The organism is Breznakibacter xylanolyticus (genome assembly GCF_003254275.1).
In the GTDB taxonomy this organism is placed as follows: Bacteria; Bacteroidota; Bacteroidia; order Bacteroidales; family Marinilabiliaceae; genus Breznakibacter; species Breznakibacter xylanolyticus.
In genome coordinates this window covers 1-115,343 of sequence record NZ_QKZK01000002.1, presented here as the reverse complement: position 1 = coordinate 115,343, position 115,343 = coordinate 1, and the positions used below count along the sequence as shown (strand labels likewise).

The 115,343-nt window shown below is 49.7% G+C and carries 89 protein-coding genes (1 of these 89 running past the window's edge); 44 read left to right on the top strand and 45 right to left on the bottom strand.

The window, feature by feature from the left end:
- The 4 genes from uvrA to LX69_RS01650 all read left to right on the top strand — a co-directional run.
- Positions 1-977, top strand: the 3' end of a protein-coding gene (uvrA, locus tag LX69_RS01665) for an excinuclease ABC subunit UvrA (RefSeq protein WP_111444075.1). The gene continues 1,816 nt to the left of window position 1, outside the view; only the last 977 of its 2,793 coding nucleotides appear in the window; its start codon lies off the left edge, out of view; it ends in the stop codon at positions 975-977.
- A gap of 63 nt (positions 978-1,040) precedes the next feature.
- Positions 1,041-3,497, top strand: coding sequence for an ATP-dependent helicase HrpB (gene hrpB / locus LX69_RS01660; protein WP_111444074.1), 2,457 nt, complete (start codon positions 1,041-1,043; stop codon positions 3,495-3,497).
- Between the two features lie 108 nt (positions 3,498-3,605).
- A complete protein-coding gene (locus LX69_RS01655) occupies positions 3,606-3,860 on the top strand; it encodes a type II toxin-antitoxin system Phd/YefM family antitoxin (protein WP_111444073.1) in 255 nt (84 codons plus the stop codon).
- Positions 3,857-4,114, top strand: a complete 258-nt coding sequence (locus tag LX69_RS01650) for a Txe/YoeB family addiction module toxin (protein ID WP_111444072.1) — start codon at positions 3,857-3,859, stop codon at positions 4,112-4,114. Before LX69_RS01655 ends, LX69_RS01650 begins: the two co-directional genes overlap by 4 nt.
- Here LX69_RS01650 and LX69_RS01645 read toward each other — a convergent pair.
- Entirely contained in the window at positions 4,105-5,970 is a 1,866-nt protein-coding gene (locus tag LX69_RS01645; protein ID WP_111444071.1) for a B12-binding domain-containing radical SAM protein, read from the bottom strand. The genes LX69_RS01650 and LX69_RS01645 overlap by 10 nt on opposite strands.
- Before the next feature lie 346 nt (positions 5,971-6,316).
- Between LX69_RS01645 and LX69_RS01640 the strand changes: the two genes are divergently transcribed.
- Complete coding sequence (locus tag LX69_RS01640) at positions 6,317-7,825, top strand: CotH kinase family protein (RefSeq protein WP_111444070.1); 1,509 nt, start codon at positions 6,317-6,319, stop codon at positions 7,823-7,825.
- A gap of 98 nt (positions 7,826-7,923) precedes the next feature.
- Here LX69_RS01640 and LX69_RS01635 read toward each other — a convergent pair whose 3' ends face one another.
- The 13 genes from LX69_RS01635 to LX69_RS01575 form a co-directional block, all read right to left on the bottom strand.
- Entirely contained in the window at positions 7,924-8,250 is a 327-nt protein-coding gene (locus LX69_RS01635; protein WP_111444069.1) for a helix-turn-helix domain-containing protein, read from the bottom strand.
- 4 nt (positions 8,251-8,254) lie between these two features.
- Complete coding sequence (locus LX69_RS01630; protein ID WP_111444068.1) at positions 8,255-8,593, bottom strand: type II toxin-antitoxin system RelE/ParE family toxin; 339 nt, start codon at positions 8,591-8,593, stop codon at positions 8,255-8,257.
- A 186-nt stretch (positions 8,594-8,779) separates the two neighbouring features.
- Positions 8,780-9,682, bottom strand: a complete 903-nt coding sequence (locus LX69_RS01625; RefSeq protein ID WP_111444067.1) for an RluA family pseudouridine synthase — start codon at positions 9,680-9,682, stop codon at positions 8,780-8,782.
- Between the two features lie 156 nt (positions 9,683-9,838).
- Complete coding sequence (locus LX69_RS01620) at positions 9,839-10,378, bottom strand: RNA-binding S4 domain-containing protein (protein WP_146260602.1); 540 nt, start codon at positions 10,376-10,378, stop codon at positions 9,839-9,841.
- 190 nt (positions 10,379-10,568) lie between these two features.
- Positions 10,569-11,438 (bottom strand): bifunctional 5,10-methylenetetrahydrofolate dehydrogenase/5,10-methenyltetrahydrofolate cyclohydrolase, encoded by an 870-nt coding sequence (locus LX69_RS01615; protein WP_111444170.1) that lies wholly within the window; start codon positions 11,436-11,438, stop codon positions 10,569-10,571.
- 98 nt (positions 11,439-11,536) lie between these two features.
- Positions 11,537-12,877 carry a signal recognition particle protein gene (ffh, locus tag LX69_RS01610; protein WP_111444065.1) on the bottom strand — a complete coding sequence of 447 codons (1,341 nt, stop codon included), beginning with the start codon at positions 12,875-12,877 and terminating at the stop codon, positions 11,537-11,539.
- Positions 12,878-13,018: 141 nt separating this feature from the next.
- Positions 13,019-15,493 carry an FAD-dependent oxidoreductase gene (locus LX69_RS01605; RefSeq protein WP_111444064.1) on the bottom strand — a complete coding sequence of 825 codons (2,475 nt, stop codon included), beginning with the start codon at positions 15,491-15,493 and terminating at the stop codon, positions 13,019-13,021.
- Positions 15,494-15,757: 264 nt separating this feature from the next.
- Positions 15,758-16,198: a hypothetical protein gene (locus LX69_RS01600; protein ID WP_146260601.1), complete on the bottom strand. Its 441-nt coding sequence runs from the start codon at positions 16,196-16,198 to the stop codon at positions 15,758-15,760.
- A gap of 10 nt (positions 16,199-16,208) precedes the next feature.
- Positions 16,209-17,126: a hypothetical protein gene (locus LX69_RS01595; RefSeq protein WP_111444062.1), complete on the bottom strand. Its 918-nt coding sequence runs from the start codon at positions 17,124-17,126 to the stop codon at positions 16,209-16,211.
- Between the two features lie 145 nt (positions 17,127-17,271).
- Positions 17,272-18,258 carry a dihydroorotate dehydrogenase-like protein gene (locus LX69_RS01590; RefSeq protein ID WP_111444061.1) on the bottom strand — a complete coding sequence of 329 codons (987 nt, stop codon included), beginning with the start codon at positions 18,256-18,258 and terminating at the stop codon, positions 17,272-17,274.
- Positions 18,259-18,522: 264 nt separating this feature from the next.
- Complete coding sequence (locus LX69_RS01585) at positions 18,523-19,194, bottom strand: YggS family pyridoxal phosphate-dependent enzyme (protein ID WP_111444060.1); 672 nt, start codon at positions 19,192-19,194, stop codon at positions 18,523-18,525.
- A gap of 154 nt (positions 19,195-19,348) precedes the next feature.
- The gene (odhB, locus tag LX69_RS01580) at positions 19,349-20,581 is read right to left on the bottom strand and encodes a 2-oxoglutarate dehydrogenase complex dihydrolipoyllysine-residue succinyltransferase (RefSeq protein WP_111444059.1); all 1,233 of its coding nucleotides are present in this window, start codon (positions 20,579-20,581) and stop codon (positions 19,349-19,351) included.
- A 51-nt stretch (positions 20,582-20,632) separates the two neighbouring features.
- Positions 20,633-23,452 (bottom strand): 2-oxoglutarate dehydrogenase E1 component, encoded by a 2,820-nt coding sequence (locus LX69_RS01575; protein ID WP_111444058.1) that lies wholly within the window; start codon positions 23,450-23,452, stop codon positions 20,633-20,635.
- Positions 23,453-23,602: 150 nt separating this feature from the next.
- On the opposite strand from LX69_RS01575, the gene LX69_RS01570 reads away from it, so the two are divergent.
- On the top strand, positions 23,603-26,503 hold the full coding sequence (locus tag LX69_RS01570; RefSeq protein ID WP_111444057.1) for a PD-(D/E)XK nuclease family protein: 2,901 nt from the start codon (positions 23,603-23,605) through the stop codon (positions 26,501-26,503).
- A gap of 39 nt (positions 26,504-26,542) precedes the next feature.
- Here LX69_RS01570 and LX69_RS01565 read toward each other — a convergent pair whose 3' ends face one another.
- The 3 genes from LX69_RS01565 to LX69_RS01555 all read right to left on the bottom strand — a co-directional run bounded on the left by LX69_RS01565 (position 26,543) and on the right by LX69_RS01555 (position 29,583).
- Positions 26,543-27,169 (bottom strand): 2OG-Fe(II) oxygenase, encoded by a 627-nt coding sequence (locus LX69_RS01565; protein WP_111444056.1) that lies wholly within the window; start codon positions 27,167-27,169, stop codon positions 26,543-26,545.
- Positions 27,170-27,547: 378 nt separating this feature from the next.
- The gene (gene trmD / locus LX69_RS01560; protein ID WP_111444055.1) at positions 27,548-28,237 is read right to left on the bottom strand and encodes a tRNA (guanosine(37)-N1)-methyltransferase TrmD; all 690 of its coding nucleotides are present in this window, start codon (positions 28,235-28,237) and stop codon (positions 27,548-27,550) included.
- Positions 28,238-28,881: 644 nt separating this feature from the next.
- Positions 28,882-29,583 (bottom strand): DUF2293 domain-containing protein, encoded by a 702-nt coding sequence (locus LX69_RS01555; protein ID WP_111444054.1) that lies wholly within the window; start codon positions 29,581-29,583, stop codon positions 28,882-28,884.
- A gap of 516 nt (positions 29,584-30,099) precedes the next feature.
- Here LX69_RS01555 and LX69_RS01545 point away from each other — a divergent pair.
- The 6 genes from LX69_RS01545 (at position 30,100) to LX69_RS01520 (ending at position 40,534) form a co-directional block, all read left to right on the top strand.
- Positions 30,100-30,924 (top strand): DUF4349 domain-containing protein, encoded by an 825-nt coding sequence (locus LX69_RS01545; protein ID WP_170124186.1) that lies wholly within the window; start codon positions 30,100-30,102, stop codon positions 30,922-30,924.
- 314 nt (positions 30,925-31,238) lie between these two features.
- Positions 31,239-33,167, top strand: a complete 1,929-nt coding sequence (locus LX69_RS01540) for a DUF349 domain-containing protein (protein WP_111444051.1) — start codon at positions 31,239-31,241, stop codon at positions 33,165-33,167.
- A gap of 130 nt (positions 33,168-33,297) precedes the next feature.
- The gene (locus LX69_RS01535; protein ID WP_111444050.1) at positions 33,298-35,808 is read left to right on the top strand and encodes a toxin-antitoxin system YwqK family antitoxin; all 2,511 of its coding nucleotides are present in this window, start codon (positions 33,298-33,300) and stop codon (positions 35,806-35,808) included.
- Between the two features lie 169 nt (positions 35,809-35,977).
- Complete coding sequence (locus LX69_RS01530; protein WP_111444049.1) at positions 35,978-37,612, top strand: CTP synthase; 1,635 nt, start codon at positions 35,978-35,980, stop codon at positions 37,610-37,612.
- A gap of 61 nt (positions 37,613-37,673) precedes the next feature.
- Positions 37,674-39,524, top strand: coding sequence for a membrane protein insertase YidC (gene yidC, locus LX69_RS01525; RefSeq protein WP_111444048.1), 1,851 nt, complete (start codon positions 37,674-37,676; stop codon positions 39,522-39,524).
- A gap of 143 nt (positions 39,525-39,667) precedes the next feature.
- Positions 39,668-40,534 (top strand): DMT family transporter, encoded by an 867-nt coding sequence (locus LX69_RS01520; protein WP_111444047.1) that lies wholly within the window; start codon positions 39,668-39,670, stop codon positions 40,532-40,534.
- 105 nt (positions 40,535-40,639) lie between these two features.
- Here the strand turns inward: LX69_RS01520 and LX69_RS01515 are convergent, their stop codons facing one another.
- Positions 40,640-41,611, bottom strand: coding sequence for a diacylglycerol/lipid kinase family protein (locus LX69_RS01515; RefSeq protein ID WP_111444169.1), 972 nt, complete (start codon positions 41,609-41,611; stop codon positions 40,640-40,642).
- Between the two features lie 188 nt (positions 41,612-41,799).
- Here LX69_RS01515 and LX69_RS01510 point away from each other — a divergent pair, with 188 nt between their 5' ends.
- A complete protein-coding gene (locus LX69_RS01510; RefSeq protein ID WP_111444046.1) occupies positions 41,800-42,510 on the top strand; it encodes a phosphatase PAP2 family protein in 711 nt (236 codons plus the stop codon).
- Positions 42,511-42,678: 168 nt separating this feature from the next.
- Positions 42,679-42,942, top strand: a complete 264-nt coding sequence (locus tag LX69_RS01505) for a DNA-binding protein (protein ID WP_111444045.1) — start codon at positions 42,679-42,681, stop codon at positions 42,940-42,942.
- A 67-nt stretch (positions 42,943-43,009) separates the two neighbouring features.
- Here the strand turns inward: LX69_RS01505 and nhaA are convergent, their stop codons facing one another.
- From nhaA to LX69_RS01450, 11 genes are all read right to left on the bottom strand, one after another.
- Positions 43,010-44,347, bottom strand: a complete 1,338-nt coding sequence (nhaA, locus tag LX69_RS01500; RefSeq protein ID WP_111444044.1) for a Na+/H+ antiporter NhaA — start codon at positions 44,345-44,347, stop codon at positions 43,010-43,012.
- A 24-nt stretch (positions 44,348-44,371) separates the two neighbouring features.
- On the bottom strand, positions 44,372-45,103 hold the full coding sequence (locus tag LX69_RS01495; RefSeq protein ID WP_111444043.1) for a nucleotidyltransferase family protein: 732 nt from the start codon (positions 45,101-45,103) through the stop codon (positions 44,372-44,374).
- 256 nt (positions 45,104-45,359) lie between these two features.
- The gene (locus LX69_RS01490) at positions 45,360-46,793 is read right to left on the bottom strand and encodes a RapZ C-terminal domain-containing protein (protein WP_111444042.1); all 1,434 of its coding nucleotides are present in this window, start codon (positions 46,791-46,793) and stop codon (positions 45,360-45,362) included.
- 14 nt (positions 46,794-46,807) lie between these two features.
- Positions 46,808-47,521: a DUF554 domain-containing protein gene (locus LX69_RS01485; RefSeq protein WP_111444168.1), complete on the bottom strand. Its 714-nt coding sequence runs from the start codon at positions 47,519-47,521 to the stop codon at positions 46,808-46,810.
- Between the two features lie 695 nt (positions 47,522-48,216).
- Positions 48,217-49,632, bottom strand: coding sequence for an efflux transporter outer membrane subunit (locus LX69_RS01480; RefSeq protein ID WP_221621240.1), 1,416 nt, complete (start codon positions 49,630-49,632; stop codon positions 48,217-48,219).
- An 8-nt stretch (positions 49,633-49,640) separates the two neighbouring features.
- Positions 49,641-52,805 carry an efflux RND transporter permease subunit gene (locus LX69_RS01475; RefSeq protein ID WP_111444040.1) on the bottom strand — a complete coding sequence of 1,055 codons (3,165 nt, stop codon included), beginning with the start codon at positions 52,803-52,805 and terminating at the stop codon, positions 49,641-49,643.
- 253 nt (positions 52,806-53,058) lie between these two features.
- Positions 53,059-54,123, bottom strand: coding sequence for an efflux RND transporter periplasmic adaptor subunit (locus LX69_RS01470; RefSeq protein WP_111444039.1), 1,065 nt, complete (start codon positions 54,121-54,123; stop codon positions 53,059-53,061).
- Between the two features lie 76 nt (positions 54,124-54,199).
- On the bottom strand, positions 54,200-54,637 hold the full coding sequence (locus LX69_RS01465) for a MarR family winged helix-turn-helix transcriptional regulator (RefSeq protein WP_111444038.1): 438 nt from the start codon (positions 54,635-54,637) through the stop codon (positions 54,200-54,202).
- A 278-nt stretch (positions 54,638-54,915) separates the two neighbouring features.
- Positions 54,916-56,541, bottom strand: a complete 1,626-nt coding sequence (gene hcp, locus LX69_RS01460; RefSeq protein WP_111444037.1) for a hydroxylamine reductase — start codon at positions 56,539-56,541, stop codon at positions 54,916-54,918.
- 82 nt (positions 56,542-56,623) lie between these two features.
- Positions 56,624-57,502, bottom strand: coding sequence for an ATP-binding protein (locus tag LX69_RS01455; protein ID WP_111444036.1), 879 nt, complete (start codon positions 57,500-57,502; stop codon positions 56,624-56,626).
- A 307-nt stretch (positions 57,503-57,809) separates the two neighbouring features.
- A complete protein-coding gene (locus LX69_RS01450; protein ID WP_111444035.1) occupies positions 57,810-58,142 on the bottom strand; it encodes a cupin domain-containing protein in 333 nt (110 codons plus the stop codon).
- Positions 58,143-58,283: 141 nt separating this feature from the next.
- Between LX69_RS01450 and LX69_RS01445 the strand changes: the two genes are divergently transcribed.
- From LX69_RS01445 to LX69_RS01435, 3 genes are all read left to right on the top strand, one after another.
- Entirely contained in the window at positions 58,284-58,955 is a 672-nt protein-coding gene (locus LX69_RS01445) for a Crp/Fnr family transcriptional regulator (RefSeq protein WP_245934912.1), read from the top strand.
- 173 nt (positions 58,956-59,128) lie between these two features.
- The gene (locus LX69_RS01440; protein WP_245934911.1) at positions 59,129-60,766 is read left to right on the top strand and encodes a RimK family protein; all 1,638 of its coding nucleotides are present in this window, start codon (positions 59,129-59,131) and stop codon (positions 60,764-60,766) included.
- A 71-nt stretch (positions 60,767-60,837) separates the two neighbouring features.
- The gene (locus LX69_RS01435) at positions 60,838-61,542 is read left to right on the top strand and encodes an N-formylglutamate amidohydrolase (protein WP_170124185.1); all 705 of its coding nucleotides are present in this window, start codon (positions 60,838-60,840) and stop codon (positions 61,540-61,542) included.
- A gap of 93 nt (positions 61,543-61,635) precedes the next feature.
- Here the strand turns inward: LX69_RS01435 and LX69_RS01430 are convergent, their stop codons facing one another.
- Positions 61,636-63,255 carry an ABC-F family ATP-binding cassette domain-containing protein gene (locus LX69_RS01430; RefSeq protein ID WP_111444033.1) on the bottom strand — a complete coding sequence of 540 codons (1,620 nt, stop codon included), beginning with the start codon at positions 63,253-63,255 and terminating at the stop codon, positions 61,636-61,638.
- 552 nt (positions 63,256-63,807) lie between these two features.
- Here LX69_RS01430 and ilvB point away from each other — a divergent pair.
- Both ilvB and LX69_RS01420 read left to right on the top strand, forming a co-directional pair.
- Positions 63,808-65,472, top strand: a complete 1,665-nt coding sequence (gene ilvB, locus LX69_RS01425) for a biosynthetic-type acetolactate synthase large subunit (protein ID WP_111444032.1) — start codon at positions 63,808-63,810, stop codon at positions 65,470-65,472.
- Positions 65,473-65,796: 324 nt separating this feature from the next.
- Positions 65,797-66,993 (top strand): aminotransferase-like domain-containing protein, encoded by a 1,197-nt coding sequence (locus LX69_RS01420; RefSeq protein ID WP_111444031.1) that lies wholly within the window; start codon positions 65,797-65,799, stop codon positions 66,991-66,993.
- Positions 66,994-67,072: 79 nt separating this feature from the next.
- Here the strand turns inward: LX69_RS01420 and LX69_RS01415 are convergent, their stop codons facing one another.
- From LX69_RS01415 to LX69_RS01360, 12 genes are all read right to left on the bottom strand, one after another.
- Complete coding sequence (locus tag LX69_RS01415; RefSeq protein ID WP_111444030.1) at positions 67,073-67,804, bottom strand: outer membrane lipoprotein-sorting protein; 732 nt, start codon at positions 67,802-67,804, stop codon at positions 67,073-67,075.
- A 108-nt stretch (positions 67,805-67,912) separates the two neighbouring features.
- Positions 67,913-69,187, bottom strand: coding sequence for an ABC transporter permease (locus tag LX69_RS01410; protein ID WP_111444029.1), 1,275 nt, complete (start codon positions 69,185-69,187; stop codon positions 67,913-67,915).
- Positions 69,184-70,398: an ABC transporter permease gene (locus LX69_RS01405; RefSeq protein ID WP_221621239.1), complete on the bottom strand. Its 1,215-nt coding sequence runs from the start codon at positions 70,396-70,398 to the stop codon at positions 69,184-69,186. The genes LX69_RS01410 and LX69_RS01405 overlap by 4 nt, the downstream gene beginning before the upstream one ends.
- Entirely contained in the window at positions 70,362-71,072 is a 711-nt protein-coding gene (locus LX69_RS01400) for an ABC transporter ATP-binding protein (RefSeq protein WP_111444027.1), read from the bottom strand. Before LX69_RS01400 ends, LX69_RS01405 begins: the two co-directional genes overlap by 37 nt.
- A 99-nt stretch (positions 71,073-71,171) precedes the next feature.
- Positions 71,172-72,230, bottom strand: coding sequence for a hypothetical protein (locus tag LX69_RS01395; protein ID WP_111444026.1), 1,059 nt, complete (start codon positions 72,228-72,230; stop codon positions 71,172-71,174).
- A gap of 175 nt (positions 72,231-72,405) precedes the next feature.
- Positions 72,406-73,497: a GDP-L-fucose synthase family protein gene (locus tag LX69_RS01390; protein WP_111444025.1), complete on the bottom strand. Its 1,092-nt coding sequence runs from the start codon at positions 73,495-73,497 to the stop codon at positions 72,406-72,408.
- A complete protein-coding gene (gene gmd, locus LX69_RS01385) occupies positions 73,497-74,612 on the bottom strand; it encodes a GDP-mannose 4,6-dehydratase (RefSeq protein ID WP_111444024.1) in 1,116 nt (371 codons plus the stop codon). The genes LX69_RS01390 and gmd overlap by 1 nt, the downstream gene beginning before the upstream one ends.
- 123 nt (positions 74,613-74,735) lie before the next feature.
- A complete protein-coding gene (locus LX69_RS01380) occupies positions 74,736-75,722 on the bottom strand; it encodes an SDR family oxidoreductase (protein ID WP_111444023.1) in 987 nt (328 codons plus the stop codon).
- 60 nt (positions 75,723-75,782) lie between these two features.
- On the bottom strand, positions 75,783-76,271 hold the full coding sequence (locus LX69_RS01375) for a hypothetical protein (protein WP_111444022.1): 489 nt from the start codon (positions 76,269-76,271) through the stop codon (positions 75,783-75,785).
- Between the two features lie 179 nt (positions 76,272-76,450).
- On the bottom strand, positions 76,451-77,980 hold the full coding sequence (gene rny, locus LX69_RS01370; RefSeq protein WP_111444021.1) for a ribonuclease Y: 1,530 nt from the start codon (positions 77,978-77,980) through the stop codon (positions 76,451-76,453).
- A 114-nt stretch (positions 77,981-78,094) separates the two neighbouring features.
- Positions 78,095-78,385, bottom strand: a complete 291-nt coding sequence (locus tag LX69_RS01365) for a cell division protein ZapA (protein WP_111444020.1) — start codon at positions 78,383-78,385, stop codon at positions 78,095-78,097.
- Between the two features lie 9 nt (positions 78,386-78,394).
- Positions 78,395-78,688: a hypothetical protein gene (locus LX69_RS01360; RefSeq protein WP_146260600.1), complete on the bottom strand. Its 294-nt coding sequence runs from the start codon at positions 78,686-78,688 to the stop codon at positions 78,395-78,397.
- Between the two features lie 240 nt (positions 78,689-78,928).
- Here LX69_RS01360 and LX69_RS01355 point away from each other — a divergent pair, with 240 nt between their 5' ends.
- From LX69_RS01355 to tatC, 8 genes are all read left to right on the top strand, one after another.
- A complete protein-coding gene (locus LX69_RS01355; protein ID WP_111444018.1) occupies positions 78,929-80,854 on the top strand; it encodes a YgiQ family radical SAM protein in 1,926 nt (641 codons plus the stop codon).
- A complete protein-coding gene (locus LX69_RS01350; RefSeq protein WP_111444017.1) occupies positions 80,851-81,609 on the top strand; it encodes a DUF4197 domain-containing protein in 759 nt (252 codons plus the stop codon). The genes LX69_RS01355 and LX69_RS01350 overlap by 4 nt, the downstream gene beginning before the upstream one ends.
- Positions 81,610-81,902: 293 nt before the next feature.
- Positions 81,903-83,393, top strand: coding sequence for a 4Fe-4S binding protein (locus LX69_RS01345; protein ID WP_111444016.1), 1,491 nt, complete (start codon positions 81,903-81,905; stop codon positions 83,391-83,393).
- Positions 83,394-83,404: 11 nt separating this feature from the next.
- Positions 83,405-84,790 (top strand): aldo/keto reductase, encoded by a 1,386-nt coding sequence (locus LX69_RS01340; protein ID WP_111444015.1) that lies wholly within the window; start codon positions 83,405-83,407, stop codon positions 84,788-84,790.
- Positions 84,787-87,066, top strand: a complete 2,280-nt coding sequence (locus LX69_RS01335) for a TonB-dependent receptor domain-containing protein (RefSeq protein WP_245934910.1) — start codon at positions 84,787-84,789, stop codon at positions 87,064-87,066. The genes LX69_RS01340 and LX69_RS01335 overlap by 4 nt, the downstream gene beginning before the upstream one ends.
- 10 nt (positions 87,067-87,076) lie before the next feature.
- Positions 87,077-87,592, top strand: a complete 516-nt coding sequence (locus tag LX69_RS01330; protein ID WP_111444014.1) for an ECF transporter S component — start codon at positions 87,077-87,079, stop codon at positions 87,590-87,592.
- Positions 87,589-87,795, top strand: coding sequence for a Sec-independent protein translocase subunit TatA/TatB (locus tag LX69_RS01325; RefSeq protein ID WP_111444013.1), 207 nt, complete (start codon positions 87,589-87,591; stop codon positions 87,793-87,795). The genes LX69_RS01330 and LX69_RS01325 overlap by 4 nt, the downstream gene beginning before the upstream one ends.
- On the top strand, positions 87,792-88,589 hold the full coding sequence (gene tatC / locus LX69_RS01320) for a twin-arginine translocase subunit TatC (RefSeq protein ID WP_111444012.1): 798 nt from the start codon (positions 87,792-87,794) through the stop codon (positions 88,587-88,589). Before LX69_RS01325 ends, tatC begins: the two co-directional genes overlap by 4 nt.
- Before the next feature lie 5 nt (positions 88,590-88,594).
- Here tatC and LX69_RS01315 read toward each other — a convergent pair whose 3' ends face one another.
- Positions 88,595-89,842 carry a zinc-dependent peptidase gene (locus LX69_RS01315; RefSeq protein WP_170124184.1) on the bottom strand — a complete coding sequence of 416 codons (1,248 nt, stop codon included), beginning with the start codon at positions 89,840-89,842 and terminating at the stop codon, positions 88,595-88,597.
- 102 nt (positions 89,843-89,944) lie between these two features.
- The gene (locus tag LX69_RS01310) at positions 89,945-90,892 is read right to left on the bottom strand and encodes a TIGR01212 family radical SAM protein (RefSeq protein ID WP_221621238.1); all 948 of its coding nucleotides are present in this window, start codon (positions 90,890-90,892) and stop codon (positions 89,945-89,947) included.
- 198 nt (positions 90,893-91,090) lie between these two features.
- Here LX69_RS01310 and LX69_RS01305 point away from each other — a divergent pair, with 198 nt between their 5' ends.
- The 16 genes from LX69_RS01305 to LX69_RS01225 all read left to right on the top strand — a co-directional run bounded on the left by LX69_RS01305 (position 91,091) and on the right by LX69_RS01225 (position 113,721).
- Positions 91,091-92,194, top strand: coding sequence for a sensor histidine kinase (locus tag LX69_RS01305; RefSeq protein ID WP_111444010.1), 1,104 nt, complete (start codon positions 91,091-91,093; stop codon positions 92,192-92,194).
- A 442-nt stretch (positions 92,195-92,636) separates the two neighbouring features.
- The gene (locus LX69_RS01300; RefSeq protein WP_111444009.1) at positions 92,637-93,806 is read left to right on the top strand and encodes a MalY/PatB family protein; all 1,170 of its coding nucleotides are present in this window, start codon (positions 92,637-92,639) and stop codon (positions 93,804-93,806) included.
- A 318-nt stretch (positions 93,807-94,124) separates the two neighbouring features.
- Positions 94,125-94,604: a hypothetical protein gene (locus LX69_RS01295; RefSeq protein WP_111444008.1), complete on the top strand. Its 480-nt coding sequence runs from the start codon at positions 94,125-94,127 to the stop codon at positions 94,602-94,604.
- An 86-nt stretch (positions 94,605-94,690) separates the two neighbouring features.
- Positions 94,691-96,889 (top strand): TonB-dependent receptor, encoded by a 2,199-nt coding sequence (locus LX69_RS01290; protein ID WP_111444007.1) that lies wholly within the window; start codon positions 94,691-94,693, stop codon positions 96,887-96,889.
- A 210-nt stretch (positions 96,890-97,099) separates the two neighbouring features.
- Entirely contained in the window at positions 97,100-97,459 is a 360-nt protein-coding gene (locus LX69_RS01285; RefSeq protein WP_111444006.1) for a heavy-metal-associated domain-containing protein, read from the top strand.
- Between the two features lie 104 nt (positions 97,460-97,563).
- Entirely contained in the window at positions 97,564-98,196 is a 633-nt protein-coding gene (locus tag LX69_RS01280) for an NAD(P)H-dependent oxidoreductase (protein WP_111444005.1), read from the top strand.
- Between the two features lie 287 nt (positions 98,197-98,483).
- Entirely contained in the window at positions 98,484-98,834 is a 351-nt protein-coding gene (locus LX69_RS01270) for a hypothetical protein (protein WP_146260599.1), read from the top strand.
- Positions 98,835-99,002: 168 nt separating this feature from the next.
- The gene (locus LX69_RS01265) at positions 99,003-101,447 is read left to right on the top strand and encodes a TonB-dependent receptor (RefSeq protein WP_111444002.1); all 2,445 of its coding nucleotides are present in this window, start codon (positions 99,003-99,005) and stop codon (positions 101,445-101,447) included.
- A 154-nt stretch (positions 101,448-101,601) separates the two neighbouring features.
- Positions 101,602-102,012 carry a DUF4625 domain-containing protein gene (locus LX69_RS01260; RefSeq protein WP_111444001.1) on the top strand — a complete coding sequence of 137 codons (411 nt, stop codon included), beginning with the start codon at positions 101,602-101,604 and terminating at the stop codon, positions 102,010-102,012.
- 101 nt (positions 102,013-102,113) lie between these two features.
- Positions 102,114-102,635, top strand: a complete 522-nt coding sequence (locus LX69_RS01255) for a DUF4625 domain-containing protein (RefSeq protein WP_111444000.1) — start codon at positions 102,114-102,116, stop codon at positions 102,633-102,635.
- Positions 102,636-103,142: 507 nt separating this feature from the next.
- The gene (locus LX69_RS01250) at positions 103,143-103,535 is read left to right on the top strand and encodes a response regulator (RefSeq protein ID WP_111443999.1); all 393 of its coding nucleotides are present in this window, start codon (positions 103,143-103,145) and stop codon (positions 103,533-103,535) included.
- A 156-nt stretch (positions 103,536-103,691) separates the two neighbouring features.
- Positions 103,692-104,930 carry a YaiO family outer membrane beta-barrel protein gene (locus tag LX69_RS01245; RefSeq protein WP_111443998.1) on the top strand — a complete coding sequence of 413 codons (1,239 nt, stop codon included), beginning with the start codon at positions 103,692-103,694 and terminating at the stop codon, positions 104,928-104,930.
- Positions 104,927-106,192 carry a HEAT repeat domain-containing protein gene (locus LX69_RS01240; RefSeq protein WP_111443997.1) on the top strand — a complete coding sequence of 422 codons (1,266 nt, stop codon included), beginning with the start codon at positions 104,927-104,929 and terminating at the stop codon, positions 106,190-106,192. The genes LX69_RS01245 and LX69_RS01240 overlap by 4 nt, the downstream gene beginning before the upstream one ends.
- A gap of 18 nt (positions 106,193-106,210) precedes the next feature.
- Positions 106,211-107,608: a glycosyltransferase family 2 protein gene (locus LX69_RS01235; protein WP_221621237.1), complete on the top strand. Its 1,398-nt coding sequence runs from the start codon at positions 106,211-106,213 to the stop codon at positions 107,606-107,608.
- A 71-nt stretch (positions 107,609-107,679) separates the two neighbouring features.
- Positions 107,680-110,049, top strand: a complete 2,370-nt coding sequence (locus LX69_RS01230; RefSeq protein WP_111443996.1) for a type IA DNA topoisomerase — start codon at positions 107,680-107,682, stop codon at positions 110,047-110,049.
- A 225-nt stretch (positions 110,050-110,274) separates the two neighbouring features.
- Complete coding sequence (locus tag LX69_RS01225; RefSeq protein WP_111443995.1) at positions 110,275-113,721, top strand: M6 family metalloprotease domain-containing protein; 3,447 nt, start codon at positions 110,275-110,277, stop codon at positions 113,719-113,721.
- 3 nt (positions 113,722-113,724) lie between these two features.
- On the opposite strand, the gene corA is transcribed toward LX69_RS01225, so the two are convergent.
- Positions 113,725-114,822, bottom strand: a complete 1,098-nt coding sequence (gene corA, locus LX69_RS01220; RefSeq protein WP_111443994.1) for a magnesium/cobalt transporter CorA — start codon at positions 114,820-114,822, stop codon at positions 113,725-113,727.
- A gap of 277 nt (positions 114,823-115,099) precedes the next feature.
- Between corA and LX69_RS01215 the strand changes: the two genes are divergently transcribed.
- On the top strand, positions 115,100-115,343 hold a 244-nt coding region (locus tag LX69_RS01215; RefSeq protein WP_146260598.1), incomplete at its 3' end, for a DUF4372 domain-containing protein.

Here is a 115,343-nt window from a genome sequence, read left to right as displayed (position 1 = left end):
GCGAAAACAACCTCAAAAACGTGACGGTGAAATTTCCGCTTAACGTGATGACGGTGGTCAGCGGCGTGAGCGGATCGGGTAAGTCGTCGCTCATTGGCAAGGTGTTTTATCCTGCCCTTAAAAAACGATTGGGCGGGCAGGCCGATAAAACCGGTGCCTTCGACATGATTCGCGGCGACATCAAAGCTGTGAGCGATGTGGAGTATGTCGACCAAAACCCCATTGGTAAATCGTCGCGCAGCAACCCGGCCACTTACCTGAAGGCTTATGACGAGATTCGCAAACTCATGTCCGACCAGCAACTGGCCAAGCAAAATGGTTTCACGGCATCGCATTTTTCGTTCAATACCGACGGTGGGCGTTGCGAAGCCTGTCAGGGCGAGGGAACCATCAAGGTGGAGATGCAGTTCATGGCCGACATCATTCTGACCTGCGAAAGCTGTCATGGCAAACGCTTTCAAAGCGAGATTCTGGAGGTGACCTATCGCGGAAAAAACATTTTCGACATTCTGGAGATGACCGTCAATCAGGCCATCGAGTTCTTTGGCGAGAAGCCCGGCAGCACCGAAAAACGCATCGTGGCCAAGCTCAAGCCGCTGGCCGATGTGGGATTGGGCTACGTGACGCTGGGGCAGCCCTCGAGCACTTTGTCGGGTGGCGAAAGTCAGCGTGTCAAGCTGGCGTCGTTCCTGGCCATGGACAAGATGAGTCCCACGCTCTTTATTTTTGACGAACCCACCACCGGCTTGCATTTTCACGACATCAAGACTCTCCTGGTGGCCTTTGGCGCCTTGCTCGACAAGGGGCACAGTCTGCTCATCATCGAGCACAACATGGATGTGATTAAGTGCGCCGACCACGTCATCGACTTGGGGCCCGAAGGCGGTAAAGATGGTGGTAACATCGTGTTTGAAGGTACGCCCGAGGAACTGATCCGATGCAAAGCGTCGCACACCGGTAAGTTTCTGCGTTTATAGTTTTTCAATTTTTCATTTAAACCTTCAGTGTTTTATAAACCCTGAAGGTTTGTAGCTTGTCAAATGCTTCCCATTCAAGATATCATCCCCGACGTAAAGGCCAAACTGGCCGAGGGGAACACCCTCATCGTGTCGGCTCCTCCCGGTGCCGGTAAAAGTACCCTGTTGCCATTGGCTTTAATGAACGAACCCTGGCTCGAGGGGCAAAAAATCATCATGCTCGAGCCCCGTCGATTGGCGGCGCGAAGCATTGCTACCCGCCTGTCGCAGCTCAATGGTTCCGAGGTGGGGCACGCCATTGGGTATCGCATCCGTTTCGAAAATAAAACCTCCCAACACACCCGTTTGGAGGTGGTCACCGAAGGCATTCTCACCCGCATGCTGCAAAGCGACAATGCCCTCGAAGGGGTGGGATTGGTGATTTTTGATGAGTTTCACGAGCGCAGCATTCATGCCGATGTGGCGTTGGCATTGTGTCGTGAGGCGCAGCAGGTGTTGCGCCCCGATTTGCGCATGGTGGTCATGTCGGCCACCCTCAACATGCCGCAACTCTCGTCGTTGCTCAGCGCGCCGGTGGTCGAGAGTCAGGGGCGACAGTACCCCGTTGAGGTGCATTACGGCACCCGTGGCGATGAGTGGATGATCCCCGAAACCACTGCCCGTGCCGTGGTGGAAGCTTCGCAGAAGCACGGGGGCGACATCCTGGTGTTTTTGCCCGGCGAAGGGGAGATACGCAAGTGCGAGGAGATGCTCAAAAAGCAGTTGCATCATTTTGCCATTCATCCGTTGTATGGTCAGTTGCCGCCTTCGAAACAGCAAAGCGCCATCATGCCCAATCGCGATGGCAAACGCAAGGTGGTATTGGCCACTTCCATTGCCGAAACCAGTCTCACCATCGAGGGCATCTCGGTGGTGGTCGATTGCGGGTACGGGCGTACCCTCCGTTTTGATACCCGCAGCGGGCTGTCGCGGCTCACCACCATTGAAATATCCAAGGACTCGGCCGATCAGCGTGCCGGACGTGCCGGGCGATTGGGGCCGGGCGTCTGTTACCGCCTTTGGTCCATGGCCGATCATCATCGACTGGCCGATCATCGCACGCCCGAGATTCTCGAGAGTGACCTCTCATCGCTGGTGCTCGACATGGTGCAGTGGGGTGTCACCGACGTGAATCGCCTGGCCTGGCTCACCCCGCCGCCCAAGAGTGCCCTCAGTCAGGCCTCTGAATTGTTGCACGAGATTGATGCCCTGCAAAATCATAAAATCACCGAACATGGTAAGCAGCTTCACCGCCTGCCCTGCCATCCGCGCATTGCCCACATGTTATTGCTTGCTCAGAAGGACGGTTTGTTGCCTCTGGCCACCGATGTGGCGGCCATTCTCGAGGAGCGTGACCCCTTGCCCCGCGATGCCGGCATCGACATCAACCTGCGCGTGGAAGCGCTGCGTCGCTATCGTCTTCAAAATCGAAATGATGTGTTGTGGAGCCGCATTGAACGGGTGGCAGCCAGCTATCGCCAGATGTTTGATGTGGAACCTCAAAACGTGGCTGTCAATCCCTTTGAAACCGGGCTGGTGCTGGTGCATGCCTATCCCGAGCGCATTGCTTGTGCACGACCCGGGAATAATGTCCGTTTTCAACTCTCCAACGGCGCCATGGCCGTGGCCGGACACCACGACGACCTGGCGCACGAACCCTGGTTGGTGGTGGCCAACCTCGATGCCCGCGATGGCTTGGGAAAAATATTCCTGGCCGCTCCCGTCAACCCCACCGATCTGGCACCTCTGCTCAAAGAGCGGCAGACGGTGACATGGGACACCCGCAAGGGCGGCTTCATTGCCACGCGCGACTTGCGTATTGGTAACCTGGTGTTGCAATCCAAACCCCTCGAAAAGGTGGATGATGCCTTAAAGGTGCAGGCCATTTGTCAGGCATTGCAGAAGGAGGGGGGCAACCTGCTCGATTTTAACGAGGAAACGGAGCAGTGGCAAAACCGTGTGTTGTGCCTGCGCGTGTGGCGTCCCGACGAGCTTTGGCCTGATGTGTCGACCCCTGCCTTGTTGCAGCGGGTGGATGAATGGCTGGCGCCTTATCTCTCGCAGGTACGTCGTCCCGACGATTTGAAAAAAATTGACTTGGGCCAGGTGCTGCACAACCATCTGCCCTGGGAAAAGCAGAGCCGCCTCAATGAACTGGCACCTGCTCGCATCGATGTGCCCAGTGGATCGAAAATTAAACTTCAATATTCGGCCAATGGCAGTGCCCCCGTGTTGGTCGTGCGTCTGCAAGAGGTGTTTGGGTTGGCACAAACCCCCTCTGTTAACGAGGGGCGCACGCCGGTGTTGATGCATCTGCTCTCGCCCGGCTACAAACCGGTGCAGGTGACCTCCGACCTCAACAGTTTTTGGAATAACACCTACTTTGAAGTGAAAAAAGAACTTCGCACCCGCTACCCCAAGCACGTGTGGCCCGATGACCCCTGGACTGAAAAGGCCATTCGGGGGGTCAAACGCAAGTGAACGTGTTTGTTTGGGGCGTTGCAGATGATTCTATCTAGTAAAGCAGTGGTTGCTCAAAACTCCTTTTTGTCTTAAATTTGTACACGACGACGTACAAAACATCAAGCCATGCTGACCACCACCATTTCCGATTTCCGAAAAGATGTTAAGAAATATCTTGACCGGGTGACCGATGATTCTGAAACCCTCATTATCAACCGAGGCAAGGACACGGGGGTGGTGATCATTTCGCTCGATGAATATAACTCATTGCGAGCCACGCAGCACGAACTCTCATCCAAAGTCAACGAATCGCGACTTGATGCGGCCATCGCCAAATTGGAAAATGGCTCATCCTTTCCCAAAGAGCTGGTTGAGGAATGAAGTACGTATTTGTGGATGAATCGTGGGACGATTATCTCTACTGGCAAGCGACGGATAAGAAGAATTTGCGTCGTATCAATGATTTGCTCAAGGATATTTCCCGCACGCCTTTTTTCGGGATTGGCAAACCCGAACCTCTCAAATACAAATACAAAGGCTTTTGGTCACGACGCATCGATGGCGAGCATCGATTGATTTATCAGGTGCGTGACGATGAGATTTTAATTGCCAAGCGCAGGTTTCATTATGATTGAACGATGGAGTCAAACCAATTGGGTTTGATTTTCGTTGATGGCGTTTTTCCTGCAAACCATTCTCTCAAGGGCATCTCCAGCCCCAGTCCATGCATGTAATTATAAGTTGCTTTTCGCAATCCTTCGCCCAGCATATCCAGGTCGATGTGTTGATGGTCGGTGAAGGCAATCTCGTTGTTCGCAAATGAGGCCGTAGGCACGGGAATGCGGGTGGCGCCGAATTTCTCCGGCTCGATGCCCGAGGGACTGTGCAGGGTCATGGCGTATCGGTGCCAAAAGGCTGATTGCAGTATGCCGGCATCAAACATTTGTCGCACCATCTCCAGTCCATCGATGGTTTCCTGCACCGATTGGGTGGGGAATCCGTACATGAGGTAGGCATGCACCATGATGTCGTGCCCGGTGAGATGATGTGCCGTGGTGGCTGCCTGCTCGATGGTCACACCCTTGTTCATAACCTTGAGCAGGCGGTTGGAGGCCACCTCGATACCGCCCGATACGGCAATGCAGCCGGCTTTCGACATGAGGGCGCACAGTTCAGAGGTATACGACTTCTCGAATCGGATGTTGGTCCACCAACTAATGACCAGCCCGCGCCGGATGATTTCGTTGGAGAGCTCGCGCAACAGCTTTGGCGGTGCGGCCTCGTCGGTAAAGTGGAAGCCGCTGGTGCCAGTTTGTGCGATGATGCTTTCGATGTGGTCGCAGAGCGTGGTGGCCGACGCCGGTTCGTAACAGCCAATGTAGGGCAGCGACGTGTCGCAAAAGGCGCACTTGGCCCAATAGCAGCCGTGTGCCAGGGTGAGTTTATTCCATCGGCCGTCGCTCCACAACTTGTGCATGGGGTTGGTGAGTTCGATGGTGGAGATGTACAGGTGCAGTGGCAAATCGGTGTAATCGGGTGCCGGCACGTGGTCGAAGGCAATGTGGATTTTGGGATGCCCGGGAACGAAGGCCACTTTTCCATCCTCATTTTTGTAAAACGTATGATGAAGCGTGTTGGGTGAGGTGTTGTTTTCAAGATGGCTCACTAATGCTTTCAGGGAGGGTTCGCCATCATCGAGCAGCACATAATCGGTGTAATCAAACACCAAAGCGTCGCTAAGTTGTCGCAGTTCTGTGTTGACATATCCGCCACCCCAGGCGATTTTTATGTGGGAATGATTTTGTCGGATGCGTTTGCCGCATTGCAGTGCACCCATCAGGTTGCCTGGAAAGGGGATGCTGAAACCCACCAATTGTGGCGCGAAAGTGGCGAGTTTCGCTTCAAGCAGTTCAACGAGCATGGTGTCGATGAGGTTGCCGGGTTGTTGTAGGATGTGGTGTAAGGGTTCAAATTCGGGCATGCGCATGCACAGGCGCTCGGCGTAGCGGCTTAGCCCGAAATGTGGTGTGATGAAGTGCTGTATCAGGTCGGCGAGATCTTCAATAAAGAGCGTGGCCATGTGTCGGGCCCGCTCTGTGATGCCGATGGCACCAAAGGCCCAGTCGATGTCGGCCATCTGCGCAAAACGCCTTCCCTGCGGCAAAAATGACGTGTCGGCAATGCGGGTTGCCAGCGTGGCATCGCGTCCTTGCAAAAATCGCATCACCCCTTCGATGCAGAAAAGGTACTCGTCTTTTCGCGCAATCATTTGCTTGAAGTGCACGGGGGATTTCTTATGCAGGGTTGTGGCAGCGGCATCAAACACCTGTTGCAATCCCCGGCGCGAAAACAACCTGTCGATGAGTTCAATCCCCAGGTCGGCCTGCATCACCTCGTGTCCCTGTTGTTTTAGGTAGCCTTTCAGATAAGGCGTGGCCGGATATGGCGTGTTGAGTTGGGTCAGGGGAGGGGTGATAAGCAGAATTTTCATATGTTGAGAAAAAAGTAATAAGATTTGATTATCAAAATATAAGATGGCGTGTGTTGTTGTAGATACTCAGTTTGCCAGAACACACGGTTATGACAATTTCATCTATTTTTATCCACGAATTTCACGAATGCCGATTTTGGGATAATGGCTAAAAGATGGTACTGATTTACTCTTGTACTATTTCACTTTTTTACTTTATCTCTGATGATGCCTATAAGTAAAACCGGCGTGCAAATTTAGCAAGATATTCGGATGCTGGCGTTTGTCTTTTTTATTGGCTTAATATGGTCGAATCTGCTTAAATTTGATGTTTCACAGATGCAGTTTTCCCTAAACCTCGGTTTTTATGAAAAAATTATTACCTCTGTCGACTTTTTTGATGCTGTTGATGTTGGCCGGATGTCACGACGATGCGGATGATGTGGGTGGGTCTGTTGCCAGAATAACTTCTTTCGCCGTTGATGGGCACCTTTTTTCGCTCGAAGGTGCTGCCTTTACTTGTTTTATTCCCGATGACATCGACAAAACAACTTTGGTTGCCGATTTTGAAGCCACCGGTCAGGTGTTTGTCAACGGTGTACCCCAGCTGAGTGGTGTCACGGCCAACGATTTTACTCCGGCTCTTTTATACACTGTGGTCAATGACGATGGTTCGAGGCAGGAATACACCGTGCGTCTGGTTACTTTTACGCGTTTGCCGCGCATCCATATTGATACCGATAACGGGTTGCCCATCACCTCCAAGGATGTGTACGTGACGGCTCGCGTTGCCATCGACCCCAATCACGACGTCCCGAGTTCTCCGGCAACGCTAACGGGGCGGGTGAGGGGGCGTGGAAACTCAACCTGGGAGATGCCCAAAAAATCGTACAAAATCAAGTTCGATCAGTCTTATCCCATATTGGGCGAGCGTCCCCATAGAGAATGGGTGTTGTTGGCGAACTATGCTGATAAAACATTGTTGAGAAATGCTTTGGCCTTTCAGTTGTCACGTCACATGGGCATGTCGTTCACGCCTTGTGCCCATTATGTCGAGTTGTATGTCAACAATGTTCACATGGGCAATTATTTGTTGACCGATCAGGTAGAGGTCGCACCCTATCGGGTGGATGTTGACGAACTGGATGTGAGTGACGACGGCGCCATGGAGATTACCGGAGGATGGTTGCTTGAAGTCAATCAGGCTGTGCTCCGTAAACTCGATGAACCGTTTTTTGAAACCGAATATTATCCCATTGTGGTGAAATCACCCGAAGCGCCCACGGCAGCTCAAATGTCATATATTCGCCAATATTTTTGGGATTTTGAATACACACTCTATACCGATGGCTTTAAAGATCCGGTGAATGGTTTCCGTAAATTCATGGACGACACCACCATGGTGAAGTGGTTTATCATTAATGAGCTATTCAAGAATGTGGATGCCCAGCGGTATGGGAGCATCTATTTTTACAAGGCACGTTCTCAAAAACTCAAGATGGGACCCGTGTGGGATTTTGACCTCAGCTCGGGCAATGCCTTTCACAATCCTGATTGTATGTTACCAACCGGGTGGTATGTGAAGGAAAATAAATGGATTGTGCGAATGATGGAAGATGAGGCTTTTCGAGCTTTGGTTAAAGCAACTTGGCAACAGCATCGAAACCACATCGGGGCTTTACTGACTGATATCGATGGGTTGGTGGAGCGCTTGGAGTTATCATTGGCCATCAATGAGAAGCTTTGGCCCAAGTATCACGACCCTGCTGATTATGTGGTGCCCAATATCAACACCTATGATGGTCAAGTGCAGTGGCTCAGTGATTTTCTCTCACAGCGCATGGCGTGGATGGATGCCCAGTTGGCCGGGTGGTGAGATGGGAATCTATGATTGATACAGCCAGATTTTAGTCTGGTTTAGCCCGTTGTTAATGTTTTCTTGAGTAAGTGCTGTCGAAATCCTTAGGCAGAAATTTAAGCTATTTTAAATTCCCCATCAAGTAATTCGATGTTGAAATTGACTCTGGCTTTTAGAGCTTTAAAAACTTTTAAGATTGTTTCGATGGTTACGTTTTTCGCATTCCGCTCGATTCTGGATATTTGAGATTTTTGTACGCCAATTAATTCTCCTAACTCCGTTTGGGTCATATTTCTTTCTTTACGGGTTTGCTTTATCATCTCCCCAAGCAGGTCAAGTCTCAATTCATATTCATATTTATCTCGACTTTCGGAGCCAACTTTACCAATGAATGTATCCTTTGCTTGTTCGAGAGTGTAGCTGGTTAATTTGTTGTTTTCCATGGTTTTATTGTTTGTTGTCAAAGTATAATTTCATCATGGTTTTGGTTCTTTCAATGTCTCCTTTATGGATTTTGTCTGTTTTTTTTATGATTCCATGTGTGGCAATGACCAGTGTTTTTGTGTTTCCTGTTTTGTCCCAGAAAGCAAAAATTCGGTAGTAAGTCTTACTATATTTTGTTCTAAATTCCCATATTTCCTCATCCAATTTTTTAAATAATTCAGGATTGTTTACATATTTCGATTTGTCGATGTTGTAAAGTATCTTCTCTCTCGATTTTTCATCTAAAGTGCATAGGAAATCCCATACTTCTTCAAGAAGGATGACTTCAAATTTTTGTCTCAAATCTTTTCGTTTAATTCATACAAAGTTACTGAATGTTCTAATAAATGGAAACTACTTTCGGATTGGATATATTTGCTTAGCGTCTTTTGTTGTGAAAATTAATTGTTTATGTTGCATTCGTTGTCTTGTTTTGCGTTGACGCAAAAAATAACCCCTTATCGATTATTGACAAGGGGTGGTATGCGTTTAAGCCTGTTGCTTTCCGTGCGATTCTCTGTTTTTTGCCGCCAAGGCCATCTTTCGTGGCAGGGGGCTGTTAAAAACCATCTCCTTGCCCAATACGGGATGGATGAATGCCAGTCGGTGGGCATGCAATCCCAAGCGACCTATAGGGTTGGCCTTCGAACCATATTTTTTATCTCCCACAATCAACACACCAGCTTCTTTGAGTTGCACGCGAATTTGGTTTTTGCGGCCGGTGTCGAGCTTAAGCTCCAGTAGCGAGTATTGCTTGTTTTGCTTGAGGGTTTTGTAATGAGTGATGGCTTCCTGCCCCAATTCGGGGTTGTTGCTTACATGCACGATACCGGTAGGTCCTTCCACCAAATGGTGCATCAGCATGCCTTCGGATGGAAAGATGTGCCCTTCCACCAATGCCTGGTACTGACGGTCGGTGACCACTTCGTCCCAGTTGCTTTGCATTTTGGTTTGTACCTCCTGGCTTTTTGCAAACATCATCACACCCGATGTGTCCCGGTCTAAGCGATGGAGAATGAATATTTTGGCTTTTTCGTTCTGTTGTTTGGCGTATTCACTCACACGTCGGTAAGCCGTGTCTTGCTTCTCATCATCGGTGGCTATGGAGAGCAGTCCCGATGGTTTGTCGATGACAATGATGTGGCGGTCTTCGTACAACACTTTTAGGTTGTTATCGATGATGGCCTGGGGCTCATTTTCAAAACCCACGACCACTCGGTCGCCCGCATTGAGAGGGTGGTTGTATTGTGAAACGGGTTTGCCGTTGACGTGTACAATTTTGTTGGTGAGCAGCGATTTAATGTTGTTGCGGCTTTTGCCGGGCATCACCGAGAGCAAAAAAGTCATCAGTTCGGCTGGGGCTTTGACGGTGAAGCGGGGGATGGATTTCATATCATCTATTGTGTTTGTTCTTCGTATTTGCCTGCAAATATACAAAACCCCGCTCGTTTAAATCAGAACGCAGGGATACTAAGAGGCAAAGTGATGTTTTTGTTTTTCTTCCCCTTGTGTCTTGGTTCCCTGCGTTATTAACGTTTCATGTGAGCTCTATCGACCTGCAAACCGTTGTTTGTGGTCTCTGTCTCTCACTAGCAAGGTCATGCGGTGGTGCATGGGGCCGTGGTATGACATCTCTTTCCCGCTAACGGGGTGTATCATGCCCTGTTGATGGTCGTGCATGACCATTCTGTCCAATGGGTTTTTGGTGGAGCCAAATTTTTTGTCGCCGCCAATCACGGTTTTCGAATATTTCATGTCGTGATAGGTTTGAAGAATGTGCCGGGTGTGTGGCGCATACTCGGGCGCGCGATGCCCGATGGTTGAGTGGTCGGTGATTCGTTCGACGTGTTCCTGTCCTGAAGTGTGACTGAGAGCTTCGAGCATCACGTGGTAGTCGTCACCAAAGGTGACACGGTCGCCCGGTTGCAGCATGTCATCTATTCGGGTGGCCGCATGTCCGTTGACATACACCATTCCGCTGGCAAGCATGGCCATGGCGTAGCCGCTGCTTTTGCCCGGCATGCGCGACAATAGGAATGTCGTAAGCTCTGTCGGGGCTTGTACGGTAAAGCGGGGAATGAATTGCATGGTGGCATTGGTTTTATAAATACCCATCTTGTGATGTGGGCTAATACAAATATACAACATCCCATGCCCCTTGTAAATCTTGTTTTTTGAACTTTGATGGCATAAAAAATGGATGAACCACCTCCGGGATTCATCCATCTTTGATATGCTGTTTTTTGAATGTGTGCAGAATAACACATTTGAGAACTCTTTATTTTTGTCCCGCTTTAAGGGTGTTGATCATCAGTGATGCAATGGTCATGGGGCCTACGCCGCCGGGTACGGGTGTGATGTAGCTGCACAGGGGCGCCACTTCGTCAAATTTTACGTCGCCCTTCAGTTTCCATCCGGTTTTGGTTTCGGTCGACGGTACTCGGGTGGTTCCCACGTCGATAACTACAGCACCGGGTTTTACCATGTCGGCGGTTACAAATTCGGGAATGCCAACGGCGGCAATAATGATATCGGCCTGACGGCAAATTTCCTTCATGTTTTCGCTTTTGCTATGCAGCACGGTTACCGTGGCGTTACCGGGGGTGCGTTTTTGCGACATGAGGATGCTCATGGGGCGCCCCACAATGTTGCTGCGTCCTATCACCACGCAGTGTTTGCCGCTTGTTTCAATTTTGTAATGATCCAACAATTCCAAAATGCCTTGAGGTGTGGCACTCACAAAGGTATCCATGCCCAATGTCAAACGGCCGATGTTTTGTGGATGAAAACCGTCCACGTCTTTGGAGGGAGAGATGGTTTCGGTCACTTTATCTTCAGAGATGTGTTTGGGCAGTGGCAATTGCACGATGAACCCGTCCACATTCGGGTCGTTATTGAGTTCTTCTACTTTGGCCAGTAGCTCAGTTTCCGAAACGGTGTTGTCAAAGCGGATGAGGCTTGAGCGAAAGCCGACCTCTTCGCAAGCCTTTATTTTGTTGGCGACATAGGTTTCGCTGCCGCCATCGTTGCCTACCAAAATGGCGGCCAGGTGCGGTGCCCGTTTGCCTGATGCGGTGATGTGTTTAACCTGGTCGGCAATGCGGTTGCGCACAGCCTGCGACACTAATTTTCCGTCAATGAGTTGCATGGTATTCAAAATTAGGAATGATTCAAATACAAAGGCACAGAGTTTTTATGTTGTAAAGTTAAACTCTGTGCCTTTGTGTCTCTGTGTTATTATGTTTTTTATCGTTTCCCTAAAGGCATGTTGCCCATCATGCGAGCCATGTTTTTACCGCCTGCACCGGTCATCATTTTCATCATTTTGCGGGTGTCCTCAAACTGCTTGAGCAGTCGGTTTACCTCCTGAATCGAAGTTCCGCTACCATCGGCTATCCGCTTGCGTCGGCTGCCGTTGATGAGCTCGGGTGTTTCGCGTTCGGCCGGGGTCATGGCGTAAATGATGGCCTCAACACTTTTAAAGGCGTTGTCGTCAATGTCAATGTCTTTCATCATCTTGCCCATGCCGGGAATCATACCTGCCAAATCCTTGAGGTTACCCATTTTTTTGATTTGCTGTATCTGGCTCAGAAAGTCGTTGAAGCTGAACTGGTTCTTTGCAATTTTCTTTTGCAGTTTGCGAGCTTCTTCGGCATCGAACTGCTCTTGAGCGCGTTCAACCAGCGACACAATGTCACCCATGCCCAAAATACGGTCGGCCATCCGTGAAGGGTGAAAGACGTCCAGTGCATCGAGTTTTTCGCCTGTCCCCACAAATTTGATGGGCTTGTTCACCACACTGCGAATCGACAAGGCCGCACCACCACGGGTGTCACCATCCAACTTGGTCAGTACCACGCCGTCAAAGTCCAAACGGTCGTTGAATTCTTTGGCTGTGTTTACCGCATCCTGACCGGTCATGGAATCCACTACGAAGAGGATTTCGTTGGGATTCACGGCTTTTTTGACGGCAGCAATTTCGTCCATCATCTGTTCATCAATGGCCAAACGTCCGGCGGTATCGATGATGATGAGGTCGTGCCCTTTGTCCTTGGCCATCTTGATCCCGTTTTTGGCAATCGATACGGGGTCTTTACTGCCTTCTTCGGTATAAACGGTCACGCCAACTTGTTGTCCCAATACCTGCAACTGATTGATAGCGGCGGGGCGGTACACGTCGCCGGCAATCAACAACGGATTTTTGCCGCGTTTGGTTTTTAATAGGTTGGCCAATTTCCCGGTAAAGGTGGTTTTACCCGATCCTTGCAAACCGGCAATCAATATGATGGAAGGATTGTTTTTGATGTTGATGTCGGTGGTGGCACCGCCCATGAGTTCGGTCAGCTCGTCGTGAACGATTTTGATCATCATTTGCCCTGGTTTCACGGCATTAAGCACGTTTTGACCCATGGCTTTGTCTTTCACGTTGTCGACAAAGGTTTTGGCTGTTTTGTAGTTCACGTCGGCATCGAGCAGTGCGCGGCGTACATCCTTGAGTGTTTCGGCAATATTGAGTTCGGTGATTTTTCCTTCACCTTTGAGTAGTTTTAACGAGCGTTCAAGCTTTTCACTAAGATTCTCAAACATGGTTTGACCTTTTTTAATTCGTGTGCAAAATTATAAAAATTATCGGTTGTAAAAACCCGAGTTTCAATACATGTGGAGGATTCATAAAAAAACCTCAGCGTTTTGAAGTCTCTGAGGTTTTTTGTGAATAAAATCAGTGTTTTATAGGAAGAGATTCAGGTTGGCCTGTTCAGCTTTTTCCAAATAGGTGGCGACTCCGCCAATTTCAACGCCGTCCATCAATTCTTCAGCATGAATGCCCATCACGTCCATCGACATTTGGCAAGCAATGAAATCGGCACCGCTGGCTTTGGCATTGGCCATCATCTGCTCGAGCATTTCAACGTTTTTATTGCGCATGATCATTCGCATCATTGATGCACCCATGCCCATGAAGTTCATTTTCGACAGGCCAAGTTTCTTGCTAGACGAGGGCATCATCATCCCAAACATTTTTCCGAAAAAGTCTTTTTTGACGGTGGGTTTCTTATCTTTTTTGATGACGTTGAGTCCCCAAAACGTGAAAAAGATGGATACTTTTTTGCCCGCTGACAAAGCGCCGGATGCCAGTACAAAGGTCGCCAGTGCTTTGTCGAGGTCGTCGCTGAAACAGATAAAGGTGGCATTGTTGCCGCTACGATTGCCTCCTCCTGCCGATGAGGGTGCACCTCCTTTTTGGATCACAGCAGTGATTTCGGCGCCCGACTGGGTCACTTCCAATACTTGGTTGCCGGTGAGTTTGGCCCACGACTGCACATCTTTGTAAAAGCCAGGATCCGAAGCTTTTATTTTTACAGTTTGACCATTGGAAATGGAGTCCATCGAGGTTTTGAGTTTCAATACCGGGCCGGGGCACTGTAATCCACAGGCATCCACTTCCAGTTGGGCAATGGCACTGGCTGCCGGGTGTATTTTGTCCTGTGAGCCTTGATAAATGAGGTCATCGTTACCAATGTAATCGTTGGCAAAAATGTCCTCGTTGCTCTGTTTTTGGGTGGCAGTTTCGTATGTCTTCAATCCGCCGGCAAGGTTGTAGACCTCGCTGAAGCCGTTTTGCATTAAAATTCGGCATGCCACGTGCCCACGAAGGCCAACACCACAGAATACCACAATTTTTTTGTCTTTGGGGAGTTGGTGCAGGTGGTCGCGCAAGTTATCGAGCGGGTAGTTAACTGCCCCCTCAATAGAACCCAGACTAAATTCGTCGGCTGTGCGAATATCCAGCAGAAAGAGTTCTTTGGCTTGCGAAGTGGCCAGTTCTCGCCACCAAATGGTTTTTGTGGTGCCATTGAGAATGTTTTCGGCCACCATTCCGGCAATGTTCACCGGATCCTTGGCCGATGAGTAAGGGGGCGCGTAGGCATGTTCAATTTCGGCCAGGTCGTAGATGGTGGCTTTTTGGCGAATGGCTTCGGCAAAGAGGTCGATGCGTTTGTCCACTCCTTCGTAACCCACAACCTGAGCCCCCATGAGTTGGCCGTTGTCGGGCGAGAACGAGATTTTGATGCTCATGGGTTGGGCACCCGGGTAGTACCCGGCATGTGATGAGGAGTGAGTGATGGAGTCGATGTGTGGTACATTGAAGCGGCCCAGCATTTTCCCCGATAGTCCTGTGGAGGCCACCGTGATGTCGAAAACTTTGGCAATGGCAGTGTTGATGGCTCCTTTATATGTCTTTTTGTTCCCGAGAACCAGGTTGTCGGCCACTATTCGACCCTGCTTGTTGGCCGGGCCTGCCAGGTAGGTAATCATCTTTTTACCAATGATTGGATTGGTAAATTCAATGGCATCACCCAAGGCGTATATGTTGGCATCAGATGTTTGCAGATATTCGTTGACCACGATGCCGCCAGTTTCACCAATTTCCAAGCCGGCTTCCTTTGCCAGTTTGTTTTCGGGGCGCACTCCTATGGAGAGGATGACCAAATCGGTTTCAATTTGTCGGCCGTTGTTGAGGCTGACCGTGAGACGGTTATCTTTTTGTGCAAACGAAGAGACGGCAGTGTTCAGAAAAAACTCTACGTTTTTGGTTTTCAGGTGCTGATGCACCAGCGCAGCCATTGAATAATCGAGGGGGGTCATCACTTGTTCGGCCATCTCCACGATGGTGACGTTGACACCGGCCTGGTGCAGGTTCTCGGCCATTTCGAGTCCGATAAATCCGGCACCCACCACCACGGCATGTCGCGGTTTTCGGTCAGTGATGAATTGTTTGATGCGGTCGGTGTCGGGTACATTACGCAGGGTATAGATGCCTTCGGAATGGATGCCCGGCAGGGGTGGTCTCACCGGTTCGGCTCCGGGCGAGAGTACCAGTTTGTCATAGGTTTCCACATAGGTGCTACCATCGCGAAGGTTCTTGACCGTTACCGACTGGTCGGCTTTGTTAATCGAAACTACTTCGTTCATTATCCGCACTTCCATGTTGAATCGTTTTCCAAACGATTCTGGGGTTTGAACAAACAGCTTGTCGCGGTCGGTAATGGTTCCGCCTACATAGTAAGGCAAACCGCAGTTGGCGTACGAGATGTATTCACCTCGTTCGAACATGATAATTTGGCACTTTTCGTCCATGCGACGAAGACGGGCGGCGGTGGTGGCTCCTCCGGCAACGCCCCCAATGATGAGGTATTTCATGTGTTTATAATTTGTTTTTCAATGGCCACGTGGAACTTGCCTATAAACATGCTTCTGTGTGTCGAAGTGTTAGATATGGCTTGTTTCATGTTTTTTGAATCAAGAATTGAATTTTGATCTGCACAAAAATAAATAAATACATATCGATATAACTATATTCATTCAAAAAAATAATCACAAAACCAGAACAAATGGTCGAGCAATGATCATTTGTTCTGCATGTGCAGTAATTCAGTACTGAAATTGAGGTTGAAACGTGTGGCGTTATTTTTTCTTGCTGGTTTCCATGCCAAACAGAATGCCCACACAGCCATGCTCTTTGGTGGCTTTCTTTTGGTCGAGCACCTTAATTTGTACCACCAGCATCTGCGTGCTTTGCACCTTAAAATCCCATGAATGGGTGTAGTTCATTTTTTGGTTGTCGAACAGTACGGCGCCGTTTTTGTCGACCACCCGAATGTAAACAGGAGGGAGGTTTGGTGCTTTTGCAACGATGAGCCGGTAGGATTGTCCTTCAAAAAAAGTCTTGTACATTTCGGCCGTTTCGCCTTCGCGCATATCGCAGGCGTTGTAGTTCCCATCGGCCACGTAAGGCGACATCTGAGACGAGGCCGTTTTTTTTGCAAAATCGAGGCATTGGCTCATTGTGTTGATGCTCATCAACACCATTATTGCCAATAATATGAAATATTTAGTCTTAGCCATCAGTTCTCGGTTATGAGATAAATTCAGAACGAATCTCTTTTACTTTATTACACAATTTGTCGAATGTTTCTTTAGAGATAAAGGTTTCAGAATCGGCTTTGATGACGGTCATTCGTTTTTCGGTATCGGTCGAGGCTTCTACATTGGAGGTGTTAACGATTTTCACTTCGTCGTAAATAAGCTTGAGGTCGTTCATGCGATCGTACAGTTGTTGGATGTCGGCATTGTCGCCTTTGTATGATTCCAGCATGTTGAGAACGGTGAAGAGCGAGAGTTTTTGGTATATAATTTTATCGAGCAGGCGGCGGTTATTGTCCATGTTGCCATTGGTGAGGGTGGTGGCCAGGTAAAGCCCTTCAATCCATCCCCCGGTAAGCACCATCACGGCCAATGCCGGGCGATCGTTTTCATTGAGCAATGAGTTGGAGTTCATAAACGATTCGGAGATGATTTCCAGCACCACATCGCGATTGTTCATGTTTTCTTCAAGTCGTTGAATGGTTTGTTTGTCAATGGCTTCCATGATGCCCAGTCCTTCAGCCAGTTTTTGGGCATTGTTCATGTACTTCATGGCCGTTTGGGTTTGGTCAAACAGGCTGGTGTAGCTCAGGTCGGCTGAGTAAACCCCCAAGTTAAGAGCCATTTGCTTATTGGTCGTGTAGCGCGATACATTGGCCAGTGGATTCAGAATACCTTCGTTGTACGATACGCCCGATTTTTTAATGAGCATGGCTGTTTCGAGGGGCGAGGGTAGCGAGTAGAAAATAAGTTTCGACTTGGAGAAATCTTCCATCAGTTTGTTATCAACTTTGATGGAATCGGCGTTTCCCACCCGGTTCTTTTGACCTTCGCAGGAGCAGGAGGTAACTGTAACTGATAGATAAAGAGTGATGATGGCCAGTGAACTCAGATGTAAAAAACGTTTCATATCCGCTAGTTTATGTATGAGCGCAAATGTAGATTTATCAACTTGAAATATAGAACTAAAATAGAAAATAATCAACTTGATTTTTAGACAAAAAAAAGCAGGAATGCTGATTCATTCCTGCTTTGTAATGATGAATGCTCACTGCTTATTCGAGCCCTGAGAAATATTTCATGAATTGTGCCCTTTCAAATATCTGGGGTTCACTGATGTGTCCGTAATTGAGCATGCCTCTGAACTCCTCAATGTGGTTGAAATTTTTATTTTTCATCCATTGGTTGAGTTCCGATACCATTTTGGTGAGGGCTTCGGGACCATGTTTATAAATGACCGAACAAATTTGAACCGCTTTGGCTCCGACCAGCAGTTGTTTGATGGCAGCTTCGCCTGTGTGAATGCCGGTGGATGCAGCCACGTCGATATTTTTGATTTTTGACGATACGATGGAAACCCAACGGATCGATTGGCGAATGTCGGCCGGGGTGCTGAATACATGTGCGGCTTTAATGGCCAGGTGGTCAATGTCGATATCGGGCTCGTAAAAGCGATTGAACAGAACCACCCCTTGTGCTCCGTGTACCGATAATTTGTTGACCACTGCAACCAGGTTTGAAAAGTTAGACCCCAGTTTCATGGCAATGGGGATGGTGACGTGTTTTCGAACATTGCTCAACACATTCAGGTAAAGCTCTTCGTATTCGGATGCCTCACTGTTTTTGTCGGTGTTGACCACAAATAGGTTTAACTCAATGGCATCGGCGCCGGCTTGCTCTATTTGTTTGGCAAAATCGACCCACTCATCGGCCGAAAAGCAGTTGATGCTGGCAATGATGGGCACATCCACTTTTTGCTTGGCTTCTGCTATCAGTTTCAGGTAGTCGTTGACTTCGTTGTTTTTGACATAACCAGCCACGTAGTCGTAGGCCTCGGGATAATCGGTTCCCTGACTTTTATGAATGTGTTGGTTGACGCTGTGGTTGAGCTGTTCTTCGAATAGCGATTTGAGGACAATGGCTCCGGCGCCTGCAGCGGCCAGTTTCTCAATTTTCGCAGCAGTATTGGTCAAACCTGAGCTGCTGACAATAAATGGATTTTTGAGTTTTAGTCCCAGGTAGGTGGTTGAAAGGTCTTTCATATGTCAATAATTTGTTTTTCAGTGGCTATGTGGAACTCACAAATAGTTAGCCTTTTGTGTGAGCAAGGCTTTCTCATGGCTCGTTTCATCTGTTAATTAATTAGCTCCCTTATCCCCAAGGGGGACTTAAGGATGGTTGTTCCGGAAAAATATGATTTGCGGAAAGTTGTGCAAACGTTTGTATTTGAAGGCTTGAAAATAATCAACCTTTTGGCTTCAAACAAATTTTAAGCTGTTTTGTTTCGGGTAAAAATTTCAGGGAGATTAAACGGTATAGTCCCGATGCCCAAAAATAGAGCTTCCCACGCGCACCAAAGTGCTGCCTGCTTCAATGGCAATGTGAAAGTCGTCGCTCATGCCCATGCTTAGGGTGTTGAAGGAGGCCTGATTGGTAAAAAGGGTGCTTTTGAGCTGGTCGAAGAGCTGCTTGAGGGTGTCGAATTCCTTGCGAACTTGGGTGTTGTCGTCCGTAAAGGTGGCCATGCCCATTAGTCCTTGTATCTCGATCCATGGCAGTTCGCTGATTTGTGAAGGGGTGATCGCCTGGATTTCGAGGGGTGAGAAACCAAACTTGGTTTCTTCGCTCGCAATGTGAACCTGCAACAGGCAAGGGATGACGCGCTGAATCTTTTGGCCTTCTTTGTTAATGGTTTGGAGCAATCGAAGGCTGTCCACCCCATGAATAAGCGTAACAAACGGAGCAATGTATTTCACCTTGTTCGATTGCATGTGCCCAATCATGTGCCAGTGAATGTCTTTGGGCAACGCTTCGTATTTGGTGGTGAGTTCCTGTACTTTATTTTCGCCAAAAATTCGTTGTCCGGCCTGATAGGCCTCCATGATGGCTTCCTGGGAGTGGGTTTTTGATACGGCCACCAGCGTGACGCCGGTGGTAAGCTGTGATTGGATGTGCCGGAGGTTTTCTGCGATGGACATGATGGTTTCCTTTTCTGCAAAAATAGCGCATTGAGGATGTTTTCACAACCTGAAAGTGTGCCAATGCAAGCATGTGGTGATGTGGCGTTGCACCGCTTGTAATCGTTACGAGACTGTATTACATGCTAACGGATTGCTGAGTTGTTGTTTGTGTTCACATCAAATCGAGTAGCAGCTGTTCGGGGTTTTTGCCTTGCGTCATGAGTTGGATTGGGTTTTCGACCAGTTCTTTCACCCGTTTGAGGAAGCCGACCGAGTCTTTGCCGTCGATGAGGCGGTGGTCGTACGACAGGGCGATGTACATCATGGGACGAATTTCAACCTTTCCGTCGATGGCTACGGGGCGGTCGTTGATGGCGTGCATGCCCAGAATGGCCGATTGGGGCGGGTTGATGAGCGGTGTGGAGAGCATGGAGCCAAACACGCCGCCATTGGTGATGGTGAAGGTACCTCCGCTCATCTCATCGATGGATAGCTTGCCCGCCCGTGCTTTTTCGGCCAGCTCCTTTAGGGTGTGTTCAATTTGTGCCAGCGACAGTTGCCCGGCGTTGCGGATCACCGGAACCATAAGACCTTTGGGGGTTTGCACTGCTACCGATATGTCGGCATAGTGAGCGGTGATGATGTCGTCACCGTCAATCATGCTGTTGACGGCCGGGAACTCTGTCAGTGCAAGGGTGACGGCTTTGATGAAGAATGACATCAGACCCAATTTGACCCCATGTTTTTCCTGAAATGGTTGATTGTATTGATGTCGCAGGCTCATCACGGCACTCATATTCGCCTCGTTGAAGGTGGTGAGCATGGCCGTTTCGTTTTTGACGCTTACCAGCCGTTGCGACAGCTTTTTGCGCAAGGGCGACATTTTTTGCCGGGTACTCTCGCGCGATTCAGCTGGTACTGAAGCACCCGTAATATTTGAGTTTTGGTGGATCACCGCCTCCACGTCGCGGGCTCCGAGGCGGCGAAGCCCGTTGAGGACATCGTCGATGCTCAGGTGGTGGGCTTCCATCATTTGTTGAGCCACGGGCGATATCTTCACTTGCCCGCTGTTTTCGTCATGACTGATCGGGGCTGCCTGGCCATCGGTGTTGTCAGTCGCCTTTGATGGATGAGGGGAAGCGGGTACTGCTGTTATGGCTTGTGGGGCAAAGTCGGTGTCGATGGTGCAGGCCGTGGCGTTCACTTTGGCGCTGCTGCCCGCTGGTAGCATGATGTGTATTTTGCCGCTTTCGGTGGCTGTGAGGGCGAGGGTGGCCTTGTCGGATTCCACCTCGGCCAGTTCCTGATTTTTTATCACCAAATCACCATCATTTACCAGCCAGTTGGTGATTTCTACTTCGGTGATCGATTCGCCGGGGGTGGGTATTTTAATATCGATGAGCATGGGAAATTGTTTTGTGCTGATGGGGTTGTTTGACGTATCTAAAATGACATTTTAAATGGAGAACCGCGACGGTTCGGTAAAGTAGAGGTGTTGCTGAAGGATTTCTTCGCGTGTTTTGCCTTCCATGCATTGTAAGCCGCAATATTTAAGTCGCTTGTCGCAATGACACGGTTTGAACACTTTATTGATGATTTCATCCTGTCCCTTTTGGTGGAGGCGGTTGAGGCCGGTGGCCGGACTGGCGCTGACCAAACGCGCGATAGGAATCAACTCCACCGGTAAATTTTGGCTGCGCAGGTACTCCCATGCTCCCATGTTTTGGGGTTCTTCTTGTACCCATAGGTGCAGCAAGGCATTGGGATATTGAGCCACTGTGTTGATGAATGCGTTTAGTGGAAACGGATGAAGCTGTTCAATGCGGATGATGGCCACATCTGATGCGTTGAGCGCCTGCTTGCGGGCTAGCAGGTCGTAGTAGATTTTGCCCGTGCAGAATATCACGCGAGTGACCGATGGTGCAAGCACGTCTGCATCGTCAATGATTGGCTGAAACGCCCCGTTGGTAAACGCCTCTAATGGCGACAGGCAGAGAGGGTGGCGCAGCAGGCTTTTGGGCGTGAACACCACCAGTGGAATGCGGATGTCACGCATCACTTGCCGGCGCAACAGATGAAAGAAGTTGGCCGGGGTGGTGGGGTTGACAATTTGCAGGTTGCCGTTGGCGGCCAGGCTCAGGAATCGTTCCAATCGGGCGCTGGAGTGTTCGGGTCCTTGTCCTTCGTAGCCATGTGGGAGCAGGAGAACCAACCCGTTTTGCAGACCCCATTTTTCCTCGGCCGAACTCAGGTATTGGTCAATGACCACCTGAGCCACGTTGCTGAAGTCGCCAAACTGTGCTTCCCACAGGGTGAGACCTTTGGGAGCGGCCAGTGCATGGCCGTATTCAAAGCCCAGTACGCCGTATTCCGAAAGGAGTGAGTTGTAAACCGTAAACGGCGCCTGCGTGGCATCCAAATGTTGAAGGGGGATGAATTTTTCGTCAGTATCCTCGACGGTGAAGGCCGCGTGTCGATGGGCAAAGGTTCCCCGTTGGGCGTCCTGTCCGCTCAATCGCACCGGGTAGCCTTGAGTGAGCAGTGAGGCAAAGGCCAACTGTTCGGCCATGGCCCAGTCGCATTGGTTGTTTGCGATGAGTTGCAGGCGGTCGTTGATGATTTTGTGCACCTTCTTGAAGAATGGTTTTTCGACAGGCAATTGGTTGACCTTTTGAGCCAAATCCTGTAGCATATCTTCGGGAATGGCGGTCGGCAAATTTTCCTCAAAGTCGGCTTGAGTGGCATATCTGAAGCGCTGTGTGCTGCCGGCATTAAAGGGATGTATGACGACGTGTGGAAAGCTTCGGGCTATTTCATAGCGGCTTTCGAGGTGCTGGTCGTAGGCCTCCATGGCTTGATGATGTTCCGCAGGTGTGAGCAGCCCTTGTTGCATCAGGTGTTGGGCGTAGATGTCCCTCACGTTGGAATGGGAGGCAATGGCCTTGTAGAGGGTGGGCTGGGTGAAGCGGGGTTCGTCGCCTTCGTTGTGCCCGTGCTTGCGGTACGAGAGCACATCCACAAACACGTCGGTGTGAAAGCGGTGGCGGTACTCCATGGCCAGTTCCATCACGTAAACCAAGGCTTCGGCATCGTCGCCGTTGACATGAAACACCGGGCAGCGGGTCACTTTGGCCACGTCGGTGCAATAGGTGCTTGAGCGGGCTTCGAGATAGTTGGTGGTGAACCCTATTTGGTTGTTAATGACCACATGAATGGTGCCCCCGGTGTGATAGCCAGGTAGTTGAGCCATCTGCACCACCTCGTACACCACGCCTTGTGCTGCAATGGCGGCATCGCCGTGAATGGCCACGGGCACCACTTTGTCGGCATCGCCTCCGTAGTCGCTGTCGATGCGGGCACGGGCAACGCCTTGTAGCACGGGCAGCACTGCTTCGAGGTGCGAGGGGTTGGGCACAAGCATCAGGTTGATCTGGCCCCCCTCGGGCGTTTGTGTTTGGTTTTCGTAACCCAGGTGGTACTTTACATCGCCCAGTGAAAGGCCGTTGGCGTAGTCGTCGCCTTCAAATTCTTTAAAGATGTATTCGCAGGGCTTGCCCAGAATGTTGTTGAGCACGTTCAGTCGCCCCCGATGCGCCATGCCCATCACCACGTGGCCGGCTCCCAGGTTGGCCGCCTTTTCAATAAGGGCACGCAGGCCGGGGATGACCACTTCGCTGCCTTCGAGTGAGAAGCGTTTTTGGCCTACAAATTTTTTGTGGATGAAAGCTTCCAGGCCTGCCGCCTGCTTCAGTTGGTGGTAGATGTTGCGTTTTTTTTCGGCCGAAAAGGACGGTGTGTTTTGTATCGACTCCATTTTTTCGCGAAGCCAGTTCACCACTTCCGGCTTGCGGATGTAGAGGTATTCGGCGCCAATGCTTTTACAATAGGTTTGTTGCAGATGAGCGATGATGGCTGTAAGAGGTGCTACGCCCAGTCCCAGTTCTTTGCCGGCATGAAAAGGTCTGCTGAGATCGGCAGGGGTAAGGCCGAAATTCTCGATGTCGAGGGTGGGCTGGTAGCTGCGCCGCGCTCTCACGGGGTTGGTTTGCGTAAACAGGTGGCCTCGTTGCCGATAGGCGTTGATGAGTTCCATCACCCGAAATTCCTTGTTGACCTGTGTTCCCGATGTGTCAGCATAGGCCTGTCGGGCAAAGTCGAACCCCCTGAAAAATTCGCAATAGGCGGGGTTGACCGATTGCGGATCGGAGAGATATTGCTGGTAGAGCGATTCAATGGCTTGCGGGTCACTGTTGCCCAAAAATGAGAAGTGGTCCATGCTGATGTAATTGGGTGGATGCTGTGTGGTGTTGATCGCTTAGCCGGGGCTGCGGGCATCATCATTCTGCGTGTCATGCTCTGGTTTGGGCGAAAGATTGGTTATCTTTCACGGCTTAAAAAACCATTTTCGCTCCGATAATTTTTTTGCATGAACGATTACTTCTTGCGCCGTTTGGCCGACTATTATTATCAACAATCTGAAACAAATATTTCGGACATTTGTTTTGTGTTTCCCGGTCGTCGTGCCGGCATCTTCTTTACCAATTACTTGTCGCAGATGAGCCGGTCGCCCATGTGGTCGCCGGTGGTGCTCACCATCAACGAGTTTGTGGAACAATTGCATGGGGGCACTTCGGCAGATGCCGTGACATTGTTGTTTGAATTGTACGAGGTGTATTGTGCCACGGTGGAGCGGCCTTTGCCTTTTGATGAGTTCATGCCGTGGGGCGAAACGCTTTTGTCCGATTTTGAAGATGTGGACAAATACCTGGTGGATGCTGCCGCGTTGTTTGTCAACCTCACCGACATCAAGAAGATTGAGAGTGATTATACCTTTTTGAGCGAACAACAGGTGGAGGCCATTCGTTCCTTTTGGAGCAGCTTTAACCCCGAACGCTTGTCGGAGCATCAAAAGATGTTTCTGCGAAATTGGGAAAGCATTTACCCGCTTTACCGGGGGCTCAATGAATCGTTGACCCGGAAGCAACTATCGACCACCGGCATGCAGGTGCGCCATTTGGTGGAGACCATTCGGCAAAAGCAACCGTTGACCATGCCCTGGCCGAAGGTGGTGTTTGCCGGTTTTTTTGTGCTTACCCCGGCCGAAAAGGAGTTGTTTAGATACATGCAGCGACAGGGCGCCGATTTTTTTTGGGATTATTCGCCCTGGTTGCTACCCAAAGCCGGCAGCCGGATGGCAGAAAAGTTGGTGTCGTTGCCCTTTAACGGGCCCGATGTGTTTTTGCGCGAAAACACCGTGGTGTTTCCATCGCCCGATGACTGGGAGCAGCCTTTGGTGGAGACCTGGCCCGAAATCACCATCACGGGGGTGGCATCGCCCACCGAACAGTTGCGCGTGGTGAGCCACTTTTTGGAGCAGGTGCAGCAGAGCCGAGCCGGCGAGGCGACTGTGGGCGACACCACCGACACCGCAGTGTTGCTGACCGACGAGAACATGCTCATTCCCGTGCTCCATGCCATTCCGCCTGCGTATTCGCAAATTAACGTCACACTGGGGTATCCGCTTAAAAATACGCCCATCTATGGCTTGGTGGGGGCGTTGCTCAACTTGCAAAAGAATGCCCGCTCCACCAGGGAGGGCAAGACGTGGTTTTATTTTCGCGATGTGCTGCCCGTGTTGCAGCATCAATACATCACTGCCGTGGAGCCCGAAAAGGCTGTTGCGGTAAAAAACACCATGCTCAAGCGCAACACTGTGTTTGTAGAAGCCTCGGAGTTGCATCAGTCGGACTATCTGGTTTTTATCTTTCAAAAAATTCAACACGGGGGCGATTTTCCTAAGTACATCGAAACCATTTTGCTGCGTACCTACGACCTGATTCGGAATCGCGAACAAAGTTATTTTGAACAGGAATTCATTTTTGCGCTTTACAAAAGTGTGGTGCGGTTGGGCGATTTGCTCACGCGCATCGAGGCATCGGTGGAGCCCGAAACCTGGTTGCGCCTGTTTCGCCGCATCACCGAAACGCAAACGGTGGCCTTTAAGGGTGAGCCGTTATCGGGGTTGCAGGTGATGGGGGTGCTCGAAACCCGTGCCCTCGATTTTGAAAATATGGTGATTTTGAACCTCAACGAGGGGGTGTTCCCAAAAGACAGTGCGCCCAATTCGTTTGTGCCTTACAACTTGCGACGGGGCTTTGGCTTGCCTACCATCGAGCATCAGGATGCCATTTTCTCGTATTATTTCTTCAGGTTGTTGCACCGGGCCAAACGGGTGCAACTGGTGTACCATACCTCAACGCAGGGCTTGCAAACGGGCGAGATGAGCCGCTTGTTGTATCAGTTGATATACGAATCGCCCCAGCGGCCGGTGTTGCAAACGGCTGTGGAGCAGGTGAAGCTGTCGCGCGTGGCACCGGTAACGGCTCGCAAAAACGAGGCGGTGATGCAGCGCCTGGCGCAATTTACCCAAGGCGGCGAGCGGGCGTTGAGCCCCAGTGCGCTCAGCCTTTATTTGGAGTGCCCATTGCGTTTTTACTACAAACAAATAGCCGGCATTGCCGAACCCGATGAGATTTCGGAGGATTTGGATGCCCGCATCTTTGGCATCTTGTTTCATTATTGTTTGGAGAAGTTGTTGACGCCTTACGTGGGGCAGGTGGTGTCGGCCGATGTGTTTGCCCGCCTGTCGGGCAACAATGCCCTGATTCGTCAAACCATTCAGGAAGCGTTTGTTAATGAGTTTTCGGCCACATCGGGCAAGGGCGATGAACTGGGGCAGTTGCAGGGCAAAAACATCCTGGTGGCCGAGGTGTTGCACAAATACATTGTTCGTTTTTTGGTGAATGAGCAGCAGCATTGCCCGCTGGTGATTCGCGGCCTCGAGAAACGCGTGGCGGCTCCTTTTGCTGTCAATGACCAACTGACGGTCAATATTGGCGGCATCATTGACCGGATGGACGAAACGGGCGGCTATTGCCGGGTGATGGATTACAAAACCGGCAGTGGCAAAGCCGGGGTCGGTGAGTTGTCGTACTTGTTCGACCCCGGAAAATGCAGCGATTACAAAGCCATTTTTCAAACGTTACTTTATTCTTGGGTGGTGCGTCACAGCGAGCCTGTCGGTCTGCCCATTCATCCCTCGGTGGTATGGCTCAAGCAGTTGTTTGAGGGCAAGGGCTACGGATTGACGTTGGGCAAATACAAGAATACTGCCGAACTGACCCTCGAGTTGGTGGAAGAGGAGTTTGCTGATGGGTTGCGCGGTGTGCTCGAGGAGCTATATAACCCCGAGGTGCCTTTTGTGCAGACCAGGGAGGTTAAGAAATGTGAGCATTGCACCTACAAGGGGTTGTGCCGCCGTGGCTAGGGCGCATGATGACTGCCGATTGCCAATATCCCGGATCGCTCAGTAATTTGTTGAACAGCACGACTGCGGGATCCTCACCGTTTTGAGCCACCCGGTGAAACTCCATCGCGGACGCTTGGCGGGCAGCACCTCGTGCTCGAGCTTGTCGGAGGGGAAAAACACCAGGCGTCCGGCTTCGGGCTGGATGGAGTGGTGCCCCGCGTGGCCGTACACCACCAGTTGTCCGCCATCGGCCTCGCACCATTGGTCGTTGAGGTACACAATCACGGTAAACCGACGTTCGTTGTTGTTGGCAAAACGATCGAGGTGACGCTTGTAGTAAGCGCCGGGGGCGTAGTGTGCCAGGTGAAACTCGCTTTGGTTGATGCCTGCGTAGCAGCTTTGGTTGAGCCACCCGGTGAGATGGTCGATGTGATGGTGCAATGTTGGGCACCACACGGCCAGCGTGTCGGGCGTGAGCCACAGAACCTGGTCGTTTCGGATGGTGTGGTTGGTGTGATGGTGTTGTCCCTGACCGATGCCCGCCGGGTGAAACGCCCGATCGGCCATGGCGCGTTGGGCATGTTCGCGCAGCTTTGCCACCGATGCCCGGTCAATGAATTCGTCCATCACGGCAAAGCCTTGTTGTTCCATTTGTGTCAGCAGGGCGTCAAAGGTCGCTTCCATCGATGATGTTTTTGGGAATAATAACACATCAACCGTGCGAAAGGTTGCCAAAAAAAATGCGGCAAAGAGTCAAAATTAACTCTGCGCCTTTCTTGGTATAGTCAGGCGACTGTGTCGATTCGCGTCTCAGCGTTTATTTCTGACTCCGTGTAATGAAAAGCGTGTCGATGGGCAAAAAAAATGTCGCTCCGGAGCGAAACCCTGCGCCACACGTCAGGGAGGCTTTCGCTCCGGAGCGATACCTTGTCCTCACATTAGGGAGACTTTCGCTCCATTGCAACGGTCGATGAGCGATGTTGCTCCAATGATCTATGGTGATTGATGGGGGATATCCCCTAAACTCCTACACTTTTAAACTTCAAAAACTCCTTAACCATTTCAACTTCTTTCGCTCTTCCCCAGCAAGTCGGGGCGGAGCTTGAGGGTGCGTTCGTGCGCTTGTTCTTCGCGCCATTTGTCGATGTTGGCCTGATGCCCCGACAGCAGGATGTCGGGCACGCGCCAGCCGTTGTATTCGGCCGGACGGGTGTACACCGGGGGCGAGAGTAGGTTGTCCTGAAACGAGTCGGTGAGTGCCGAGGTTTCGTCGGAAAGCACCCCGGGAATGAGGCGCACCACCGAGTCGATGAGCACGGCCGCCGCCAGTTCGCCGCCCGTGAGCACGTAATCGCCAATGGATATTTCACAGGTGATGTAGTGTTCGCGAATGCGGTGATCGACGCCTTTGTAGTGTCCGCAAAGAATCATCAGGTTGCCCGCCAGCGACAGCGTGTTGACGCGACGTTGCGCCAGGCGTTCGCCATCGGGCGTCATGTAAATGATGTGGTCGTAAGGGCGTTCACTTTTCAGTTTGTCGATGAGCGTGGCGATGGGCTCAATTTGCATCACCATGCCGGCGCCCCCGCCAAAGGGGTAGTCGTCCACCCGGTTGTGTTTGTCGGTGCTGTAGTCCCGTATGTTGTGAAAATGGATGTCAACAATCTGCTTGTCGCGAGCCCGTTTGATGATGGATTCGCTCAAGGGACCTTGAAACATGTCGGGAAACAGCGTGAGGACGTCGATGCGCATGAGTGTGGAGTTTGTTTTAGAGGCGCAAATTTAAGAAAAATGGCCATGCCGCGTGCTCTTTTCCGTAAAGATGGCTGGAAGGGGCAGCGCAGGAGGGTATCGTGGACAACGAGTTTTAGTGAATACAGAGTCAAAATATACGCAGAGGCGCGAAGGCGCTGAGTTGGTTTGATTATGTAGATTGCGTTTAAATATGAAAGCAGATAACTCAGCATTTAATCATCTTCCTCAACTTAACGAACTAAGAACTGATGATGAATTGCAGTGAGATAAGATGAGAACCAGTGAGGAGAAAAAGCCACAGTGCCACTCGGTAAAAGAGTTATATAGTAGGCTCTCAAAGACTGAGATAATTTGTAACGCCTTGCTTTTATCTAAAAAATCTCTGTCTCCGTGTCTACTATATAACTCGTTTTGAGTTATCTGCTTTTTTATTTGAACACAGGTTTAATGTTTCTCAAACTTTCATCATAATCTAAAAAACTCTGTGGCTCCGTGTCTCTGTTTTCATTAGAACACTACTATATAACTCTTTTGAGTTATCTGCTTTGTTATTTAAACGCATGGCGCAACAAAAAAACTCAGCGCCTTCGCGCCTTTGCGTTTATTCTGACTTTGTGTTTTCTTAAGACTTATGTTTTGCTTCAGTTTTGTGATGCCTGTTCGGTGCTCATCAATTTCTTCACTGCCACCTGCAGCGGGCAGTTGATGGGGATGGGCATGTTTTGCCGGTATCGATCGAGCACGGCCACCGACAGTTGTGCCAGCTCCCGGCGCACGGCGCGTCGTTGCCCTTTCACGGGGGTAATTTTCAGGCGATCGTACGCCGTGGTTTGATGGCGCATCCAGGCAATGACGGCGCGCGATGCCCGTTCGTGCAGCGGTATCATGGCCGTGCGCGCCACCGTGCCGCTGCCCACCGGGATGGCATGCCGCGTCACGGCATCGGCTACAGCCTCCTCTAGTGCCTGGTGGGATTTGTCGAAGTGGAGGTAACGACGCACGGCGTTGAAGAATTCCACTTCGTAATGCTCTTGTTTTTGCTGACGACGTTGCCGGTCGCCGGCCAACCGTTTTTGATACGTCTCGGTGCCGCGTTGCGCTTCCACCTCTGCCTGAGCTTTGGCGATGAGGGCAGCTGAGGCCCAGATGCCCTTCGAGATGGTGCGACGGCCTTTTTTGACCTGTACCCGCCAGTAATCGCCGCCGGCCGTGACCTTGCGTGTCACCCCCGCATCGCCTGCCGGCAAGAAAGCCCAATGGGCTGGCGGGGTGAGCGGCTCACCATAATCGCCAATGAGTTTTCCTTTGGGGTCTAACCCCACAATGCGTCCCTGGTAGGCCATGTTATTTGGTTTGATGATGATGCGGATTCAACGGGCTCCCGTGCCACGGGAGTGAGCATTTGTGACCGGGTGCGTGCAAAAGTACAAAAGTTCAAAAGTCCCCCATGCGATTCCTCGTCAATCTCGATTCATTATCCTTTCATTGGTCAATTTTTTTCATCGATGGCTTCGACTTCGCTTCGATCTTTCTTCGACCCTGCTTCGGGACTTCTTCGACTCTTCTTCGACTCCGCTTCGATACCGCTTCGACCATGAGTCGAAGAAGACCCGAAGAAAGTACGAATTTGGTACGACGCAGGTGTGTGAAAGCAGGGGTGTGTGCCATTTTGATGATTGTGGGTTGGACGGGTGTTTTTTTGTTTATTTTTAGGCTCCCTTGTGTCGCGCTGTTGATCCTCGGGGGGGCGTTATTTTTTTTTTTTTTTGAATGCATCACATTTTCAAACATCCTTCTGTTTCCTTTATGGGGATGGGTGGCTAATCTTTAACCTGATGAGAGTCATAATTTGTTTTTTCATGGCATCTGCCATGTTAGTTTCATGCCAGCAACATCCAAACGAACTATCCGTTGACGCGTTTATCGACATGGCGATGGAGGAGGAGATCATTCCCGCTACCCAACAATCTGCCACTGCCCCACCGCCACCGGTCAACGAGATGACGACGTCTGTGGTGGTGCAGAAGAAAATCATCAAAGACGGCCGCATGGGGCTTCGGGTGACCGAGTTGGAGCAGTCGAAACAAAAGGTGGACACCCTCGTTAAAGCGAGCGGCGGTTATTATGCCAACGAGAGCCTCAGCAATTCCGACAGGGAAACATCCTATCAGTTGAAAATCCGAATCCCGGCGCCCCATTTCGAAGCGTTCGTGGCCGGTATTGAACGAGGGGCCGGTAAAATTCTATACAAGCAAATGGATGCGCGCGACGTCACCGATCAGTTTGTCGATTTGCAAATTCGGTTAGAGTCTAAGCGCAACTATCTGCAACGCTACCGTGACTTGTTGAAGAAAGCCGCCACCGTGAAAGAGATTCTCGAGATTGAAGCACAAATCCGTGCCCTCGAAGAAGAAATTGACAGCACCACCGGCCGCCTGAGATATTTGAGCGACCAGGTGGATTACAGCACGCTGGAATTGACCCTTTCGAAAGAAAAGGATTTCGAATACAGCCCCTCCCGGCGCGACCGCTTTTCCGAACGATTAAAGCTTTCGTTGTCCAAAGGGTGGTTTGGCTTTGTCGATTCGTTGCTCTTTTTGTTCCGCATCTGGCCTTTTGGGGTGCTGGTGGCTCTGGGGATTTATTTTTGGAGAAAAGTGAAGGGAAGACGACGGAACGTGTGAGTGGGATGTGATGATAGAATGTCACTCAATTTTTTGCAGTTTTGAAAGGGATTTAGCCTGTATGATGAGCTGTTGTGAAAAGTCTCCGTCAATCGAAAACCACTGTACCTTTGTGTCTTCATGTTTTTAAAGACTCAATTTATCATCCGCCCCCGGGTTCTTCAAAAAAGATCATGTCGCGTTTTCGCATTGATGGTTGAATCTGTTTGGATTGAAAGCCAAAAGATTAATCCAAAAAATTTGTAACATTGCCAAGAAGCCATATATTCGTATCTCGAAAATGAACTTATCCCCATCATCAAAACAGTTATTGGATGGAAACAAATGATCTAAACAAATTGACTGCATCTGCGTCAGATTTGCGTTCAGAGGATTGCTCTGAAACTACTTCCGGAACAGGAACCCTCCTCTCTGAGGAAACAATTAGCAATGTATCACACCCCGAAATGGAAGAAGGTCCTCATCCTGAGGATGATTTTTCGTCGTCTGGTCCCAATATTGCCGATCTCGAAAAGATCGACTGGGATACCTTGAGTAAGTCTGAGTTGGTGGCACGCCTCAAGATGGTGGTGCAAACCTATTCGCCCGATCAGCTCAAGGACGAGGTGGAAGGCATTAAATCGGCTTTCTACAAGCAGTACAAGCAAGAGGTCGAAGAGATTAAGAAGCGGTTTGTTGAGTCGGGCGAGCTTGAGGAGAACTTCTCGGCACCCAACGATCCCCTCGAGCACGAGCTGAAAGAGTTGATTAAGGTGTACCGCGACAAGCGTTCCGAACTCAATGAGAGCATCGAGGAGGAAAAAGAACGCAACCTTCGCGACAAGCAGGAGGTCATCGAGAACATCAAGGCATTGGTGAATCGCCAGGAATCGCTCAACGACACGTTTCGCGAGTTTCGTGACCTGCAGCAGCGCTGGCGCGACATTGGTCCGGTGCCACAAAGCCATGTGCGCGATTTGTGGGCCAATTATAACTATGCCATCGAGAGTTTCTACAACTATATCAACATCAACAAGGAACTGCGCGATCTCGACCTGAAGAAGAACCTTGAGTTGAAACTCGAGTTGTGTGAGAAGGCCGAGAACCTGTTGCGCGAGCCCAACATCGTTCACGCCTTTAATACTTTGCAGAAGTTTCACGACGAATGGCGTGAAACAGGTCCGGTACCCAAGGAGAAGAAGGACGAGGTGTGGGAGCGCTTCAAGGAAGCCACCTCGCTCATCAATAAAAAGCATCAGGAGCACTTCGAGAGCATTAAAGACCAACTGAAGAAAAACCTGGATGCCAAAACCGAACTGTGCGAAAAAGCAGAACTCATCATTGAAGCGCTCGGTAAAGTGACTTCGCCCAAAGAGTGGGAGGACAAGAGCAAGGAATTGATTGAGTTGCAGCAAATGTGGAAAACCATTGGGTTTGCACCCAAAAAGGATAACAACCGTATTTATGAACGTTTTCGCTCGGCTTGCGATAGATTTTTTGAGCTGAAACGCGATTATTTTAAAGATTATAAATCGGAACAGCACAACAATTTGCAATTGAAAACCGAATTGTGCCTGCAAGCTGAAGCGCTTAAGAACAGCACCGATTGGAAGAAAACCACCGATGAATTTGTGAAGATTCAAAAGCGGTGGAAAGAGATTGGCCCCGTGCCCCGTAAGTTGTCCGATCCCATTTGGAAGCGTTTTCGGTCGGCTTGTGATGAGTTTTTTGCTCACAAATCCACGCATTTTAGCAGCAAGGATGGCGAAGAGGGGCAAAACCTGCAACAGAAGTTGCAAATAATTGAGCAGTTGAAGGCTTTTGAGCCCTCCGAAAACCCCGAGGAAACGTTTAAGGCTTTGCAAGAGATTCAGCGACGATGGTCCGAAATCGGACATGTGCCTTTTAAGGAGAAAGATCGCGTCAACAATGAGTTCCGAGGCATGGTGAATCGCTTGTTCGACAATTTGAACCTGGATGAGTTCCATAAAAACATCTCCAAGTTCGGGAACAAAATTGAAGGCATGAAAGGTAATGGTGGGCTGGATAAGGTGAATCAGGAACGCAATAAAATTATCACCAAGTTACGTCAGCTCGAGGCCGACATTACTGTGTGGGAAAACAACATTGGTTTCTTTGCAAAGTCGAAAAACTCCGATGCCTTGGTTCGCGACTTCAACAATAAGATTGAAACCGGCAAACGTAACATCAAATTGCTCAACGAAAAACTTGACATGCTCGATGAGATGTTAAAGGCGAAGTAATTGTTGCATAATTGGTTAATAAATTTAAAAACCGACTTTCGAGTCGGTTTTTTTGTACTTTTATGTTTGAGTCGTCAGGACACCATGGGGTGTGCCTGAATTTTTTTTGTATGTATAAAACCTTGATTGTATGAAGTTTGTTTTAACACGTTTGGTTGTCTTGTGCATGGCATTATTGCCGTTTTCGCTTTTTGCGCAGCACGAAATCGAGTATTTTAATGATAATTGGGAGCCTTGTGCCAAAGCTGAAGCTTCGTTTTATCGTCCGCGTCCCGAATTTGTCGATTCGGGGTACATTGTTCGGGATTATTACATCAACACCACGCAGTTACAAGGGGTTGGTTTTTCTAAAACGGGGGGCGACAAGGATTTTAACGGTCAGGTGAGTTGGTATCATCCCAATGGAGAGCTGATGCAACAGGCCGTTCTGGTCGATGGGGTATTTCATGGCCTTATCTCCACCTATGATGAAGCGGGTAACCTGTTGGCTTCCGGGATTTTTCAAGATGGCGAAGCTTTTGATGGCTCCTTTTCTCATGATCATGGGGGATATTATTTACTGACCCATATGGTACAGGGAACTATTAAGCGGTTCGAAATGATTGATGCCCTGGGCGAGACTTCGGCTCGCATCGAAGGGGAGGTGGATGAGGCCGGTGATTTTGTGCGTGTTGATTATTATGATGCCAATGGGGAATTCATGGGATCGGGAAAGAACATCTCAAGTTATTTGATCGCGGCTGATGGCATCACTGTGGGCTATTATTTTTATCCCATGCGGGTGGCCTTTGTGGCTCGTCGAGTTGGTGGAGCTTATGATGGCCCGGTGACTTTTTATTATTCAACGGGACAACCCAAATGTCTTGAGTATTATTTGCCCGAGCAGGAAGGTGATGGATATCAGTTGAAATCTGCAGCGGTCTATTTTGATAAGTATGGCAAGCGCATCGATTCGTTGGCTTACATGGATCATTATCCTTATGAGGGCGTTGAATACCGTTTTTTTAGTTCCGATACCTGCACAGTCAATGATCAGATTGAATCCATCACTCCTTATTTTGAGGGACGCCTGCATGGGCTTGTGCAAACATTTGATCAACAAGGGCATTTGGTGTCGAAAACCGTGTATGTGAATGGCGATATCGTGGGTGATAAGGTCGTGTTTGACCCTGCCGGAAACGTGAAATATCGGTTGACTTATCGGGAGGGTTCTCCATGGGAGGGGACATCGATGGAGTATGGGATACTATATGAATATGCCCAAGGAAACGTGGTGAGCGAAAAGTCTTTTTATTCCGGAGGTGATCAGAAAATTTTCACGACGCATCGCAATGGGGTGAAAACCAGTATTTATTACGCTAAAAATGGAGCCGAAATGGGGCAGTTGGTCATCGATGCCGACTACAATTATTCGGGCACCGAATACCAGTTTGATGACGATGAGGTGTCGTCGGTGACGGTGTATGTCAATGGCCACGAATCGGAGATCAAGAGGTTTTATCAGGGTAAAATGATGTTACACAATGTGACGAATGGAACATCTACCTACATGGATCCCAAGAGTGGCGAAACGGTGACTTGTCTCTATCAGGATAGTTCGCCTGTCGAAGGAACTGTATTTGAGTTCAGCTATTCTTATGATTATTTGTTGTCGCGGTGTTCTTATAAAAACGGCAAGCTGAATGGGGCATACACCTATTATGAATATGATTATGATCTGGATTCCGTTTTGGTTAAAAAAGAAGAGTTTTATGTGGATGGTGAGCTCAATGGCATGACCAAACAATATGACCGCGGGGTGTTGATTCAGACACAGACTTATGTGCAGGGGATGCTAAACGGCGAAACAGTCAATTACAGCGACGGCGAGGTGGTCGCTCGTGTTGAGTATCGCGACGGGCAGCCTTGGAGCGGTACGGTAATGACGTTGGATTATTACAACGATTTAGAATCGATGGCCACCTATGTGGAGGGAAATCTGGAGGGCGAAAAAATCTATTATTCAGATGGAGAGGTGACCAATCGAGAGCATTATACGGCCGGTGTCATCAATCAGGCCACTACTTATGTCGATTTCCTGACCGATTCGGTTTTAGTGCTCAATTATGTAGATGGAGAGCCTTTTGATGGAAAAATCTATTTGTCAGGAGCCATTGATACCTATCACAAGGGTGAATTGATTTCATCGGAAACGTACGGAGGCATCGCCGGCACTTTCATTGTGAAGCGACGGGGATATGTGGGCGACCGATGCACCGAGACACTCTGTTACGATAACGGACTGGTGAAGGAGGTTCGGCATTTTGTAGGTGATGTGTTGCAAGGCGAGTCGAAAGCCTATGACACCAAAGGTAAATTGCTGGCCAATGGTGTTTATGCCGATGGTTTGCCTGCATACGGCTCTTTCGTTTTCTTTCATAACGATTTGGAAAACGATTATTGGAAGATGACCCTCTCCAAAAAGTTAATCATTGCCACTAAAATGGTTGACGGATCGGCTGTTGAAAAACTGAATTCCGAACGGGTGGATAAGAACCAGGCGCAGGCTGAGTGGATCCGTAATTTCTTGAGCATGTTGAGCGAGAAGGACTATAACTATGATTTCCCTTCCAATGATTCAGCTTATGATGAATATTATTGATATTGGAGCTTAGGTGCTTGTTATAATGCCGGTGGGAGGGGAGGCCTTTCACCGGCATTTTTCGTGTGGGGTTTTTTCGTGTCGAAATCCGATTTCATTCAAAGAAAATAGGTTGAAATTTCTACCTTTGTGGTTTTTAAAATAGCAGATAAATTTATTGTTGAATATAATGAACACAGCTGTGCCCGATACAAGGTATGTATTTGTAACAGGAGGGGTTGCATCCTCCCTCGGTAAAGGAATAATCTCGGCCTCGTTGGCCAAGTTGTTGCAGGCCAGAGGTTATCGTGTAACCATTCAGAAGCTCGATCCCTATCTCAATGTCGATCCCGGAACGCTTAATCCCTATGAACATGGGGAGTGCTACGTAACCGAAGACGGCGCCGAAACAGACCTCGACTTGGGGCATTATGAGCGTTTTCTGAACGTGCCCACTTCGCAGGCCAACAATGTGACCACCGGGCGCATCTATCAAAATGTCATTTCTAAAGAGCGTCGTGGTGATTATTTGGGCAAAACGGTTCAAATTATTCCCCATATCACCGACGAAATCAAACGCAATATTAAATTATTGGGTACTAAGCATCAGTACGATGTGGTGATTACTGAAATTGGCGGTACGGTGGGTGACATCGAGTCGTTGCCTTATATTGAGGCTGTGCGTCAAATGAAGTGGGAGCTGGGGCATCGTGCGCTGGTTTTGCACCTGACGTTGGTGCCTTACCTGAATGCTTCGGGCGAGCTCAAAACCAAGCCGACTCAGCATTCTGTGAAGCAGTTGCTAGAAACCGGGGTTCAGCCCGATGTATTGGTGTTGCGTACCGAGCACCAATTGAGCGATGATTTGCGCAAAAAAGTGGCTTTGTTTTGTAATGTCGATGCCCGTTCGGTGATTCAGTCCATCGACGTGTCGTCCATCTATGAAGTACCCGTGAAGATGCAGGAAGAGGGTCTCGATGAGACCGTGCTCCGAAAACTGCAACTGCCTATTAGCGAGCGACCGGCGCTTGAAGATTGGAAGGTTTTCCTTAATAAAATGAAAGGAGCCAACAAAAAAGTGGTCATTGGCCTGGTGGGTAAATATGTCGAGTTGGCCGATGCTTATAAGTCCATCATTGAGGCTTTGCACCATGCCGGAACCTATAACGACCACAAGGTGCAGATTGAATTGATTCAGTCGGAGCAGGTGACAGCCGAAAATGTGGCTTCCATCCTTTCAAAGGTCGATGGCATTTTGGTGGCTCCCGGTTTTGGACATCGTGGCATCGATGGAAAAATATTGGCGGTGCAATATGCCCGTGAAAAAAATGTGCCATTCTTTGGCATCTGCTTGGGAATGCAGTGTGCTGTGATTGAGTTTGCCCGCAACGTATTGAAGTTGACCGGAGCCAACTCGCGCGAAATGGATCATTCCACGCCTCATCCGGTGATTGACTTGATGGAAGATCAAAAGAACGTGACCGATAAGGGAGGAACCATGCGTTTGGGGGCTTACGAGTGTCACCTGGCAGCCGGTTCGCGTGCGGCCGATGCCTATGGTACCGAGCTGGTGCACGAGCGTCACCGCCACCGTTACGAGTTTAATAACGATTATCTCGAACTATACCTCAAAGGAGGCATTCAGGCAACGGGTATTAACCCCGAGACCGGCCTGGTGGAGATTGTGGAGATACCGGAGAATAAGTGGTTTGTGGGTGTGCAGTTTCACCCCGAGTACAGCAGTACCGTGTTGAAACCCCATCCTTTGTTTATGGCCTTTATTAAGGCGGCCATTGAGCAAAAGGGGAAAAAGTCATCTAAATAATCTGTGGTTCCTTGTAGATGGAACCGGTTGTTATGTTTAATCATATTGATGAAGATATCAAATGGATAGGAATTCGATTCTTGGAATAGTATTGATTGTTGGTATTTTGGTGTTTTTTGGGTGGTTTAATATGCCATCTAAAGAAGAGGTGGCTCGTTTGCAGGCACAACGTGATTCCATTGCCAAAGTTGAAATGGAGCAAGTGGCGCGTGCTGAGGCCGAACGTCTGGCTCGTGAAAGCCAAAAAAGCCTGGTGGATACCCTGGTCACTGATTCGGTGGCTCAACAGCAACATCAGGCTCAATATGGTGTGTTTGGTGTGGCTGCACAGGGTGAAAACCAGTTTATTACCCTGGAAAATCAACGTATTAAAGTGGTACTCTCGACACTTGGCGGCCGGATTTATTCGGTAGAGTTGAAAGATTATACCACCTTCGACGGTCGCCCCGTGGTGCTGTTTGATGGTCAGGACAACCATTTCGGCTTCACCTTTACTTATAACAATCGGGTGATCAACACCGCTGAGATGTTTTTTGAGCCTGTAAAAAGCGATTCGGCCAATCAGGTGCAATTGCGTCTGAATGCCGGTGAGGGGCGTTTCATTGCTTTTGCATATCGTTTGCCTGATGATGCCTATATGGTTGATTTCTCGATGGCTTCACAAGGGTTAACCGATGTTTTGGGCAAAAGCCAGTCGTCGGTGGAATTGCTTTGGGAGCAAAAAATGCCTCAACAGGAAAAAGGGCGTGATTTCGAAATCCGTAATTCTGGCGTTTATTATAAGTTTTTTCAGGACGAAGTGGATTGGTTGAGTGTTTCGGGCAATCAGGAAGAGGATTTGCGCACGCCGTTGACTTGGGTGGGCTTTAAGGATCAGTTTTTCTCATCGGTGTTTATCGCCAAGGATCCGTTCCTGAATGGCAACCTTAAAACCAATGTGCTGGAGGATGTCAACAACCCTCATATTCGTCATAATGTGGCTTCGTTGACCGTGCCGTTTGCCATGGGTGAGAATGTGACGAAAGATTTTAATTTTTATTTTGGACCCAATCACTTCTATACCCTTCAGAAACAAGGAAAAGAATTGGAATTGAAGGGATTGATACATTTAGGCTGGGGTATTTTAGGCTGGATAAATCGCGGTGCGGTGATTCCCGTCTTTAACTGGTTGGAAAGTTACATCAGTAATTATGGTATTATCATCCTGATATTGACCATTCTTATCAAATTGGTGTTATTCCCGCTTACTTATAAATCATACATGTCTACGGCCAAGATGAAGGTTCTTAAGCCGCAGATCGAAGAAATTAACGAACGCATTCCTAAGGAGAAGGCCATGGAGCGTCAGCAGGCCATGATGGGATTGTACAAAAAGGCGGGCGTGAATCCCATGGGAGGGTGCTTGCCCATGTTGCTGCAGTTCCCTATTTTGATAGCGATGTTCAACTTTTTTCCGGCATCTATTGAGTTGCGTCAGGAGGCCTTTTTGTGGGCCGAGGACTTGTCGACATTTGACTCCATTTTTACGTTGCCATTCACCATTCCTTTTTATGGTAACCACGTGAGTTTGTTCTGTTTGTTGATGGCTGCCACCAACCTTTTTTACACGCATATCAATCAGGAAATGACCGCTTCGAGTCAGTCGATGCCGGGTATGAAGACCATGATGTATTTGATGCCAGTCATGTTCCTGTTCTTCTTTAATAACTATGCGGCCGGATTGAGCTATTATTACTTTATTTCAACGCTTATCACTATTGGGCAAACCTATTTGATTCGTCGATTTGTTGACGAGAAAGCTTTATTGGCGCAAATACATGCTAACCAAAAGAAGCCGGTACAGAAATCGCGTTTTCAGCAGCGATTGGAAGATATGGCCAAACAGCAGCAGTTGAGAGGTAAACGCAAATAAGTGAACCATTAATGAGGTCATTTGTTTGAATCGATATAGAACGGCTGGGGCATTCCTCAGCCGTTTTTTTCAATGTTGCGGGTGATGTTTTTATATCGTGCTGTGTACTGTTATTTGATGGCAATTCTATTTATTTCATTACAATGAAGGGAATCTTGTATGTGTTATTGGCCGAGTTTTGTTTTGCGGCATCATCGGTTGTCGGGAAATTTGTGATTATCGATTCGGATATCCCGGGCATTCAGCTCACATTTTTTCGTTTTTTGTTTGGGAGTATAATTGGTTTTGTAGCCCTGAAGAGAGCCGGGGAGTCGTTCAGGCCTGTTAATGTGAAAATGGTGGCCTGGCGTGCCGTATTTAATACCATTTCGGCCATGGCCTTTTTTATGGCTTTAGAGTATACCACCGTCACCAACGTGAACATGTTGGGGTTGACCTATCCCTTGTGGGTGGTGATTTTTGCGCCTCTCATCATTCACGAAAAATTTGAATGGCGCAATATTTTCTTTGTCATCCTGGCTTTATTGGGCGTATATCTGGTGGTCCGTCCCGATTTTCAAGCCATCAACAAAGGGGATATGCTGGCGTTTATTTCGGGGGTGTCGGCCAGTGTGGCTGTGCTGGCATTGCGTCAGGCTCGCAAAACCGATTCCACCCATGTCATAGTGTTTTATCTGATGGTTACGGGCTTGGTGGTGCATTTGTTGGTGTTGTTTCCCATGTGGAAGACCCCAACATCGTGGCAGTGGGTGCTGGTGGTTTTATCGGCGCTGTTGGGCGTTGCAGCACAATTGTCCATCACTCAGGCTTATAAGTTCATTGAAGCCACCCGTGGGAGTCTCATTTCGAGCAGTCGCATTGTGATGGCCGGCATTATGGGGGTGATGTTTTTTTCCGACGACATTACCACGCAGCTTATCGCAGGTGGAGCATTGATTTTGCTTGCTCAGTTTGGAATGGTCAGCAATCGGTTTAGGTTGGTGCGGCGGCGTTCCAGTGACGAGTTGTAAAATACGATTGCTTTAGGGTGTGCTTAAATTCCTTTAAAAATCCTTCCGTTTGGCAGGAATAATCTGAATTCTAACGAGTTTTTCTTGAAAATTTCAAACAGTTCTTTAGTTACGTTTCCAGTTGTTGGTGAGAGTGGACAGTTGTGGCACCATGTCCGTTAATTGGTTAATGAACGCATTTTGGGGAAACGAAGCATCCGGAACCATCATGTTGAGGGATAGGGGAAGAATATCGATGTCGAGTCGATTGCCGGTGCTGAGGGGCTCCCCGTCCACATGAACGGTGAGTGGTTCGTCCGACTCCACCACAATGTGGCGTCCAAGGTAAATGTCATCGTATTTCGACTGGTCGATGGTTTGGTCAAACAGACTGAGGAGCAGTGCCGGTGCTGTGTATTTGGGAAAGTCGCTGATCACGCAAATATCTATAAGCCCATCGTCGATGACTGCCGACGGGGCAATGTGGGCATTGTTGCCATATTGGGTTGAGTTGGCGAAACTGATCAAAAAGGCTTTTTTGGTCCTCGTTTTGCCATCGATGGTGATGTGGTAGGTTTTGGCCTGGTATTTTGAAAATTCCATGCTGATGAGTTTGACATACCCCAGTGGTCCCCGGCGTTTGATGTCGGCAAACAGGTGACTGATGTGACCATCAAAGCCCACGCCCGACACGTTGAACGAATAGCGATTGTTGACTTTCATTACATCAATGGGCTGGAGCTGATAGTTATTAAACAGTTGCAATGCCCTGTTGACCTTGAGAGGGATGCGTAAGTGCCTGGCCAGTCCGTTGCCCGAACCGGCCGGTATAATGGCCATCAGGGTTGTGGTGCCCAACAGCCCGGAACCGACTTCGTTGACCGTGCCGTCACCTCCTACGGCTGCCACCACGTCGTAACGTGAGGCTGCCTCTCTGCTCAGTTCCCGGGCATGGCCGGCATAGGCTGTCATTACAATTTCGCAGTTCCATTTCGCATGGTCAATTTCTTTCTCAATCAGTTGGTGAATGGTTTGCTGCTTTCCCAATCCTGAGAAGGGATTGACGATGAAGAGGGCGTTTTTTTTGTTGGATGTCATAACCGCATGGTGTCTTTTCCGCCGCAAATTTAATGCATCCACCGTCATTTGCAAAACATAAAACAGCTCTGTGGCGCTAATGGGCTGATAGAGGTGATCTTTGTGTTTGTCGATCAATTGCAAATTAATAGCAACACGGTGATGGAGGGTCGTGATTTTTTAATATTTTGCACAAAAAAATAACAATCATGGATTTTTTGCAACGCCTCATCGAAACTGATCAATCATTGTTGCTGACAATGAACGGTTGTCATTCGCCCTTTTGGGATCGTTTTTTCTGGTTGGTAACCGGTATTCTCACTTGGGTACCCTTTTATTTGGTGCTGTTATATGCCATTGTGAAGAACCAAAAGAAGGGGAGTGTTGTGACAATCTTGACTTTGGTGATACTTGTGGTGTTGTGTGATCAGATTTCGAATCATCTGTTTAAGGAATTTTTTGAGCGTTGGCGACCTTCTCGCGATCCGTCCATTAGCCATTTGGTGCACACGGTGGCCGGCTACAAGGGAGGAAACTTCGGTTTTGTTTCCGGACATGCCACCAATTCGTTTGGGTTGGCTTTATTTTCTGCCTTATTAATTCGTCATTGGGGCTATGCGGTGGCCATTTTTCTGTGGGCCTTTTTAAATAGTTATTCGCGCATTTACCTGGGGGTGCATTTCCCCGGCGATATTTTGGGAGGTATGCTGTTGGGGATGATTTTGGCCACAGGCGTTTTTGTGGCGTATGTACGGTTGTATCCTCGTTTTGCAGGCGTGCCTTATCGATTGCCCTTAAGCATGCGACGCAGCCGTTCTAATTTTAAGCGGGGGGATGGTGCCCTGTTGGTGGGTACTTTGGTTTATACTGTGGTTTTGTTGGCCATTGCTGCAAAATTGTTTTTAAAGATGGGTTCGTAGTCATCGGCTGTGGCTGACGATGGGATTGTCGTTTTTTTTGTATTTGATGCTGAAAGAGGGGGTGGGGAGAGCTGGGTTGCGATAAAATTTCACATTTTTTTTGATTCCAAAGGTTTTAATGTGTATTTTTAGTATTGAACTATTAACTCTCATTTAAAACACAGTGTTATGACTGCAACAATCACATTTAATCAGTTGCGGAAGATTAAAGACAGTCTTCCCGATGGCAGTATTCATGCCATTGCAGACGAGTTGAACCTCGACGTTGAAACCGTGCGCAATTATTTTTGCGGTGCAGACTACGATCGGGGTAAAACAGTGGGTCTGCACATTGAGCCCGGTCCCGACGGCGGTGTTGTTGAATTGGATGATACCACCATTCTCGAAATGGCGCAGGATATCCTTAGCGGCAAGAAAAAAGTTCATGTTTGATGTCATAATGCATAAACAAAAAAGCAAGGTCCATGACCTTGCTTTTTTGTTTATGCTAAAGAAGAGGTTATCGTTTTTTGCTTTTTAGGGTGTATTTAAGCACGATAAATCCCAAAGCTCCAGCCATTATGGAACCACCAAAAATCCCAATTTTGGCTTGCGCGATTAATGCTTCTGATTGAAAAGCCAGAGTGGCAATGAATAGCGACATTGTAAATCCGATGCCTCCCAACAGTCCTAGTCCAATAAAGGACATCCAGTTGGTGCCATCGGGTTTGTGAGCCAGCTTGATTTTAACCGCCAGCCATGAGAAAAATGTGATGCCGATGCACTTGCCCAAAATCAGACTCACGGCAATGGCGATGGGGAGGGCTGTGAACATGCTGCTGTCTCCGCCCCCGGTGTGGTGAAATGACACGCCGGCATTGGCCAGTGCGAACAGCGGAAGGATGATGTAAGTGACCGTGCGGCTCAAATCGTGCTCCATGGCTTGTAGCGGGCTTTGCACCTTGCGCGAAAGGTGTTGCAGGTTGCCAATGGCATCGAGCTGGTGCTCGGTGAGGATGAATGTGTTGGGGTCGTTTGATTTCAAAAACATTTTGATTTGTCGACGGATACGGGGCACAAAATGTTCAAAGTGCACCTTGGGATGTACCGGAATGAAGAAGGCGACCAATACCCCGGCAATGGTGGCATGGATGCCCGAGAACAAAAACATGGCCCAAATGATAATGCCCGAGATGGTGTAGGGCCACACGTTTTGCACATTCAGTCGGTTCATGATGTAGAGGAATAACATCGGAAGGGTCGATACCAACAAAAATGTCCAGTTGATGGTGCTGGTATAAAAGATGGCAATGACCAGCACTGCCCCCAAATCGTCGATGATGGCCAGGGCGGTGAGGAAGATTTTTAGGCTCATGGGAACCTTTGAACCCAGTAAGGCCAGCACGGCAATGGTAAAGGCAATGTCGGTGGCCATGGCAATGCCCCAACCTCCGCCGGCTTCGCCCTGCAAACCAAATAACTTGAAGATGAGCACCGGCACCAACATGCCCCCCAGTGCCCCGAAAAAGGGGAGTACGGCACGTTTCACCGAGTTGAGCTCGCCTACCACCAGCTCGCGTTTGATTTCGAGCCCCACCACAAAAAAGAAAATGGCCATCAGGGCATCGTTGATCCAGTGAATGAGGCTTTTGTTGAGATTAAAATTGTCGAACCCGATGGTGAAGTGGGTTTCGTGCCATAAATGGTGATACGAATCGGCGTAACTCGAATTGGCCCATATCACGGCAATGGCCGTGGCAATCATGAGCATGATACCGCTGCCCGAAAACAGACTGGTAAATTTTTCGTAGGAACGTCCCAGGGCGACAGCGCGTCGTGGTTTGATTCTGAGTTTCATTGCTTTTTTTTAATAAGTGTGTGTTTATTGTGTGTTGTGTTTGAATTCATGGATCGCTTCATGGAGTTTCTCGATGGTTCCTATGTCGAACCACTGCCCCTGCCAGTCTTTCCAGGCACGAATGGCGTAGTCGGGTGACAGGTCGAGATAGCCCCGGGTGATGGAGAACTTCCGTACCCCGCCCAGCATCTCCAGAATGCGGTAGTCGACCATTTGGATGCCGTTGAAGGCCATCTGTTGCAGGTGGTCTTTGTCGCGGGTGATGATGCGTTCGCCCGTTTTGAGGTTTTCCCATCCGCAAAGCTCGTCGTTGCAGTCGAAGAGCAGATAGCGTTGCGTGGGGCGTTGCTGCACCATCAGGGTGGCCAGTGCCCCGTTGGTGCGGTGTTGGTTCACCAATGTTGTGAGGTTGCTGTTGGTGAGCACATCGGCGTTGTGAATCAGGATGGGGGCATCTTTCACAAACAAATTTTTTGCTTTCAATAATCCGCCGCCGGTTTCCAACAGTTGGTCGCGTTCGTCGGAGACCATGATTTCCACCCCCGGAAAACTCAGCTCATTGAGGTATGCGATAATTTGCGGGGCAAAATGGTGCACGTTCACCACAATACGGGTTGCTCCGGCTTGTATGACGTTGTGAATGGCGTACCACAGCAATGGTTGCCCGTTGACTTGGACCATCGCTTTGGGTGTGTTTTGCGTGAGCGGCATCAGGCGGGTGCCCAACCCGGCTGCAAATATCATGGCATTGAGCATTGGGTGTATTTTTTTTGCGTTTTGGTCTTTTTTATGGACGAATTTTAATTTTTATGGAGACAAAACCGGCTTTGCAGCTCAATTTTTTAAAAGGTTTCAAAAATATTGACTTTTTTCATGAAAATATCATATAAAGAAAAAAATCTCCAATTCAGTTGTGCAAACGATGGCATTCCACAAATACAAGGCGGGTTGTGAAATAATAAACGCCATTCCGGTCTGAAATGGCGTTGGTGATGATGGATGAAGGATGGGGTCATTTTACCGGAGCTTTCATTTCCTGTTCCAGGTGGCGGAGGGTGACTTTCACATCGGGATTGCCTTGCAAGTGTTTGGCCAATTGCTCGGCGCAATACACCGAGCGATGCTGACCGCCGGTGCAGCCAAAGTTTACCATCAGGTTTTTAAAGCCTCGTTGGGTGTATCGGTTCACCGATTGGCTTACCAATGCTTTGGCATGGCTCAGGAATTCGGCCACTTCATCTTCTTGTTCCAAAAAGGTGATCACCTCGGCATCCTTTCCCGTGAGGGGCTTGTACTGATCGTATTTTCCGGGGTTGTGCAGGGCGCGACAGTCGAACACAAAGCCGCCGCCGTTGCCCGAGATGTCCACCGGGATGCCGCGTTTGTAGGAGAAGCTGCAAATGGCCACGTTCAGCAGGCTACTTTCGCGGGCAATGCCGTTGAGGGTTTCCGATTCGGCCACCAGGCTCAGGGTGTTGAGCAGGGTGGGTAGGGGCACGGGCAGTTGCACCACCCGGAGCAAATGGGCGAGGTTTTTGAGCGCATGGGGGATGCTTTGCAGGAAGTGCGCCTTTTTTTCGTAAAAACCCCGGAAGCCGTAGGCGCCCATGGCCTGCATGATGCGGATGAGTACAAAGGCCTGATAGTGCGCCTTAAAGGTGGTGCGGTTCACGGGTATGTGACGGGAGAGTTCGTCCATGTAAAAGTCGAACAGCTCATCGCGCAGCGTCTCGGGCATGGCTGCCTTGGCATCGTAAAGCAGCGAAGCGATGTCGTATTGCAAGGCACCGCGGCGGCCACCCTGGTAGTCGATGAACCAGGGCTCGCCATCTTTCACCATGATGTTGCGCGACTGGAAATCGCGGTACATAAAGTAATGACCATCGGCCTCCAGCAGATAATTGATAAAGGTGTTGTAATCGTCCTCGAGCAACTGCTCATCGAAGGGGATGCGGGCGAGCTTTAAAAAGTAGTATTTAAAATAGTGCAAATCCCACAGCATCGATTGCCGGTCGAAGGCCTGGCGGGGATAGCACGTGTGGTAGTCGATGCAATCGGCACCCTGCAATTGAAATCCGATGAGGGCGCGGATCACCTTTTTGTAAAAGTCGATGACCTCGTCGTTGAAGCCATTGTTGCGTTGCAGATGGTCAAACAGGGTTACCGAGCCCAAATCTTCAATCAGGTAGATGCAGTTATCTTCGTCGGCCGCGTACACATCGGGCACGGGCAGCCCTTGTTCCCGAAAACGACGGGTGAAGTCGATGAACGCCCGGTTTTCTTTGGCGTCGGTGTTGTAAACACCCAAAGCGCTGCGATGGGCGCTTTTCATGCGGTAGTATTCGCGGTACGAGCCCGAGGGGGGCAGGGTGGTCATCGACTCAAGGGGCTCGCCGGCCCATGCTTCAAATTGGGCAACTAAGAGGGAATGGGTATCCTGATTCATGTGTGATTGCGGTATTATGGTGTGATGAGTTGGTCGAAAAAGCGTTGTAAATGTTTGCCCAGCCAAAGCAGCGGAAAAATCCAAAGCAGGGCGGGGAGCATATTGGTGACGTTAATTTTTTTGAGTTCAAGGATGTTAATGCCTAGCCCGATGATGAGAATGCCGCCCACCGACGTGAGGTTGTCGATGCCCTCGGTGGGTACAATGTGCCCCAGCCACCAGGCCAGCAGGGTGAGACCCCCCTGGTAGAGAAGTAGCGGCAGCGCCGAAAAGCCCACGCCATAGCCCAGAGCCGATGCCAGCGCAATGGCGGCGAAACCGTCCATCAAGGCTTTGGTGAGCAGTATTTGTGAACCGCGCCCCATGCCTTCTTCAAAGGCACCCAAAATGGTCATCGAACCAATGCAAAAGAGCAAAAAGGCGGTGATAAACCCTTCGGAAAAGCGGTCGTCCCGGATGCGCAAATGGTGTTTGAGGCGGTTGGCCACCCGTTCAATCTGGCGATCTATCTGCAACCATTGCCCGGTGATGGCGCCAAGGATGACGCTAAACACGATGGTGAGCATGGCCGTGCCCTTGATGGACATGGAAAAGCCCAGGTAGAGCGTGAACAGCCCAATGCCCTGAAACACCGTCTTGACGATGTTTTGCGACAATCGCCCGCGAAACCAAACCCCCAAAAGGCTGCCCACCACCACCGTGGCGGCATTGACCAATGTGCCTGTCATGCTTTGTTGTGATTGTTGAATTGTGAGAATTGCAAAATTAACCCTTTTGATGGAAGATGAAAACCATGATATTGATTGCGGTTGGATGCCCCCGTCTTTGTCAGCGATGACATGATGCATGGGTTCGCGACAATCGTCGGGAACCTTTTTGCTCGCGTGCAAAACGCTGTTGTCGGATGACGCGAGCTTAAAACATGCGTGCAAAACCCGGTTGTCGGATGACGCGAGCCCAAAACATGCGTGCAAAACCCTGTTGTCGGATGACGCGAGCCTAAAACATGCGTGCAAAATGCTGTTGTCGGTCGTCGCGAGCCCAAAACATGCGTGCAAAACGCTGTTGTCGGTCGTCGCGAGCTCAAAACATGCGTTCAAAATTCTGTTGACTGTTGTCGGCAACTTCGATTTTCCAGTGTGAGTCAGGTTTTTATTTCGTTGCTCGTGCCATTCTCATGGTGCGCATCACATCATTTGTATTCAATAAAAAAAGCGCGGAGGGTTGCATTGAACCTCTCCGCGCTTTGGCGATTAAAAGACAAGAAGATTCTCAAACGTCAGACAGATGAGACTGAAGAGTCAGAGAGGACCGATTTAAACGTCTTTCCTCATCTCATCATCTTGCGTCTTGATACTTGCGTCTTGATACTTGTGTCTTGATACTTGCGTCTTGATACTTTCATAACCCTATCAGATGCGCATCATCTCACACCGCCCCCCAGGGCTTTGTAGAGGCTGACGCTAAAGTTGAGTTGTTCCAAACGGTCGTTCACGCGGCTCAGCTGAGCTTGCAGCAGGCTTTGCTGGGCGTTGAGCACTTCGGTGTAGGTGGCCTCACCGGCGCGCAGCAGCTCCTGGGTGAAATCGACGGCTGTGGTGAGCGAGGCGATTTGCCGGTTGCGCAGCTCGTTTTTACTCAGTGAGGCCTGGTAACCGTACAGGATGTCCGAAATTTCTTGCCCGGCCGTCAGCACCGTGCTCTGAAAGGTAAGCAGGGCTTCTTGTTGCTGCGCTTTGGCAATCATCAGGTTGCCCTTCAGTTGTCGTTTGTACAGCAGGGGCTGGCTGATGCCTGCGGCAATGTTGGCGGCAATGTTGGCGGGTTTAAAAAAGTCGGCCAGTTCGCCCGACGCGAAGCCCAGCGAGGCGGTGCTCAGCGTGAAGGTGGGGTAGAGGCTGGCCTGAGCCACGTTGGTGAGTTCGCAGGCGGCGCGAAACGACAGCTCGGCCTGTTTCACGTCGGGGCGCAAGGCCATCATTTGCGCGGGCACGCCATGGTTCAGTTGCGGGGCATCGGTTTGTGCGATGATCGACGACCGTTCGATCGCCCCCGGCGCCCGTCCCAGGAGCACGCAAATGGCGTTTTCCTGTTGGCGTATCTGGCTTTGGAGCGTGGCAATGGAGAGCTGGGTGTTGTAAAGCAACGCTTTGCTTTGCTCCACGGCTGCCCCGGTGGTTTGCCCGGCATCTTTGAGTGCCTGCATGGTTTCGGCACTTTGGCGAAGCAGTTCCACCGTTTCGGTGGTGATGCGCAGTTGTTCATCGAGCGCCATCAGTGCGTAATAAGCCTTGGCAATGCCGGCAATCACGTTGGTTTGAATCAGGTTGCGGTACTCGTAGCTGCTTAAGAAGGAGGCATACCGCGCCTTGGTTTGACTGCTGAGTTTGCCCCACAGGTTCATCTCCCAACTGGCCACAAAGCCCAGTTGGAAGTTGGTGCTATAGTTGTATCCCAACACTTTGGTGCCGTCGGCGCCGTTGCTCAGGCGGGTGTGACTGCCTTGCGCGGCCAGAGCCAGCGTGGGCAGGTTGGCGCCTCGTGCCATGCTCAGGCTCGCTTCGGCCTGCTGAATGCGCGTTTGGGCAATCTGCAGGTTGAGGTTCTTCTCAATGCCTTCGGTGAGCAGCGCTTTCAGGTTGGCATCGGCGAAGTACGTTTGCCAGGGGGTGTCGGCGATGGTGGTGGTGTCGGTCACCAGCGTGTCGGCCTGGCGGTACAGCCGGCTCACATCGGTGCCGGCTTCGGCCATGGGTTGATGGCTTTTGCACGAGGTCAGCAGGGCTGCCCCGGTGAGGGTCAGCGCCAGCAGACTTTTGCGAATATGGTGATGTCTCATGGTCATGCTTAATGTGTGATTTCGATGTTGTTGAGATTGTCGTCGGTGGTGACGATTTTGTGTTTGCTCATTCGCTCGTGCAGGCTTTGGAACATCATAAACAGCACGGGAATGATCATCACCCCGATGATGGTTCCGATGAGCATCCCGCCAATGGCGCTGATGCCGATGGATTTGTTACCGGTTGCGCCGGCGCCGTGTGCCACTGCCAGAGGCAACAGGCCAAAGATGAAGGCAAACGAGGTCATCAAAATGGGGCGCAAACGCGCCACGGCACCGCTGATGGCCGCCTTGGTGATGCTCATACCGGCCTTGCGTCGCTGCAGGGCATATTCCACAATGAGGATGGCATTTTTGGCCAGCAGGCCAATGAGCATGATGAGTGATATCTGCACGTAGATGTTGTTGGTGATGCCGCTTCCGTTCATCAGCGAGCCAAAGATGAACATGAACACCCCGGCCAAGCCCACGGGCAACGAGAAAATCACCGCCAGAGGCAGAATGTAGCTCTCGTAAAGGGCGGCCAATAGCAGGTACACAAACACGATACACAAAATGAAGATGATGATGGTTTGGTTGCTGCTGTTGGCTTCTTCGCGCGTCATGCCCGCAAAGTCGTAGCCATAACCCTCGGGCAATTCAATCTCCTTGAGCACGTTTAACACGCTACCCGTGTTGTAACCTTTCATAAAGTTGGGAATGATGGTCACGTCCATTGAGGTGAACAGGTTGAATCGGCTGAGCGTTTGTGGTCCGGTCACGTCTTTGATGTCGATGAACTCGGTGATGGGTGCCATCTTGCCGTTAGCCGTTTTCACGGTGAGTCCGCTCAAATCCTCCAGCTTGGTGCGGTATTCGGGTGCCGCTTGCACCATCACCCGAAACTGCTTCCCGTAAATGTTGAAGTTCGACACGTACATGCTGCCCACGTAAGCCTGCATGGCAGTCATCACTTCGTTGAGGGTGAGGCCGGCATCTTTAATTTTGGCAATGTTGGCCTCTATCATCTTTTGCGGAAATCGGGGGTCGAAGGTGTTCATCACCATCATCACCTCTTCGCGAAGTTTGAGTTTTTCGATGTACTCACTGGTTACTTCAAAAAAACGGTTCACGTCGCCGCCGGTTTTGTCCTGCATCTTCAGCTCCACGCCACTGCTCAAGCCAAAGCCTTGCAGGGTGGGCGTGCCAAAGAACATGAACGAGGCGTTGGTGATGTGTTGGGTTTTGGCCTTGAGTTGCGCCACCACTTCGGCCGATGTGACATCGCGGTCGTTCCAGGGTTTGAGTTTGATGATGACCGACCCATAGGGACTGCCCGATCCGGCCATAAAGCTCATCCCGGTAATGTTGGTTACGCTGATGACTTCGGGGATCGACTCGGCAATTTTTACCGTTTCTTTCACAATGCTGTCGGTACGTTCGAGCGAGGCACCCGGAGGCAGGGATATCACGCCCATCACGCGGCCGCTGTCTTCCTGCGGTACAAATCCTGCCGGAATCATCTTCATTAAACCCATCAAAATGGCGGTGAACACCACAATGATGGCAGCGGTGATCCAACGGTTGTTTTTCTTACCCAAAAACTTCAGCGAGGTGCTGTATTTGTCGGTCATGGCGTTGAAGCCAACATTGAAGTATTTGTAAAAACGCTTGAAGATGCTCTTTTCTTTCATCTCGTCTTCGTGCGACTTGAGGAACAGGGCGCAAAGAGCGGGGCTTAGCGTGAGGGCGTTCACTGCCGAGATGATGATGGAGATGGCCAGGGTCAACCCAAATTGTTTGAAAAAGATGCCGCTGGTGCCGCTGATGAAGCTTACCGGGATGAACACGGCCGCCATCACCAGGGTGATGGATACAATGGCCGGGGCAATTTCGTGAATGGCCTTGAAGGTGGCTTTCTTGGGGTCTTTTTCGCCGGCGTCCATGTGGGCGTGCACGGCTTCCACCACCACAATGGCATCATCCACCACAATGCCGATGGCCAGCACCAGCGCAAACAGGGTGAGCAGGTTGATGGAGAATCCGAATAGCAGCAAAAAGAAGAAGGTACCAATGATGGCCACCGGCACGGCAATGGCCGGGATGATGGTGGCGCGAATGTTTTGCAGGAAGATGAACACCACGATGAACACTAGCACAAAGGCTTCGAGCAGTGTGTGGAGCACTTTTTCGATGGAGGCATCGAGAAATTCGCTGGCATCTACCTCGTAATCGTATTGAATGCCGGGAGGGAAGCTGCCGGAGGCCTCGTGCAGGGCTTGCTTGATTTGGTCAATAACTTCCTTGGCGTTTGATCCGGCTGTCTGGCTCACGCCAATCACGATGGCCGGGTTGCCGTTGTTCTCTGAGTAGACGCTGTAGCTGAGCGATCCCAACTGCACGTCGGCCACGTCGCGCAGTCGCAACACCTGTGACTTGTTGGATCGGATGACGATGTCGCCAAAGGCTTCCGACGACTTCAATCGTCCGGTGTATTTGAGGGCATATTGAAAGGTTTGGTCGCTGTTGGCACCCAGTTCACCCGGTGCGGCCTCGATGTTTTGGTCGCGCAGGGCGGCAATCACTTCTGCGGGGGTGATGCCGTAGGTGTTCATCACGTCGGGCTTGAGCCACACACGCATCGAGTAGTCTTTGGCGCCGTAAACGCTGGCGTCACCCACACCCGGCACCCGCTTGATTTGCGGAAGCACGTTGATGTTGGCGTAGTTTTGGATGAATTCGGCATCGTAGTCGGGGTTGGTCGATGCGATGGCGATGAGCAACAGCGTACTGTTTTGCTGCTTGCGGACCGTTACCCCGCTTTGGGTCACCTCCGAGGGGAGCAGGGCGGTGGCCTGTGATACGCGGTTTTGCACGTTGACCGTGGCAATGTCGGGGTCAATACCCTGTTTGAAAAAAACGGTGATGGACGCACCACCGCCGTTGGATGCCGATGAGGTCATGTAGGTCATGCCTTCCACCCCGTTGATGGACTCCTCCAGGGGGATGATGACACTGTTGAGCACAGCCTCGGCACTCGCCCCGTTGTAGTTGGCCGACACCTTCACCGTTGGCGGGGCAATGTTGGGATACTGCTCAATGGGCAGGGTGAATATCCCGATGGCTCCCAGCACCACGAATAATATCGAAATCACGGTGGACAACACCGGTCTTTCTATGAATGTTTTGAGCATGTTGTTGGTTTTATTTTTTTTGATGATTTTGTCCGGTTACAACTTCCAATCCTATGTCGTTTCGTTGAGAGAAAAAGACATGAGATGATGAGGACGGATGATAAGATGAGGAACGTTTTTTAGTTTTGTTCTTAGAAATCTCTTTCGTCAAATCTATCTGTCTGAAGTCTGATCATCTTCTTGTCTTATATTCAAAGATCTCAACTGAACGTCATTGACAGTCGGCTTATCAGTATGAATCCGGATACATTTGTTACAGCTTAATCTTCGCACCGTTTTTCAAGGTCGCCACGCCTTCGATAACAATTTTGTCGCCTTCGGAAAGTCCTGATAGGACGGCATAATTTTTACCGTCGGGGGTCGATTTCACGGTAATGACTTTTTGCATCACCGAGTCGCCTTCGACTTTGTAAGCCAATATTTTGTCTTGCTGGCTCATGGTGGCTTTTTGGGGGATGAGCAGGGTGTTTTTCAGGGTTTGGGGAATGATGACCTTGCCACTGGTGCCGCTGCGCAGCAATCCGGTGGGGTTGGGGTAGATGGCGCGGAAATTCACCGAGCCGGAGGTGGCGTCCACCACGCCCGAGATGGTTTCGATGCGGCCGGTTTCTTCGTAAATGCTTCCGTCGGCCAGTTGCAGTTTGAGGGGGGGCATGTTTTTAATTTTCTCGGTTTGGGTGTTGCCTTCCCAGGTGCGCATAAAGGTGAGCAACTCTTTTTCGTTGAGCGAGAAGTAGGCAACTATTTGCTTGGTGTTGGCCACCGTTGTGAGCACGCTTGAGCTGTTCACCAAGCTCCCTTGTCGGTACGGAATGGCTCCCACAACACCGTCCACTGGGCTGGTCACTGAGGTGAAGCCCATGGTGGCTTTGGCCTGGTCGAGAGCCGCTTTGGCCGATGCAAAGTTATTTTCGTAGGTTTTAATTCTCACTTCGCTGATGATGCCTTTCTCGGCCAGCGGGCGCATGCGCTCCAGGTCGGTTTGTGCCGTGTTGTAGGTGGCTTTGGCCGTTTCGAATTGTTGGATGGCCGTGGGCGAGCTGATGCGGAACAACGGCTGCCCTTTTTTAACGATGGAGCCTTCGTCTACCAGCACGGCGTCAATGAATCCTTCCACGCGGGGTTTGATGTCGATGTCTTGCTGTCCCTTGAGGACAGCGGGATAGACTGCTTGTAGTTCAACGTCCTGCAGTACCAGCGTGGCCATTGGGTAGGCCTGTGGTGCGTTGGAGGCGCTGCCCGGCATGGCGGTTTTGTTTTTGCAGGAGGCCATCATGGTCAACGCCAGGGCTCCCAACACGATTTTCTGATAAGTCATGATGCTTGGTTTAATCTATTTTTACAATTATTGATATTTTTAATAGTTGATTTGTGCAACTAATAGGAGAAAAAAATTACATGTTCTCGGCGTTGGTTTTAATCTTTTCAACGATGCGGAAGAAGTGTTCGACCTCTTCGTCGGTCAGGTTTTTGAGCAGTTCCTTGGATACTTGCATTTCAATTTCCTGAAAACGGTTGATGAACTGATTTCCAAGGTATGTGACTTCAAGGATGTTGCGTCGGCGGTCGTTGGGATTCACAATTCGTCGCAGTAAGCCGTCTTTTTCCAGGATGTCCACAATGCGCAAAATCACGGATTTGTCCTTACCCATTTTTTCGGCCAGGTCTTGCTGCACCACCGAGTCTTTGCAGTCGCGGGTGATTTTCAATAGCACCAAGTGTTCGATGGAGTAGGGAATCTCCTCTTGTTTTAAAATCGCTTTCATGGGACGCGTGATGGCCGATAGCATTGGCCCCAGTGATAATCCCAGCGGTTTGATAATGGTTGCCATAAGTAGATTGTTTTCGGCAGCAAAAATAGAATCAATAGTTGACTTGTGCAACTAATGGGTTCTGTTTTTTTGAATCTGGATCATTTATTGAACGTTAGTGGCTAAGTGCCTGAGTGAAGAAGTGCAATAGAGAGAAAGTGCAAAAGTACCAAGGAGAGGGGGGCTTATAAAAAAGCGCAGAGTTGTCAATGCAAACCATGTGCACCGGCAAACTCTACGCTTAAAGGAAATTACACCTAACTTTTTTATGCAGTTGAGCGTTTATCTCATTTGATGCCTCAGGCAATCTTCATGCTCACCAAATCTTCTTCTACGGAGGTGATGCCGCCGATTCCGAAGTTTTCAACCAATACGTTTACCACGTTGGGTGACAGGAAGGCGGGCAAAGTGGGTCCGAGGTGAATGTTTTTTACGCCCAGGTGGAGCAATGCCAACAGCACAATCACCGCTTTTTGCTCGTACCAGGCAATGTTGTACACAATGGGCAGATCGTTGATGTCGTCCAGACCAAACACTTCTTTCAGTTTCAGGGCAATCACGGCCAGTGAGTAGCTGTCGTTGCACTGTCCGGCATCGAGCACGCGGGGAATGCCGCCAATGTCACCCAGTTCTAATTTGTTGTATCGATATTTGGCGCAACCGGCTGTCAATATCACAGAGTCCTGGGGTAAGGCAGTGGCAAAGTCGGTGTAGTAGTTGCGGCTGTTCATGCGGCCATCGCACCCGGCCATCACCACAAACTTCTTGATGGCGCCGCTTTTCACGGCCTCCACCACCTTGTCGGCCAGTGCCATTACCTGGTTGTGTGCAAAACCGCCCACAATTTGTCCTGTTTCAATTTCAGTGGGGGGAGCGCATTTTTTGGCATGTTCAATCAGCACCGAGAAGTCTTTGGGTTGGCCGTCGTGGCGGTCACCAATGTGGGTGCATCCGTCAAAACCGGCTGCTCCGGTGGTGTAGACGCGGTTTTTGTAGCTCTCTTTGGGGGGTACCAGGCAGTTGGTGGTCAATAGCACCGGGCCATTAAAGCTCTCGAACTCGGTGGTTTGTTTCCACCAGGCGTTGCCGTAGTTGCCCACAAAGTGTTTGTATTTTTTGAAGGCGGGGTAATAGTTGGCCGGCAACATTTCGCTGTGGGTGTACACGTCCACGCCGGAGCCATCGGTTTGCTTGAGCAGCTCTTCCATGTCCTTGAGGTCGTGACCGCTGATGAGGATGCCCGGGTTTTTCACCACGCCAATGTTCACCGATGTGATTTCGGGATGTCCGTAGCTTTCGGTGTTGGCTTTGTCGAGCAGTGCCATGGCATCCACGCCATATTTGCCACATTCGAGCACCAGGGGCAGCAATTCGCTCACGCTGATGTCGGTACGGGTCGTGGCCACCAGGGCTTTCTTGGCAAAGGTAATGATGTCGTCATTTTGGTAGCCCAGGTTCCAGGCGTGTTCGGCGTAGGCTGCCATCCCTTTGAGACCATAAATGAGCAGTTCTTTAAGTGAGCGCACATCCTCATCGGGCGTAGCCAGCACCCCGGCATCGGCCACTTTGGCTTCCATTTCGTCGATGGTGCCGGCGCGCCAGGTGGCGCAGTCGGGCGCTTGTGTCGTGGTTTTTTCTTGTGCAATTTCGTCCTGAATGTAAAAGCCTTCTCTTATTTTGGCGGCAATTTTATTCTTGTCGAAGTTGGCATTGGTGATGGTCATAAACAGTGAGTCGATGATATATTTATCGGCCACCGAAGTCAATGTCCCCGGGTTTTGGGCACTGTGCCATGCCACACCTTTTACAACATATAATAAGGTATCCTGAAGGTTGGCCACATCGGCGGGTTTTCCGCACACGCCTTTAATGGTACAGCCAATGCCTTTTGAGGCTTCCTGGCATTGATAACAAAACATGCTCATGGTTTTTTGGTATTTGTTTTTTATTCTATTAATTCCATTATCCTGTTCGGTACAGACGGGCTATAGCCCATTTCTTCGAATATTAAACCCACTCTTCACTCAACACATCTCCTTCAACCGAGATAATGGCCACTTTGAGGGGGATTTTTCGTGAAGCTCTCGCCAGCGCCATTTGTGCCATCCGTTGCAAACCACCACAGCAGGGTACTTGCATGATGACCACTGTGAGGGTGTTGATGCGGGCGTTGTCGATGAGCGTAGTGAGTTTGTCAATGTACACTTCCTGGCCTGAGTCGAGTTTAGGACAGGCGATGGCCAGCGCTTTGCCTTTAAGGAATCGTTCGTGGAAGTTGCCCATGGCAAAGGCCACGCAGTCGGCTGCAATCACCACATCGGCTTCTTTAAAGTAGGAGGCGCCGGGATTGACCAGATGTAATTGCACCGGCCACTGGCGCAGTTGCGAAGGGGCATGGCCGTTATCTTCGGCAGGGGCTTGAGCCGGCTTGGCAAAAGAGATGGTTCGTGACCCTGGGCAGCCACCACCGTGGTTTTCGCCTGCCAAAACAGACACTTTGGGTTTGTGTACGGCACGCACCACATCATCGAAACTAAAGGGAAGTTCGGCAGCATGGTCGCGCAGATACTGCACGCCTTGCTTGAGGAAATCAATTTCGTTGTGATCCTTTAGATGCTGGAGGTGGGCAATCACGGTGTTTTTGCCCTTGGAAACCATCAGTTGCATCACCTTTATTTCATCATAGGGCTCAGCCTCGCGTTTCTCAATAGTAATGGCGCCGACGGGGCAGTGTCCTATGCATGCGCCAAGCCCGTCGCATAGCAGGTCGCTGATTAAAACGGCTTTCCCGTCAATCAGCTGCAAGGCACCTTCATGACAGCCCGGCACGCATTCGCCGCATCCGTTGCAAAGGTCATGGTCAATGTGGACAACGTCTCTTTTCATATGATTATAATTTGTTTTTCATTGGCCATATGGAACTCGCCAATAATCATCCTCCTTTGTGAGTAGGGCTTACTCATGGCTCGTTTCATAGTTTTTTTGCTTGTTCTCTGTTTCTGGTTTGTTTTTGATGCGAAAATACGGTACTCAAATGCTTAAATGTGTAACCAATGTTACAAATGCCTTTTTTTCTGGAGGGTGTTCAAGTGGATTTAAGATTTTGATTTCTGTTGATTTAGGAGTGTTGCACTTTTTCACTTCTGCACTTTTGTACTTTTTCACTTCTGCACTTTTGTACTCTTGCACTTTTTCACTTTCCTTTAATCATAATCAGCATCATTTTAAATCGCTCCACCGCATCAACTGAGTGAGGGATGTTGGCGGGCATGATGATCAGTTCTCCTTCATTGAGGATGTGCTCTTTGTCGTCGATGACAATTTTGGCGGTTCCCTCAAGTACCTGCACAATGGCATCGAAAGGAGCCGAGTGGCGGCTCAGTCCTTGTGCTTTGTCAAATGCAAACAGGGTGAGGTTACCGGCGTCGTTCTTGGTAACGATTTTGCTCACGATGGCGCCATCGGCATAGCTCACGCTCCCTTTGAGCGGGTATGCGGTTGAATGTTGAAATACGGGTGAAAACATATGACTCTCTTTTTTGGTTATTTATTTTGAATTGCGTTGTTTTGCGCCATAAAAGATTTTCAGTTCTTTTATACTGCAAAGATGCGGAGGATGGGGTCTTTTTTTTGTAACCCATGTTACAATTTACGAAATACAGGATCGATGATGGAAGATATTTTGGCCATGTGCCCATTGTTCAGAGGAATGCGACCACTGCAGGTGATTGAAGTTCTCGAAAAAGTACATTATCAGGTGAAGCGTTATCAGCGCGACGATATCGTGGCCTTTGGGGGCGACGAGTGCCTGCATTTGCACATCGTCATCAGTGGTAGCGTAAAGGGTGAAATGGTCGATTTTTCGGGTAAGTCCATCAAGATTGAGGATATTGAAGCGCCGCGTCCCTTGGCCTTGGCCTTCCTCTTTGGGCGTGAGAACCGATATCCTGTGAATATTGTGGCCAATAATGAAGTGGTTTTGTTGGTGTTGCCCAAGGATTCGGTGTTGCAACTTTTACAGCTGAGTATGGTGTTTCTGAGTAATTACCTCAATGTGGTGAGCAATCGTGCGCAATTTTTGTCCGATAAGCTTCGGTTTCTCTCGTTTCGAAGCCTCCGGGGAAAGGTGGCGCATTACCTTCTTAATTTGAGCGGAGGCAAGGCCATCGAGGTGGTGGTGCCCAACAGTCAGGAGGAGTTGGCCGAAATGTTTGGCGTGGCGCGTCCATCGCTGGCGCGCACCATTCGCGAGATGCACAACGAGGGTCTCATTCATGCTTCCGCACGTAACATTCAGATTGTGAACCGCGATGCTTTGGTGGCCTTACTTGAACAATGAGGCAGTGAAAAAAAATGGGGGATTTTCTCAAAATAATGAGGTGCCATCTTACATTTGATTGAAAAAAGTGGTTCTTTTATATGGCTGTTAAGTACCAACGCCTTTGCATGATAGCGAGGCGAATGTGCGTGATTATCATCTAATAACATCAAAAATCCTTCCTACACAACCTCATGTTTGTCCACGACATTCCATCCACAGAACAAGACATCGCATCCTGTCAACCCGAAGAGCCCGAAGACCAGTTGGTCTCTGTTGAGCAAATTGAGACCGGCTTTGTTGCTTATTGTCCCGGATTTGTCAATGATCCCGAGATGCCTGTTGCCGATGTGTTTAATGTTAAGCATCATCGCCGGGCATTAAAAAAGGTGATTGTGATGAATCAGCCCTCCAAATGGTCGTTTAACACGCCGGGCATTGAAGTCATTTCACCCAAAAAATACCTCGAAGATAGTTCGTATATCCATCGCAAAGGGTTGCGTGTCTTTAATTTATGTAACGATTATTCCTATCAGAAACGGGGTTATTATGTGTCGTTGTTAGCCGAAGCACGTGGTCACAAGGTGGTGCCTTCGGTGAAGAACATTCTCGATTTGAAGACGCAAACCATCGTCCGCATTGTTTCTGATGAGTTGGATGAGTTGATTCAAAAGAGTCTTAAACATATTCGTTCACAAGAGTTTGAGTTGAGTATTTATTTCGGGCGGAACATGGCCAAGCAACATGGTCGCTTGGCAAAGGAGCTGCATCGCTTGTTTCCTGCTCCATTTTTACGTGCCAAATTCGTGTGTAAAGAAACGGGATGGGAGGTCGATTCGGTTCGAACCATCGCATTCAAAGATATTCCCGAGAGCCATCTCGAATCGGTCAATCGCTATGCTGCCGATTATTTTGGTCAGTCGCGTTACGAAAAGGGTAAAGAGGAGCGTTACCTTTACGATTTGGCAATATTGGTGGATCCCCGTGAGGTTGCCCCTCCATCCAACAAAAAAGCGTTGATGAAATTTGAAGAGGTGGCCAAGAAAATGGGGTGTTATGTTGAATTCATTACCAAAGACGATTTCAGCCGCATCGGTGAGTTTGATGCTTTGTTAATTCGCGAAACCACTTCGGTGAATCACCACACTTATCGCATGGCACGCCGGGCACAAAGCGAGGGATTGGCTGTGGTTGACAGCCCCGAAGCCATCCTTAAATGTGCCAATAAGGTATTTTTGGCCGAATTGTTGCAATCTTCAAAAATTCCAACGCCCAAAACAGTCATCATTTCAAGCGAAAAGGACAAATCGCCTGAGGTGCGCCTGGGGTTTCCGTGCGTGCTCAAACTTCCCGATTCCAGCTTTTCAAAGGGGGTGGTGAAAGTCAACAACGAGGAGGAGTTGCAGCGCCAGATGAAAAAGATGCTCAGGGAGTCGGATTTGATTTTGGCTCAGGAGTTTCTGCCCACGGCTTTCGACTGGCGCATTGGCATCGTCAATAACGAGGTGGTGTTTGCCTGCAAATACTACATGGCTAAGGATCACTGGCAAATTTATAATTGGGACAGTCCTCACACCCGCGACATCAGCGGCAATTTCGAGAATCTACCGATCAATCAGGTACCCCGTCATATCATTGAAACATCCTTGAAGGCCACTCGTCTCATTGGGAATGGTTTGTACGGCGTGGATCTGAAAGACGTCAACGGCAGGGCTGTGGTGATTGAAATCAATGATAACCCCAATATTGACGCCGGTATCGAAGATGTGTTGATGCGCGATCAGCTCTACGGCAAGGTGTTGCAATATTTGCTGGGAATGATAAAGCATTGACATTGCGTTGATGATTCATAGACACGTGTTTTTGATGCGATGTTTTGTTGTTCTTTTTTAATTGAGGAATTGTGCCTGAAAAAATCATTCAACTTTTTTTATCCTGCGAACATGGTGGTAACATCATTCCTGATTGCTACAAACACTTGTTTGTAGCCTCAATGGATGTTCTCGAAACCCATCGGGGCTACGACAGAGGTGCATTGCCATTGTTTGCATTAATCAAGTCAGAATTCCATCCGGCCTTTTCCATCTCAAATGAGACCTGTCGTCTGTTGGTCGATTTGAACCGTTCGCTGCACCGACGCACCTTGTTATCGGAGTGGACTAAGCCATTGCCGGTTGATGAGAAGCAACGCATTCTGGCGCAGTATTATTTTCCTTATCGACGTGCGTTCATTGATGCCTTAAAAGTCAGCTTGGAGAAGGGGCATCGGGTGTTGCATCTGTCGGTGCACAGTTTTACGCCGCTGCTCAACGGGGTGGAGCGTCAAACTGACATTGGCATTCTTTATCATCCCGGACGTCCGTGGGAAAAAACTTTTGCAGCCCAATGGAAAACAGCCTTGAATGCCCGTTTGCCACATTTGCGGGTGCGTTTCAATTACCCTTATCTGGGCAAACCCGACGGGCATGTGGCTTTTCATCGCAAGGTGTATGGCGATGCGCAATATGCCGGCATTGAGTTCGAGTTGAATCAAAAACATGCTGGTGCCGAAGATGTCTATGCCGGGATTGTTGAAGCCCTTAAGGATGTTTTGGCATTGGATCAATGATAAGATGACGATAGACGAAATGAATAACATAAAAAAATCCCCGCCGAATAAAGTGGCAGGGATTTTTTATATGTAGATCCAAAGCGTGGAGCATCAGATTTTGTACATCTTATCTCTCAATTCTTTGATGGCATCGCTGGTGATGTAATCGTCGTAATCCATCATTTTGTCGATGATGCCGTTGGGGGTGAGTTCAATCACGCGGTTACAAACGGTTTGGATGAACTCGTGGTCATGCGAAGCCATCAGGATGTTGCCCTTGAAGTTGATGAGCGTGTTGTTGAAGGCCTGAATTGACTCCAAGTCGAGGTGATTGGTGGGGTTGTCCAGAATCATGGTGTTGGCGTTGCGTAACATCATGCGCGAAATCATGCATCGCATTTTTTCACCTCCCGAAAGCACGGTGGCTTTTTTGTAAATGTCCTCGCCCGAAAAGAGCATCTTGCCCAGGTACCCGCGCAGGAAGGTCTCGGTGGTATCGTCGGAGTATTGCGCCAACCAGTCCACAATAGTCAGGTCGTTGTTGAAGAAGTTGCTGTTGTCCAATGGCAGGTAAGCCGTGGTGATGGTGATGCCCCACTTGTGTGACCCGGTTTCGGGTTTCATTTTGTCGTTGATGATTTCGAACAGGGCGGTCATGGCCATGGGATTGCGCGAGAGGAACACGATTTTTTCGTCCTTCTCAACGTTAAAGGTGACATCCTTGAGCAACCAGCTGCCGTCTTCGGCTTTTTTGCTCAGGTTGTGTACTTCCAAAATGGTGTTGCCGGTTTCGCGCTCGGGGGTGAAGATGATGGCCGGATAGCGACGGGTCGAAGGTTGAATTTCTTCAACGTTGAGCTTCTCGAGCATCTTTTTGCGGCTGGTGGTCTGTTTCGACTTGGCCACGTTGGCGCTGAATCGCTGAATAAACTCGAGCAATTCCTTGCGTTTCTCTTCGGCTTTCTTATTTTGGTTTTGCTGTTGACGCAAAGCCAATTGGCTACTTTGGTACCAAAAGCTGTAGTTACCCGAAAAGAGCTGCACTTTGCCAAAGTCGATGTCCACAATTTGGGTACACACCGAGTCGAGGAAGTGACGGTCGTGCGAGACCACCAGCAGGGTGCCTTCAAAGTTGGAGAGGTAGTTTTCGAGCCAGCTCACGGTTTCCAGGTCGAGGTCGTTGGTGGGCTCATCGAGCAACAGGTTGTCGGGTTTTCCAAACAAGGCCTGAGCGAGCAGGATTTTCACTTTTTCTTTACCGCTCATGTCCTTGAGCAGGGTATAATGGTATTGTTCGGCAATGCCGAGGCCGCTGAGCAATGAGGCTGCGTCACTTTCGGCATTCCAGCCGTCCATCTCGGCAAATTTTTCTTCCAGTTCGGCGGCTTTGATGCCGTCAGCTTCGGTAAAGTCGCTCTTGGCGTAAAGATCTTCGCGTTCCTTCATCACCTTCCATAGTTCGGCGTGACCCATCATCACGGCGTTGAGCACGGGAAACTCGTCGTACTCGTGGTGGTTCTGGCGCAACACACTCAGGCGTTCGCCAGGATTGAGGGCTATGGTGCCCCGGGTCGATTCAAGGTCGCCGCTAATGATGCGCAAAAAGGTTGATTTGCCGGCACCGTTGGCGCCGATGATGCCGTAACAGTTGCCGGCGGTGAACTTCAGGTTCACATCCTGAAACAAAACTCGTTTGCCAAACTGAATGGCCAGATTCGATACTGTAATCATTCTACTATGTTGTACTTTTTATGGATGTTCGATGCGATATTGCTTCAATCTTAGCCCTGTATGCGGGCATGTTTTAACGTCTGCAAAACTAAGCAAATTTCAGCGAGCAGGGAAATGATTGATGCGCAATATACGATGCTTAACAGGCTGATGGAATAATTTTAACATCAATTATTTGTTTCTTTTATGGGCGATGCCTATTTTTGCCATCAACGTTTCAAATGAATGACAATGCATTTTTTCAACAACCTGCTTTCAGTCGTGGTCGTGGTGGTCTCTCTGAGAATCATCCGGCGGATTGTGGCGTGATGTTGATGTCAACAATATCATAACCCTGCCGGATGTTTCGGCGGGGTTTTTTTATTTCTACATCCAAAAAACAAAATATGAATATCCATTTGTCAACAATCGTTCTATCTGTCGTGGTCGTGGTGGTCTGCCAACCTCCGCAGGGATAGCTATTGTCTGAACTGAATCATATCAGGCCCCTGCGGAGACTCATTTTCGCAGGGGCTTTTTTTATGCTAACAACTCAAATTAAATCATAACTGTATGAAAACACATTCACCCACTTCGCAACCCATTACCGGGGCGCAATTGTTGATGGAGTTGTTGAAACAGCAGGGCATCGACACCATCTTTGGCATCCCCGGAGGGAGCATCCTGCCTATTTACGACGCGATGCACACCAGTGGCATTCGTCACGTGTTGGCGCGTCACGAACAGGGGGCCGGTTTTATGGCACAAGGCATGGCGCGGTCAACCGGCAAACCGGCCGTTTGCATGGCCACATCGGGGCCGGGGGCGGTGAACCTGCTCACGGCCATTTCGGATGCTTACTCCGATTCGGTACCGCTGATTGTCATCACCGGGCAGGTGCCACTAACGCTCATGGGCACTGCCGCCTTTCAGGAGGTGGATGTGGTGGGCATGAGTCGTACTATCACCAAACGCAGCATATTGGTGACCGATGTGAACGACTTGCCTCAAATCATCCACGATGCCTTCCGTTTGGCCACAGAGGGACGTCCCGGCCCGGTGTGGATTGACATTCCTAAGGATGTTCAGCTGGCTCCCTTCACAGGTCATTGGCGCGCGCCACAACCTGCGATGGACGGGTTGACAGATTTCTCATCCATCGCCAGGGTGCAGGAGATGCTTACGCGTTCGCGCCGGCCGGTGATCATTGCCGGCAATGGCATCATCATTGCCAATGTGGCCGATGTTTTGCAGCAGATTGCCGTACATTACCGCATCCCGGTGTTGACCACGCTACACGGGAAGGGCGCCATGCCCGATGGCCATCCGTTGAATCTGGGCATGGCGGGCATGCACGGTTTGGCAAGTGCCAACGACGCCCTCAATACAGCCGATTTGGTGATTGCCCTGGGCATTCGCTTCGACGACCGGCTGACGGGCAACGTGCAGGCCTTTTGTCCCGATGCGAAAATTGTTCATGTGGATATTCATCCTGTACAGCTCAATCGCATTAAGCCTGCTCATTTGGCCATTTGTGCCGATCTGGGACTATGGCTCACCGCCTGGGCTTCGTTATTGCCTCCTGCGGTTGCCAAGCCGATGATGGCTCGCGTTTCGACTATTGAACCCGACGATGTTGCCGGGGGGTGGTTGCGTGCCTTTGCGGAGCTGATGCCTGCCGATGCCATTGTGACCACCGACGTGGGGCAACACCAGATGTGGGTGGCGCAGTATTATCCCCTTTCGTCGCCCCGGTCGCTGCTCACCTCGGGCGGGCAGGGAACCATGGGGTTCGGATTGCCGGCTGCCATTGGGGCTGCCATTGCCCATCCGCATCGCAAAGTGGTGTGCTTTACCGGCGACGGCTCGCTGATGATGAACATTCAGGAGCTGGCCACGCTGGCTGAACTGAATCTGGACATTACCATTGTGTTGATGAACAACGAGGGGCTGGGCATGGTGCGCCAGCAGCAGCAGTTGTTTTGGGGCGAACGACTGGCGGCTTCTGAGTATGTGCAGCCAACACGTTTTTCGGCCATCGCCCAGGCATTTGGAATTCACACCATGGAGGCATCGATGGGCGATGGAGTGGCGGCATTGACCCGCTACGATTGGATGTTGCCTCAACCCACTTTTTTGCATTTGCAGGTGGATGCCGATCAGCTGGTGTCGCCCATCATGCAGCCCGGACATAGCATCAATGCCATGATGGACTGCAAGAGGGTTTATGAAGTATAGGTTATTAAAGATTAAGAATAAACGCTGAGGCGCTAATCAACGCAGTCGCTTGGCTATGCCAGGAAAGGCGCTGAGTTATCGTGTTACGCCATGCGTTTAAATAACAATGCAGATAACTCACAAGAGTTATGTAGTAGATATAAATCAAAGTGGTTTAGATTGTAGCATTCAGTTTATGGCAAGAAGATGTATATACTTCAGATTGATGGATGAGACAGAGGGAATTCATCTAAAAATCTATCTCATCGATTAAGGGTGCTCTTTCATCCCTCTATGACTTTGACATTAAATTTTGAACACTTTTATTATCATTCACACAATATTATGAATTATTCATCCTTGTTTTCCGAGACCATTCAAAACGTGCCCCGGTCGTTTATCCGGGAGATCTTAAAAACGGCCATCACACCCGAGGTGATCTCGTTTGCGGGTGGCTTGCCCAACCCCGATTTGTTTCCGGTGGAAGCATTTCGTAAAGCCACTGAAGTGGCCATTGGGCGGCATGGGGCTGCCATGTTTCAGTATAGCAACAGCGAGGGGCTGTTGCCATTGCGGGAGTGGATTTGTGAGCAGTATCGCATCAACGATGGCTTCGACATTCATCCCCATCAGGTGCTCATCACCAACGGGTCGCAGCAGGGGCTCGACTTGCTGGCCAAAGTGCTTATCAACAAAGGCGATGAGGTGATGATTGAGGAGCCCGGCTATTTGGGTGCCATTCAGTCGCTGGCGGTGGCCGGGGCTCGTTGGGTGCCGGTGCCCTTAGCCGATGATGGCATCGACCTGCACATTTTGAGTGAAAAACTGCAAGCGCATCGTCCCAAAATATTTTACACCGTTCCGGCCTTTCAAAACCCGTCGGGCATCTGTTACAGTCACGAGGCGGTGCGTGCGGTGGCCGGGCAGCTCGAGGGACGCTCCATGGTGATTGTGGAGGACACGCCCTATCGTGAGCTCTCCTTCAAGGGTGAGCTGCCGCCATCGTTTTACAAATATCTGCCCGGGCAGACGGTTTTGCTGGGATCGTTTTCGAAGACCACCGTGCCGGGGCTGCGACTGGGGTGGATGGTGGCACCCGAGGCCATGATGGATCGTTTGGTGGTGGCTAAGCAGGCTGCCGACCTGCACACCGATATATTTTCGCAGCGCGTGCTGATGCAATACCTTACTGATAATGACCACGGGGCACACATTCGTCGCATTAGGGAGGTCTATGCCCGTCAGTGCGAAAAAATGGTGACCATGATGCAGCGTCATCTGCCTGATGGGGTGCAGTTCAAAGCCCCACAAGGCGGCATGTTCATCTGGGCGCAATTGCCTTGCGGGGGTAGCAGCATGGCGTTGTTTCATCGTGCCATCAGCCAGAATGTGGCCTTTGTGCCCGGCGTGCCCTTTTATACCGATGGGCGAAGCGATAGCCACACTTTTCGCCTGAACTTTACCTGTTCAAACGATCGGGAGATTGAGCAGGGCATTGAACGTTTGGGGCGATGTTTGGCAGATGGGCAGGCATCTTGTTAAAATCCGGCTATCTGGAGAATCGCCCCCAAAACAAATGTTTTTGGTTTGGCGCCCGGGGTTTCGGGTTGCAAATTTTTTGTCACCGTTTCAGCGCCGCTTTGGTAAATATATAGTCGGGAATCTCTTGATTGAACCGGATGGTAGTGACGCGGAATTCGGTTCCTTTGCCGTCTTTAAGCATGTCTTTGTATATCATCACCAATGGAAACCATCGGCTGTCGATGCGAACCACCTCTTTCAGATCCATGCGTTTAAGCAGTTGTCCGCTTTTGGCAAAAAACTCCTGGCGCAGTGGGACATGTCGTTGGGCATCGACCCACATCTTTTGTGAGGGATAGGCCACGTCATCCACCACGGCCGTCAGCTGCAAAATCACCACAGGGCGGTTGTCGATGGTGTCGCGGCCGATGACCAAGGGGGTGTAGATGTCCGAAAGTTTGCGGTCGTCCATCATCTCCTCGTACGAGAGGTCGGAGCCCATCACGCTTTGGCGCAGCAAATGCCCCGATAGTTGCACCGTACGGTCGGTGGCGGGCGAGTAAATCCACAGTTGCTTGTCGAGCTTGAGCATTTTGGTGCCCTTTTCGGCAGCGGGCGACAAGTATTCGGTGAACGATTTGGTGGTGCCCACGGCCATTGTTTTGGCTGTGATGGTGCGACTGGTGCGTTTGCCATGAATGGTCATGCTCGATTCCATTACCCGGTTGGCCGAGGTGAGGTTGGCATCTACCTCACTGAGGAGGGTGACGGCTTCTTGTGCCATCAGGCTCGGCGTGAATGCCAACAGAATGATGAGGGTGTGTGGGGACATGTGTGTTGGGTTTCTAGTTTTGAAGTTTTGGGTTTAATTGTGGATGTGGCAGTTAAATAGTTTATCCTGTCAACTTATCAATCATACGCCCTAAACCGTAAAAAAAAGTCATACTTCTAATTCGTTAAACAACCGTGCTGTTTCTCTTTTGTAGATGCCGATGCCCGAGAGGGCGTTGCCCAGCACCATCGACAGCAATCCCGGAATAAAACCGATGCCATAGGCCGGCGGCGTGATGGCCGCACGCGCCACAGAGGGCATCATCAACGATGCATTGGGCATCATTTCACTCAGGTCGATGCCCACCGTTTGCATCCAAAAGGCAAGTGCCAGCCCCACTGCAGTTCCCACTGTCGACCCCAGTGTGCCAACGAGCACGGCTTCGGCTAAAAGCGTGCGGTAGATGTGTCCTTTTGATTCGCCCAATGCCAGTCTGAGTCCAAACTCCCGATAACGGCGCAGCCCGCCCAGCAGGCCGGCATTCCACAGCACCACCGACATGGCCAGCACAAACACCATCACCATGATGCTGCCCATGGTGTTGGCATAGGCCAGATAATCGGCCATGCCTGCTTGTTGGCTTAGCCGCATCATCACCGGGGCGTATTCGTCGGTGTCGTTATTATGCTGTGCTTCAAATGCTTGTTGCACTGCTTGTGCCGTGGCGTCAACATAAAAGCCTTTGGGGAAAAATCCCAGCACTTCGCCCGCAGCATCACGCATGTCGAAAGCCATTTGGGCATCCCTCAGGTCAATGAAAATGCCGCCCCGATCCACTGCCGACGAGCCGAAACGCACCGTCCCGGCCACTTCGAAGTTGGCAAAAGCCAGACTCCCGTTCATGGTATTGCCCATGAGGGTGATTCGATGGCCGGGCATTACGGCAAAGCGGGTGGCAAAGTCGTGGGTGATGAGGGCTTGCCCTGCCTGCTGGGGCAGATGACCCGATGTGAGTGCCGATGCTAGGTTGAGGCGTTGTGCCTCACTGCTCCCGGGGCTTAGCAGGTCGAGAGCCCACCCCGTTACCGGCCCCTGGGCACGTGTTTCGCCCAGTGAGTCGGGCACGTCCAGTAGGGCACCAAAGCGGATGCGCGCCACCCATTGCATGTCCGGAGCTGTTTGGCTGAGTTCGTCCATCAACTGCCCCACGCCGATGATGGCCAGTTCGTTGGGCATCTGTTCGGCCTCGGCGGCATAGGGGCGTGTCATCACTTTGAGGTGCCCCGTGGCAAAGCGGGCACTCAGCTCAATGGAGTCGCCCATGATGCCCGTGAGCCAACAGTGCAGAAACACCGTGAGCATGGCGCCCACGCCCACCACCAGCATTGGGAGCAGGCTGCGACTTTTATCCCTGAGGATGCCGATGAGCAGGAAGCCAATCATATCAGTTTACCTTTGAGTGCATCGGTAGGATGGAGATGCAGGATTTTTCGGGTAGGAAGATAACTCACCAGGGTGGCCGACACTGTCACTAGAACGATAGAGGCCGCCACCATGGCAAAGCTGTATACAGGCACAATTTTTTCGCCAATGGTGAGTCCCATTTCGTCGGCCGCCCCGGGCATGGCAATGCCGTTGACGTGCAACGCCCACAGCAGGGGCAAGCCCCAAAGGGTTCCTACGATGATGGCCAGCAGGCTTTGGGCGCTTCCCTCAAGGGTGAACAGACCTACCACGTGGCCGCGTGTCAAGCCCAGGGCGATGTAGGTGCCAATTTCCTTTTGACGTCGAAAAATGGAGAGCACCTGCGTGTCGAATATCGCCAGCAGGGCTATGGCCAGCAGCAATCCATAAATGACGCTGCTGCTCCATTTTTTTGCACGGATGATGTCGCTGAATTCCTTTAGTAATTCGGTGTCGTCCTTGAATATCCAGCCGGGTTGGGGCGTGTGTTGATAGCCCGGTCCGGCAATCATCAGGGTGGCATGGCCGGAGAGGCCGGTCATTTGTTGCAATCGGGTGAGGTTCATCCACATCTGTCCATTATCGATGGTGGGCACGTTGCTGCCAAAGATACCGGCCACTATCACTTGGCAGGCATCAAAGGTGCCATGGCGGTCGCGCCAGCGTATCAGCAGGGTGTCGTGTACTGTGAGATGCGATGCTGCGGCCATGCGTTTGCCTATGATTACGTGCGGCATCTCTTCATGGGCGTCGTCAAGTAAATGCGTGGGAAGTTTCACGACGATTTGTTCCGGAGCAATGCCCTTGAGCAGGATGTTTTGCATGCGGTTGTCCCGGTAGGCAGTGGCCTGAGTGATGAGCACGGGGGTGATGTCACCTTCGTCAATTGATTGCTCGTATGCCGGGGGCAAAAGGGCGTGGGCATCTTCGAGGCAATAGGCATCGAAGGGGTTGTATTGTGCGTGCCACAACTGGCCGCTGCCAGTTTCCCAGGCGCGGGTGTCGGCTTTGGCTTGTTGATTCCAGCCGTCGAGCATGCCGTTGTAAAACACAATGACTACAAAGGCTACCGACAACACAAATACGTTGAGCCAGGTGCGGAGACCGGCTCCCATCAAATTGCGAAAGGCGAGCCTGAGGCTAAGCATGGCGTTTAGTTTGGTGGTTGGTGAGGCGATGGAGAATGCCATTGGTCGTTTTCGACCACACCATCGCGCAGCGTAATGATGCGTTGCAGGTAGTGCATCACCTTTTCGTCGTGGGTGGCAAAGATGAAGGTGGTGTGCAGGTCTCGGTTGAGGGCTTGCATGGTTTGCAAGATGTGGTGCGAATTCTCGGCGTCGAGGTTGGCCGACGGCTCATCGGCCAGCACAATGGAGGGGCGTTTGACCATGGCTCGGGCAATGGCCACACGCTGACACTCGCCACCGGAGAGTTGGGCGGGTTTGCTGTGCATTTTATCGGTGAGCCCGACCCATTCCAGGGCATCGCACACCGCAGTACGGCGTTGGGCATCGTTTCGCTTTTGAAGCAGCAGGGCAAACTCCACGTTTTGATATACCGTGTACACCGGCAACAGGTTATAGGTTTGAAAGATAAAGCCGATGTGGTGGTTACGCAGGTCAGCTGCCTGCCGGTGGGTAAGCGATCCCACCGGCTGACCCATCACGCGTGCCGATCCGGCTGTGGGAACGTCCAGTGACCCGATGATGTTGAGCAGCGTGGTTTTGCCCGAACCGCTCGGGCCTACCAAGCCGGCAAACTCGCCCTCGCCAAAGGAAAGCGTGATATCCTTAAGCGCTGTAAAGAATCCATTGCCCGTGGGGAACTGTTTGGTCAGATGTTGGAGTTCGATGAGGGGCATTTTTTATGGTTTTGGTTTTATGGTTTTGGGGCAAGTGAAGGATGATTGGCAATAAATATGAATATGACACAAATATTCTGAACCCGTAAACTAAAAAAACTAATGATGAAAAACCACCATCACCATGCCGCCATTTCCGGCAAAACGATTGCCTTCATGGTCGGGAAGGTATATTGTTCCGCGATTGGTGAAGGCCATCAGGTACAGTGTCCAGTGGTTCCATTGTTGTTTCCAGTTGATGAAATGGTGCTGCCGATGTTGGTGCCAATCATGATAGACAAGATAGTGCAAATTGCCACCCATGCCAATAGGATAGGAGCAGGAAGCGGCTGTGATGGCTTCGGAATGCTCGTTTTGAAATGCTTGTTTTCCGGTCGTCATCGTTAGATGTTCAAGCATCACCATCACCCCGTTTCCCAATGCCAGAGTGTAGTCGGCTCCCACAGTGAGCAGCAGATGGTGGGTGTCATCGACCGACGGCCTGTTTTGCCCCATCCACACCCCCTCAAACCAAAGGCCGGGACCTACGTCCCACTTGCCGTCCAGGGCAATTCGGTTTTCGTGCCCCGCGGGTAGTGGGATGGTGGCAGATGGAAGGGCTTCGGTGGCACGGTGATGCCCGCTCAGCGCCATCTCCCCCTGCCCCAACGGATGTTGTAAACGACCGCCCCATTCGGGCACATGGAGGCGAGTGGGAGCCATGTCCCAGGTGCGCTGTTGTGTGTTGCCCATTAGTGCCCACACCCACAGGTTGGCATTGTTCAGGAAATAGTAACGTCCCAGCAAACCCCACACGCCATCGGTCATTTGCAACGGGTCGCGGGCGTCCATGGAGTCGAACCACATCAGCGGGCGCAATAGCGTGGCTGAGCCGAAATTGATTTTTTGCAGTCCACCCCTGATTTCGTATTGTCGCCCTGAGTAGCGTGCCCACAAGCGGTAGGGTTTTAACTCCGTTTCAGATTTGCTGTCGTTCAGTTGCTTAAAGGTAAGGTTGCCATGGAGGTCGATGGCCGCATCCATATCAATGCGATGGTGGTTGGTGTTGACTTCCGCCCAATGAATGTTGGGAATGTAACGCCCACCCATGTTGAGCGGGGCAATGGCTTCGGTGGCCACACTGCCCCACGTCGATAGCTGCCCGCTGAATTGCCACATCGGTTGCGCACCGGCTTCATCTGACAGTGTGGCAGTAACAATAACAGGCTGATGTAGGTCAGAACCTTCATTTATTGGAGATGAGGTTCTGTAAAGATACAACGGCAGGGAGACGAGAATTAAAAAAACCCGTTAGACATCAGTCTAACGGGTTTTTCGATGGATTCATCGAAAGTTATCTTACTGTGTAGGCCTTGTAAACCGAATCTATGCCCTTGTCGAGCGTGATGGTGGCTTTCCATCCCAGTTTCTCCAGTTTGCTCACGTTCATCAGCTTGCGGAAGGTCCCATCGGGTTTGGAGCTGTCCCAGTTGAGGTGGCCTGTAAAGCCGGTGGTGCGTTTCACGATGTTGGCCAGTTCGTTGATGGTGAGGTCGTGTCCCACGCCAATGTTGATGTGGGTGTTGCGTATTTCCTTTTCGCCCGAAGCGGCCACGATGTCTTTAAAATCGACCGATTCCATCAGGTAGATGCAAGCTGCGGCCATGTCGTCGCTGTGCAGAAATTCGCGGTAGGGTGTTCCGGTTCCCCAAAGGTTCACCGATACGTTACCCTCATCATTGCCTACAATGCCATATTTGGCCAAAATGGCCAGAATGGCGGCCTTTGGTGCATTTCCATTGATGCCTTCCACCGGCAACTTGTTGAAATCTGATGTCAGGGCTTCCCAATTACTGGTTTCCAGGCAATGAGCCAAATGCATTTTGCGGATGAGTGCCGGCAGTACGTGGCTTTTTTCCAAATCGTAATTGTCATTGGGGCCATACAAGTTGGTGGGCATCACCGAAATGTAGTTGGTGCCGTACTGCAGGTTGTACGATTCGCACATTTTGATTCCTGCAATTTTGGCAATGGCGTAGGGTTCGTTGGTATATTCCAACACATCGGTCAGCAGGCAATCCTCCTTCATGGGCTGGGGGGCGTTTTTGGGGTAGATGCACGAACTGCCCAAAAAGAGCAGTTTCTTCACCCCGGTTTGCCAACTGCTGTGAATGATGTTGTTTTGAATCTGGAGGTTCTCGTAAATAAAATCGGCGCGATAGGTGTTGTTGGCCATGATGCCGCCCACTTTGGCTGCGGCCAAAAATACGTATTCTGGCTTTTCTGCCTCAAAAAAGGCACGGGTAGCCGCCTGGTTGCCCAGGTCGAGTTCTTTGCGGGTGCGGGTCAGTATGTTGGTGTAGCCTTTTTGGCTCAGACCACGTAAAATAGCCGACCCAACTAACCCGTTGTGGCCGGCTATAAATATTTTAGCGTCTTTGTTCATTATTCAAAATAGTTCATGGTTTTGAAGCCGCCCTCTTGGAGGTATTTGTCCTTTTTCATCAGTTTGAGGTCGCTTTTCATCATGTCTTCCACCAGTGTCTCTAAGGTGTATTCAGGTTCCCAGCCCAGCTTTTGCTTGGCTTTGTCGGGATCGCCAATGAGCAAATCCACTTCGGTGGGGCGGAAATAACGTGGATCGACTTCTACCACTACGGTGCCGGCCGGCAGTTGGTAAGCAGCGTTACGACAGCTCTTCACGATGCCTTTTTCGTTTACCCCTTCGCCCGTAAAGGCCACATCGATGCCTACATGGTGGAAAGCCATCTTCACAAAGTCGCGCACTTCGGTGGTTACACCGGTGGCCACTACATAATCTTCTGCTTTTTCCTGTTGCAGCATCAGGTACATGGCTTTCACGTAATCTTTGGCGTGACCCCAGTCGCGCTTGGCCGACAGGTTACCCAGGAACAGTTTGTCCTGCATACCCAGAGCGATGCGCGACACGGCGCGGGTGATTTTGCGAGTCACGAAAGTCTCCCCGCGAATGGGCGACTCGTGGTTGAACAGGATGCCGTTGCAGGCATACATGTCATAAGCCTCGCGGTAGTTTACCGTAATCCAGTAGCCATAAAGTTTGGCCACCGCGTAGGGCGAACGGGGATAGAACGGGGTGGTTTCGCTTTGGGGCACGGCCTGCACCAAACCGTACAACTCACTGGTGGATGCCTGGTAAAAACGGGTTTTTTTAGTCAGTCCTAATAACCGAATGGCCTCCAGGATGCGAAGTGTACCGATGCCATCGGCATTGGCGGTGTATTCGGGGGTGTCAAAACTCACCTGCACATGGCTCATGGCCGCCAGGTTATAAATCTCGTCGGGTTGGGTTTCCTGAATGATGCGAATCAGGTTGGTCGAATCGGTCAGGTCGCCGTAGTGCAAAAAGAAATTGCGGTTGTCCACATGCGGATCCTGGTACAGGTGGTCGATGCGTTCGGTATTAAAAAGCGATGAGCGGCGTTTGATGCCGTGCACGATGTATCCTTTTTTGAGCAGAAATTCTGCCAGATAGGCGCCATCCTGTCCGGTGATGCCTGTGATCAATGCAACTTTTGCCATTTTTAAGTGTGAGATGGTTCTATTATAGGGTTTTATTTTTGTCGGCCACAAAGATAATGTTTGTTTTAAAAAATCGCTTTTATCGCCAATGTTGTTGTCGATGTGCCGAGGTTTGTTCTCGTGTTATTGGTTGAAATAGTGCCAATACCAGTCGATGGCTTGCGAAAGCCCATTTTGAATGTTGAATTGCGGGGCATAACCCAGCAGTGATTGTGCTTTTTGTATAGATGCCAGTGAATGGGGCACATCGCCCTGTCGCTCGGGACCGTAGTGAATGGCAACGTTGGCAATGGCCGGGTTATATCGGCTTAGCAATTGCTTGAGGATGGCGATGAGTTCGTTGAGCGAGGTTTGCTCGCCGAAGGCCACGTTGTAAACCGTGTTCACCGCTTGTGGGTTGTCGGTGATGGCTGCCAATTGGTTCGCCTGTATGACGTTGTCGATGTATGTGAAGTCGCGCGAAAACGAGCCGTCGCCATTGATGGTGGGCGACTGCATGGCGATGAGCGACTTGACAAACTTGGGAATCACGGCAGCATAAGCCCCGTCGGGATCCTGGCGGCGGCCAAATACATTAAAGTATCGCAATCCCACCAATTGCATGCCATAGGTGCGGGCAAACACATCGGCATACAGTTCGTTGACGTATTTGGTAACGGCGTAGGGCGAGAGCGGTCGCCCGATGTTATCCTCCACTTTGGGTAATTGCTTGCTGTCGCCGTAAGTCGATGAGCTGGCCGCGTACACCATGCGTCGCACGCCGTTGTCGCGGGCTGCCACCAGCATGTTGACAAAGCCGCCTACATTCACATCGTTAGACGTGATAGGGTCGTTGATAGAGCGGGGCACAGAGCCCAATGCGGCTTGGTGCAACACCACCGATTGCCCCAAGCAGGCTTGTCGACAGGTGTCGAGGTGGCGGATGTCTCCTTCGATGAGTCGAAAGTTGGAGTTCGACAGAAAGGGGGCGATGTTTTCGCGTTTGCCCGTGGCAAAATTATCCAGACAGGTCACCTGGTTGCCTTGTTCGAGCAGGCGTTCCGTCAGGTTGGAGCCGATGAATCCGGCTCCGCCGGTAACCAATACGTTGGTGTGGGTGAGTAGGGTCATTGTGGCGTTTCGTCTTTTTTTCGTGTGAAGATTGATATGGCGGTTGTTGTCAACTTTTTCTTAAGCATTTCTATTTCTGTAATCATGGCAAATAAACGGCCCATTTCCATAATCGTCACACCGTGTGAGATTGCAAATAATTTCCGTGTTGGGATCGTCCTCATGCACGCAGGTAATGCATAAATCGGGTTTGGGAACGAGATCCATATTGATTTCGTAGCCATCATCGTCAAAATAGCCATTGATTTCCATTGGATCAATTTGGTCAATATGTCTGCGCCCCTTTACTGGTGTGCGTTTGTGCATGGCAATGTCTATTTCGTAATCATCGGTGGGATAGCTTTCCCCTTTAATGCAAGTAAAGCAGCTGTTGCCCACAAAAGCTGAGCCAATTACCCAGATATCGTTTCCACAAGTACATTTTATCCCGTTTTGATAGTCCTTTAAGGTTTGGTTGAGTTGTTTTTTCACCTCTGTGATATTACAGTGGGGGTTCTGTTTTTTGTGGAGTTTTAGGTATTCCGTTAGTGATATTTTTTTGAAACCCATTTGCTGTTTTTGTTTAAAAAGTTGATGAATATAAGCCTTAAGTGATGGGTGTAAAATTTTATTGTTGTTCGGTGTCGTTCGGGCGGATAAACGACCATCTAAATTAAATCAAAAACAGGTTACTCTGAATAAAAAAAGCGACCCGAAGTCGCTTTTTTTATGTTGAAACCAAAATTGGTTTACTTGGCATAACTGATGGCACGTGTTTCGCGAATCACGGTGATTTTCACCTGACCGGGATATGTCATCTCTGTTTGGATTTTGCGAGCCAGGTCATACGACATGCTTTCGGCTTCTTTATCCGAAACTTTTTCGCTTCCCACAATCACGCGCAACTCACGACCGGCCTGAATGGCGTATGTCTTCATCACGCCGGGATAGGAGAGGGCGATGTTTTCAAGATCTTTCAAACGCTTGATGTACGATTCCACGATTTCGCGGCGTGCACCCGGGCGAGCACCGGAGATGGCATCGCACACCTGAATGATGGGAGCCAGCATGGTGGTCATCTCCACCTCGTCGTGGTGGGCACCAATGGCGTTGCAAATTTCGGGCTTTTCTTTGTATTTTTCGGCCAGTTTCATCCCAAGGATTGCGTGTGGCAATTCTGGTTCCTCATCGGATACCTTACCAATATCGTGTAGCAGGCCGGCGCGTTTGGCTTTCTTGGCGTTCAGACCCAATTCCGATGCCATGATGGCACAGAGGTTGGCCGTTTCGCGAGCGTGTTGCAGCAGGTTTTGACCGTAGCTTGAACGGTATTTCATTTTACCCACCAGTTTAATCAATTCGGGGTGAAGACCGTGAACGCCCAGGTCGATGGTCGTCCGCTTACCGGTTTCAATAATTTCTTCCTCTACTTGTTTGCGAACTTTGTTCACTACCTCTTCGATGCGAGCAGGGTGAATGCGGCCATCGGTCACCAGTTGGTGCAAAGCCAGACGGGCAATTTCGCGGCGCATAGGGTCGAATGCCGACAGTACGATGGCCTCTGGGGTGTCATCCACAATAATTTCAACGCCGGTGGCAGCTTCCAGTGCCCGAATGTTACGTCCTTCGCGGCCGATGATGCGACCTTTGATTTCGTCAGAGTCGATGTGGAAGATGGTCACCGAATTTTCAATGGCCGTTTCGGTCGCCACGCGTTGCACTGTTTGCAGAACAATGCGTTTGGCTTCTTTGTTGGCGTTGATTTTGGCCTCGTCCATGATGTCGTTGACGTAGCTCATGGCCTCGGTTTTGGCTTCGGCCTTCATCGATTCAATGAGCATTTCTTTGGCTTCTTCGCCCGACATCCCTGAGATGGTTTGCAACTGTTCGACCTGCTGGCGGTGGAGGCGTTCGATTTCCTCGTTTTTGTGTTCCAAAATTTCCGTTTGAGCCGTCAGGTTTTCTTTGGCCACTTCGGCTTCTTTGGTCTTGCGTTGCAGTTCCTCTATCTTTTGGTTGATGGAGAGTTCCTTTTGTTTGAGGCGGTTTTCGTTGGCCAGCATTTTTGCATTGCGGGCATTGATTTCCTTCTCATGTTCGGTCTTGAGGTGTAAAAACTTTTCTTTGGCCTGAAGAATCTTATCTTTTTTAATCACTTCGGCCTCTGTTTCTGCTTCCTGAATGATTTTCCGGTTGCGGGCACTCAGGGCTTTGGCAAAAATCACCCAAGCCACGCCGCCTCCCACCAGAAAAGCAACTAATCCTATTACTATTTCCATTGTCTGAGGTTTAAAAAATAAAACGCATTATTAGCCTGACATCAAAGCAATAACACATCGCTGTGCTATTGCGACAGGGAAATAATGCGGGTAATATAATTGATTAATAAATACTTATTCTTGAGCCAGCAACTCGTCCAGTTTTTTGTCCAGATTTTTCATGGCCTCCATCAATGGCGTTTCGTCCTGCTGATTTTCAAGTTCTAGCAGTTTGATGACCATCTGCAACGAAGCCATTGCCAAAAAGTCCTGCATGTCTTTGTCGGCATAGTGTTGCTGGTACTGCGACACTTTGTCGTTAATCATTCGTGCAGCCAATCGGATACGTTCCTCATCGCTCCGGTCGATCCTCAGAGGATAGTACCGTTCGGCAACATTGACCCGTATAGATAGTTTATCGTCCATTTATTCCGATTACCGGTTTAAAAGCGCTATGCATTTATCAATTTCCCGCACCATTTGGTTGATTTTTAATTTGGCCTCATGGGCATCAACCTGGGTTAATTCAATGGTCTTGGCCAGTTTCAAACTGTCGTAACGACCTTGAAGCTCTGTTTTTTGTGACAAAGCTTCGGCCAATTGACCGTTTAATGATTCATGGTTGCGCTGTAACATCAGGTGCTCTTGTTTCAAAGCCTGATAGCGCTGCATCAAACGGTCAATTTTTAGCTCCAGATTGTGTACCAATTCCTTATTTGAATCAACCATGGCATAAAATTTCAATCACAAAGTTAACATTGCTTTAAAAATTTCAAAGCCTTGTGTGATTTGTTTTATCTAATTCATTAAAAAAATCAATACAACTATTTTTCCGTTAGTTTGTTAAATGTGAAAATATTTTTTTCGACTGCCTTGAATGCCCGCCTATCAGTGGCTTTTGTGTAACTTTGCAGATGCAAAACCGGTCGATGTCTCGAATCGGTATCTGCTTTGTGTGAACGATTAATAATGAGAGATTTGTCAGCATATCAATTGACCGATTGGTTACCTACAACGCCCAAGGAGGCTCGTTTGTTGGGATGGGAACAACCCGATGTAATTTTGTTTTCGGGCGATGCCTATGTGGATCATCCTTCCTTTGGGGCAGCCGTCATTGGGCGGCTTTTGCAAAACATGGGATTGAAGGTGGCCATTGTGCCGCAACCGAACTGGCGTGACGACCTTCGTGATTTTAAGAAGTTTTGTGTTCCGCGCCTTTTTTTCGGGGTGTCGGCTGGCGCCATGGATTCGATGGTGAATCATTACACAGCCAATCGTCGTTTGCGCAGCGATGACGCATACACACCAGGAGGAAAAGCCGGGTTTCGTCCCGATTATGCCACTACCGTTTACACCCAGATTCTTAAAAAATTATTTCCGGATGTGCCGGTGCTTATCGGTGGAATTGAGGCATCGTTGCGGCGTTTGACCCATTATGATTATTGGAAAGATGAATTGATGCCCGGCATTTTGGCGTCATCGGGTGCCGATATGTTGGTGTATGGCATGGGGGAGCAACCCTTGAAGGAAATTGTGCAATTGCTCGAGAAAGGTGTTCCTTTTTCATCGCTCACCACAGTGGCGCAAACGGCCATTACGCAACCGTTACACGATGAATTGCCTAAGAATAAGCATTGGAGCGACCTTGAACTGGCTTCGCACGAGGCTTGTTTGGCCGACAAAAAGGTATATGCATCCAATTTTCGGCACATCGAAGAGCAAAGCAACCGTTGGCATGCTGCACGGTTGATTCAAAATGTGGGCGACAAGCGCATAGTCATCAACCCGCCATTCCCACCCATGACCAGCAATGAATTGGATGCTTCGTTCGATTTGCCTTACACGCGTTTGCCCCATCCTCGTTACAAAGATAAGGGGGCTATTCCGGCTTTCGAGATGATCAAATTTTCTGTCAACATTCATCGTGGTTGTTTTGGTGGGTGTAGTTTCTGTACCATCTCGGCGCATCAGGGTAAGTTCATCGCTTCGCGTTCTAAAGAATCGGTGTTGCGCGAGGTGGAGCAGGTGATGCAGATGCCCGATTTTAAGGGCTATCTCTCCGATTTGGGTGGCCCCAGTGCCAATATGTATCAAATGCAGGGCATCGATCTGAAATTGTGCGAGCGTTGCACCCGGCCATCGTGCATTCATCCCAATATTTGCAAAAACCTCAATACCGACCACACGCCATTGATTGATATTTATAGGAGTGTGGATAAGTTGCCCGGCATCAAGAAATCGTTCATTGGCAGTGGCGTGCGTTATGATATGCTGCTTAATCCAATGGCCGGTGAGGCTGAAAAGACCAGCCATCAGCGTTACATGAAGGAGTTGATTGCCTATCATGTTTCCGGTCGTTTGAAAGTAGCGCCCGAGCACACATCCGACCAGGTGCTTAAGATGATGCGAAAACCCTCGTTCAGCCTCTTTAAAAAGTTCAGTAAGATTTTTGATGACATTAACCGTGAGCAGGGTCTGAAACAGCAGTTGGTGCCTTACTTTATTTCGAGTCATCCGGGCAGTCGCGAGGAGGACATGGCACAGCTGGCGACCGAGGCGCATGAACTCAATTTTCAGCTCGAGCAGGTGCAGGATTTCACGCCCACGCCCATGACCGTGTCTACCGAGATATATTATTCGGGTTATCATCCCTACACGCTGGAGCCGGTGTTTACAGCGCATAGCAAGGACGAGAAACTGCAGCAACGCATGTATTTCTTTTGGTATAAGCCCGAGTACCGGCAAAAAATTGAATCGCGCCTCCGTGCCTTGAAGCGTTCTGACTTGATACAGAAATTATTTCAAAAAAGTGGAAAAGCGGAACAAAATTTGATTAGAACCAAACCATCTGCAAAAAATGAACGTACACCATTTTTAAAAAATAAACGACGATGAAGAAATTAATTTTCCCTTTGCTGTTCTCTTCTGCATTCCTGTTTTCATCATGCGATGAATTGTCGGATATACTCGGCGAATCGGGCGATTCGCTTACCGAAGCTCAGGTGGTTTCGGGATTGAAATCGGCATTGGAAGTGGGCACCAATTCGGCGGTGTCGTATTTAGGCGTGCAAGATGGTTATTATGGCAATGATCTATATAAAATATTGTTGCCTGATGAGGCCAGCGTGATTGTGGAAAATATTGGCAAGATTCCCGGCGGTGAATTACTGTTGAACAATGTGATTTTGGGAATTAACCGGGCTGCTGAGGATGCTGCCAAAGAGGCCGGCCCCATATTTGTAGAGTCCATTACCAGTATGTCTATTGCCGATGGATGGACCATCCTGAACGGCGATAACCACGCGGCAACCACTTATCTGAAAAATACCACCAATAGTCAATTGGTTGATCTTTATGCGCCAAAAATCAATGCTTCACTGGGTAAAGATTTGTTGGGGAGTGGTATCACAGTGGCCAATACCTGGAGCCAGTTGACATCGGCTTGGAATTCTTTTGTAAATATTAATAATGTATTGCCATTGACTACGAAATATAATCCTGTAAGCACCGACTTGGGAGCTTATCTCACCCAAAAAGCGCTTGATGGGATGTACCTGAAAATATCAGTTGAGGAAGAAAAAATTCGAGAAGATCCTTTGGCACGTGTCAACGACATCCTTCAAAAAGTATTTGGTTCGCTTGATAAATGAACTTTCTGTTAATCTTAATGAATCCCTCTGTCATGCGTGGCAGGGGGATTTTTTGCTTTTGGGCAGGTGCGATTTTTTTTTATTCGATGATGGGGTAAGGGTGTTTGCTGGACGAGTTGTCTGTTTTGCTGTTCTTTTTTAACTCGGCGATAACATTTAACGCTCCGTTTTGTTCATTCAATTGATGTATTTTGGCTTTGTTAAAAAATGAGTCGGAGAGATGTCATTCTGACCATTTACTTTTTTTCAGTCATGATGTTTGAATCTTGATGATAGCAATAAAACTACCGATTATGGGAGTACTAAGATTAACCAGAACGGCGTTGGCCGTTGTGTTGGGAGGCGCATTGACCTTGTTATTTCTCGATTTTTCGGGCACCATTCACACTTATTTTGGGTGGATGGCAAAAATCCAGTTTCTGCCGGCCTTGTTGGCCGTGAATGTGGTCGTGGTGGCGGCATTGATATTGGTGACGTTGCTGTTGGGGCGCATTTATTGTTCGGTGGTGTGCCCGTTGGGCATTTTTCAGGATGTGGTGTCGCGCATTTCACGGCGGGTTATAAAGCGCCGTCAGAGCTATTCGCCCGAAAAAAAATGGTGGCGATACAGTGTGTTGGCATTGTTTGTGGCGGCCATTGCGGCCGGTTTGGGGTCGGTGATGGCGTTGCTTGACCCGTATGGAATTTTTGGGCGAATGGCAGCCCAATTGTTGTCGCCCATTTATTTGTGGAGCAATAATTTTTTGGCCTATATGGCCGAACGTACCGATAGTTATCTTTTTTATCATGTGGATGTTTGGTTGACCGGATTGGGGACTTTATTGGTGGCTGTTGTGTCAGCTCTGCTCATTGGTTATTTGGCCTGGCGTAACGGCCGCACCTATTGCAATACGATTTGCCCGGTGGGAACTGTATTGGGTGTTGTATCGCGTTTTTCGCTGTTTAAACATCGCTTTAATACTGAAACATGCAACAGTTGTGGGTTGTGTGCCCGCGATTGTAAGGCTTCGTGCATTGATTCCAAAAACAAGGTCATTGATTATAGTCGCTGTGTCACATGTTTCAATTGCATCGATGTCTGCAACAAAAACGCCATGCGTTATGGTTTGCCCATCAAGAAAAAGCCTGTTGAAGATGCTTCGGAAAGCCAGGTGGATATGGGGCGGCGGGGTATGTTAACCGTTTCAGCTGCTCTTATAGCCACGGCCACAATCAAGGCTCAGGAGATGAAAATGGATGGAGGCTTGGCGGTGATCGAGGACAAGCAAGTACCGCCCCGCCAAATGCACATTGTGCCGCCCGGGGCTCAAAGCATCCGAAATTTTTCGCAAAAATGTGTGGGATGCCAGTTGTGTGTGACGCAATGTCCCAATCAGGTGTTGCGCCCATCTACCGACTTGCTGCGGTTGATGCAACCCGAGATGTCGTTTGAGCGAGGGTATTGTCGCCCTGAGTGCACGCGATGCTCTGATGTGTGTCCTTCGGGAGCCATTGAGCGGATTGACACGGCTCAAAAGTCGGCCACGCAAATTGGCCATGCCGTTTGGATAGAGAAAAATTGTGTGGTGCTCGCCGATGGTGTTTTTTGTGATAATTGCGCCCGTCATTGCCCGGTGGGAGCCATTCAGATGGTCGCTCGTGAGGCCGGGGTGGCCGATTCGCCCAAAACTCCCGTGGTGGACACTGAGCGTTGCATTGGTTGCGGCGCTTGTGAAAACCTTTGCCCGGCAAGGCCTTTCAGCGCCATTTATGTAGAAGGACATTGCATGCACCGAATCGTTTAATTGAACCGAATATGTCAGATAATAAGAATAAAATTGTCCGTCGTGATTTCCTGAAATTATTGGGCGGCGGCACGGCAGCTGCTGCGGCGGCTTTTACAGGTTGTGACCGGATAGCGCCCACAGGGGGGCGGAAAACGACAGCGGAGGTTCCCACCGACAGCATGACTTATCGCACATCATCGGCCACGGGCGACAAAGTGTCGCTGCTGGGTTATGGTTGCATGCGCTGGCCATTGTTGGCTACGCCCGCTCCCGATGGCAACGTGATTGATCAGGCTGCTGTGAACGATTTGGTGGATTATGCCATCGCCCACGGGGTGAATTACTTCGATACTTCGCCCGTTTACGTGCAGGGATGGTCGGAGAAAGCGACCGGCATCGCACTGAGTCGGCATCCTCGCGATAAATATTTGATAGCCACCAAGCTGTCGAATTTTGGTCCCCAGATCTGGAGTCGGGAGGCATCCATTGCCATGTATCATAAGTCGTTGAATGAATTGCAGGTTGATTATCTCGATTACATGCTCTTGCATGCCATTGGTTTGGGGGGCATGGATGCATTAAAAGGTCGTTACCTCGACAATGGCATCCTCGATTATTTGATAGAGGAGCGCAAGGCCGGCCGCATTCGAAACCTTGGTTTTTCGTACCATGGTGATATTAAGGTGTTCGATTATTTGCTTTCGTTGCACGATACGGTGAAGTGGGATTTTGTGCAAATTCAGTTGAACTATATCGATTGGGAGCATGCCACCGGCAACAATACCAATGCTCTTTATTTGTATGGTGAATTGGATAAGCGCAACATCCCGGCCATTATCATGGAACCGCTTTTGGGTGGCCGTTTGGCTAAGTTGCCACAATATTTGGCGGCTCGACTCAAGCAACAGCGTCCCAACGAAAGCGTTGCTTCGTGGGCTTTTCGTTACGCAGGGTCATTTCCCAAAGTGCTCACTGTGCTCAGCGGGATGACCTATTTGGAGCATTTGCAGGACAACATACTTAGTTACGCTCCATTGGAGCCGTTGAATGAGCAGGAGTTTGAACTATTGTACGACACCGCTCGACTAATGATGGAGTATTCGTTGATCCCCTGCACGGCCTGTCAGTATTGCATGCCTTGCCCTTATGGTATTGATATCCCTTCGGTGTTTTTGCATTACAACAAGTGTTTGAGTGAACACAATGTCCCCGCCAGTTCGCAGGACGAGAATTATCGTCAGGCACGCCGGGCATTTTTGGTGGGTTACGACCGGAGTGTTCCCAAGCTTCGTCAAGCCAGTCATTGCATCGCCTGCAACCAATGTGTGCCACATTGCCCTCAGTCCATCAAAATACCCCAAGAGTTGCGACGCATCGATGATTATGTGGAACAGCTCAAACGGGAGACTTTATGAGCATGACTTCGTTGATTGAATTATTGCATCAGGGAAATTATTCGTGCGTGATAGCGCAGGGAGCAACGGTGCGCACCTTTACGCAACGAGGCGTGGCCGATCTGTATGATTTACTGCATCACGAGCCCGATTTTTTAATGAATGCCATGGTGGCCGATAAGGTCATTGGCAAAGGGGCTGCGGCGCTGATGATACAGGGCGGTGTGTCACGGGTACATGCCGATGTGATGAGCGAACCGGCCATGGATTTATTTGCCAAAGCCGGTGTTGAAGCCGCTTATGGGCGGTTGGTGCCGCATATCATTAACCGGGACCAAACCGATTGGTGTCCCTTGGAAAAAAGCTGCTATACATCTGAAACCGTTTCGGAAATCATCCCTTTGGTCAATGCCTTTGTGGCTCGCATACGGGGGCTTTCCAGGGTTGTTGTTTTGGGGATGATGTCCATGCTGGGTGCATCGTTGTTTGGCCAAAAATCGTTGACCGACACCCTGTCGATCCCCGAAGTGGTAGTGACCGGGACGCGGAGTGAGCTGGATGTGCGTCATCTGCCCATGAGTGTGTCGGTGGTGAGTCGTGCGCAAATAGATGCCCGTCAAGAACCATCGCTTTTACCGGTATTGACCGAGCAGGTGCCTGGATTTTTTTCCACCGCCCGGGGTATCACGGGGTATGGCGTGTCAACAGGGGCGGCCGGGGGCATGAGCATGCGTGGCATTGGTGGCAGTCCCACCACTGGCATGCTGGTGCTCATCGATGGCCATCCCCAATACATGGGTTTGATGGGGCATCCCATTGCCGATGCCTATCAGTCGATGATGGCCGGGCGGGTGGAGGTGGTTCGGGGGCCGGCATCGCTGCTGTATGGTTCCAACGCCATGGGGGGCGTCATCAACATCATCACCAGGCACAACGATCGCAAGGGGATGACCGGCTATGGGCGCGCGGGAACTGGTACTTTTAACACGAACCTCACGGAAGCAGGAGGCAGCTATCGTAAGAACCGGCTCACGGCCTTGGTGTCTGCTTCGTACAATCGCACCGACGGGCATCGCGACCGCATGGCGTTTGAGCAATATGGCGGATATGGTAAGTTGGCATACGATTTTTCGAAAGTCTGGATGGCTTTTGTGGATGTGAACCTCACTCATTTTAATGCTTCAAACCCGGGAACCCTTCAGCATCCTTTGTTTGATAACGATTCGCGCATTACTCGCGGCATGGCATCGGCGTCGGTCGAGAACTGTTACGAGCACGCTTCGGGGGCGGTGAAGCTGTTTTATAACTGGGGGCGTCATCAAATTGATGACGGATACGTACAGGGCGTACAGCCCAAGGATTATTTGTTTCGCTCGACCGACCGAATGGCAGGTGTTTCTTTGTATGAGACGATTTTGCTTTGGGGTAACAGCGGGTTGACGGTCGGGGTGGATTACATGCAGTTTGGCGGCACAGCACGCAACGTTTTTTTTAGCGGTGCTGAGACCCTTCTGGTGGATCGCATCGATCATGAAACGGCCGGTTATGCGCAGTGGAGACAAAACATTGGCGAGGTGATGACCCTTCATGCCGGCATCCGGTACGACCATCATTCGCATGTGGGCGACCAATGGGTGCCACAGGCAGGGACTTCGTTTTACCTGTTGCCCAACGGAGAGTTGAAGCTGGTGGCTGCAAAGGGATTTCGAAACCCTACCATTCGGGAGTTGTTTATGTTTCCGCCTCAGAATGCCCACTTGCGCACAGAAACGATTTGGAATTATGAACTTTCGTGGTCGCAACGATTGTGGCAGGGACGACTATCGTATGGTGTGAACTTTTTTATAACCGAAGGCGACAACATGATTCAAACCCTGATGCAGGAGGGACGTCCGCAAAATGTGAACGTTGGGACTGTGAGCAATCGAGGTGCCGAGTTGACGGCAGCTTATCGGGTGTCGAGAAGTTTGAGTTTGTCGGGTAACTACAGTCTGCTGCGCATGGGTAATCCGGTGTTGGCAGCTCCAGGGCAAAAGATGTTCGCGGGCATCGATTACGTGTCGCGTCAATGGCGGGCATCTACCGGAGTGCAGCATGTGTCGGGTTTGCATACTTCCATGGATCCAGTGGTGAAAGAGGCCTTTACGCTTTGGAATCTTCGTGGCAGCTATTTACCCACCCGGCATATTGAGCTATATTTAAAGCTCGAAAACCTGTTGGATGAAATTTATGAAATCAATTCGGGCTTTCCCATGCCGGGCATGACGGGCATGGGGGGTGTGATATTTAACTTTTAAAATAACTACGATGCAATCAATCGCAATTCAGCTCAATACGTTGAGCTATTCGCAGGCAAAGACCTATTGGGTGGCCGCAGCCTTTGTGTTGGGTAATGTGCTGGTGCCCCAGCTTTTTCATAGCATCCCTAAGGGGGGAATGATATTCTTGCCCATTTATTTTTTCACGCTGGTGGGCGCTTACAAGTACGGATGGAAGGTCGGGCTCCTCACGGCCATCGCATCGCCATTGATTAACTCGGCCTTGTTTGGCATGCCTGTTGCGGCGGTGTTGCCAATTATTTTGGTGAAATCAACTCTGTTGGCGTTGGCGGCTGGTTATGCGGCCACTTATTTCAAGCGGGTTTCTATTTTTATCATGATGCTGGTGGTGTTGTCGTACCAGGTGGTGGGAACATTGGCGGAGTGGTGGATGGTAGGCGATTTTTATGTGGCTTTGCAGGATTTCAGGCTGGGCATTCCCGGTTTATTGATACAGATGGTGGGCGGTTTTCTTTTTGTAAAATATTTAATTGGTAAATCATGACGACACTTTTGTTTATTGGCGGGTTAGGGATGCAGGAGATTTTTTTCATACTGCTGATTGTACTGTTGTTGTTTGGCGGTAAAAAGATACCCGAGTTAATGCGCGGCCTGGGCAAAGGGGTGCGTAGTTTTAAGGAGGGGATGAACGGCATTGAGTCGGAGTTGAAAAGCGATGTGAAAGATCAACCCACCACACGTTCATGAGTGAATCGGGATCTGCCGAAAGGATGACGTTTTGGGAACATCTGGATGCCCTGCGCGCGGTATTGGTGCGCGTGGTGGTGGCCATGGTGGTGTTTGGCGTGGTTGCTTTTGTGTATAAAGAGCAGCTTTTTGCCGTGATATTGGCGCCCAAGCAGAGTGATTTAATGATGTTTAGATGGTTGGCTGCCGCAGGGCAGTGGCTTGGGGTTTCGGGCATGGAGATGGCGCCATTTGACGTGCGCCTAATTAGCACGCAGTTGACCCAGCAATTTGTCACCCACATAAAAATGGCGCTGCTTGCCGGTTTTTTGTTGACGTTTCCCTACATACTTTATGAGGTGTTCCGTTTTGTGTCCCCTGCCTTGTACGTGCGTGAACGACGCTATGCCCTTCGGTTTATTTTGAGCGGTTACGTGATGTTCATGTTGGGGGTGGCCATGAGTTACTTCGTTATTTTTCCGCTCACATTTCGTTTTTTGGCCACCTATCAGGTAAGCGTCGAGGTCGAAAATCACATTGTGCTGGAGTCGTACATCGGCACCATGATGATGCTCAATTTGATGATGGGCATCTTGTTTGAAATGCCGGTGTTGAGCTGGCTTTTTGCCAAGATGGGGTTTCTTTCGGCTGCCTTTCTGCGCAATTATCGCCGTCACGCCATCGTGATTCTGCTGTTTGTGGCGGCCATCATCACCCCTACGTCCGATGTGTTTACCTTGCTGTTGGTAGCCATTCCCATTTACTTATTGTACGAGGTGAGCATCTGGATTGTGGCGCTGTCGAACCGTGCATGATGGACTTATCTTGATTCGTATTTGCCGTCCACCATTACTGTTACGCCGCAACTATTCAGGTGTTGTCGCAGTTTGTGGGAAGCATCTTCTGATAAATTGAATTTGAAAACCGATTCTTGGATTTGGTGTTGTTGAAACCAGCACACATAGATGCTTTGATGGGTGAGCCCCCGCTCGAAGTCCATCATCACGATGTTTTTGAGGTGAATGGCCTGTTTTTGTTTTTTTCGGAATGATAGCACCACGAAATGGGTGTCGGTGATGGCCAGATATTGTTTGGCTCCCACGAGTGTTGGCCAAAGGATGCCTCCAAGCAAAACAATGAATGGCAGATTCAGGTATAAGCTGTGTGGGCCGTTTTGCGCGGCACAGTATATGAAAAAGATGAGAGCCGAGACAAGCACCTTGATTGTGACATTTGAGTGGGGCGAAATGGCTGTGAGGTGGCGTGTGGGAGCGGATTCACTCCAGGGAAGCGGGGTGTTGTTGTCTAAATTTGGGAATCGCGTGGGCGAGATCCCTCGATAAATACCGGCTGCCGGATCCTGGTTGAGCAGAAGGCACAGTTCACGATACAGCTCGGGCATTTGTTGCGTGAACTCACCTGGCGCTTCGAAAAAATGCTCTACGACCACCGCAAAAAATTCCCTGAAGTTGGTGGCTCCGTATGAACGCAAAAATGTGGTGTCACCATTTTGAAACGCTGTAAAATGGGGATACGCCTTGTTGATGAAATTGTCCAACAACCGTCGGCCGATGTAGCTTTTGCCGTGACCCAAAAAAGTCCCTAAATCCAAGGCATGTGTCATTTCGTGCAACCCGAGGTTCACCTTATCGGTGTCGTTGGCGTAGCCTTCCTCAAAATGTTTGAACGATAGCACAATTTCGCGCTTGTTGACCTCGCCCTTATGATAGTTGAGGGTGAGCCGGTTTTGGTACGCATCCTGATAAAGCACAATGGTATTGTAATGTCCCAAATCGGCATCGGGACGGCCAAAGAGCAGCTGCACGGCCGATGCACTCACCAGCAATTTCATGTCGGGGGTGATGGGGTGATGATCTCCGCTTATCCAATGAAAACGGCCTGTCAGCAGGCGGGTGCGTTTGAGGAATTCAGCCTGTAATTCAGGCGTAAGGTTGCGGTAATAGCTGTTTCTTGCGGCCAGCAGGTCATGCCATTGAGGGGTGTCGGCCAATGGAGAACTTATTCGGGGTTCCTCGAAATGACCTTTCCCTCCCCCGACGATGATCATCTTGAGGATTTTGAAGACATAATGTAAAAGCATGATTAAGCAGAAAGCTGCCAGGGCTAACATCATCCATTGCATAAGGGAGCGGGTATTAGTTGTGTGGGGTTAGGTTTTTTCGTTGTACAGTCGTCCTTGCCAGGTCTCGCGTTCTTCGAGGCGTTTCTCGACTTTGTGCACGAACTCAAAATTCTTCAAGCCCCAGTTGGGGGCAATCAGTAGGTCGTGGGGCGCCTGGCTGATAAAGCGTTCCACAATGATGTGGGGTGAGAGGCGCTCGAGGAAATCGACAATGAGCTCGATGTATTTTTCGGCAGTCATCAATGCAAATTTTTCGGGCGTGGTGGCGTATTCTTTGGCAAAGCGCGAGCCTTTCACAATCTGCAGCTGGTGCAGTTTCAGATAGCTGATGGGCAGTTGTGAAATCACATCGGCGTGGGCCAACAATGTTTGCTCATCCTCGCCCGGCAGCCCCAGAATCATGTGTAGTCCCACGGGAATGCCCCGTTGGGCAATGCGGCAGGTGGTCGCAACGGTCTCTTCCCACGAGTGGCCGCGGTTAATGGCCGAGAGCGTGCGGTTGAGGGTCGATTCGGCACCCAGTTCAATGGCGATGTAATGGCGTTGGTGCCATTGGGTGAGTTCGTCGAGCAGGCGGTCGTCCACGCAGTCGGGGCGCGTGCCCAGAACCAGGCCGTTGACCAGTGGATGCGCCAGCGCTTCGCCATATTTATTGAGCAAATCGCTCAGTTCACCATAGGTGTTGCTATATGCCTGGAAATAGGCCAGGTAAAACTGGGTTTTATATTTGTCGCGAAAAAACGAGATGCCCTTATCAATTTGTTGGGTAATGGTGAGCTCCGGGCCGCAGTACGATGGGTTGAAGGTGCTGTTGTTACAAAAATCACAGCCCCCGGTGCCTTTGCTGCCGTCGCGGTTGGGGCAGGTGAATCCCGCGTTGATAGAGACTTTTTGGATGCGTTGCCCGAATGTTTTTTTGATGTAGCTGCTGTAGTCGTTGTAACGCTTGGCGTGACCCCAGGGAAATGTCATCATTGGTTCAAATGGTTTGGGGCAAAGGTAGTCACATTTTTGTAGAACATGTCCGATCTTCGATCCTATACGGTGTGTGGTATTCTTTGATTCTGTCTGGTTTTAGAAATCTGTGTTTGATGTAGTTCTTTAATTGGTACCTCTATTTTTTTTGACAAGCGCTTGCTTTGATGCTAAATTTCATGTTACAATTTCTAAAGCATGTCATTGGTGACGTTTTTTAAGTCGATGGGAGAGTGGGGGGATAACCCACGGCTTCATCCCTATTTGTTAATGGGGGTGTGCGGCGTTTTTTTGTTGATATTTGCCTTGTTACACCATCGCATCGATTACATCGTCAACCTTTATTATGGCATCCCGGTGGTGTTGGCCGCTTATTTTTATGGATTTTGGGCGGGAATGGCGGTGTTGTTTGCGTTTACCGGGTTGCATGTGTTGATGCTCATGGGCATGGGTGATGATTATGTGTTTATTTTTGCAGGAACTCGTATCCGTATTGCCTTTGTGAGCTTGATGGTGGTTGGGGGCATTGTGTCACGCTTTCGAGCCCTGAAAGAGAAACTCCGCCATAGCGAAGCCCTATACCGTTCGTTGTCCGATGAGTTGGCCATGACCAATCGGGCCAAGGACAAGTTTTTTTCTATCATTGCACACGATTTGCGCGGGCCGGTAGGATCCATTAGCAATAATCTCGACCTGTTGTTAAATTCTCAGCATGAGATGAATGAGTCCGATCGACGTCAGTTGATGGTGGCACTGCATGCCATGTCGACACGGGTGTTCAATTTGCTTGAAAATTTGCTTAAATGGGCTCTTGTGCAGCAAGGGCGCATCCATTTCCATTTTGTAAATGTGGAGATGCGACAGATGACAGATGACTGTTTTCTGTTGTTTCAATATATCGCCCGTGAAAAAAGTATTGAACTCGAGAATCGGCTCCCAGACCAATTGTTCGTATGCGTCGATAAGAACGTGATGGAGACCGTAATGCGCAACATCATTTCCAATGCTCTAAAGTTTACCCATTCCAATGGTCGGGTGACGGTGGATGTTGTGCCAGATGTCCGGCATGCCATTATTCGCATTGCCGATACAGGCATTGGCATGACTCCTGAGATGGTGTCACAACTGTTTCGAGTCGGGCAGGGGGTGTCTACAGAGGGTACCCATGGTGAGCGGGGTTCCGGACTGGGGTTGATGTTGTGCGACGAGCTGATCCGCCAATGCCACGGGCGTATTTGGGCGGAGAGTGAATCCGGTCATGGTACTTCATTTTTCATTGCATTGCCTAAAGTTGCTCCTTGAGGGCAGTAGGTTAAGCCCCCTAAATCTCCTGAAGGGTAACTTTGGAGCCTTTCGTTCATGTTGCGAAAGAAGCGTTGAAAATGGTTCAAGGATGATCAAAACTTCTTGGTGCATCACAAAAGTTCCGAAGTGTAATATTTGAAGCGTTTTTTAAAATTCTCCTGCCGTTAGGCCGGAAAGCTCGGTAGAATGAATGGTTTATCGTTTTGTTTTGCCCCATCTGGGGCAAAAGAGCGAATCAACGTATTTGCTACCGACCTTTTTCCCCTACGGGGAAATTTTTAATCCGTACTTCCGCACTCTTGTACTTTTGCACTTAGTTACTTTGTCCCGTCCTCATGCTCTTTACCAATTTTCATGGGGCGATGGTGGGAATTAATGTCACACGGTGAGGCTTGAGAATTGTTACTTTTGTAATTCGTTTCACACAAAACTCCATGATATGTCCTATTCGTTCGATACCATCATTCCCCGTGAGGGGACCCATGCTTACAAACTTGAGCTGCGCGAAAAAGTGTTTGGCACTGCCGATGTGCTTCCCTTGTGGGTGGCCGACATGGATTTTGCGGCGCCTCCTGAGGTGTTTGAGGCCATTAACCGGCGGGCACAGCACGGCATTTACGGTTATACGGTGCGTGGCGAGTGGTTTCAACAAGCCATTGCCGGGTGGATGCAGCGCCGACACAATTGGGGGGTGCCCCTCGACACTATTGAGTATGCTCCCGGCGTGGTGTCTTCGATGGTGATGGCTGTGATGGCTTTCACCCGCCCGGGTGACAAGGTGTTGATTCAAACGCCTGTATATCCCCCGTTTTATTCGGTGGTGAAGGAAAATGGGCGCCAACTGGTGACCAATCCCCTGTTGGAGACTGCGAACGGTTATGTGATGGACTTCAATTTGCTGGAGAAACAACTCTCGGATCCCGATGTGAAACTTTTCCTGTTTTGTCACCCTCACAATCCAGTGGGACGTGTATGGACGCGCCCCGAGTTGGAGCAATTGGCCGCTCTTTGCCTGCGATACGATGTGCTGATGGTATCCGACGAAATTCACAGCGACCTGATGCTCTTTGGCCATCGTCACATCCCCCTGGCATCGCTTAGCGATGAGGTGGCTCAACACACCGTCACCCTGAATGCCGCCAGTAAAACATTTAATATAGCAGGTTTCTCGACGTCGTATGTCATCATCACTAATCCTGAACTGTTGGCAACTTTCCGCAAGTCGCTCACGGCCTTGCATCTTTACACAGGGCATGTGTTTAGCGGCATAGCTTTGCAGGCTGCCTATGCTCATGGTGAACCCTGGTTGGCCGAACTGCTCGCTTACCTTGAGGGTAACGTGATGGCCGTACGCGATTTCGTTGAAGCCCACCTGCATGGCGTTACCTTTCATCTGCCGCAGGCCACCTTTTTACTGTGGCTCAACTTTAAGCAATGGGGATTGCCGCAGGCGGATCTCAAGGATTTCATCATCCGAAAATCCAAAGTGGGTCTCAACGACGGGGTGTCGTTTGGCCCCGACGGGCAAGGCTTTATGCGACTGAATGTGGGAGCGCCCCGTGCCCTGGTGATGGAGGGATTGGAGCGGATTGCGGCTGTGATGCGTTGAAAGACGACAACGGCAGGGTGAATCGACGATGAAAGAGTCAGCCACGGTGCGAATGCAAATTTTTTCGACCCGTCCCCCGGGGGACATGCCGAAAGGAATTGTTTTCAGGGTTTCCCCTCGGGTGATGACTTTTTTTTGAAGAGGCCAATCATTTTTTTGTCCTTGAGGGAGGCGATGGCCGTTTTTCAACCGGGTGAGTTCTCAATGGCCTGACCGGATTGAGCACATTCTTCTTAACACCCTCTTAACGCGAAATGATTGCATGGTCATCAACCTTTTGCCTGGTAAAATTGTTATTTTTGCAGCAATTGTTGTGCAATGCCGTATCATCAAAAATACATATCGCTCGTGTTGGGCAGTCTGATGCTGCTTCTGACCATGGGGTTGCCCGTGTATCAGGTACATTGCGATTGTAGTGGGCAAACACGTGTGTCGGTGTTGGTTGAGCCCCTGACGTGTGCCGATCATCACAACCATTGTTGCAATACGCATGAGCACGACAGTTCTGATGCCGATCATCATGGAACGGTGTGTTTTACTGCTTCGCACCATTGCGATCGTATGGATACTCGCGTGGTGTTTTTCGATGAGCTTCAGGAGTCTGTTGCGCCATCAAGCATTGTTGTCAATAAAATATTGCCGGTTTTACCCGCTTTGCTGCCTTATCTCAAGGTTGTGACGGAGATGTCGGCATTGACAGATTTTAATGTCTCCTTTGGGGAGTCGCCCCGCTTGGTGGTCTCTCCGCGTGATTTTCTCAATATCATTTGTCAGCGCAAAATCCCTGCACGCGCGTAGGTTTTTCGCACCTTCTTTGAGGTGTTGAATGGCTGTTGCACCCGTGACAGCCCGTAAACCGATGTTTGACAAATGAATTTTTCATCATGAAAGACTTGATATTGCTTGCCTTGTCGTGCCTGACAGTGCAAGTGTCTTTGGCATCCGAAAAACCCGTGAAGGGAACCGTCAGAGGCAACGATAATGGCAAAATGACGCCATTGCCTGGCGTAAACGTTTATTGGCTTAACACCACGGTGGGTACCATCACCAACGAAAATGGCAATTTTGCCATTTCATCTCTCAACGACCGTCAGCAGCTGGTGTTTAGCTTTGTGGGTTATCGCAACGACACGGTGGAGGTCGCTCCCGGAAAACTCCTCGATGTGGTGCTGCAAAGCGACATTGAGCTGGACGAAGTGGTGGTGGCTCAAAAAAACAAAGGGATGTATGCCAGCAAGCTCACCCCTTTTCAAACCATTAACATTAACAGTGCCGAACTGTGCAAAGCGGCATGTTGCAACTTGGCTGAGAGTTTCGTCACCAACCCCTCGGTTGATGTGGCTTATCCCGATGCCGTGACGGGCGCCCGTCAGATTCAAATGCTGGGTCTGGCCGGCGTTTATTCGCAATTGCAAACCGAAAACATTCCCAATCTGCGCGGCATTGCCACCGGCTATGGATTGGCTTTTGTGCCAGGGCCGTGGATGGAGTCCATCCAGGTGTCGAAGGGAGCTGCTTCGGTGGTCAATGGCTACGAGTCGATGACCGGCCAGGTGAATGTGGAGTACCGCAAGCCTTCGGATCCCGAATGGCTATTCCTGAATGCTTATGCGGCCGACGACCAAAAGTACGAGTTCAACGCCTTTGTTTCGGCTCCCGTGAACGACCGCTGGGCCACGGCTGCATTGATGCATGGCCGTTACTTGGGGCAGGACATCGACCACAACCACGATGGTTTTAGGGACGAACCCCTGGTGAAACAGGTGAACCTGATGAACCGCTGGGATCGCAAAGGCGACAATGGCTCCATTACCCGCCTGGGTGTGCAATACCTGAGCGAGGTGCGCAATGGTGGGCAAATTTCGGGTGTGGCCAACCCCTATCGGGTAGATGTGAACAACGACCGGGTGAACGCTTTCCTCAAAAAAGGGCATGTGTTTGCCAATGCCAACCAAACGTCGGTGGCGCTTATTGCCAATGTGACGGGGCATCGTTTGCGTTCGGCCTATGGACTGAACCGTTACGACGGCGATGAGCTTAACCTATACACCAATCTGATGTACTCATCGAACATGGGGGGCAGCGACCGTCATCACCTCAGCGCGGGTCTCAATTACTCGTTTGTGGCCATGGACGAAACTCTGAATTTGTTGGCACTCAACACGCGTCAGCACATCCCCGGCGCTTATGCCGAGTACACCTTTAAGCCATCGGAACGCTTCACGGCCATGGCCGGCATGCGCGCCGATCACCACAATCATTTCGGGGCTTTTGTGACGCCTCGTGTACATTTGCGCTACAGTCCCATTGAACATTGGGTGTTGCGAGGTTCGGCCGGTAAGGGCTATCGTCACCCCTCGGTGTGGGCCGAAAATGGCCATCTACTGGCTTCGGGGCGTGAACTTCGTGTGGTGGATGACCGCATCTTCGAGAACGCCTGGAACTATGGCATCTCATCGGCTTATTCGCTTCACCTGGGCAGCCGCGAGGTGGAAATAAATGTTGAATATTTCCGCACCGACTTTATCGACCAGATGGTGACAGACATGGAGAGCAGTGCGTCGCAAATTTTGGTGAGCCGTCTCGATGGTCGTTCGTATGCAAATAGCTATCAGGTGGATGTGCGTTTCGAAACTCTGCCACGCCTGGACGTAACGGCTGCCATTCGCTTCAACGATGTGAAGCAGACGCTCAATGGTCAGTTGGTCGATAAGCCCCTCAATAGCCGTTACAAGGGGTTGTTGACGCTTAATTATTCCGATCGACTGAAAAAGTGGATGTTCGACGTCAACACGCAACTTGTGGGAGGGGGGCGCATCCCGCAAATTCCCGGCGTGCCCGATGTTTATGCCGTCCCCGAGCGTTATGATGCCTACACTTTGTTGAATGCTCAGGCCACGCATTTCTTCCGAGGCGGAAGCATCTACGTGGGATGCGAAAACATTACCGACTTCACCCAAAAACACCCGGTGACAGGCTTCGACAGTCCTTTTGACAGTTATTTTGATGCCACTCGCGTGTGGGGGCCTGTGATGGGACGCATGTTTTACATGGGCGTGAGGTTTGCGTTGAATAAGGAGTGAAGAAAGTAGCAAATTGGCAGAGTCGCTCAGAGAAAGAGTGAAGAAGTACAAGAGTGCAGGAGTACAAAAAGTGCAAAAGTGAAGGATAGAAAGAATAGGAATACACTGATTGACTATTAATTATTAACGAAACACTCCAACGTCCCCCTTTTGGGGATTAGGGGGCTTAAGTCGCTCTTCGGGGGATATTGGGGTTTAATTTTAAATCAAATGAAAAAGATTATTCAAGTGGCTGTGGTGCTGTTGTTAACCATGGCGTTTTCGGGGGTTGTGAATGCCCAAAAGGAAAAACAAGCCAAAAACACGGCGCTTTACTTGAGTTGCAATATGGATTGCCACTCGTGCGAGAACAAGCTCACCGAGCTGCTAAAGTTCGAGAAGGGGGTGCGCGATCTCAAGTGCGACTTTAAGAGTAATACCATTTATGTGCTCTACAAAACCGGAAGCAACACCAATGAAGCCCTGATGAAAGCTATCGAGAAGAAGGGCTATGTAGTGACATCCATTAGTAAAGATGCTTACGACAGCTTGATGGAAGCTGCCAAGGGCAATGCTGAGCATGGGCACTGACGTTGTGTTGTAATGAGACGTTAGGCCGGAAGATATTTGAGGGTTCAAAACATTTTTCGGCCTTATCTGTTTCTATCATCATAACAACAAAAAACTGAAATGCTATGCTCAATGCCATCAAACAACTACAGTGGCGCTATGCCACCAAGAAATTCGACAGCAGCAAAAAGCTGAGTGCCCATGAGTTGGAAACCATTCTTGAGGCGGCCAATCTGGCTCCCACGTCCATGGGGTTGCAGCCGTTTAAACTTTTTGTGGTTGAGCGCGACGACGTTCGCCATCAGCTGCGGCAGGCTGCCTGGGATCAGCCGCAAGTGACCGATGCTTCGCACGTGATTGTCTTTGCCGTTCGCCGTGAGCTAACTGCCGCCGATGCCGATGCTTATCTGGAACATGTGAGTGAGGTGCGTGGTGTTGGCAAAGATGCTTTGGCCGATTATCGAAACATGCTGGTGGGCGGCATCGAAAGCAAAACCGTGGCCGACCGCCGTAGTTGGGCAGCCCGACAGGCCTATATTTCGTTGGGGGTGGTGCTCACGGTGTGTGCCATCGAGAGCATTGACGCCTGCCCCATGGAAGGTTTCGATACTGGTGCTTTTGATAAGATTCTTGGTCTTGAAGAAAAAGGCTGGGCATCGGTGGTGATGGTCACTGTGGGTACCCGCCATCCCGACGATAAATACCAGCATCTTCCCAAAGTGCGCAAAGCGTTGAAAGATTTTGTTTCCATCGTTTAATGTTTCTCTTTTTGTGAACGCTCTTCATCCCTTATCGGTTGGAGAGCGTTTTTTGTTGTGGCAGGAGCCGAATGAGTGAATGGTTGAAACACACTCAACCCTTGAATTGCGATGATGGATGGATTTTCGATTGAAATATGAGTGCCCCCCCGTACTCTTGTACTTTTGCACTCTTGTATCTGTTCACACTTTTCGTTGGCATAAAAAATGTTAATCCCGTTGTTGATTCCTCTTTTGTCTTAAATTTGCAACACTGTTGCATTTTATATCCATTATTACCTTTTATTTTGGGACAACTGAAAAAACATATCGCCATCGTGTTGGCCGGGATATTTATTGTCCCGATGGTGTTTCAGTGGTTTCACCAGATGCAGCACCATTCGCAGCAGGCTTGTTGCGTGTTGCATTGTCATTCGGTTGCACCTTTTGACGGTGTTTTTTATGTGGCCGATGATGGGGGTAATGAGCATTGTGCCGTGTGCGAATATCATTTTTCCATTTCCGGGGAGCCTGAATTACCTTTTTTCCGTTTATCTGTAGAGGCCTTTATTCGATGCCAACCGGGCGGTGTACCCATGCGGGTTGATTTGCAAGTCGATTCACGTATTCGTCCCCGTGCACCCCCGGCTTTTTCCTGAGTTTGTGGCCAAACGATGAGGTTCTTTTTTCTCGTTTCGAGTGCATGGTTGGTTCAAACCATGTGTGTGAGTCATCAATTTTATTAATGGTGCGATCCTGTCTGTTCACTCCGCATTCATTATGAAGGGAGATTGAATAGGTATTGATTTGTGCGTTATCATTCAGTCATGAACTTATTTCGTGTTCTGGTCATTGCCTTGTGCTTTATTTCGATGGTGATGACAGGGCAGCGTGTGTACCAACTCTCGGGGCGTGTGCTCGATGAGAATGGCATCCTTTTGCCCGGTGCTTCGGTGTGGATGGAGCCGTATGGGGTGGGAGTCATCACTGACGCCAGTGGAGTATACCGGTTTCGGCAGCTTCAGGAGGGAGAGTATCGTTTGCAGGTGGCATTTTTAGGCTATCGGACCCATATTGCAGAAGTGCAAGTGAGCGGAGATGTCGTGAAGGATGTCCGCCTTGAGCCTCTTCGACAGACGCTCGAAGAAGTGGTGGTGACCGACGATTATGCCCGTCGGCGTCAGCAGGAGCAATCGCTCGCGGTGGAGGTGGTGGGCGACGATTTCATCCGTCAATATCAGGGTGGTAGCCTGATGCAGTCGCTCGCTCGTCTTCCCGGGGTGGGGAGCCTCGACATTGGTTCGGGACAGTCTAAGCCCATGATTCGTGGGCTTGGGTTCAACCGCGTGGTGGTGGTGGAGAATGGCATCCGTCACGAGGGGCAGCAGTGGGGCGCCGATCATGGCCTCGAAATCGATCAGTACGCAGTAGAACGTGCCGTGGTCATCAAGGGGCCGGCTTCGTTGCTTTATGGCTCCGATGCCATTGCGGGAACCATCGATTTGTCGACGGCTGACGTGCCGGCGATTGGCTCTTTGGGCGGCGTGTGGGATGTGACTGGTAAAAGCAACAATCGGCTGGTTGGGAATTCGTTGTTGGTGCGGGGGCGTGGCCAACGAGCTTACTTCTCCGTGCGTGGCACCTTCACTGCTTATGGCGATTACCATGTACCTGCTGATAGTGTGGACATCTACTCATATCGTGCCCCCCTTGATGACGGCCATCTGCGCAACACCGCCGGGCGCGAAGCCAATGGGCATTTGACGCTGGGGTGGTTGGGACAGCAGTTTTCCAGCCGATTGCATGCCAGTGTGGTGTCGAGCCAAAGTGGCTTTTTCGCCAACGCCCACGGTTTAGAACCCCGTAGGGTCGATACCCGGTTGCACGATGCCAGTCGGCGCGACATTCAGGAGCCATCACAGCAGGTTTGGCACTTAAAACTGATTAACCGCAACGAATGGCATACTCCATTGTGGCACTTGGAGGGTGAGGGGGGATACCAGCGCAATGTCCGGCACGAGTGGAGTCCCTATACCCAGCACGGTTACATGCCAGCGCTTTTTCCCGATACTCTGGGGTTTGCATCTGATTTGGAACGTGCCTTTGATAAGCATATTGTGTCGGGCAACGTGCGGGCGCATTATGTGGGGTATGAGCGGTTGAAACTGTCGATGGGCATGAGTGCTGAGCATCAGGTGAATCGTATTGACGGGCGCAACTTTCTGATTCCTGCTTATCGTCAGACCATGGGTGGGGTTTTTGCTTACGGCCGATATCAGCTACATGGCGCCCATTGGTTGCATGCAGGTGTGCGCTTTGATGCGGGAGTCATCAGCAGTGAGCCTTATGCTGATTGGTTTCCGAGTCCTGTGGTGACCGGCAGTGACACTGTTTGGATGTATCTGGCGCGAGCGCCGGAGCTCCGGCGAACCATGGGGAGTTTCACCTGGTCGATGGGGTATCACATCGATCACGAATCGTGGAGCCTGAAGGCGAACCTGGGTAAGAGTTTTCGCATGCCCATTGCCAAGGAATTGGCAGCCAATGGGGTGAATTATCATCACTTTAGTTACGAAGTGGGCAATGCCGGCTTGTCGCCCGAGGTGGCCTATCAGGCCGACGGGCTTGCCGAGTGGCGTGGACGCGATGTGGCCATTGGGATCACTCCTTTTGTGGCTTATTTCTCAAACTACATATACCTCAATCCGGAGGCTGCGCACGACCGTCTTTACGGCAACGGCAACCAAGTGTTTACCTACGAGCAGAGTCGGGTGTTGCGCTACGGAGGTGAGTGGCACATGCATTGGACACCCGTGCGGAGTCTCACCATTGGTGCCATGGGCGAAGTGGTGGTGTCGCGGCAACTGTCTGGCGATAAACAAGGGTATACCCTGCCTTTTTCGCCTCCAGCCTCACTTCTGATGAGTTTGAGGTATGCTCCCCTGGTTAATGGCGTGGTGCGCAATCCCTATGTGTCGATTGAGTGTCGAATGGCCGCGCCCCAAAACAGAGTGGTGCCTCCTGAGGAGAAAACGCCCGGTTATCAGGTGGTGAATGTGGGTATAGGCGGAGATTTGACTTGGGGAGAACGTTCCCTCAAGATGTCTTTACAGGTGCAAAACCTGTTGGATGTTCAGTATTTTAATCACATCAGTTTTTACCGAATGATTCATGTTCCGGAGCCTGGGCGCAATGTGGTGCTCAATGTGAGCATCCCAATTTTCGAAATCAATAATAAACTCTCAATGTGTTTCGTTAATCAAGGAAAGTGATAGACAATCAGAGAGATGATGAGATGGCGAAAGAATTTCAGATATGTTTTCATCGTCTTTTTTAGTATAATCTATCTGTCTGAAATCGGATAGCCTTTGTCTCTTCTCCAGAGTGATGTTAACAAAATGGCATTGATCTAAAACCTAAAAAAAAATGAATACAAAAAATTTAATAATTGCAATTTCGTTTGTGTTTGGATTTTTCATGATGTCGTGCGATAAGGATGACACGATTTCGAAACCTGTTGTCAATATTTTGGAATTGGGGATGGAAAACGGTCGGGTGGCTTATGTTGGGGCTGATTTACATGTCGAAGCTGAGATTGTGGCCGAGGGAAAAATCGACAAAGTGACCATCGAAATTCATCAGGAAGAGGCAAGTAGCGATGAAGTTGTGGCTGTTTATAATGATTATGCCGGTTTGAAAAATGTTACCCTTCACAAGCATGTGGACATTCCAGCTGACGCAAAGCCCGGGGTGTATCTCTGTCACATCATCGTCACCGATATGGAAGGCAACCAAATGACCGAGGAAGCTGAAATCACCATTTTGGCTGCCGAGTAAGTTGTGGTGATTTGCTTTTGGGATAGACTTGTTAGTTGTTAAATATTGGGATGCAGAGATGTCGAACGAGATGCCCTGCATCTTTCTAAAAAATAATGAATATGAGGATAGTGTCGATTGACAAGAACGTTTTATTGACAATTTTGTTGCCAGTTTTGTTTGTTTTCTTCGTAGGATGTGATCAGGAGGGGGTTGATGAGGAAAAACCTCGCATCGATATTTCGATGTCAGGTGCTTTCCCCTTGAATTGTGACACGCTATATTTTGGGGAAACCTTTGTGATGCGCCTGCTTTTGTCCGATAATGAACGCCTGGGCGATGTCAATGCGCTGAGTGTGGACATTCACAATAATTTTAACCACCATTCGCACTCCACCGAAGTGACCGAATGCTCGTTATCGGACATTAAAACGCCTGTCAACCCATTTACGTTGATCAACGATTATGACATCCCCTCGGGGCTGTCGCAGTATGAAACAGAAATCCCCATCGCCATTCCAGCAGGGGATGGCAACGGTGATTATGACGATGGGGATTATCATTTTTTCATTCGTGTGACCGATCATCAGGGGTGGTCGGCGCAAAAAGGGTTATCCGTTAAGCTGTTGCGTCGACATCATTGAAAAGGCACGTGCTTTTTTCTTGTTCTTCTTTCATTTGTAAAATATTGGCAATGCCGGTTTTTTTTAATGTATCGCCGGCATTGTTTGCACTTGTTCTTATCCTCGTAAGTTGCCTAGAAGAAATATTCGTGGGTGAGAATAGGTTGAGTGATTTGTCGCCGATGCGGCTCACATTTGTGTCCTTTGTTTTTTTCTGAAGATGTTGCCATGCCCGTGCTCATACGACCAAAAGAATAAGCCGCCAATGGATGTTCATGTGTTTTTTCTCTTATTTAACCCCCAAAATCGGGATGTTGACCAAATTAATTAGGTTGTTTTTGAGAATCGGGGCATCTTTGTTAATGAATGATAATTGTTTGAGATGTTTTCCGCAATGATGCCGGTTTCGGAGGGGGATATGCCTTGTTGAGTCAACGTTTTGAATTTAAATGCAGTGATGGTTTTGTGCCGGAGAGCGTAAGCGTGTTTGAGAACTATCGATCAGGTTGGATTTTAAAAAAAAGATGTGTGAAACGCAAGGAGGTATTGGTTTGTGATGACGATGTGCTGGTGCAAAAGATGTTGAAAATCATTTTGGAACGTGACGGGTTTCTGGTGATTCAGGCATTCGATGGTGGTGCGTCTCAATTGGCCTTGAAACGCCAACGTTTTGATGCTGTCATCATGGATTTGCACATGCCATTTGTCAGCGGCATGGAGTTGATTGGATTTATGCGACAGAAGTTGGCCTTAAAGGAACCTGTGATTGTGCTTTCGGCCTTAAATGATGTACATCTGCGCGAACAAGCGATAGAGCAGGGGGCTAACCATTTTTTGCAGAAACCGGTTAATCCTGACGTTCTGATTGAACTGCTTCGGCAGTTGACGCTCGGGAGTTCTGGTATCTCTGAAAATGATTGAAGGGCTGAACACCATCATTCCCTCTCGTGGTTTTTGGTTTCGTTAATTTCTGATGCTGGTTTACAATGCTTGAAATATGTGTGTTTTTAATGTTGATTTGGTTTTTTTAGTAAAGTCTTGCTTCCTGATACTCACATCTTGATACTTAATAAAAACATGAAGCATTTTTTGATTATAGTTTTGTTAATGGGCTATTCTTCATTGCTTTTCGGTCAGCAGGATGGGGGAGAAGCTAATTGCGAATTGTTGTATCAACAAGCCAGGGAGAGTGTATTCGCGGGGCGGTATGGTGCAGCTCACAATCTATTGCGTCAAGTTCTCACGCAATCGCCACAGCATCACGATGCGGCCTTGCTTGAGGCTCGTTTATTCCTCTGGCAAAAGGATTATGATGCCTCTGCCAAGGCATTTGAGGCGGTGAAAAGCGCTTTCCCCGAATCGAATGATGTGAAAGAGTTGGGTTATGACCTGGTTTTTTTCTCAGGCCAGTTTGCCCGTGTGGTCGACATGGCACCTGACATGATTGCTGCTTTCCCCGATCGCATCGATTTTCGCGAAAAGTATGCCCAGGCGCTTTGGGCTCTCGAACGACGTGAGGAGACCGGACGCGTGGCCGACGAAATCTTAGCCATCGACCCCACTAACGAGGTGGCATTGGAAATCAAACGGTTGTTGGCCGAACCGATGCATCCGCTCAAACTTCATCTTAATTATTCCTTCGACCATTTCGATGAACCTTACTTGCGCTGGTGGCATCTTTACAGTGCCGGCCTTTCAAAAAAATACGATGGTTACTCGTTGGGCGCAACTGTTAACGTTGGCCATTTGAACGATGGCGATACTGAGTTTCAGGTCGAAGGCGAATCGTACGTCACCCTCACTCAACAATCGTACATGTATGTCATGTATGGTTACAGTTCAGGCAGTTATTTTCCCGAGCACAAGGCTTCGCTGGAGGTGTGGCACCAGTTGCCGGCCGAAATGGTCGCTTCGTTGGGAATGAATTACTATCATTGGAATAACAATATTTTTATTGCCACTGCTTCAGTCGAAAAATACCTTCGTCAGTTTTGGTTTTGCTTCAGGGGGTATGGCCAGTTTAAGGACTCGGGCTTGCGAACATCGTGGTATTTCACGGCTCGTCGTTATTTCAATGCCACTGATTATCTGCAGGTGACTTTAGGCGTGGGCACGGCTCCCGATGAACCTTATGATATTAAAACCGATTTGGAACGGTTAAGCGCTTACAGCATTCGGGCATTGGGCATGAAACAGCTATCACATCGCACGGCCTTGCGGGTTGGTCTGGGAGTTGCTCGCGAAGAGTATGCTCCCGATGTGTATCGTGCCCGCTTTGATGGCACCGTGGGAATCATCTATTTACTTTCGAAATGAAGGCGAACAAAAATAAATCAGGTTATTACACCTTATGGTTGATCGTGCTTTGCGGCTTACTTGCGGCAGCCTTAACGGTGTGGGGGCAACCGGCCGATGGCTCTGCTGTTGACCAACCTGCAGGTGTTTCAGAGGTGGTGTCGGATTCGACTGCCGTGGTAAAGGCCGATGACGACCGGAGTCCTTGGTTTTGGGAGGTGAATTATTTTGGCCGTTCCCTGTTTTTGGTCAACATCTTGTTGCTCATTATCCTCACTTCCATTGCGGTCATGTTGGTGTTGCTGGTGTTGATTCTCTTTAACCGTCGCCGAATTGAGCGTGAAGCGGTGTTGCATCAGTATTTGCTGGAAAAATACCAGGGAATGATTCTCGATTACCTCTTTGCCACGGGGCATCTCGATGATTTTTCCCGCATTGCTTCTGATAGTTATCGCCGACAGGTTCTTATCGATCAGATTATTGACGTGAGTGCCAACCTCAAGGGGGAGGCTTACGGGAAGCTTCGGCAGCTTTATCTCGATTTGAAATTGAACCGTCATTCGGTCAACAAGGCACGCAGTCGTCGTTGGCATGTGCGCATCAAGGGTTTTAAGGAACTGGCTTTTATGAATATTAAAGATGCTAATGATGAGATGCTTAAGTCGCTTCAGTCGAAAAATGACATCTTGAGGATGGAAGCTCAGATTGCTCTGGTACGTCTGAGCGACGACCATCCCTTTGAATGGCTCAACTACCAGGTGAAGCCCTTTTCGATGTGGGAACAAATCTCGTTGCATCAGTTACTCATACAGCACGACATTTCGGTGCCTCGTTTCGTGCAATGGATCGATTCGCCCAATCACACGGTGGTGATGTTTGCCTTGCGTATGATTCGGGAGTTCAGGCAGGTGTTTGAAGAAGATCATATTTTGGATGCTTTGCATCACGCCCATGACGGCGTGCGTCAACTGGCCATTGAAGTGTGTGGTGATTTAAAAATTCATGCTTCGCTGAAAATGCTCAAGAGTCGTTATCGTTTCGAGACCTACGAAAACAAATTGGAGATTGTGAAAACCATGGGCAAGATTCCCGACGAAGCCATGATTGGCTTCCTCAAATTGGTGCTCGATAAGGAAGACGATGTGCAGTTGCAGATTTCAAGCACCAAGGCCATCGAGAATATGGGACGGATCGGGGTCGATGCTCTCCAGAAACTGATGGAGTCGGAGTATAAAAACTATAAGATCATTATCCGCCATGTGTTGGATAAACGAATCAACTAACCGGTAGATTGTTAAGCTATGGAATTCATCCTGGGACAGTTCATTTTTTATTTCACCGTCGTCTTGTTGCTCACCTACTTGATGCTGGGGACTTTTTCGGCCATTTCGCTCAATAAATATTTTAAAAAGAACAGCTTTGTCAACTTCAACACGTTGGTGACATCGCCGCTCAGCCCGCACGTGTCCATCATCGCTCCGGCTTACAATGAGGGGAAGACCATTATTGATAACATCCGAACGCTGTTGTCGCTTTATTACAATAATTATGAGGTGATTATTGTCAACGATGGCAGCACCGACGATTCTTTGCAAAAGGTTATTGATGCTTATCAGTTGGTGCGGGTGAATTACTTTTTCGATTACCGCATGCCCTGTGAGCGTATTCGGGGTGTTTACCGCTCTGAAAATCCATCCTACGCCCGCCTGACAGTCATCGACAAGGCTAACGGTGGCAAGTCCGATGCTTTGAATGCCGGCATCAATGTGAGCCGCAACGACATTGTGGTGAGCATCGACACCGATTCCATTATAGAAAGTGATGCTTTACTTAAACTTGTGAAGCCTTTTCTTGAGGAGAAAGAGAAGAAGGTTATTGGTACCGGTGGGGTCATTCGCATTGTCAACTCATGCGAGGTGGTGCGTGGGCACATCAAAAAAGTGAATCTGCCCAAGAGTTTTCTGCCTCGTTTGCAGGTGCTTGAATATACCCGTGCCTTTTTGCTGGGGCGCATGGCCTGGAGTCAATTGGATGGTTTGATGCTCATTTCGGGTGCCATGGGCATGTTCGATAAGGAGGTGCTTATAAAGGCCGGTGGTTATAGTACCAAAACTGTGGGTGAGGATATGGAGCTGGTGTTGAGGATGCGTCGTTACATGACCAACCTGAAGCAAAAGTATGTGGTGTCTTACATCCCCGATCCACTTTGCTGGACCGAAGCTCCCGACGACCTGCGGATGATGACCCGCCAACGCAGCCGCTGGACGCGTGGCTTGGTGCAATCGCTTTATGCTCATCGGGGCATGTTTCTCAATCCCAAATATCGAAACTTGGGGCTACTCAGTTTTCCGTACTGGATATTTTTTGAATGGCTGGCTCCGCTTCTGGCGCTTGCCGGGTTTATTTATACTGCCATTCTCATCATCACTCATCAAATGAATTGGCCGTTCTTCATCTTGCTGTTCATTTTTGTTTACAGCGTGGCGCTTATGCTTTCTACCTGGAGCATCTTGTACGAAGAGGTGACGTTTCACAAGTATCGCAAAAAACGTGACGTGCTCAAGCTCTTTTTCACCGCCATGCTTGAACCCTTCTTTTATCCGGTGCACACCTGGTTTGCTCTCAAGGGTAACTGGGATGCGCTGATGCGCAAAAAAGCTTGGGGGAAACAGAGGCGTAAGGGTTTTTCCGGGTCGTGATATTGCTTGGGACAACCATTTTTGCCCCCGGAATGCTATCTTTGCATTCTTGAATCGTTCGAACCTGAATCATGATTGTTTGCATTGCCGAAAAACCCAGTGTTGCTGCCGAAATCGCCAAAGTCATTGGCGCCGCCTCGCGTAAGGATGGTTATTATGAAGGCAACAACTATCAGGTGACCTGGACTTTTGGCCATCTTTGTTCGCTTAAGGAACCTCACGATTATTTGCCAGAGTGGAAGCGTTGGGCGCTGCCCACACTGCCTATGATTCCATCTCGCTTTGGCATCAAGGTGATTGAAGATAGAGGGGTGGCCAAGCAGTTTGCCACCATCGAAAAGCTGGTGCAAGCTGCTGATGAAGTGGTGAACTGTGGTGATGCCGGCCAGGAGGGAGAGCTCATCCAGCGCTGGGTATTGCTCAAGGCCGGGTGTAAATGCTCCATGAAACGCCTTTGGATCAGCTCGCTGACCGAGGAGGCCATTCGTGAGGGATTCAATGCACTGCGACAGGGAAGTGACTTTGACCGTCTTTACCAGGCAGGTAGTTCCCGTGCCATTGGCGACTGGCTGTTGGGCATGAATGCCACTCGGGTTTACACGCTCAAATATGGTCAACAAGGGCAGGTGCTCTCTATCGGACGGGTGCAAACGCCTACGCTGGCATTGATTGTGGAGCGCCATAAGGAGATTGAAAACTTTAAACCGGAGCCTTATTGGGAACTTAAAACCACTTATCGGGAGGTTGTATTTTCTGTGGCTTCGGGAAAATTTCAGGTGAAGGAGGATGCTTATGCCGAACTTGAAAAAATTAAAGGAGAGCCTTTTACCGTCACCGATTATACCACCAAGGAGGGGGCAGAATCGGCACCCCGATTGTTCGACTTGACGGCATTGCAGGTTGAGTGTAACAAAAAGTTTGGACTCTCGGCCGATGAAACGTTGAAAACCATTCAATCGCTTTACGAGAAAAAACTCACCACTTATCCGCGAGTGGATACCACCTATTTGAGTGACGATATTTTTCCCAAAATTCCCGGGATCCTCAAAGGGTTGAAGGACTATGAGACGCTTACGGCACCATTGTTAGCCGATAAAATCCGCAAATCGAAAAAGGTCTTCGACAACAGCAAGGTGACCGATCACCACGCCATCATTCCCACGGGCGAAAAGCCCGGCATGCTCTCTCGCGATGAAATGCTCGTGTACGATTTGGTGACGCGACGTTTCATTGCCAACTTTTACCCCGACAGCAAGGTGGCCACCACCACAGTGGAAGGTGAAACTGGTGGTATCAAATTCAAAACCAGCGGAAAGCAAGTGTTGGAACCCGGCTGGCGAGTGGTATTCCCACCGCAGAAATCCTCTTCACAGGAGGAGAACATTCTTCCCGTATTCGTGAAGGGTGAAAGTGGTCCTCATGAGCCCGATTTGCAGGAGAAAGAAACGCAACCGCCCAAGCCATACACCGAAGCCACGCTGTTGCGTGCCATGGAAACCGCCGGCAAACAAGTGGATGATGAGGAGATGCGTGACTTGATGAAGGACAATGGCATCGGCCGCCCTTCGACGCGTGCTGCCATTATCGAAACTTTGTTCAAACGTAAATATATCACCAAGGAGAAAAAGAATCTCTTGCCCACCATCACAGGCATTCAGCTCATTGATGTGATCCGCGACGAGTTGCTCAAGTCGGTGGAACTGACTGGTTTGTGGGAGAAGAAGCTTCGTCAGATTGAAAAAGGTCAATACGAAGTGGATTTGTTTATGAGCGAACTCAAACAAATGGTGGCCGATGTGGTCAATGGAGTTAAGCGTGAGCTGTATGTGCGTAAAATTGAGTTGGTGGAGGACAAACCCGTCGAAAAGGCCAAGGCTCGTGAAAAAGTTGCTGCGGCCGACAAGGATGAACCCTCGCTGACTTGTCCTCGTTGTGGCAAGGGGCATATGCTCAAGGGAAAAACGGCTTGGGGGTGCTCCGATTATGCTGCCGGGTGTAAAACTTTGGTGCCTTTTCAGTTTTTGAATAAGAAATTGAGCCAGACGCAGTTCGAGCAGTTGATTCGAAAGGGTAAAACTGCTTTGATAAAGGGCGTGGAGGTGGATGGCGCCAAGTGCGATGGGGTGGTGAGTTTTGATGATGATTTTCAACTTCGTTTTGAAGCTGCCCAAGAGGTGACTCTGGTATGTCCCAAGTGTAAAACAGGTGAAGTGATAAAAGGGAAAACAGCCTGGGGGTGCGCCAATTACAAAAATGGTTGTCGCTTTGTGGTCCCCTTTCAATTGATGGGCAAATCGTTGACGCAAAATCATTTGGCGTTGTTGGTCACCAAAGGAAAGACAGGCAAAATACAAGGCTTTACCATGCCAGGCAACGATGCACCGGTGGCCGGTATTTTGGAGCTCGATGAGGAATTTAACGTGAAGTTTGTGTTGAAATAATCCGGTTTGAGTCATTTCAGCTTTTGTTTTTTTGGGCTGCTTGTCTGTTGAGTCTTTTTAATGATTCGTTGAAAAAGGATGGTTGGTGATTTCCCATTCTTCTATTTTTGAGCTGAACCCGTTGTTTTGTCCTCTCGTATCATCTTTTTTAGGTGTTCAATTGTTATAAATAAGTGGAGGCGTTGATGGGCGAATTCTCTTTTTTCACTGTAAATCAACTGGATAATGTGGCGCGTTGTGGTTTTGTGCATGTTTGTGTTGGGCTGGGGTGCTGATGGTTGGTCCATTGGTGCGTCGCCCATTGCTGTGAAGGTGACGCAACCCGACGGGAGCGTGCTCACGGTTCGCAATCATGGCGATGAGCGATTTCGGTGGGTGGCCACTGACGATGGTTACCGTGTGCTGCGCAACGATGCCGGCGTTTTTGAATATGCCATGTTGACTGACGAGGGATTAGTGGTTCCCTCCGGCATCCGGGCTGCAGAGCCGGGCAATCGATCGGCCGATGAGGCAGCATGGGTTCGTAACCTGCCCAAACATTTGGCGGTGGCTTCCGGCCTTAAGTCGGCATCAAACACCTCATACATGCCTATGAAGTCGGCTTCGGCAACACCCCAGGGCACTTATCATTTGCTGGTTATTATGGCAAATTTTTCTAATACTTCGGTTTCTTACTTGGCATTTGATTTTGATGCACAGATGAACCAGTCGAATTATAGCGGTACCGGCAGTTTTCGTGATTATTACCTCGAAAACTCCAATGGACAATTGGAGGTGGTCTCGACCGTGACGCAGTGGGTGAATCTTCCCAAAACACACGATTACTATGGCAGCGAGAGTAAGTGGGGTGAATTTGCTTACGATGCCATTAAGGCGGCGTATGCTGCGGGTGTCGACTTTTCGAAGTTCGATAACGATGGCGATGGTGTGGTCGATGGCATTGCCATCATTCACCAGGGCAACGGGCAGGAGTCTTCATCGAACGAGAAGGATATTTGGTCGCATGCCTGGTCGCTGACCTCGGCCGGTTATCGGTCTTCGCAGCTCAAAATGGGCGCCGTGTCTGTCGATAATTATTTCACACAACCCGAATTGAACGCCAACGGGAAAGAGATGGCCACCATCGGGGTGATGTGCCATGAGTTTGGGCATATCTTGGGTGCATACGATTTTTATGATACAGACTATGAGGAAAACGGGCAGCATGATGGAACGGGTAGCTGGGATTTGATGGGCAATGGTGCCTTCAACGGTTCTCCCATTGGGGCCACTCCTGCGCACCACAATCCTTGGACAAAGCAACAGTTGGGTTGGGTCAGTCAGACCTTGTTGGATCACTATCAGCAGGTGCTGATGGAGCCTGTGTTGACTGGTCATCGCGTGTGGCGTTACAATACTTCAACGCCCGGTGAGTATTTCCTGCTCGAGAACCGCATCAAAACCGGTTTCGATGCTTATCTGCCCGGGCAGGGGATGCTGATTTATCATGTGGACAGTACCGTGATTGCAGAACGGGGAGCTGCCAATGATATAAATGCCTATGAGCATCAGGGTCTTTATGTAAAGGTGGCTTCCGAAACCATCGACAGTGATGCCTGTCCGTTTCCCGGATCGGGGGCTGTGGTCGCGTTTACCGATGTCACCACGCCGGCGGCATTGTCGTGGGCCGGCTTGCCCACTAAACAATCCTTGACTTCCATTTTGCAGGAGGGAGACATGATTCGCTTCGACTTTATGGATCTTCAGTATGGTTTCCCATCCTTTTTTTCGGCCAAAACGGTGAGCGAGAGCGATGTGTTGCTGAGTTGGCAGCAGCCCGATGGGGCATTTCCCCTGTTAATTGCCCGTTCTGTTGATGGGGTTTTCGGAATCCCTGGCGATGGCCGAGTTTATCTCCCCGGTGACCGGTTGGAAGGCGGGGGTGTGGTGTTGTGGGCCGGCAACGAAGGTGATTTCCTGATGGATGCTATTGGTGCCGATTCTCTTATTTATTATCGGTTGTGGGTTTATCGAAACGACCGTTATTCCGAGCCGATGGATGCTTCGGCGTATGCTTTTTCAAACATCCGGTTTTTGGTGCGTGACCTTTCGGGCGCCGTCCTGGCTGATGCCGGCGTGACGGTGGCCAATTACTCCTCGTCCACGGGGGGTGACGGCGTGGCCAGTCTCACCGGCGATTTTCGGTCAAAAGGAGTTCAGCGTTTTGTTATTCGCAAACCGGGATATGTCGATAAGTGGGGGGCGTGGGATACGTCACAGGGCGATACGCTCACAGTTGCGTTGCTGCCACAGTTGGATGTGCCCGTTCAAACCACCGATTTGTCTGTCGATTACCGCGATGTGGCTCTGACATGGAACCCGGTGGTGAATGAAACCTTTGCGGGTTATGAGCCTTTTTCCCTAACCTTGCCCGGCTGGACGATGGTCGACAAGGATTTGGCGCCTACCTACGCCATTGCAAAGGTCGATTTTCCCAATGAGGGCTACACCGGTTCTTTTATGGTGTTTGATGGCTATGATGATGCTTTTATCGACAGTGGTTACGTCTTCCCCAGTTATGCCGGACGCCAGTTTTTGGCATGTATGGCCGCTCGGGGGCAGGCCAACAACGATTGGTTGATATCGCCGGCCATTACTGTTACCGATAGTTTGTGGTTCTCAGTGATGGCACGCTCCATCACCGATGAGTATGGGTTGGAACGCATGAAAATTTGGGTGTCCGAATCGGGAACGGCCTTGAGTGCTTTTAAAGTTATTTCCGGTTCCAATTATTTGAGCGTTCCTGCTGAGTGGACTCGTTATGAATATGATCTGTCGGTATACATGGGCAAAACCATTCATCTGGCCATCAACAGTGTGTCGAATGATAGTTATATGCTGATGCTTGATCGTTTGGTTTTTACGCCTGAGCGCCTTTCTGTCAATGCCAAGTTCAAGGCGGTTGGCAAAATTGTAGAACAGTTACCGACACGTGATATCACACCTGCATCCATCATTAAAAATATTACAACCGATGTGGCATCAGCCTCCGAAGCGGTGGTGTATCAGATTTGGCGCGACGGTGTGATGGTGGGAGTGACTTCGGGATTGACAGCCAATACATTTGTTGATGATGTGCCCGGATGCGGGGTGTACGAATATCAAATTAGAGCTCTGTTGGGCGATGGCTCGCAGGCCGAATCCCCTGTTCATTCCATTGCCTCGTGTTACCGGGTGGCCATGCGATTTACCGATGGCATCGACCCGGTGGGAAGCCTTTCGGTGGGGTTTAATGGACAGGTGTTACAAACCGACGAAGACGGTTCTGTGCTTTTTGTGGCCGTTGATGCGGGGATGTGGCCGCTGGTGGCTTCGCGTGCCGGGTTTAATGATTATGCGGCATCTTTAGATGTGACAGGAAATGCTTCGGTAAATCTGGTGATTGAACTCAATGACATGAATGAACGATCGTTGCTTTATCATCGCAACGATGCGCTTCCCGTGGTGCAGCTGCCCGATGGGTACGATTCGGCCGTGTACTGCATCTATTCATTGTCGGGAAAATGCGTTGCATCGCAAAGCGTGAGTGCTTATCGTTTTGTGCCCGATATGACAGGCTTGCCCAAGGGAATTTATTTGATGCAGATTGACATGGGTGACCGAGCTGAAAGTCTTAAAATTATTTGGCGTTGAAGATTAGCGGAGCCAACGTTTGTGCTTGAGGTAGATCAGCAGGCCAATGACAATCAGTAGCATCAGCCCCCAAACTGCGAAATAGCCATATCGCCAGGTCAGTTCGGGCATGTATTGAAAGTTCATGCCATAAAGCCCCACAATAAATGTCAGGGGGGTAAAGATGGCTGTGAAAACGGTAAGGATTTGGATGATTTGGTTCATTTTCAGGTTGACGAACGAGAGGTGAAGGTCTTTGAGTCCGTTATTCATTTCTAACAGGTTGTCAATGCTTTCGGTCATGTGGAATACGTGGTCATAAATGTCCTGATAATATTTTTCATTGCGGGTATCCAGGTAATCACTCCCGTCTTTTAGGATGGTGTGGATGGCTTCTCTGACGGGCGAAATCAGTCGTCGGAGTTGTAGCAGTGTTTTCTTATTTTGTTGTATCATCCCCATCATTGAGTGTTCCCGGGCGTTGTTCACCATCTCCTCCAGTTCTTCGGTGCGATCGCTCATTGCTTCTACCACGCTAAAGTAGTTGTCCACCACCAGGTCGAGCAGACAGTACATGAGATAGTCGTGGCCGCGCTGCCTGATTTTTGCACTGCTGTTTCGTAGCCTTTCCATCAGTGGCATAAAGCTATCGTCGTTTTTTTCTCTAAAGGTGATGAGAAAGTCCACTCCGAGTATTAAGCTGAGTTGTTCGGTGTCCAGTTGTTCCGTTTCGGGGTTGTAGTTGATGGCTTTAAGTGTAACATACAGGTAGTTGTCGTGAGTCTCGGCTTTGGGACGCTGTTCTGTGTTGCAAATGTCTTCGAGGGTGAGCGAGTCGATGTGATGTCGTTTGCCGATGGCTTGAACCATATGCGTGTCGTGAATGCCTGTTAGATGCAGCCACGAGGTATGTGTCTTGTTGGGTTGTGTTTTGACTCCAAGGTCGTTGGCTTTCAATTCTTCAAATGCAATGTGTTGGGCATCAAATTGAATTTGGTGCAACATGGGTGGAAAGTCTCGTTGAGGACCAATGTAAACCACACTGCCGGGTGGCAAACCTGTTTTTTGTGACCGTAAGTTTTTATTGGTGTGGCGAGGTGTTTTTTTGCTTTGTTTTCGCATGCATCGATGTTTTTACTGTTCTAAAAATAGTCCTTTTTCTATCCTGTGGCGTAAATCATCATTTTTTTCAAACATTTTAAAAATGTTGTTGTTACTTTGACTTGTAATTTTATTCGCTTTATTGTCGAATCGTGTGCATGAAGCCAGTATGTTTTACTCGTTTTAGGGTCACCTTTTATTTTAATTCACTACTGACCGACAAAAAATAAAATAAGGGTTACCGCCCGAAGGTTTCACCCTATAGTTGTAGATTTATGTTGCGAAACAAAATACAACTATGGGCAAAGATATTGAAAAGAGTTTAGTCGGTCAGCCGATTTTCAAGCAGATGATGGATTTTTTACCACGTAATAAGTTCGACTTATTGGTTTCAAAACATAAATCGGATCGGTATTACAAGACTTACTCGTCGTGGGATCAATTGGTAACCATGTTGTTCGGCATCTTTAGCCGTTGCGACTCCATGGGGGAAGTCTGCGATGCGATGAAAACGCTCCAAGGAAAGCTAAGCTATTTGGGAT

What these genes read in the sequence shown, in the direction of transcription:
- hrpB (WP_111444074.1), top strand. Translation starts at nt 1,041, where the DNA reads ATGCTTCCCATTCAAGATATCATCCCCGACGTAAAGGCCAAACTGGCC.
- LX69_RS01655 (WP_111444073.1), top strand. Translation starts at nt 3,606, where the DNA reads ATGCTGACCACCACCATTTCCGATTTCCGAAAAGATGTTAAGAAATAT.
- LX69_RS01650 (WP_111444072.1), top strand. Translation starts at nt 3,857, where the DNA reads ATGAAGTACGTATTTGTGGATGAATCGTGGGACGATTATCTCTACTGG.
- LX69_RS01645 (WP_111444071.1), bottom strand. Translation starts at nt 5,970, where the DNA reads ATGAAAATTCTGCTTATCACCCCTCCCCTGACCCAACTCAACACGCCA.
- LX69_RS01640 (WP_111444070.1), top strand. Translation starts at nt 6,317, where the DNA reads ATGAAAAAATTATTACCTCTGTCGACTTTTTTGATGCTGTTGATGTTG.
- LX69_RS01635 (WP_111444069.1), bottom strand. Translation starts at nt 8,250, where the DNA reads ATGGAAAACAACAAATTAACCAGCTACACTCTCGAACAAGCAAAGGAT.
- LX69_RS01625 (WP_111444067.1), bottom strand. Translation starts at nt 9,682, where the DNA reads ATGAAATCCATCCCCCGCTTCACCGTCAAAGCCCCAGCCGAACTGATG.
- LX69_RS01620 (WP_146260602.1), bottom strand. Translation starts at nt 10,378, where the DNA reads ATGCAATTCATTCCCCGCTTTACCGTACAAGCCCCGACAGAGCTTACG.
- LX69_RS01615 (WP_111444170.1), bottom strand. Translation starts at nt 11,438, where the DNA reads ATGCAACTCATTGACGGAAAATTAGTGTCGCAGGCTGTGCGCAACCGC.
- ffh (WP_111444065.1), bottom strand. Translation starts at nt 12,877, where the DNA reads ATGTTTGAGAATCTTAGTGAAAAGCTTGAACGCTCGTTAAAACTACTC.
- LX69_RS01605 (WP_111444064.1), bottom strand. Translation starts at nt 15,493, where the DNA reads ATGAAATACCTCATCATTGGGGGCGTTGCCGGAGGAGCCACCACCGCC.
- LX69_RS01600 (WP_146260601.1), bottom strand. Translation starts at nt 16,198, where the DNA reads ATGGCTAAGACTAAATATTTCATATTATTGGCAATAATGGTGTTGATG.
- LX69_RS01595 (WP_111444062.1), bottom strand. Translation starts at nt 17,126, where the DNA reads ATGAAACGTTTTTTACATCTGAGTTCACTGGCCATCATCACTCTTTAT.
- LX69_RS01590 (WP_111444061.1), bottom strand. Translation starts at nt 18,258, where the DNA reads ATGAAAGACCTTTCAACCACCTACCTGGGACTAAAACTCAAAAATCCA.
- LX69_RS01585 (WP_111444060.1), bottom strand. Translation starts at nt 19,194, where the DNA reads ATGTCCATCGCAGAAAACCTCCGGCACATCCAATCACAGCTTACCACC.
- odhB (WP_111444059.1), bottom strand. Translation starts at nt 20,581, where the DNA reads ATGCTCATCGATATTAAAATACCCACCCCCGGCGAATCGATCACCGAA.
- LX69_RS01575 (WP_111444058.1), bottom strand. Translation starts at nt 23,452, where the DNA reads ATGGACCACTTCTCATTTTTGGGCAACAGTGACCCGCAAGCCATTGAA.
- LX69_RS01570 (WP_111444057.1), top strand. Translation starts at nt 23,603, where the DNA reads ATGAACGATTACTTCTTGCGCCGTTTGGCCGACTATTATTATCAACAA.
- LX69_RS01565 (WP_111444056.1), bottom strand. Translation starts at nt 27,169, where the DNA reads ATGGAAGCGACCTTTGACGCCCTGCTGACACAAATGGAACAACAAGGC.
- trmD (WP_111444055.1), bottom strand. Translation starts at nt 28,237, where the DNA reads ATGCGCATCGACGTCCTCACGCTGTTTCCCGACATGTTTCAAGGTCCC.
- LX69_RS01555 (WP_111444054.1), bottom strand. Translation starts at nt 29,583, where the DNA reads ATGGCCTACCAGGGACGCATTGTGGGGTTAGACCCCAAAGGAAAACTC.
- LX69_RS01545 (WP_170124186.1), top strand. Translation starts at nt 30,100, where the DNA reads ATGGCATCTGCCATGTTAGTTTCATGCCAGCAACATCCAAACGAACTA.
- LX69_RS01540 (WP_111444051.1), top strand. Translation starts at nt 31,239, where the DNA reads ATGGAAACAAATGATCTAAACAAATTGACTGCATCTGCGTCAGATTTG.
- LX69_RS01535 (WP_111444050.1), top strand. Translation starts at nt 33,298, where the DNA reads ATGAAGTTTGTTTTAACACGTTTGGTTGTCTTGTGCATGGCATTATTG.
- LX69_RS01530 (WP_111444049.1), top strand. Translation starts at nt 35,978, where the DNA reads ATGAACACAGCTGTGCCCGATACAAGGTATGTATTTGTAACAGGAGGG.
- yidC (WP_111444048.1), top strand. Translation starts at nt 37,674, where the DNA reads ATGGATAGGAATTCGATTCTTGGAATAGTATTGATTGTTGGTATTTTG.
- LX69_RS01520 (WP_111444047.1), top strand. Translation starts at nt 39,668, where the DNA reads ATGAAGGGAATCTTGTATGTGTTATTGGCCGAGTTTTGTTTTGCGGCA.
- LX69_RS01515 (WP_111444169.1), bottom strand. Translation starts at nt 41,611, where the DNA reads ATGACATCCAACAAAAAAAACGCCCTCTTCATCGTCAATCCCTTCTCA.
- LX69_RS01510 (WP_111444046.1), top strand. Translation starts at nt 41,800, where the DNA reads ATGGATTTTTTGCAACGCCTCATCGAAACTGATCAATCATTGTTGCTG.
- LX69_RS01505 (WP_111444045.1), top strand. Translation starts at nt 42,679, where the DNA reads ATGACTGCAACAATCACATTTAATCAGTTGCGGAAGATTAAAGACAGT.
- nhaA (WP_111444044.1), bottom strand. Translation starts at nt 44,347, where the DNA reads ATGAAACTCAGAATCAAACCACGACGCGCTGTCGCCCTGGGACGTTCC.
- LX69_RS01495 (WP_111444043.1), bottom strand. Translation starts at nt 45,103, where the DNA reads ATGCTCAATGCCATGATATTTGCAGCCGGGTTGGGCACCCGCCTGATG.
- LX69_RS01490 (WP_111444042.1), bottom strand. Translation starts at nt 46,793, where the DNA reads ATGAATCAGGATACCCATTCCCTCTTAGTTGCCCAATTTGAAGCATGG.
- LX69_RS01485 (WP_111444168.1), bottom strand. Translation starts at nt 47,521, where the DNA reads ATGACAGGCACATTGGTCAATGCCGCCACGGTGGTGGTGGGCAGCCTT.
- LX69_RS01480 (WP_221621240.1), bottom strand. Translation starts at nt 49,632, where the DNA reads ATGAGACATCACCATATTCGCAAAAGTCTGCTGGCGCTGACCCTCACC.
- LX69_RS01475 (WP_111444040.1), bottom strand. Translation starts at nt 52,805, where the DNA reads ATGCTCAAAACATTCATAGAAAGACCGGTGTTGTCCACCGTGATTTCG.
- LX69_RS01470 (WP_111444039.1), bottom strand. Translation starts at nt 54,123, where the DNA reads ATGACTTATCAGAAAATCGTGTTGGGAGCCCTGGCGTTGACCATGATG.
- LX69_RS01465 (WP_111444038.1), bottom strand. Translation starts at nt 54,637, where the DNA reads ATGGCAACCATTATCAAACCGCTGGGATTATCACTGGGGCCAATGCTA.
- hcp (WP_111444037.1), bottom strand. Translation starts at nt 56,541, where the DNA reads ATGAGCATGTTTTGTTATCAATGCCAGGAAGCCTCAAAAGGCATTGGC.
- LX69_RS01455 (WP_111444036.1), bottom strand. Translation starts at nt 57,502, where the DNA reads ATGAAAAGAGACGTTGTCCACATTGACCATGACCTTTGCAACGGATGC.
- LX69_RS01450 (WP_111444035.1), bottom strand. Translation starts at nt 58,142, where the DNA reads ATGTTTTCACCCGTATTTCAACATTCAACCGCATACCCGCTCAAAGGG.
- LX69_RS01445 (WP_245934912.1), top strand. Translation starts at nt 58,284, where the DNA reads ATGATGGAAGATATTTTGGCCATGTGCCCATTGTTCAGAGGAATGCGA.
- LX69_RS01440 (WP_245934911.1), top strand. Translation starts at nt 59,129, where the DNA reads ATGTTTGTCCACGACATTCCATCCACAGAACAAGACATCGCATCCTGT.
- LX69_RS01430 (WP_111444033.1), bottom strand. Translation starts at nt 63,255, where the DNA reads ATGATTACAGTATCGAATCTGGCCATTCAGTTTGGCAAACGAGTTTTG.
- ilvB (WP_111444032.1), top strand. Translation starts at nt 63,808, where the DNA reads ATGAAAACACATTCACCCACTTCGCAACCCATTACCGGGGCGCAATTG.
- LX69_RS01420 (WP_111444031.1), top strand. Translation starts at nt 65,797, where the DNA reads ATGAATTATTCATCCTTGTTTTCCGAGACCATTCAAAACGTGCCCCGG.
- LX69_RS01415 (WP_111444030.1), bottom strand. Translation starts at nt 67,804, where the DNA reads ATGTCCCCACACACCCTCATCATTCTGTTGGCATTCACGCCGAGCCTG.
- LX69_RS01410 (WP_111444029.1), bottom strand. Translation starts at nt 69,187, where the DNA reads ATGATTGGCTTCCTGCTCATCGGCATCCTCAGGGATAAAAGTCGCAGC.
- LX69_RS01405 (WP_221621239.1), bottom strand. Translation starts at nt 70,398, where the DNA reads ATGGCATTCTCCATCGCCTCACCAACCACCAAACTAAACGCCATGCTT.
- LX69_RS01400 (WP_111444027.1), bottom strand. Translation starts at nt 71,072, where the DNA reads ATGCCCCTCATCGAACTCCAACATCTGACCAAACAGTTCCCCACGGGC.
- LX69_RS01395 (WP_111444026.1), bottom strand. Translation starts at nt 72,230, where the DNA reads ATGTGGCAATTCAGCGGGCAGCTATCGACGTGGGGCAGTGTGGCCACC.
- LX69_RS01390 (WP_111444025.1), bottom strand. Translation starts at nt 73,497, where the DNA reads ATGAACAAAGACGCTAAAATATTTATAGCCGGCCACAACGGGTTAGTT.
- gmd (WP_111444024.1), bottom strand. Translation starts at nt 74,612, where the DNA reads ATGGCAAAAGTTGCATTGATCACAGGCATCACCGGACAGGATGGCGCC.
- LX69_RS01380 (WP_111444023.1), bottom strand. Translation starts at nt 75,722, where the DNA reads ATGACCCTACTCACCCACACCAACGTATTGGTTACCGGCGGAGCCGGA.
- LX69_RS01375 (WP_111444022.1), bottom strand. Translation starts at nt 76,271, where the DNA reads ATGGGTTTCAAAAAAATATCACTAACGGAATACCTAAAACTCCACAAA.
- rny (WP_111444021.1), bottom strand. Translation starts at nt 77,980, where the DNA reads ATGGAAATAGTAATAGGATTAGTTGCTTTTCTGGTGGGAGGCGGCGTG.
- LX69_RS01365 (WP_111444020.1), bottom strand. Translation starts at nt 78,385, where the DNA reads ATGGACGATAAACTATCTATACGGGTCAATGTTGCCGAACGGTACTAT.
- LX69_RS01360 (WP_146260600.1), bottom strand. Translation starts at nt 78,688, where the DNA reads ATGGTTGATTCAAATAAGGAATTGGTACACAATCTGGAGCTAAAAATT.
- LX69_RS01355 (WP_111444018.1), top strand. Translation starts at nt 78,929, where the DNA reads ATGAGAGATTTGTCAGCATATCAATTGACCGATTGGTTACCTACAACG.
- LX69_RS01350 (WP_111444017.1), top strand. Translation starts at nt 80,851, where the DNA reads ATGAAGAAATTAATTTTCCCTTTGCTGTTCTCTTCTGCATTCCTGTTT.
- LX69_RS01345 (WP_111444016.1), top strand. Translation starts at nt 81,903, where the DNA reads ATGGGAGTACTAAGATTAACCAGAACGGCGTTGGCCGTTGTGTTGGGA.
- LX69_RS01340 (WP_111444015.1), top strand. Translation starts at nt 83,405, where the DNA reads ATGTCAGATAATAAGAATAAAATTGTCCGTCGTGATTTCCTGAAATTA.
- LX69_RS01335 (WP_245934910.1), top strand. Translation starts at nt 84,787, where the DNA reads ATGAGCATGACTTCGTTGATTGAATTATTGCATCAGGGAAATTATTCG.
- LX69_RS01330 (WP_111444014.1), top strand. Translation starts at nt 87,077, where the DNA reads ATGCAATCAATCGCAATTCAGCTCAATACGTTGAGCTATTCGCAGGCA.
- LX69_RS01325 (WP_111444013.1), top strand. Translation starts at nt 87,589, where the DNA reads ATGACGACACTTTTGTTTATTGGCGGGTTAGGGATGCAGGAGATTTTT.
- tatC (WP_111444012.1), top strand. Translation starts at nt 87,792, where the DNA reads ATGAGTGAATCGGGATCTGCCGAAAGGATGACGTTTTGGGAACATCTG.
- LX69_RS01315 (WP_170124184.1), bottom strand. Translation starts at nt 89,842, where the DNA reads ATGATCATCGTCGGGGGAGGGAAAGGTCATTTCGAGGAACCCCGAATA.
- LX69_RS01310 (WP_221621238.1), bottom strand. Translation starts at nt 90,892, where the DNA reads ATGATGACATTTCCCTGGGGTCACGCCAAGCGTTACAACGACTACAGC.
- LX69_RS01305 (WP_111444010.1), top strand. Translation starts at nt 91,091, where the DNA reads ATGTCATTGGTGACGTTTTTTAAGTCGATGGGAGAGTGGGGGGATAAC.
- LX69_RS01300 (WP_111444009.1), top strand. Translation starts at nt 92,637, where the DNA reads ATGTCCTATTCGTTCGATACCATCATTCCCCGTGAGGGGACCCATGCT.
- LX69_RS01295 (WP_111444008.1), top strand. Translation starts at nt 94,125, where the DNA reads ATGCCGTATCATCAAAAATACATATCGCTCGTGTTGGGCAGTCTGATG.
- LX69_RS01290 (WP_111444007.1), top strand. Translation starts at nt 94,691, where the DNA reads ATGAAAGACTTGATATTGCTTGCCTTGTCGTGCCTGACAGTGCAAGTG.
- LX69_RS01285 (WP_111444006.1), top strand. Translation starts at nt 97,100, where the DNA reads ATGAAAAAGATTATTCAAGTGGCTGTGGTGCTGTTGTTAACCATGGCG.
- LX69_RS01280 (WP_111444005.1), top strand. Translation starts at nt 97,564, where the DNA reads ATGCTCAATGCCATCAAACAACTACAGTGGCGCTATGCCACCAAGAAA.
- LX69_RS01265 (WP_111444002.1), top strand. Translation starts at nt 99,003, where the DNA reads ATGAACTTATTTCGTGTTCTGGTCATTGCCTTGTGCTTTATTTCGATG.
- LX69_RS01260 (WP_111444001.1), top strand. Translation starts at nt 101,602, where the DNA reads ATGAATACAAAAAATTTAATAATTGCAATTTCGTTTGTGTTTGGATTT.
- LX69_RS01255 (WP_111444000.1), top strand. Translation starts at nt 102,114, where the DNA reads ATGAGGATAGTGTCGATTGACAAGAACGTTTTATTGACAATTTTGTTG.
- LX69_RS01245 (WP_111443998.1), top strand. Translation starts at nt 103,692, where the DNA reads ATGAAGCATTTTTTGATTATAGTTTTGTTAATGGGCTATTCTTCATTG.
- LX69_RS01240 (WP_111443997.1), top strand. Translation starts at nt 104,927, where the DNA reads ATGAAGGCGAACAAAAATAAATCAGGTTATTACACCTTATGGTTGATC.
- LX69_RS01235 (WP_221621237.1), top strand. Translation starts at nt 106,211, where the DNA reads ATGGAATTCATCCTGGGACAGTTCATTTTTTATTTCACCGTCGTCTTG.
- LX69_RS01230 (WP_111443996.1), top strand. Translation starts at nt 107,680, where the DNA reads ATGATTGTTTGCATTGCCGAAAAACCCAGTGTTGCTGCCGAAATCGCC.
- LX69_RS01225 (WP_111443995.1), top strand. Translation starts at nt 110,275, where the DNA reads ATGTGGCGCGTTGTGGTTTTGTGCATGTTTGTGTTGGGCTGGGGTGCT.
- corA (WP_111443994.1), bottom strand. Translation starts at nt 114,822, where the DNA reads ATGCGAAAACAAAGCAAAAAAACACCTCGCCACACCAATAAAAACTTA.